101 protein-coding genes and 1 pseudogene (2 of these 102 running past the window's edge) are annotated in these 115343 nt (G+C 72.7%); 63 read left to right on the top strand and 39 right to left on the bottom strand.

Translation table 11 applies throughout. The features are described 5' to 3' along the window. Positions 1 to 176 carry the start of a response regulator transcription factor gene (locus tag AB0A69_RS12175; RefSeq protein WP_361419003.1) on the bottom strand. It extends 511 nt beyond the left edge of the window, so only the first 176 of its 687 coding nucleotides appear in the window; the start codon lies at positions 174 to 176; its stop codon lies beyond the left edge, outside the window. After that, complete coding sequence (locus tag AB0A69_RS12170) at positions 173 to 1372, bottom strand: histidine kinase (protein ID WP_361419001.1); 1200 nt, start codon at positions 1370 to 1372, stop codon at positions 173 to 175. The genes AB0A69_RS12175 and AB0A69_RS12170 overlap by 4 nt, the downstream gene beginning before the upstream one ends. Positions 1373 to 1546: 174 nt before the next feature. On the opposite strand from AB0A69_RS12170, the gene AB0A69_RS12165 reads away from it, so the two are divergent. After that, a complete protein-coding gene (locus tag AB0A69_RS12165) occupies positions 1547 to 2125 on the top strand; it encodes a hypothetical protein (protein WP_361419788.1) in 579 nt (192 codons plus the stop codon). Here AB0A69_RS12165 and AB0A69_RS12160 read toward each other — a convergent pair. From AB0A69_RS12160 to AB0A69_RS12150, 3 genes are read right to left on the bottom strand one after another with little or no spacing between them, the layout of a single operon-like run. Further along, positions 2122 to 2694, bottom strand: a complete 573-nt coding sequence (locus AB0A69_RS12160) for a cob(I)yrinic acid a,c-diamide adenosyltransferase (RefSeq protein ID WP_361418998.1) — start codon at positions 2692 to 2694, stop codon at positions 2122 to 2124. The genes AB0A69_RS12165 and AB0A69_RS12160 overlap by 4 nt on opposite strands. A gap of 13 nt (positions 2695 to 2707) precedes the next feature. Then, complete coding sequence (locus AB0A69_RS12155) at positions 2708 to 3457, bottom strand: ABC transporter permease (RefSeq protein ID WP_361418995.1); 750 nt, start codon at positions 3455 to 3457, stop codon at positions 2708 to 2710. Between the two features lie 9 nt (positions 3458 to 3466). Next, positions 3467 to 4249, bottom strand: coding sequence for an ATP-binding cassette domain-containing protein (locus AB0A69_RS12150; RefSeq protein ID WP_361418992.1), 783 nt, complete (start codon positions 4247 to 4249; stop codon positions 3467 to 3469). A 79-nt stretch (positions 4250 to 4328) separates the two neighbouring features. On the opposite strand from AB0A69_RS12150, the gene AB0A69_RS12145 reads away from it, so the two are divergent. The 4 genes from AB0A69_RS12145 to AB0A69_RS12130 all read left to right on the top strand — a co-directional run bounded on the left by AB0A69_RS12145 (position 4329) and on the right by AB0A69_RS12130 (position 9687). Beyond that, complete coding sequence (locus AB0A69_RS12145) at positions 4329 to 5051, top strand: TetR/AcrR family transcriptional regulator (RefSeq protein WP_361418989.1); 723 nt, start codon at positions 4329 to 4331, stop codon at positions 5049 to 5051. A gap of 149 nt (positions 5052 to 5200) precedes the next feature. Further along, the gene (locus tag AB0A69_RS12140; RefSeq protein WP_361418986.1) at positions 5201 to 6049 is read left to right on the top strand and encodes a 3-hydroxyacyl-CoA dehydrogenase family protein; all 849 of its coding nucleotides are present in this window, start codon (positions 5201 to 5203) and stop codon (positions 6047 to 6049) included. A 151-nt stretch (positions 6050 to 6200) separates the two neighbouring features. Beyond that, positions 6201 to 6524, top strand: coding sequence for an STAS domain-containing protein (locus AB0A69_RS12135; RefSeq protein WP_031073773.1), 324 nt, complete (start codon positions 6201 to 6203; stop codon positions 6522 to 6524). Between the two features lie 247 nt (positions 6525 to 6771). After that, positions 6772 to 9687 (top strand): ATP-binding protein, encoded by a 2916-nt coding sequence (locus tag AB0A69_RS12130; protein ID WP_361418983.1) that lies wholly within the window; start codon positions 6772 to 6774, stop codon positions 9685 to 9687. A 108-nt stretch (positions 9688 to 9795) separates the two neighbouring features. On the opposite strand, the gene nucS is transcribed toward AB0A69_RS12130, so the two are convergent. After that, positions 9796 to 10458 (bottom strand): endonuclease NucS, encoded by a 663-nt coding sequence (gene nucS / locus AB0A69_RS12125; protein WP_361418980.1) that lies wholly within the window; start codon positions 10456 to 10458, stop codon positions 9796 to 9798. A 221-nt stretch (positions 10459 to 10679) separates the two neighbouring features. Here nucS and AB0A69_RS12120 point away from each other — a divergent pair, with 221 nt between their 5' ends. Beyond that, positions 10680 to 11072, top strand: a complete 393-nt coding sequence (locus tag AB0A69_RS12120) for an SCO5389 family protein (protein WP_361418978.1) — start codon at positions 10680 to 10682, stop codon at positions 11070 to 11072. A 109-nt stretch (positions 11073 to 11181) separates the two neighbouring features. On the opposite strand, the gene AB0A69_RS12115 is transcribed toward AB0A69_RS12120, so the two are convergent. Beyond that, positions 11182 to 12216 carry an LLM class flavin-dependent oxidoreductase gene (locus AB0A69_RS12115; protein ID WP_361418975.1) on the bottom strand — a complete coding sequence of 345 codons (1035 nt, stop codon included), beginning with the start codon at positions 12214 to 12216 and terminating at the stop codon, positions 11182 to 11184. Between the two features lie 163 nt (positions 12217 to 12379). Here AB0A69_RS12115 and AB0A69_RS12110 point away from each other — a divergent pair, with 163 nt between their 5' ends. Beyond that, a complete protein-coding gene (locus AB0A69_RS12110) occupies positions 12380 to 12712 on the top strand; it encodes an ATP/GTP-binding protein (protein ID WP_361418972.1) in 333 nt (110 codons plus the stop codon). Positions 12713 to 12744: 32 nt separating this feature from the next. Here AB0A69_RS12110 and AB0A69_RS12105 read toward each other — a convergent pair whose 3' ends face one another. The 3 genes from AB0A69_RS12105 to AB0A69_RS12095 all read right to left on the bottom strand — a co-directional run bounded on the left by AB0A69_RS12105 (position 12745) and on the right by AB0A69_RS12095 (position 15575). Continuing rightward, positions 12745 to 13551, bottom strand: coding sequence for an ABC transporter permease subunit (locus AB0A69_RS12105; protein WP_361418969.1), 807 nt, complete (start codon positions 13549 to 13551; stop codon positions 12745 to 12747). Then, positions 13548 to 14753 (bottom strand): ABC transporter ATP-binding protein, encoded by a 1206-nt coding sequence (locus tag AB0A69_RS12100; RefSeq protein WP_361418967.1) that lies wholly within the window; start codon positions 14751 to 14753, stop codon positions 13548 to 13550. Before AB0A69_RS12100 ends, AB0A69_RS12105 begins: the two co-directional genes overlap by 4 nt. Before the next feature lie 336 nt (positions 14754 to 15089). Then, on the bottom strand, positions 15090 to 15575 hold the full coding sequence (locus AB0A69_RS12095; RefSeq protein WP_361418964.1) for an ATP-binding protein: 486 nt from the start codon (positions 15573 to 15575) through the stop codon (positions 15090 to 15092). A gap of 229 nt (positions 15576 to 15804) precedes the next feature. On the opposite strand from AB0A69_RS12095, the gene AB0A69_RS12090 reads away from it, so the two are divergent. The 4 genes from AB0A69_RS12090 (at position 15805) to AB0A69_RS12075 (ending at position 18560) form a co-directional block, all read left to right on the top strand. Next, complete coding sequence (locus tag AB0A69_RS12090) at positions 15805 to 16656, top strand: helix-turn-helix transcriptional regulator (RefSeq protein ID WP_361418961.1); 852 nt, start codon at positions 15805 to 15807, stop codon at positions 16654 to 16656. 13 nt (positions 16657 to 16669) lie between these two features. Then, positions 16670 to 16873, top strand: a complete 204-nt coding sequence (locus tag AB0A69_RS12085) for a DUF397 domain-containing protein (RefSeq protein ID WP_361418958.1) — start codon at positions 16670 to 16672, stop codon at positions 16871 to 16873. A gap of 118 nt (positions 16874 to 16991) precedes the next feature. Then, positions 16992 to 17780, top strand: a complete 789-nt coding sequence (locus AB0A69_RS12080; RefSeq protein ID WP_361418955.1) for a hypothetical protein — start codon at positions 16992 to 16994, stop codon at positions 17778 to 17780. Positions 17781 to 17954: 174 nt separating this feature from the next. Beyond that, positions 17955 to 18560, top strand: coding sequence for a hypothetical protein (locus AB0A69_RS12075; RefSeq protein WP_361418952.1), 606 nt, complete (start codon positions 17955 to 17957; stop codon positions 18558 to 18560). A 48-nt stretch (positions 18561 to 18608) separates the two neighbouring features. On the opposite strand, the gene AB0A69_RS12070 is transcribed toward AB0A69_RS12075, so the two are convergent. The 5 genes from AB0A69_RS12070 to mce form a co-directional block, all read right to left on the bottom strand. After that, entirely contained in the window at positions 18609 to 19388 is a 780-nt protein-coding gene (locus tag AB0A69_RS12070; RefSeq protein ID WP_361418949.1) for an ABC transporter permease subunit, read from the bottom strand. Between the two features lie 5 nt (positions 19389 to 19393). Next, the gene (locus AB0A69_RS12065; RefSeq protein ID WP_361418946.1) at positions 19394 to 20332 is read right to left on the bottom strand and encodes an ABC transporter ATP-binding protein; all 939 of its coding nucleotides are present in this window, start codon (positions 20330 to 20332) and stop codon (positions 19394 to 19396) included. 89 nt (positions 20333 to 20421) lie between these two features. Continuing rightward, positions 20422 to 21360, bottom strand: coding sequence for a cellulose-binding protein (locus AB0A69_RS12060; protein WP_361418943.1), 939 nt, complete (start codon positions 21358 to 21360; stop codon positions 20422 to 20424). A 115-nt stretch (positions 21361 to 21475) separates the two neighbouring features. Beyond that, positions 21476 to 25594 carry a polarized growth protein Scy gene (gene scy, locus AB0A69_RS12055; RefSeq protein WP_361418940.1) on the bottom strand — a complete coding sequence of 1373 codons (4119 nt, stop codon included), beginning with the start codon at positions 25592 to 25594 and terminating at the stop codon, positions 21476 to 21478. A gap of 165 nt (positions 25595 to 25759) precedes the next feature. After that, positions 25760 to 26212, bottom strand: coding sequence for a methylmalonyl-CoA epimerase (gene mce, locus AB0A69_RS12050; RefSeq protein ID WP_361418937.1), 453 nt, complete (start codon positions 26210 to 26212; stop codon positions 25760 to 25762). Positions 26213 to 26359: 147 nt separating this feature from the next. On the opposite strand from mce, the gene AB0A69_RS12045 reads away from it, so the two are divergent. Together AB0A69_RS12045 and meaB are read left to right on the top strand one after the other, a co-directional pair. Further along, a complete protein-coding gene (locus AB0A69_RS12045; protein WP_361418934.1) occupies positions 26360 to 27568 on the top strand; it encodes an acetyl-CoA C-acetyltransferase in 1209 nt (402 codons plus the stop codon). A 16-nt stretch (positions 27569 to 27584) separates the two neighbouring features. After that, the gene (gene meaB, locus AB0A69_RS12040; RefSeq protein ID WP_361418931.1) at positions 27585 to 28541 is read left to right on the top strand and encodes a methylmalonyl Co-A mutase-associated GTPase MeaB; all 957 of its coding nucleotides are present in this window, start codon (positions 27585 to 27587) and stop codon (positions 28539 to 28541) included. Positions 28542 to 28599: 58 nt separating this feature from the next. Here meaB and AB0A69_RS12035 read toward each other — a convergent pair whose 3' ends face one another. After that, positions 28600 to 29028, bottom strand: coding sequence for a PepSY domain-containing protein (locus tag AB0A69_RS12035; protein WP_361418928.1), 429 nt, complete (start codon positions 29026 to 29028; stop codon positions 28600 to 28602). Positions 29029 to 29153: 125 nt separating this feature from the next. Here AB0A69_RS12035 and AB0A69_RS12030 point away from each other — a divergent pair, with 125 nt between their 5' ends. Further along, entirely contained in the window at positions 29154 to 29813 is a 660-nt protein-coding gene (locus tag AB0A69_RS12030; protein ID WP_361418925.1) for a response regulator transcription factor, read from the top strand. Positions 29814 to 29818: 5 nt separating this feature from the next. Beyond that, the gene (locus AB0A69_RS12025) at positions 29819 to 31204 is read left to right on the top strand and encodes a HAMP domain-containing sensor histidine kinase (protein WP_361419785.1); all 1386 of its coding nucleotides are present in this window, start codon (positions 29819 to 29821) and stop codon (positions 31202 to 31204) included. On the opposite strand, the gene AB0A69_RS12020 is transcribed toward AB0A69_RS12025, so the two are convergent. From AB0A69_RS12020 to AB0A69_RS12005, 4 genes are all read right to left on the bottom strand, one after another. Next, positions 31201 to 31677, bottom strand: a complete 477-nt coding sequence (locus tag AB0A69_RS12020; protein WP_361418922.1) for a MarR family transcriptional regulator — start codon at positions 31675 to 31677, stop codon at positions 31201 to 31203. The genes AB0A69_RS12025 and AB0A69_RS12020 overlap by 4 nt on opposite strands. Positions 31678 to 31835: 158 nt before the next feature. Beyond that, positions 31836 to 32606 (bottom strand): AIM24 family protein, encoded by a 771-nt coding sequence (locus AB0A69_RS12015; RefSeq protein ID WP_361419781.1) that lies wholly within the window; start codon positions 32604 to 32606, stop codon positions 31836 to 31838. Positions 32607 to 32620: 14 nt separating this feature from the next. Further along, positions 32621 to 33271, bottom strand: coding sequence for an AIM24 family protein (locus AB0A69_RS12010; RefSeq protein WP_361418919.1), 651 nt, complete (start codon positions 33269 to 33271; stop codon positions 32621 to 32623). Then, positions 33271 to 33909: an AIM24 family protein gene (locus tag AB0A69_RS12005; protein WP_361418916.1), complete on the bottom strand. Its 639-nt coding sequence runs from the start codon at positions 33907 to 33909 to the stop codon at positions 33271 to 33273. Before AB0A69_RS12005 ends, AB0A69_RS12010 begins: the two co-directional genes overlap by 1 nt. Positions 33910 to 34058: 149 nt before the next feature. Between AB0A69_RS12005 and AB0A69_RS12000 the strand changes: the two genes are divergently transcribed. The 10 genes from AB0A69_RS12000 (at position 34059) to AB0A69_RS11955 (ending at position 40577) form a co-directional block, all read left to right on the top strand. Then, entirely contained in the window at positions 34059 to 34406 is a 348-nt protein-coding gene (locus AB0A69_RS12000; RefSeq protein WP_361419778.1) for a DUF3817 domain-containing protein, read from the top strand. Beyond that, the gene (locus AB0A69_RS11995) at positions 34403 to 34696 is read left to right on the top strand and encodes an MTH1187 family thiamine-binding protein (RefSeq protein WP_361418913.1); all 294 of its coding nucleotides are present in this window, start codon (positions 34403 to 34405) and stop codon (positions 34694 to 34696) included. Before AB0A69_RS12000 ends, AB0A69_RS11995 begins: the two co-directional genes overlap by 4 nt. Before the next feature lie 138 nt (positions 34697 to 34834). Next, the gene (locus tag AB0A69_RS11990) at positions 34835 to 35590 is read left to right on the top strand and encodes a hypothetical protein (protein ID WP_361418910.1); all 756 of its coding nucleotides are present in this window, start codon (positions 34835 to 34837) and stop codon (positions 35588 to 35590) included. Further along, entirely contained in the window at positions 35587 to 36267 is a 681-nt protein-coding gene (locus AB0A69_RS11985) for a DUF4166 domain-containing protein (RefSeq protein WP_361418907.1), read from the top strand. Before AB0A69_RS11990 ends, AB0A69_RS11985 begins: the two co-directional genes overlap by 4 nt. Beyond that, positions 36264 to 36893 (top strand): TetR/AcrR family transcriptional regulator, encoded by a 630-nt coding sequence (locus tag AB0A69_RS11980; protein WP_361418904.1) that lies wholly within the window; start codon positions 36264 to 36266, stop codon positions 36891 to 36893. Before AB0A69_RS11985 ends, AB0A69_RS11980 begins: the two co-directional genes overlap by 4 nt. Before the next feature lie 76 nt (positions 36894 to 36969). Then, entirely contained in the window at positions 36970 to 37479 is a 510-nt protein-coding gene (locus AB0A69_RS11975) for a MarR family transcriptional regulator (RefSeq protein WP_361418901.1), read from the top strand. 65 nt (positions 37480 to 37544) lie between these two features. Continuing rightward, positions 37545 to 37877 carry a DUF3817 domain-containing protein gene (locus AB0A69_RS11970; protein ID WP_361418898.1) on the top strand — a complete coding sequence of 111 codons (333 nt, stop codon included), beginning with the start codon at positions 37545 to 37547 and terminating at the stop codon, positions 37875 to 37877. Between the two features lie 74 nt (positions 37878 to 37951). Beyond that, positions 37952 to 39652, top strand: a complete 1701-nt coding sequence (locus AB0A69_RS11965; RefSeq protein ID WP_361418895.1) for a methylmalonyl-CoA mutase family protein — start codon at positions 37952 to 37954, stop codon at positions 39650 to 39652. Between the two features lie 20 nt (positions 39653 to 39672). Beyond that, on the top strand, positions 39673 to 40083 hold the full coding sequence (locus AB0A69_RS11960) for a hypothetical protein (protein WP_361418892.1): 411 nt from the start codon (positions 39673 to 39675) through the stop codon (positions 40081 to 40083). Positions 40084 to 40085: 2 nt separating this feature from the next. Beyond that, the gene (locus tag AB0A69_RS11955) at positions 40086 to 40577 is read left to right on the top strand and encodes a GNAT family N-acetyltransferase (RefSeq protein ID WP_361419775.1); all 492 of its coding nucleotides are present in this window, start codon (positions 40086 to 40088) and stop codon (positions 40575 to 40577) included. Between the two features lie 20 nt (positions 40578 to 40597). Here the strand turns inward: AB0A69_RS11955 and AB0A69_RS11950 are convergent, their stop codons facing one another. Continuing rightward, complete coding sequence (locus AB0A69_RS11950; protein WP_361419772.1) at positions 40598 to 41230, bottom strand: TetR/AcrR family transcriptional regulator; 633 nt, start codon at positions 41228 to 41230, stop codon at positions 40598 to 40600. 328 nt (positions 41231 to 41558) lie between these two features. On the opposite strand from AB0A69_RS11950, the gene AB0A69_RS11945 reads away from it, so the two are divergent. From AB0A69_RS11945 to AB0A69_RS11910, 8 genes are all read left to right on the top strand, one after another. Next, the gene (locus tag AB0A69_RS11945) at positions 41559 to 42533 is read left to right on the top strand and encodes a tetratricopeptide repeat protein (RefSeq protein WP_361418889.1); all 975 of its coding nucleotides are present in this window, start codon (positions 41559 to 41561) and stop codon (positions 42531 to 42533) included. A gap of 610 nt (positions 42534 to 43143) precedes the next feature. After that, on the top strand, positions 43144 to 43806 hold the full coding sequence (locus AB0A69_RS11940) for a DUF6230 family protein (RefSeq protein WP_361418886.1): 663 nt from the start codon (positions 43144 to 43146) through the stop codon (positions 43804 to 43806). A gap of 94 nt (positions 43807 to 43900) precedes the next feature. Continuing rightward, on the top strand, positions 43901 to 44410 hold the full coding sequence (locus AB0A69_RS11935; protein WP_361418883.1) for a DUF6114 domain-containing protein: 510 nt from the start codon (positions 43901 to 43903) through the stop codon (positions 44408 to 44410). Then, on the top strand, positions 44400 to 45722 hold the full coding sequence (locus AB0A69_RS11930; RefSeq protein WP_361418880.1) for a hypothetical protein: 1323 nt from the start codon (positions 44400 to 44402) through the stop codon (positions 45720 to 45722). The genes AB0A69_RS11935 and AB0A69_RS11930 overlap by 11 nt, the downstream gene beginning before the upstream one ends. Positions 45723 to 45917: 195 nt before the next feature. Further along, positions 45918 to 46148 (top strand): hypothetical protein, encoded by a 231-nt coding sequence (locus AB0A69_RS11925; protein ID WP_361418877.1) that lies wholly within the window; start codon positions 45918 to 45920, stop codon positions 46146 to 46148. A gap of 86 nt (positions 46149 to 46234) precedes the next feature. Continuing rightward, entirely contained in the window at positions 46235 to 46579 is a 345-nt protein-coding gene (locus AB0A69_RS11920) for a hypothetical protein (protein WP_361418874.1), read from the top strand. Between the two features lie 11 nt (positions 46580 to 46590). Then, positions 46591 to 46779 (top strand): hypothetical protein, encoded by a 189-nt coding sequence (locus AB0A69_RS11915; RefSeq protein ID WP_361418871.1) that lies wholly within the window; start codon positions 46591 to 46593, stop codon positions 46777 to 46779. Between the two features lie 20 nt (positions 46780 to 46799). Beyond that, positions 46800 to 47213 carry a hypothetical protein gene (locus AB0A69_RS11910; protein ID WP_361419769.1) on the top strand — a complete coding sequence of 138 codons (414 nt, stop codon included), beginning with the start codon at positions 46800 to 46802 and terminating at the stop codon, positions 47211 to 47213. 89 nt (positions 47214 to 47302) lie between these two features. On the opposite strand, the gene pyk is transcribed toward AB0A69_RS11910, so the two are convergent. The 3 genes from pyk to pta form a co-directional block, all read right to left on the bottom strand. After that, positions 47303 to 48733, bottom strand: coding sequence for a pyruvate kinase (gene pyk, locus AB0A69_RS11905; RefSeq protein WP_361418868.1), 1431 nt, complete (start codon positions 48731 to 48733; stop codon positions 47303 to 47305). A 74-nt stretch (positions 48734 to 48807) separates the two neighbouring features. Continuing rightward, on the bottom strand, positions 48808 to 50052 hold the full coding sequence (locus AB0A69_RS11900) for an acetate kinase (RefSeq protein WP_361418865.1): 1245 nt from the start codon (positions 50050 to 50052) through the stop codon (positions 48808 to 48810). Further along, positions 50049 to 52133, bottom strand: a complete 2085-nt coding sequence (gene pta / locus AB0A69_RS11895) for a phosphate acetyltransferase (protein WP_361418862.1) — start codon at positions 52131 to 52133, stop codon at positions 50049 to 50051. Before pta ends, AB0A69_RS11900 begins: the two co-directional genes overlap by 4 nt. Positions 52134 to 52335: 202 nt before the next feature. Between pta and AB0A69_RS11890 the strand changes: the two genes are divergently transcribed. Together AB0A69_RS11890 and AB0A69_RS11885 are read left to right on the top strand one after the other, a co-directional pair. Next, positions 52336 to 53361 (top strand): ATP-dependent 6-phosphofructokinase, encoded by a 1026-nt coding sequence (locus AB0A69_RS11890; RefSeq protein WP_361418859.1) that lies wholly within the window; start codon positions 52336 to 52338, stop codon positions 53359 to 53361. 186 nt (positions 53362 to 53547) lie between these two features. Further along, entirely contained in the window at positions 53548 to 54519 is a 972-nt protein-coding gene (locus AB0A69_RS11885) for a helix-turn-helix domain-containing protein (protein WP_361418856.1), read from the top strand. A gap of 7 nt (positions 54520 to 54526) precedes the next feature. Here AB0A69_RS11885 and AB0A69_RS11880 read toward each other — a convergent pair whose 3' ends face one another. The 3 genes from AB0A69_RS11880 to AB0A69_RS11870 all read right to left on the bottom strand — a co-directional run bounded on the left by AB0A69_RS11880 (position 54527) and on the right by AB0A69_RS11870 (position 57566). Further along, complete coding sequence (locus tag AB0A69_RS11880) at positions 54527 to 55213, bottom strand: helix-turn-helix transcriptional regulator (RefSeq protein WP_361418853.1); 687 nt, start codon at positions 55211 to 55213, stop codon at positions 54527 to 54529. Between the two features lie 113 nt (positions 55214 to 55326). Continuing rightward, positions 55327 to 56016 (bottom strand): response regulator, encoded by a 690-nt coding sequence (locus AB0A69_RS11875; protein WP_361418850.1) that lies wholly within the window; start codon positions 56014 to 56016, stop codon positions 55327 to 55329. Beyond that, on the bottom strand, positions 56013 to 57566 hold the full coding sequence (locus AB0A69_RS11870; RefSeq protein ID WP_361419767.1) for a sensor histidine kinase: 1554 nt from the start codon (positions 57564 to 57566) through the stop codon (positions 56013 to 56015). Before AB0A69_RS11870 ends, AB0A69_RS11875 begins: the two co-directional genes overlap by 4 nt. Before the next feature lie 274 nt (positions 57567 to 57840). On the opposite strand from AB0A69_RS11870, the gene AB0A69_RS11865 reads away from it, so the two are divergent. From AB0A69_RS11865 to AB0A69_RS11855, 3 genes are all read left to right on the top strand, one after another. Further along, positions 57841 to 59184 carry a cation:dicarboxylase symporter family transporter gene (locus AB0A69_RS11865; RefSeq protein WP_361418847.1) on the top strand — a complete coding sequence of 448 codons (1344 nt, stop codon included), beginning with the start codon at positions 57841 to 57843 and terminating at the stop codon, positions 59182 to 59184. Between the two features lie 143 nt (positions 59185 to 59327). Then, entirely contained in the window at positions 59328 to 60515 is a 1188-nt protein-coding gene (locus tag AB0A69_RS11860; RefSeq protein ID WP_361418844.1) for a YncE family protein, read from the top strand. A gap of 21 nt (positions 60516 to 60536) precedes the next feature. Then, complete coding sequence (locus AB0A69_RS11855) at positions 60537 to 61289, top strand: hypothetical protein (protein WP_361418841.1); 753 nt, start codon at positions 60537 to 60539, stop codon at positions 61287 to 61289. A 25-nt stretch (positions 61290 to 61314) separates the two neighbouring features. Here the strand turns inward: AB0A69_RS11855 and AB0A69_RS11850 are convergent, their stop codons facing one another. The 3 genes from AB0A69_RS11850 to AB0A69_RS11840 form a co-directional block, all read right to left on the bottom strand. After that, positions 61315 to 61947 carry a hypothetical protein gene (locus AB0A69_RS11850; protein WP_361418838.1) on the bottom strand — a complete coding sequence of 211 codons (633 nt, stop codon included), beginning with the start codon at positions 61945 to 61947 and terminating at the stop codon, positions 61315 to 61317. Next, positions 61947 to 62363 (bottom strand): hypothetical protein, encoded by a 417-nt coding sequence (locus AB0A69_RS11845; RefSeq protein WP_361418835.1) that lies wholly within the window; start codon positions 62361 to 62363, stop codon positions 61947 to 61949. Before AB0A69_RS11845 ends, AB0A69_RS11850 begins: the two co-directional genes overlap by 1 nt. A 149-nt stretch (positions 62364 to 62512) precedes the next feature. Continuing rightward, positions 62513 to 62953 carry a GNAT family N-acetyltransferase gene (locus AB0A69_RS11840; protein ID WP_361418832.1) on the bottom strand — a complete coding sequence of 147 codons (441 nt, stop codon included), beginning with the start codon at positions 62951 to 62953 and terminating at the stop codon, positions 62513 to 62515. Between the two features lie 121 nt (positions 62954 to 63074). Between AB0A69_RS11840 and AB0A69_RS11835 the strand changes: the two are divergent. The 4 genes and pseudogenes from AB0A69_RS11835 to AB0A69_RS11820 form a co-directional block, all read left to right on the top strand. Continuing rightward, positions 63075 to 63206: pseudogene (locus AB0A69_RS11835) on the top strand (Lrp/AsnC family transcriptional regulator); the annotation flags it as partial. 29 nt (positions 63207 to 63235) lie between these two features. Further along, a complete protein-coding gene (locus AB0A69_RS11830) occupies positions 63236 to 63622 on the top strand; it encodes a MerR family transcriptional regulator (RefSeq protein WP_361418829.1) in 387 nt (128 codons plus the stop codon). Further along, complete coding sequence (trxA, locus tag AB0A69_RS11825; RefSeq protein WP_361418826.1) at positions 63619 to 63936, top strand: thioredoxin; 318 nt, start codon at positions 63619 to 63621, stop codon at positions 63934 to 63936. The genes AB0A69_RS11830 and trxA overlap by 4 nt, the downstream gene beginning before the upstream one ends. A gap of 158 nt (positions 63937 to 64094) precedes the next feature. Then, complete coding sequence (locus tag AB0A69_RS11820; protein ID WP_361419764.1) at positions 64095 to 66317, top strand: ATP-binding domain-containing protein; 2223 nt, start codon at positions 64095 to 64097, stop codon at positions 66315 to 66317. On the opposite strand, the gene glgB is transcribed toward AB0A69_RS11820, so the two are convergent. The 5 genes from glgB to AB0A69_RS11795 all read right to left on the bottom strand — a co-directional run bounded on the left by glgB (position 66304) and on the right by AB0A69_RS11795 (position 75450). Further along, a complete protein-coding gene (gene glgB, locus AB0A69_RS11815; RefSeq protein WP_361418823.1) occupies positions 66304 to 68556 on the bottom strand; it encodes a 1,4-alpha-glucan branching enzyme in 2253 nt (750 codons plus the stop codon). The two genes, AB0A69_RS11820 and glgB, sit on opposite strands and share 14 nt — an antisense overlap. Positions 68557 to 68638: 82 nt before the next feature. Further along, complete coding sequence (locus tag AB0A69_RS11810) at positions 68639 to 70018, bottom strand: maltokinase (RefSeq protein ID WP_361418820.1); 1380 nt, start codon at positions 70016 to 70018, stop codon at positions 68639 to 68641. Positions 70019 to 70392: 374 nt separating this feature from the next. Next, positions 70393 to 72189, bottom strand: a complete 1797-nt coding sequence (gene treS, locus AB0A69_RS11805) for a maltose alpha-D-glucosyltransferase (protein ID WP_361418817.1) — start codon at positions 72187 to 72189, stop codon at positions 70393 to 70395. Next, positions 72186 to 74171 carry an alpha-1,4-glucan--maltose-1-phosphate maltosyltransferase gene (locus AB0A69_RS11800; protein ID WP_361419761.1) on the bottom strand — a complete coding sequence of 662 codons (1986 nt, stop codon included), beginning with the start codon at positions 74169 to 74171 and terminating at the stop codon, positions 72186 to 72188. Before AB0A69_RS11800 ends, treS begins: the two co-directional genes overlap by 4 nt. Before the next feature lie 313 nt (positions 74172 to 74484). Then, positions 74485 to 75450 (bottom strand): NmrA family NAD(P)-binding protein, encoded by a 966-nt coding sequence (locus AB0A69_RS11795; protein ID WP_361418814.1) that lies wholly within the window; start codon positions 75448 to 75450, stop codon positions 74485 to 74487. Positions 75451 to 75567: 117 nt separating this feature from the next. On the opposite strand from AB0A69_RS11795, the gene AB0A69_RS11790 reads away from it, so the two are divergent. The 15 genes from AB0A69_RS11790 to AB0A69_RS11720 all read left to right on the top strand — a co-directional run bounded on the left by AB0A69_RS11790 (position 75568) and on the right by AB0A69_RS11720 (position 99828). After that, positions 75568 to 76533, top strand: a complete 966-nt coding sequence (locus tag AB0A69_RS11790; protein ID WP_361418811.1) for an AraC family transcriptional regulator — start codon at positions 75568 to 75570, stop codon at positions 76531 to 76533. Between the two features lie 216 nt (positions 76534 to 76749). Then, positions 76750 to 78201 carry a 4-hydroxyphenylacetate 3-hydroxylase N-terminal domain-containing protein gene (locus tag AB0A69_RS11785; RefSeq protein WP_361418808.1) on the top strand — a complete coding sequence of 484 codons (1452 nt, stop codon included), beginning with the start codon at positions 76750 to 76752 and terminating at the stop codon, positions 78199 to 78201. A gap of 196 nt (positions 78202 to 78397) precedes the next feature. Next, on the top strand, positions 78398 to 79810 hold the full coding sequence (locus AB0A69_RS11780; protein WP_361418806.1) for an MFS transporter: 1413 nt from the start codon (positions 78398 to 78400) through the stop codon (positions 79808 to 79810). Between the two features lie 68 nt (positions 79811 to 79878). Continuing rightward, the gene (locus tag AB0A69_RS11775) at positions 79879 to 81081 is read left to right on the top strand and encodes a monodechloroaminopyrrolnitrin synthase PrnB family protein (RefSeq protein ID WP_361418803.1); all 1203 of its coding nucleotides are present in this window, start codon (positions 79879 to 79881) and stop codon (positions 81079 to 81081) included. A gap of 14 nt (positions 81082 to 81095) precedes the next feature. Continuing rightward, a complete protein-coding gene (locus AB0A69_RS11770; protein ID WP_361418800.1) occupies positions 81096 to 82400 on the top strand; it encodes a flavin-dependent oxidoreductase in 1305 nt (434 codons plus the stop codon). A gap of 110 nt (positions 82401 to 82510) precedes the next feature. Then, entirely contained in the window at positions 82511 to 85141 is a 2631-nt protein-coding gene (gene glgP / locus AB0A69_RS11765) for an alpha-glucan family phosphorylase (protein ID WP_361418797.1), read from the top strand. Positions 85142 to 85366: 225 nt separating this feature from the next. Continuing rightward, a complete protein-coding gene (locus AB0A69_RS11760; protein ID WP_361418794.1) occupies positions 85367 to 86908 on the top strand; it encodes an MFS transporter in 1542 nt (513 codons plus the stop codon). A 245-nt stretch (positions 86909 to 87153) separates the two neighbouring features. Further along, positions 87154 to 87705, top strand: coding sequence for a hypothetical protein (locus tag AB0A69_RS11755; RefSeq protein ID WP_361418791.1), 552 nt, complete (start codon positions 87154 to 87156; stop codon positions 87703 to 87705). A 64-nt stretch (positions 87706 to 87769) separates the two neighbouring features. Then, positions 87770 to 89095 (top strand): AarF/UbiB family protein, encoded by a 1326-nt coding sequence (locus AB0A69_RS11750; protein ID WP_361418788.1) that lies wholly within the window; start codon positions 87770 to 87772, stop codon positions 89093 to 89095. Position 89096: 1 nt separating this feature from the next. Beyond that, the gene (locus AB0A69_RS11745; protein WP_361418785.1) at positions 89097 to 90146 is read left to right on the top strand and encodes a DUF1702 family protein; all 1050 of its coding nucleotides are present in this window, start codon (positions 89097 to 89099) and stop codon (positions 90144 to 90146) included. 2 nt (positions 90147 to 90148) lie between these two features. Beyond that, complete coding sequence (locus AB0A69_RS11740) at positions 90149 to 92083, top strand: CRTAC1 family protein (RefSeq protein WP_361418782.1); 1935 nt, start codon at positions 90149 to 90151, stop codon at positions 92081 to 92083. After that, complete coding sequence (locus AB0A69_RS11735) at positions 92080 to 93090, top strand: enediyne biosynthesis protein UnbU (protein WP_361418780.1); 1011 nt, start codon at positions 92080 to 92082, stop codon at positions 93088 to 93090. Before AB0A69_RS11740 ends, AB0A69_RS11735 begins: the two co-directional genes overlap by 4 nt. After that, entirely contained in the window at positions 93087 to 98804 is a 5718-nt protein-coding gene (locus AB0A69_RS11730; protein WP_361418777.1) for an SDR family NAD(P)-dependent oxidoreductase, read from the top strand. Before AB0A69_RS11735 ends, AB0A69_RS11730 begins: the two co-directional genes overlap by 4 nt. After that, a complete protein-coding gene (locus AB0A69_RS11725; protein WP_361418774.1) occupies positions 98801 to 99301 on the top strand; it encodes an acyl-CoA thioesterase in 501 nt (166 codons plus the stop codon). Before AB0A69_RS11730 ends, AB0A69_RS11725 begins: the two co-directional genes overlap by 4 nt. Continuing rightward, positions 99298 to 99828: a flavin reductase family protein gene (locus AB0A69_RS11720; protein ID WP_361418771.1), complete on the top strand. Its 531-nt coding sequence runs from the start codon at positions 99298 to 99300 to the stop codon at positions 99826 to 99828. The genes AB0A69_RS11725 and AB0A69_RS11720 overlap by 4 nt, the downstream gene beginning before the upstream one ends. Positions 99829 to 99846: 18 nt before the next feature. On the opposite strand, the gene AB0A69_RS11715 is transcribed toward AB0A69_RS11720, so the two are convergent. Beyond that, positions 99847 to 101880, bottom strand: a complete 2034-nt coding sequence (locus AB0A69_RS11715; RefSeq protein ID WP_361418769.1) for a M4 family metallopeptidase — start codon at positions 101878 to 101880, stop codon at positions 99847 to 99849. A gap of 458 nt (positions 101881 to 102338) precedes the next feature. Here AB0A69_RS11715 and AB0A69_RS11710 point away from each other — a divergent pair, with 458 nt between their 5' ends. Next, on the top strand, positions 102339 to 103787 hold the full coding sequence (locus AB0A69_RS11710; protein ID WP_361418766.1) for a kelch repeat-containing protein: 1449 nt from the start codon (positions 102339 to 102341) through the stop codon (positions 103785 to 103787). Positions 103788 to 103812: 25 nt separating this feature from the next. Here the strand turns inward: AB0A69_RS11710 and AB0A69_RS11705 are convergent, their stop codons facing one another. From AB0A69_RS11705 to glgX, 3 genes are all read right to left on the bottom strand, one after another. Beyond that, the gene (locus tag AB0A69_RS11705; protein ID WP_361418763.1) at positions 103813 to 105765 is read right to left on the bottom strand and encodes an ABC transporter ATP-binding protein; all 1953 of its coding nucleotides are present in this window, start codon (positions 105763 to 105765) and stop codon (positions 103813 to 103815) included. Beyond that, a complete protein-coding gene (locus AB0A69_RS11700) occupies positions 105720 to 107495 on the bottom strand; it encodes an ABC transporter ATP-binding protein (RefSeq protein WP_361418760.1) in 1776 nt (591 codons plus the stop codon). The genes AB0A69_RS11705 and AB0A69_RS11700 overlap by 46 nt, the downstream gene beginning before the upstream one ends. An 81-nt stretch (positions 107496 to 107576) precedes the next feature. Then, positions 107577 to 109826, bottom strand: a complete 2250-nt coding sequence (glgX, locus tag AB0A69_RS11695) for a glycogen debranching protein GlgX (RefSeq protein WP_361418757.1) — start codon at positions 109824 to 109826, stop codon at positions 107577 to 107579. A gap of 455 nt (positions 109827 to 110281) precedes the next feature. Here glgX and AB0A69_RS11690 point away from each other — a divergent pair, with 455 nt between their 5' ends. The 5 genes from AB0A69_RS11690 to AB0A69_RS11670 all read left to right on the top strand — a co-directional run. Beyond that, on the top strand, positions 110282 to 111421 hold the full coding sequence (locus AB0A69_RS11690; protein WP_361419758.1) for an Ig-like domain-containing protein: 1140 nt from the start codon (positions 110282 to 110284) through the stop codon (positions 111419 to 111421). Positions 111422 to 111618: 197 nt separating this feature from the next. Then, positions 111619 to 112881 (top strand): Ig-like domain-containing protein, encoded by a 1263-nt coding sequence (locus AB0A69_RS11685; RefSeq protein ID WP_361418755.1) that lies wholly within the window; start codon positions 111619 to 111621, stop codon positions 112879 to 112881. 98 nt (positions 112882 to 112979) lie between these two features. Beyond that, a complete protein-coding gene (locus AB0A69_RS11680) occupies positions 112980 to 113747 on the top strand; it encodes an enoyl-CoA hydratase-related protein (protein ID WP_361418752.1) in 768 nt (255 codons plus the stop codon). Between the two features lie 268 nt (positions 113748 to 114015). After that, a complete protein-coding gene (locus AB0A69_RS11675; protein WP_361418749.1) occupies positions 114016 to 114519 on the top strand; it encodes an ATP-binding protein in 504 nt (167 codons plus the stop codon). 362 nt (positions 114520 to 114881) lie between these two features. Beyond that, on the top strand, positions 114882 to 115343 hold the beginning of the coding sequence (locus tag AB0A69_RS11670; RefSeq protein WP_361418746.1) for a YncE family protein. 741 nt of this gene lie beyond the right edge of the window; 462 of the gene's 1203 nt are visible here — the first part of the coding sequence; its start codon is at positions 114882 to 114884; its stop codon lies off the right edge, out of view.

Genomic DNA, 115343 nt, shown 5'->3' with positions numbered 1-115343 from the left:
ACCAGGTCGGGCCGCAGCTCCCGCGCGAGGTGCACCGCCTCCTCGCCGTCCCGCGCCTCCCCGACCACCTCGACGTCCGGCGCGCTGCGCAGGATGAGCACCAGCCCGGCCCGTACCGCGCTCTGGTCCTCCGCGACGAGCACACGCACCCGCTGCCCGCGTCGGCTGTCCGTCATGCGTCCGGCTCCTTGTCGTCCTCCGTCACGGGCAGCTCCGCCCGTACCCGCCAGATCTTCTCGTCCCGCTCCACCACCGGGCCCGCCTCGAACGCCCCGCCCACCAGGGCGATCCGCTCCCGCATCCCCACCAGTCCGGCGCCCGAGCCCGGCACCCGCGGACCGGGCCGCACGCCGTACGCGCTCGTCACCTCCACCGTCAGTGCGTGGTCGGCCGACCGGAGGACGACGGTGACCTCGCCCGGGTCGGCGTGCTTCAGCGCGTTCGTCAACGACTCCTGGACGATGCGGTACGCCGCGAGCTCGACCGGCGCCGGCAGCACGGTGTCCGGCGCGCGGCCGTCGAACAGCCGGAACGTCAGGCCGCTTCCGGTGCCGTTCGTCCGCGCGTGGCGCACCAGCGCGTCCAGGCCGTCGAGGGTCGGGGCGGGGGCGGGTTCGTCGTGGTCGCCCCGGTCGCGCAGCAGTCCGATGAGGCGGCGCATCTCCGCGAGGCCCTCGACGCTGTTCTCCCGGATGACGCCGAGCGCCTCCCGCGAGGTCTTCGGGTCGTCCAGCGACAGCGCGGCGGTGGAGTGGATCGCGATCGCGGACAGGTGGCCCGCCACCAGGTCGTGCAGCTCCCGTGCCATCCGCGCCCGCTCGGCGATCACCGCCTCCCGGCGGTCCCGCTCGGCCAGCAGCGCCGTCTGCTCCGCGCGCAGCCGCGCGGTGTCGGCGGCCTGCCGGTGGTTGCGGACGACCGCGCCGGTGATCGCGGGGAAGAAGGAGATCAGGGCCGTGACCACCCCGATCAGCAAGGCGATCGGCTCCCGGTACCAGGCCAGGAAGCCGAGCGTCACCCCGATGGTGATCAGGCCGGTGGTGACCGGGATGCGGCGCGCCGAGGCGGGCGGGCCGTACACGACGGCCGCGTACACGATGTCCGCGAACATCACGATGGTCATCAGGTTGCCGCGCGTGAACTGGTCCCCGACGACGGCGACCGTGCCGGCGACCAGCGCCGTGCGCGGCATGGTCCGGCGCACCAGCGCCAGCGCGGTCATCACGAGGAGCGGCACCAGCACCACCGCACCGGCCGGCAGCCCGGAGTTCGGCCCCTGCGAGTACAGCCCGAACGCCCACAGCACCAGGCCGCAGGCCAGCCCGGCCGCGGCGATCAGCGCATCGGCGCGATGCGTACGGGGGAGTCTCACGGGTCCATCCAACACGGTGGCCCGCCCGGGGGCGTCCACGCGCGGGCGGAGCGTCGACTACATCGAAGGATGCAGTACCGATTCGTCACCGGCGACGACGCGACGGCGGCCGGGCGCCGGGAGGCTGGAGGGGTGCAGAAGGCCCGCCGGAGGGCCGCCGGAGGGAGAACTACTGTGGTCGTCGCGCTGATCGTCATCTGTGAGGTCGGCTTCTGGGTGCTGCTGGCCGCCGGGCTCGCCACCCGCTACCTGCTGAAGATGCCCCGCACGGGCGCCGCGCTGCTGCTGTGCGAACCGCTGCTGGAGGTCGTGCTGCTGGTCGCCACGGCGATCGACCTCAAGAACGGCGCCGAGCCGAGCTGGGAGCACGGCCTGGCCGCGCTCTACATCGGCTACACCGTCGGCCACGGCCACCGCACCGTGAAGTGGCTCGACGGCCACGCCGCCCACCGCCTCGGCGGCGGCCCCCGCCCGGTGCCGCCCCCGCGCTACGGCATGGCCCGCGCCCGCCACGAGGGCCGCATCTGGCTCGGCACCCTCGTGGGGGCGGCGGTCGCCACGGTCCTGCTGTGGCTGGCGATCCTGTACGTGGACGACCCGAGCCGCACCGGCACGCTGGGCGGCTGGATGGGCGGCGCGTGGCGGGCCGCCGGGATCCACGGGCTGATCGCCCTGTCGTACTTCGTCTGGCCGAGGAAGGACCCCGAGGAGCCGGAGAAGCAGCGCGAACCGATCCGGGTGAGCCGTAGCTAGCGCTCCCCGCCCGGCACCCACAGCACGTCGCCGACCTCCTTGTTCGCCGTCCGCGCCAGGATGAAGAGGAGGTCGGACAGCCGGTTCAGGTACGTCGCCGTCAGGGCGTTCATCGTCTCCCCGTGCACCTCCAGCGCGGCCCACGTCGAGCGCTCGGCGCGACGGACCACCGTGCACGCCTGGTGCAGCAGCGCCGCGCCCGGCGTGCCGCCCGGGAGGATGAAGGAGCGCAGCTTCTCCAGGTCCTCCAGGAAGCGGTCGCAGTCCGCCTCCAGCTTGTCGATGTACGACTGCTCCACGCGCAGCGGCGGGTACTCCGGGTCCGGAACGACCGGGGTAGCCAGGTCCGCGCCCACGTCGAACAGGTCGTTCTGGACGCGGACGAGGACCTTGACGACGTCCGCGTCGAGCTTCCCCAGCGCGATCGCGGTGCCGATGACGGCGTTGGCCTCGTTGGCGTCGGCGTACGCCGCGATCCGCAGATCGGTCTTGGCGGTCCGGCTCATGTCGCCGAGCGCCGTCGTGCCCTTGTCGCCGGTGCGCGTGTAGATGCGCGTCAGATTGACCATACGGCCAGCCTAGTTACGCGCCGGCCTTCCGGAACACCCGTGTGCCCACCGTCACGGCCAGCCCGGCGAACGCGACCGCGACCAGCACCCCGTACAGCATCGCCGTGCTCGCGTACTCCCCGACGTACGCCGCCCGCACCGCGTCCACCAGGTAGCGGAACGGCATGAGGTGCGACAGCCCGTCCAGCCAGGCGGGGGCCAGCGCCATCGGCAGCATCAGGCCCGACAGCAGCATCGACGGCATGGTGACGGCGTTGACGACCGGTCCGAACTCGTGGGGTGCCGAGACCTTCATCGCCAGCGCGTACGACAGCGAGGCCAGCGCCATCGTCAGGACGGCGACGAAGCCGAAGCCGATGAGGACCCCGCCGAGCGGCGCCCGCAGGCCCATCGCGACCGCCGCCAGCACCAGCAGCACCGCTTGGAAGACGAGGAGTGCCGCGTCCCGCAGGACCCGCCCCAGTAGCAGGGCGAGGCGGCTGGCCGGCGTGACGCGCAGCCGCTCCACCACGCCCGTCTGCTTCTCCACGATGATCGAGAACCCGGCGAACGACGCCCCGAAGAGCCCGAGCTGGAGCAGCAGCCCGGGGACGAGCACCTGCCACGAGTCGCCCTCCGTACCGAGCGGCAGCCCGGTGAGCAGCGGCCCGAAGAAGAGCAGGTACAGCAGCGGCATCAGCACGCCGAAGAGCATGTGGAACTTCGAGCGCAGCGTCGCGCGGGCGTACCGCCCGAAGACGAGCGCGGTGTCGTGCAGCAACAAGGCAGGCTCCTAGACCGCGAGGGGTGTGGGCTCGGTGGGCGCGGGGCGGCGCCCGGTGATGGCGAGGAAGGCGTCCTGCAGGGACGCGTCCGCCGAGCCGGCGTACCGCTCCTTGAGCTCCTCCGGGGCGCCCTCGGCGACCACCACGCCCTTGTCGACGACGACGAGCCGGTCCGCGAGCGCGTCCGCCTCGTCGAGGTAGTGGGTGGTGAGGAAGACGGTGGTGCCGTGCTCGTCGCGCAGCCGCCGCACCAACCGCCACAGGTCCGCCCGGCTGCCGGGGTCGAGGCCGGTGGTCGGCTCGTCGAGGAAGAGCACCTCGGGGCGGTGGACGAGCCCGAGGGCGATGTCGAGCCGCCGCCGCTGCCCGCCGGAGAGGGCCGCGCACGGCCGGTCGAGCAGTTCGGCCAGGTCCAGCTCGCGCGCGAGCTCCTCGGCGCGGGCGGCCGCCTCGGCCTTGGACAGCCGGTAGAGGCGGCCCTGGGTGACGAGCTCCTCGCGTACCGAGATCTGCGGGTCGACGCCGCCGGACTGGGCGACGTACCCGATCTTCTGCCGTACGCCGGCGGGGTCGGCGACCAGGTCGCGCCCGGCGACCGTGGCGGCGCCGCCGGTCGGCGGGAGCAGCGTGGTGAGCATCCGCAGGGTGGTGGTCTTGCCGGCCCCGTTGGGGCCGAGGAAGCCGAGGATCTCGCCGGGCCGCACGGTCAGGTCGACGCCGCGCACGGCTTCGACGGGGCCGTTGCGGGTGCGGAAGGTGTGGGCCAGTCCGGCCGCGCTGATGATGGGCATGACCCCAGAAAACCAGAGCGACTTAAAAATTGCAATGACTCCAAGTTTTCAGTGTGCCCAGGAAAGCTAGGATGAGGGCATGACGACCACCGGGAAGCCGAGCGGGGCGAGCGAGAAGCGTGGGGGGCGCGAGGCGCGTGAGGCGCCCGAGGCGCCCGAGGCGCCCGAGGGGCTGAGGGAGCGCAAGAAGCGGCAGGCCAGGCGCCACATCTCCGATGTCGCTACGGGCCTGTTCCTGGAGCGCGGCTTCGACGCGGTGACGATCGCCGAGATCGCCCGGGCCGCCGACGTCTCCGTCAACACGGTCTACAACTACTTCCCCGCCAAGGAGGACCTCTTCCTCGACCGGGGCGAGGATCTGGTCGACCGGGTCTCCCGGTGGGTCAGGGGCCGGCGCCCGGGGGAGTCGGCAGCCGAAGCGGTCCTGCGCGAGCTGCGCGAGGCGGTCGAGGGCCTCTCGAACGAGGTCGGGCTCTTCCCGGGGTACGCCGACTTCATGCAGGTCATCCTGGACGCCCACACCCTGCGCTCCCGTCTCTGGGAGATCCAGGGGCAGGCCCTGGAGAACCTGGAGCGCACCGTGCGGGCGGAGGTCGGCGCGGACGACGCCGACCCCGTGCCCCTCCTCGTCGCCGGCCAGCTCAACTGGCTGCACTCCACCCTCATGCGCTGGATCACCGCCCAGATGCTGCGCCGCCGCGACCCCGCCGAGGTCTCGCGCGAAGCGCTCGTCCTCCTCGACGAGATGGAGGAGCTGCTGGGCGAACAGGTGCTCACCTATGGGGTGAAAAGCCGGGGATGACCCGCCGGAAGTCTCACCTGACGGGCCGTATCAGTGTGATGTCCGTCATGTGAGACGTGACGCGCATCTCTTCGCCGCCACACGGGCCCCGCCGGACGCTAACCTCCCGCCGAAGGGCCGAAAAGTAAACAGGCGTTAAGGGGTAGAACGTGGCCAGGAAGCTCGCCGTCATCGGGGCCGGACTCATGGGATCCGGAATCGCGCAGGTCTCGGCCCAGGCGGGCTGGGAGGTCGTGCTGCGTGACGTCACCGACGCGGCCCTGACCCGCGGTACGGACGGCATCAAGGCGTCGTACGACAAGTTCGTCTCCAAGGGCAAGCTGGACGCCGCCGACGCCGAGGCCGCGCTCGCCCGGATCACCACGACCACCGACCTCGACGCGGTCGCCGACGCCGACATCGTCGTCGAGGCGGTCTTCGAGAAGCTGGAGGTCAAGCACGACATCTTCCGTACGCTCGACAAGCTCGTACGCGACGACGCCGTGCTCGCCTCCAACACGTCCGCCATCCCGATCACCAAGATCGCCGCCGTGACGGAGCGCCCGGAGCGCGTCGTCGGCACGCACTTCTTCTCGCCCGTCCCGATGATGCAGCTGTGCGAGCTGGTGCGCGGCTACAAGACGAGCGACGAAACCCTCGCCACCGCCCGCGAGTTCGCCGAGTCCGTCGGCAAGACCTGCATCGTCGTCAACCGCGACGTCGCCGGGTTCGTGACGACCCGTCTCATCTCCGCGCTCGTCGTCGAGGCGGCGAAGCTGTACGAGTCGGGCGTCGCCTCCGCCGAGGACATCGACATCGCCTGCAAGCTCGGCTTCGGCCACGCCATGGGCCCGCTCGCCACCGCCGACCTGACGGGCGTCGACATCCTGCTGCACGCCACCGGCAACATCTACACCGAGACCCAGGACGAGAAGTTCGCGCCGCCGGAGCTGATGCGCCGGATGGTGGACGCCGGTGACATCGGTCGCAAGAGCGGGCAGGGCTTCTACAAGCACTGAGCCGTGTCGGCGGTGACGCCATCACCCCGAGGGGTGAATTCGGTATCGGTTCGCTTACAAGGCGCAACTGCTCCACCGGTACGGCAGTCAGTTGATGCATAGAAAGAACCTGACGACCACAGCACCATCACAGCACTCTCGGGGAGCGCATATGCATATCAGGGGCGACCACGCCGAGCTGGTCGTCGGGGGCCGCCTCGACGTCCGCAGCGCGGCGGACGCCCGTACGGTCCTGCACTCGGCCGTCGACGACGGCGCCGGCGACCTGGTGCTCGACCTGACCGGCCTCGACTCCTGGGACGCCACCGGACTCGGGGTCATCATGGGCGCTCACCGGCGTGCGGGCCGCTGCGGCCGCCGGCTGGTGCTGCGGGGCGTACCGCCCCAGATGCAGCGCCTGCTGGTGGCCACCCGGCTGCACCGCATCCTCGCCATCGAGGGCGGCATCGCCGCCGAAACGTTGCCCCGCGTCTGACATCGGGCGGCCTTTCGCAGGCCGTGGCCGTGGCCGTGGCCGTACGCCGCAGGCGCACAATCCTCACAAGACCGTGACGTCTTGGGCGGCACGGCACCCCGGCGCTTCCTCGATACTGGGCGAACGTCTAGGGTTCGGTCGCCTGCCGAATGACGAACCCACCGGCGGGCACCGGACCAGAAGCGCCAGCGGCGTGCGGAACGGCCGGGAGGGACTTCGGCGCGCACCGCTTTTGGGGGCACACACCATGAACCCGATGAACCGAGGGCCGGCTGAGTACGGCCCCGACAAGGACGACAACGGCACCGGCGGCGACGGTTCCCACCGCGCCCACTCCGCGTCGCGCGACGACGCGGCGCCGCGCGAACGCGGCGGTGAACGCGGTGCCGAGCGGGGGCTGCCGGCCGGCCCCGCCCGTACCGCCCAGATCGTCGCGGGCGACCTGCTGCTCACCGTCAACCCGATAGACGGCAGCGAGATCGAACCGTGTCCGCCCGGCCGGCAGCCCGCACCACCGGGCCGCCGCACCGCCGAGGAGCGCGTCGAACGGGCCCGCGCCGCGGGCCCGCCCGTGCCCCCCGGCCCCGCCGCCCGCCACCTGACGCTGCTGGAGCGCCAGGGGGAGCGCGAGCGGCTGGTACGGCTCCTCGCGCGCGGCCGCTCCGTCCGGCTGACCGGGCCCCACGGCTCCGGCCGCACCGCGCTGCTCGACGCCGTCGCGGCCGACTGCGCCGACCTCGCCCCCGACGGCGTCGTACGGCTCAGCGGCCACCGCCGCACGGCCACCGAGCTGCTGCACGAGCTCTTCGCCACTGTGTACCGCGCGCCCGGGCAGCGGCCCGACCGCGCGGGGCTGCCGGCCGCCGTGCGGGAGATCGGCGCCGTCGTGGTCGTCGACGACCTCGAGTTCGGCGGCACCGCGCTGGACGAGCTGCTCGACGCCGCGCCCGAGTGCGCCTTCCTGCTCGCCACCACGCCCGACGTCGCCGCGCCGTCGCCCGACTCGCACCTCGAAGAGGTCTTCCTGGGCGGGCTCGGCCGGGGCTCCGTCCTGGAGCTGCTGGAGCGCGGCGTCGACCGCGCGCTCACCGACGAGGAGGCGAACTGGGCGGCGGACCTCTGGTTCGAGTCCGAGGGCCTGCCCCTGCGCTTCGTCCAGGCCGGCGCCCTGCTGCGGCAGCGCGACGAGCTGAGCGCGGGTGCCGGGACGGGGGCCGGGAGCGCGGACGCGGACGAGGACGGCGACCCGGAGCTCGCGGACGACGCGTCCGGCGACGCCGACGTCTTCACCGGCGCCCGAGCCCTCCCGCTGCCGACGCTCGCCGAAGGCGCCGCGCCCGCAGCCCTGCTCGCCTCCCGGCTCTCCGAGTCGGCGCGCGAGACCCTGCGCTTCGCGGTCGCCCTCGGCGGCGAGGTGCCGCACCAGGCGCACCTGCCGGCGCTGGTCGGCGACACCCACGCGGACGCCGCCCTCGCCGAGCTGCTCGGCTGCGGGCTGCTCACCCCGGTCGGCTCACGCCACCGGCTCGCCTCCGGGGTGCTCGCCCAGCTCACCCGGAGCGGGTACGACAAGGGCGCGGTCGCCCGCGCCCACACCGCCGCGCAGCACTACGCCTGGTGGGCCGCGCACCCGTCGGTCACCTCCGAGCGGGCCTGTGCCGAGGCGGACGCGGTGCTCGCCGCGATGGCCGCGCTGGTGCCCGGGGGAGAGGCCGGCCACGCGAGCGCGGCCGTGCTGCTGGCGCGCAGCGCGGCACCCGCCTTCGCGGCCGGGCTGCACTGGGCCGCCTGGGAGCGGGCGCTGCGCACCGGCCAGGAAGCCGCCCGCATTTCGGGCGAAGTGGCCGAAGAAGCGTATTTCCACCACGAGTTGGGTGTTCTCGCGCTCTGCTCCGGGAACCTCGACCGGGCCCGCGCCGAGTTGGAGGCGTCCATCGGCATGCGCGGCGCGCTCGCCGACAAGCGCGGCACGGTCGCCGGGCGCCGGGCCCTGGCCCTGGTCGCCGACCGCGAACGGGGCGCACTGTCGGCCGGCCGTACGGCGGCGGGTGAGGTGGCGCGGCGCGAGGAGCCGGAGACCCCCTCCGGCGGCGTACCGACCCCCGCCGGCGGCCTCGGGGCCCTGCCGTACCTGCCGGGCCTGTCGCGCGAGACCCCCTCCGGTGCCCTGCGCAAGGACGCTCCCGGTACGCCGGGGACTGCGCCCGGCGCAGCGAGTGCGCGGCCGGGGCAGGCCGCCCTGGGTGCCGGGCCCCTGGGTGCCGGGCCCCGCCCGTCCGCGCCCGGCTCCTCACCGTCCGGTCCTTCGGGGCCCGGGACTTCGGGGCCCGGCTCCGCGGGGCCCGGTTTCCCGCGGCCCGGTGCTTCGCGCCCCGGCCTCTCCGGGCTCGGCTCCTCCGCGCGGCGCGCCCTCCTCGCCGGCGCCCGGCGCAACGTCGTCGCGGCGAGCGCGGGCGCGCTCCTCGCCGCCGTGCTCGGCACGGTCGTCACGCTCGGCGCCACCTCGGGCGGCGAGGAGGACGAGGGCGGCTCGGGCCGCGTCACCTCCGACCAGACGGCCACCGTGGACGACGGCAACGGCGGAGGCTCGGACACCGAGGAGCCCGGCCAGGACTCCACCCGCGACCCCGCCGGCGGCTCCACCGGAGGCTCCGGCGGTACCGGCGGTCCGGGCGGCTCCGGCGGCCCCGGCGCCTCGGCCCGGCCGGGCGAGTCGGGCTCGGCGGGCAGCCCGACCGCTCCGGGCGGCGGCACCCCCTCCGCGACGACCGGCTCGACGTCGACCAGCGGCACCTCGCCGACGTCCGGCGGCAGCAGCTCCACGTCGACCGGCGGCAGCTCCTCGCCCAGCAGCACCGGCGGCGGCAGCTCCTCGCCGGCCACCACCGGCGGCAGCAGCGGCGACCCCTCGCCGAGCACCTCCGGCGGCAGCACCACCTCGCCGGCGCCGACCACGAGCGGCGGCTCCACGACGGGCGACGCCGGCAGCAGCACGAGTGGCTCCACCACGGGCGACCCCACGACCGGAGGCACGGCGGACGGCGGCGCCGACAGCGGCGGCACCGACACCACGAGCGGCGGCGCGGGCGGCGGAACCACCGGCGGCGGCACCGACACCACCGGCGGTACGACGACCGACGGGGGCGCGCCCAGCAGCTCCTGAGACGCGGACCGCGGAACACGGACCGCGGAACACACGGAAGGCCCCGGGCGACCGAAAACGTCGCCCGGGGCCTTCCGCGTACCGCTGGTCAGAGGAGCCGAGAACGGCTCAGAACAGCCGCAGCTTGTCGTCCTCGATGCCGCGCAGCGCGTCGTAGTCCAGCACCACGCACCCGATCCCGCGGTCCGTCGCCAGCACGCGCGCCTGCGGCTTGATCTCCTGTGCGGCGAAGATGCCCCGCACCGGCGCCAGGTGCGGGTCGCGGTTGAGCAGCTCCAGATAGCGCGTGAGCTGCTCCACACCGTCGATCTCGCCGCGCCGCTTGATCTCCACGGCGACCGTGGCGCCGTCCGCGTCACGGCAGAGGATGTCCACGGGACCGATGGCAGTGGGGTATTCGCGCCGGATCAGCGCATAACCGTCCCCCAATGTCTCGATCCTGTCGGCGAGGAGCTCCTGGAGGTGCGCTTCCACGCCGTCCTTGATGAGGCCGGGGTCCACACCGAGCTCGTGCGACGAGTCGTGGAGGATCTCCTCCATCGTGATGATCAGTTTCTCGCCCGCTTTGTTCACGACCGTCCACACGCTGTCGTCGCCCTCCTTGAGGGTGCACGGCGGGGACATCCAGTTGAGCGGTTTGTACGCCCGGTCGTCCGCGTGAATGGAGACGCTGCCGTCTGCCTTGACGAGGATCAGACGGGGGGCGGAGGGCAGGTGGGCGGTGAGCCGGCCCGCGTAGTCCACGGAGCAGCGGGCGATGACGAGACGCATGGTGCGCAACGCTACAAGACAGCCGCTCTTCCGCGCGATTCGGTCCTAAACCCCCGTACGTACATGGCCGGTTGTGACCCCATTCTCCTGGTGCGCTCCGGACAGCGCGCTTACCGTGGACGCGGGAGGTCGTCGCCCGGGCACTCTGCGTGGCGTACGGGGCGTCCTCCTTCCCTGCCCGTAAGGCCTCGGTTCCGTCCGGGGCCGCGAGAGGAGAACCCATGTCGCTCGACGTCTCACCGGCGCTGTTGGAACAGGCCGAGCGAGGCGAGGTCGACGAAGCCGACTTCGTCGACTGCGTCCGGACCTCCCTGCCCTACGCATGGGAGATGATCAGCTCGCTGGTGGCCCAGCTGAAGGTGGACGGCGGCGCGTTCGCCGACAACCAGACGCCGCCGCCGGACGAGCAGGCACGCGGCCAGCTGCTGCGTGCGCTCGCGAGTGACGCGATCCGGGGTGCGCTCCAGCGGCACTTCGGGGTCCGTCTGGCGTTCCAGAACTGCCACCGCGTCGCGGTGTTCCCGCTGGACTCCTCGGTGGACGAGCGGTACACCCGCTTCACTTCCGTACGGGCCCAGCTGCTGAACCAGTCGCCGACACTGCGCGACTGCTGAGCCCGTGCTGCCGCTCCGCCTCGCGGGAGGCGCGCCTCGCACCGGGGCGGCAGCACCGATGGCCTCAGGCCTCATGCGCCACATGCCTCATGGCTCATGGCTCACGGGTTCAGGTGAGGAGCGGCAGCACCTCCGAGCCCAGCCGCCGTACGTTCTCCTCCGTGGCCAGGACGTCGCCCGAGCCCTCGACGAGCAGCGCGAAGCGCGTGATGCCCGTCCGCTCCGACGTCGCCGCGAGCCGGTCCGCCGCCCCTCGGGCCGTCCCCACCGGGTGCAGCCGGCACAGCAGCTCCGTGTACGCGACCGGGTCACGCATCGCACGGTGCCGCCCGTCGACCGTCACATGGGCGTCCAGCCCCTGCTTCAGCCAGCCGGGCATCGCCTTCAGCAGTGCCTGGGCCGCGTCCGCCGCCCGGTCCGCGATCTGCGCCACACCCGCCGAGACGTGGCCGGCGGCGGCGCGGGCGATCACCTCGGCAGGGTGTCCGGCGGCGCGCGCCTCCGCCCGCCACAGCGCGACCATCTCCGCCTTCTCGTCGTCGCCGCAGTGCATGCCGAGCAGCATCGGCAGGGCTCGCTCGGCCGCCAGCCGTACGCTCGCGGGCGAGGTGCACGCGAGGATGGTCTCGGGGACCGGGTCGCCGTCGATCAGCTCGTCCGCCCTCGGGACGACGGCCACCTCGCGGAACCGGTGGCGCGGCCCGTCCGCCCCCACGCGCGGCTCGCGCAGCCAGCGCAGCAGCAGGTCCAGCGACTCCGGGAAGTCCCGCTCGTACGCCGCGAGGCCCGAGCCGAAGACCTCCAGGTCGACCCAGGGCCCGCCCCGGCCGACACCGAGCGTGAACCGGCCCCCGGAGGTGACGTGCAGCAGCGCCGCCTGCTCGCCGAGCGTGACGGGGTGGGTGGTCGGCAGGACGCTGACCGCGGTGCCGACGCGGATCCGGCGGGTGCGGCCCAGCAGCAGTGCGGCGAGGGTGATGGCCGAGGGGCACACGCCGTACGGGACGAAGTGGTGCTCGGCGAGCCAGACCGAGTCCAGCCCGGCCTCCTCGGCGACCTCGGCCGAGCGGATCGCGCGGTGCAGCGTTTCGCCCTGTCCCTGGCCGGGAAACTGGGCGGCCAGTACGAAAGTTCCCACACGCATCGCCTGATGCCTCCTAGAGCGGCCGACGCGACTCCCCTCACGGCAACAACGCCTGGCAGGTGCCAAAGGCAACGGCCGACGGGCAAGTTGTTCTGATTTTCCGCTAACTGCCTCTGTCGTAGGCTGGACCGGCCCTGTCAGCGCCCGCCAAGTGAGGTGTCCCGTGTCTCCGCGCCGCAACCGCCCCCGTGGCGGCGAGAAGCCGAACGAGCGCGCCGCCGAGACGGGCGACCGGTACGGCGGTTTCCAGCGCAGCGAGACCTGGCAGGGCGAGGACTGGGCCGTCCGGCACGTGGCGGGCGCGAGCACCGCGGGCAAGCGGTACCGGTGCCCCGGCTGCGATCAGGAGATCCCCTCCTCGGTTCCGCACGTGGTGGCGTGGCCGTCGTCGTACGGCGGCGTGGAGGACCGGCGCCACTGGCACAAGGCGTGCTGGAACGCGAAGGACCGCCGCACCACGCGGGTGCAGCGGTCCCGTAACGCGCCCCGGTACTAACCCGGACGAGTGAAGCGGAGATCCGTCGTGTGTCAGACGTCCCGCTTGTCCATCGACAGGGCGGCGCCGACCATGGCCACCGCGGTCACGCCCAGCATGATCCACAGCGGCTCCCAGCCGGACGGGCCGGTCTGGGTGACGGCGTTGTCGTAGAGGACGCCGAGCTGGCTCGGGATCGAGTACTCGAAGAGGGCCTGCCGCACGTCCTGGAGCGACTCCGCGACCATGAACAGCGCCAGGACCAGGGGCAGCAGGACCAGGCCCAGCATGACGGTGATCGCGCCGGCCGAGTGGCGCAGCAGCGCGCCGACGGCGAGCGACAGCAGGCCGAGCGTCGCCACGTACAGACCGACGCCGACGGTGGCGCGGAACCAGTCCTCGCCGGTCGACGTGCCCGAGTCGACGATCGCGCTCTGGATCGCGCCGACGAGCGCGGCGACGGTGGTGGTGACCAGGAAGACGACCAGGAAGAAGACGATCGACTTCGCGGCGAGCACCCGTACGCGGCTGGGGCACGCGGTCAGGGTCGTACGGATCATGCCGGTGCCGTACTCGGACGAGATGGTCAGCACGCCCAGCGTGATCACGCAGATCGAGCCCAGCAGCACGCCGAAGAAGCCGAGCGGAAGCACGGACTCGCCTTCGAGGTCCGTGTTGGTGCCGGCGACGGCGAATGCGGAGAGCAGGCCGATGCCGATCATCAGCAGGATCATCACGCCGAGCGTCCACATCGTGGACCGGACGGATCGGATTTTGGTCCACTCGGAGGCGAGCGCGTCCCCGAGGTGGGCGCGGCGGACGGGGATGGGGGAGCTGTAGGAGTACGGCGGGGTGGTCATCGGGCGTCCTCGGGGTCGCTCTTGGTCAGGGAGGCCGGGGCGGGCGGGGCGACGGGCGGCTGCGCGGGCGGCGCCGGCGGCGCGGCGGGCGGTGCCGCCTGGGGGGCGGGGGCGGGGGCGCCGGGAGCCGGGGCGCTCGGCGCCGGGGCGCCGGCCGCGTACGGGTTCTGTCCGGGCGGCGGCGGGGCGTACCAGCCCTGCTGCGGCACCTCGGGGACCGCCGGCGGCGCGTACCCGCCCATCGCCGGCTGCTGCTGCGGCTGCATGAGCCCGGAGCGCTGGTCGATGGTGGAGCGGTAGTCCACGGCTCCCTGCGTGAGCCGCATGTACGCCTCCTCCAGCGAGGCCTGGTGCGGCGACAGCTCCCAGAGCCGTACGTCCGCGTCGTGCGCGAGGTCGCTGATGCGCGGCAGCGGCAGCCCGGTCACGCGCAGGGCGCCGTCCGGCTCCGACATGACCTGCCCGCCGGCCTCGGCGAGCACGCCCATCAGCTTGTCCCGCTGCGCGGGCTCCGTCTGCGGCGTACGCACGCGCGCGAAGTCGGCGGAGTTGGCCGAGATGAAGTCCTTGACGCTCATGTCTGCGAGCAGCTGCCCGCGCCCGATCACGATCAGGTGCTCGGCGGTCAGCGCCATCTCGCTCATCAGGTGCGACGACACGAAGACGGTCCGGCCCTCGGCGGCGAGCGCCTTCATCAGGTTGCGCACCCAGAGGATGCCCTCGGGGTCCAGGCCGTTGACGGGCTCGTCGAAGAGCAGCACCTGCGGGTCGCCGAGCAGCGCGGCCGCGATGCCGAGCCGCTGCCCCATGCCGAGCGAGAAGCCCTTCGACCGCTTCTTCGCCACGTCCTGGAGCCCGACGACGCCGAGCACCTCGTCGACCCGCCGCGCCGGGATCCCGGCGAGCTGCGCCAGCGACAGCAGGTGGTTGCGCGCACTGCGCCCACCATGGACGGCCTTGGCGTCCAGCAGCGCGCCGACCTGCCGGGGCGCGTTCGGCAGCTTGCGGAAGGGGTGCCCGCCGATGGTGACGTGGCCGGCCGTCGGCTGGTCCAGGCCCAGGATCATGCGCATGGTCGTCGACTTCCCGGAGCCGTTGGGCCCCAGGAAGCCGGTGACGGTGCCGGGCCGCACCTGGAAGGAAAGGTTGTACACGGCCGTCTTGGCGCCGTAGCGCTTCGTCAGGCCGACTGCCTCGATCATTCTCCAGCCCCATCGACAGGTCAGCTCAAGTCAGGGCGCGTAGCCCCCGTAGGAGGTAAGAGCGTATCGAGCGCTTGACGGTTCCGGCCAAGCCGTAAAAGCTGCGCCGCTGGCTGAGGGCGGAGTGCGCCGGGCCGGGCGCTCTGCGGAGGGGCGTGCTTCCGGCGGGCTGGACCTGGGCTCCTGTGGTCGGCCGCCCGCGTGGGGGCGAGGTGGCGGCCGCCCTCCTTTCCCGAGAGTCGCGACCAACGGGAGCGCCCTTGACGGGCCGCAGGAGCCCGCCACACTCGGTGCGAGGGCGGCCCCGCACCGCGACCAATCGCAGCCGCCCCACCCCTACGAACCGAGAAGACGCGGCTGCGCGAACTCCGCCTGTGCCTTCGGTGCCAGTTCGCACCACAGGAGCTTGCCGTTCCGGCCGAACAGGTCGTCGCCCAGCGGGTAACCGCCCCAGTTGTCCGCGTACATGTGCACCAGCAGCAGCCCGCGCCCGCTGTCCGCGTCTGGCGGAGCGAGGGCGGGCTGTCGCATGCCCGGGGGGCGGTCGAAGGGAGCCGGGATGTACGGGTTGGTGTCCCACACGCTGATCCGGAGCCAGCCGCCCTCCATGTGCCGCAGCCGCAGCGTCGCCGGACCGTCGGAGTGGCGGTACGCGTTGGTGATCAGTTCGCAGGCCAGCAGCTCGGCGGTGTCCGTTAGTTCGTCCATGCCGTGCCCGGCGAGAACGGCCCGCAGGGTCATCCGGGCCACGCGTGGTGCGCGGGGGTTGTGGGGAATCTGGAGGAGGTACGACCACGGGGCATGCGGGGATACGGTGTCCACGGAAGTCTCCTGTGGGGAGGTGGGGTTGGATCACTCGACGACGGGACCGCGCGGTGGCCTTGCCGCGGGACGCGGTGCGCTTCCGCCTTGCAGGTCGGGCCAGTTGAGTGGCTTGAGTCACACCCTAGGGCAGTTGCTGGTATACCTACTAGCGATTCGCTGAGAACCATCTCAACTCCCCACCTGTGGGTGACACACCGGTACGGATGTGTGAGGAGAACGGAGAACAGTGGCGCCCAGCACCACCCCCACGCTCCGCCAGCAGCGACTTGGCGCGGAGCTGCGCAAGCTGCGGGAGCAGGCCGGACTCACGTCGACCGGCGCCGCCCAACTGCTCGGCGTCAACCAGGCGCGTATCAGCAGCATCGAGTCGGGCCGCTACGCGGTGAGCGCCGAACGTGTACGCGCCTTCGCCCGCACGTACGCGTGCACCGACGAGGCGCTGATAGAGGCGCTGTGCGGCATGACCGGTGGCCGCACCCGGGGATGGTGGGACGCGTACCGGGAGCACCTTCCCGCCCGGTTGGTCGACGTCGCCGAACTCGAGCACCACGCGACCGAGTTGCGTGTCGCCCTGGTGATCCACATCCCGGCGCTTCTGCAGACGGCCGACCACGCGCGGGCGCTGTTCAGCGAGGTCGTCCCACCCTTCTTGCCGTACGAGGCGGAACACCGCCTCTCCCATCGCATCAAGCGTCAGGCCGTGCTCCACCGGGACCCGCCCATCCCGTACACCGCCCTCATTCACGAGGCCGCGCTGCGAATGGGATTCGGCGGTTCTAAAGTCGCCCGCGCACAGCTCCAACACATCATCGACATGAGCGAGCGTGACAACGTCACGGTCCGCGTACTTCCGTTCGGCAGTGGCGCGTTCCCGGGAACCGGGCAGTCCATCGACTATGCGTACGGCCCTGTGTCGCAGCTCGACACCGTGCAGGTCGACACCCACTTCGGGTGTGAGTTCGTCGACGCGGAAGCTCAGCTCGTCAAGTTCCGGTCCGTTCTCGACCGCATGGAGGCGGCGAGCCTCAAGCCGGCGGAGACACGGGACTTCATCCATCGGCTGGCCCACGAGGTCTGAGAGGTAGTCACACGTGCACGCGTACCAGTGGCGGAAGTCGTCCTACAGCGGTGACGGTACGAACTGCGTTTGCCTCGCCACCGCCCCCGACGGCGCCGTCCTGCTCCGGGACAGCAAGGCGCCCGCGCGGCTCGTCGCCGCGAGTGCCGAGGCCGTGAGCCGGTTCGTGGGGGCCGTCGCGGCGGGGTGGTTCGACGAGCCGCGTGGTCGAGCCTGATCACGTTGTCGTCACGCCGGGATCCCGATTTGCGCAGGCGTGATCACCCAACTTTCACAACTGCCTAGTGTTGACGCAGTCGCGACAAGCGGCACCCCCACTCAGCGAAAGTGGCGTCATGCGAAGCACCCTCGTCCGTCGTACCGCCGTCGCCGCCACCGCGGTTTCCCTGGCCGTGCTGGCCACCGCCTGCAGCGGTTCGGCCGAGAAGGGCGGGGACGCGGGGCAGAAGGGCGACAAGGGCAAGGCGTCCGCGCCCGCCGAGGCCGCCGAGGCGTCCGGTGCGAAGGCGCCGTCCTCCGCCGAGCTGGAGAAGCTCGCGCTCGTCGAGGGGGACGTGCAGCTGCACGAGGTGAAGTCGGCGACCGCCGCCGAGAAGATCACTGCCGCCGAGATCACGACCGACAAGCCGGAGTGCCTCGCCGTCGCCCACGCGGTGGCCGGCGTGGCGCAGGGGCAGCCCGTGGGGACCACCGAGGCGCGGCGGGTGACCGAGAAGCCCGAGAAGAACAAGAAGGCGGTCGAGGGGGGCGACATCATGGCGGCGTTCAACCTGACGACCACCCAGGTCGTCCTCGGCTCGTACGACGGCAAAGGCGCCGAAGGGGCCTTCGCGGCGCTGCGCAAGGCGGCGGCCGATTGTGCCGGCGGGTTCACCACCACGTGGAAGGGCGAGCAGTCGAAGGTGGCCAAGGTCACCGAGCTCAAGGCCGCCGGTGGCGACGAGGCCGCCGCGTGGGGCGTCGCCCTCGAACAGGACGGCGAGACGGTGACGTACAAGATCACCGCCGTGCGCAAGGGCGCCGTGATCGGGTCCTTCTCCTCGTTCAACCTCATCAGCGCGCAGGGCAAGGACTTCCCGCTGCCCACCGCCGTCATCGAGGCGCAGGTCGCCAAGCTCGGCTGAGGGCGGTAAGACGCAGCCGGTGCGTACGCGCGGTCGGGGAATCCGGCCGCGCGTACGCGTTGCCGCCCCCTCTCCGAGGGTCACGGACCCCTCCCTGATCGCTGCTAGGGTGACGTGCGCTCGTCAAGAACGGGCCCCTTCCGCACGCACTCACATCTTCAACGGGGGTTGAACGTGAAGCTTCGCCATGTCCGCGCGGTCGCCGTCTTCGGCATCGTCCTCGTCACCCTGACCGGCGCCCGTGGCTCGCACGGCGGCTCCTGCGGCGGCAGCAGCAGTGGCAGCAGCAGTAGCAGTAGCAGCAGCGGCGGCGGCACCAGCACCAGCGGTGGTTACGACGGCTCGACCGGGGCCACGGGGTCCACCGACTCCACCTCCGGCTCGACCTCCGGCTACGGCGACAGCGGCTACACCAGCGGCTACACCACCAGCGGCACCTCGACCAGCAGCAGCGGCAGCAGCAGCGGAAGCGGCAGCAAGGCCAAGCCCGGTGACGACAAGGGCGTCTCCATCACCGAGTGCTTCTACGACCCGAGCCGGGGCATCGTGGCGCGCGTCAGCGCCCACAACACCAGCACCTCGGAGCAGTACACCTACAAGTTCCAGGTCCGCTTCACCGACCCGGAGCGCAACGTCCTCGGCACCCGGGACTCCATGATCCCGTGGGTGCAGCCGGGCAAGCTGGAGAAGACCGACGTCGCCACCCCCTACTGGGCCAAGGACGGCGACGGCAGCGGCGGCTCCTGCGAGCTCGTCAGCGTCAGCCGCACCACGCTCTGACCTCCTCGTGCGGCGGCGCGCCCACACGGCCCGCGCCGCCGCACGCTCCTACGCGTCCCGCCGCTTCAGCACCACGTACCCGCCGGCCAGCGCCGCCGCCACCCACAGCACCATGATGCCGAGCCCGCCCCACGGGCCGTACGGCGCCGGATCGCTGCCCATCGCGCCCGGGACCACCTGCATGATCGTGGAGCCCGCCTGGTCGGGGAAGTACTCCGCCACCTCCTTCGCCTTCGGCACGGCCGACAGGATCTGGGAGATGAGGAAGAAGAACGGCACCAGGATGCCCAGCGACAGCACCGTCGAGCGCAGCATCGCCGCGACCCCCATCGAGAACACCGCCATCAGGCCCATGTAGAGACCGCCGCCGACCACGGCGCGCAGCACGTTCTCCTCGCCGATGGTCGTCCGGTGCTCGCCCAGCAGCGCCTGGCCCAGGAAGAACGAGGCGAAGCTCGTCAGCAGGCCGACGGCCAGCGCGAGCACGCCCGCCACCGCGATCTTGCCGAAGAGGAACGTACCGCGCCGGGGCACGGCCGCCAGCGAGGTGCGGATCATGCCGGTGCTGTACTCGGTGCCGACGACCAGGACCCCGAACACCACCATCGCCAGCTGGCCCAGCAGCATGCCGGAGAAGCTGACCACGGTCGGGTCGAACGTGGCCTGCTCGATGGGCGGCATGTCGTCGAAGGTCGCCTTCACCAGCGCGCTGAGCGCCGCGCCCATCGCGACCGTCACCACGAGCGCGCTCGCCAGCGTCCAGACCGTCGACGAGACCGTACGGATCTTGGTCCATTCGGAGCGCAGGACCGCGGGGACCGATGCCATCGTCGTCAGACCTCCCTCGGGGCCCACTGCGGGGCGTCCGCGGCGTGCGCGTGGTACTCCACCGCAGCCGCCGTCATCTGCATGAACGCCTCTTCGAGCGAGGCCCGCTGCGCGCTCAGTTCGTGCAGCGTGATCCCGTGCCGGCCCGCCAGCTCGCCGATCGCCTCCGTCGTCGCGCCGTCGACCTCCAGCGTGCCGCCGGCCGTCTCGGTCGCCGTCAGACCGGCGCCGAGCAGGGCCTCGCGGAGCTCGGCGCGCTGCGGTGAACGTACCCGGACGTAACTTCTGGAGTTCTGGTGAATGAAATCCGCCATCGATGTGTCGGCGAGCAGCTTGCCCTGCCCGATCACGATCAAGTGGTCGGCGGTCAGCGCCATTTCACTCATCAGATGGCTGGAAACGAAGATCGTCCGGCCTTCGGCGGCCAGCGTCTTCATCAGATTGCGGATCCAGTGAATTCCCTCGGGGTCCAGACCATTGACGGGTTCGTCGAAGAGGAGGACTTGCGGATCACCCAGCAGCGCGGCGGCGATTCCCAGCCGCTGGCCCATTCCCATCGAGAAACCTTTCGGTTTCTTCCTGGCCACGGCGGTGAGCCCCACAAGATCGAGAACTTCGCCCACCCGCCGCTCCGGAATGCGATTGGACTGGGCCAGGCAGAGCAGGTTGTTGTACGCGCTGCGCCCGCCGTGCATGGCCCTCGACTCCAGCAGCGCGCCGATGTACTTGAGCGGCTCGTCCAGGTCCCGGTAGTGCTTGCCGTCGATCCGGACCGTCCCGCTGGTCGGATGGTCCAGACCGAGCATCATCCGCATGGTGGTCGACTTGCCGGCGCCGTTCGGCCCGAGGAAGCCCGTCACCACGCCGGGGCGCACCCGGAAGGAGAGGTGGTCGACCGCCGTCTTCGTACCGAACCGTTTCGTCAGCCCCTCGAGCTCGATCATCCGACCACGCTACGGGCGCACGAAGCCCCCCGCCACCGGTACGCACCGGAAAGTCGGGGGGCCGAGTGGAGCAGCGGTGTGCGCTCGGGTCAGCGGCCCTGCTGCGCCGGGACGCCGCGGGAGACCGGCTCGTCGTCGACCGGGGAGCCCGCCGCGGCCACCGCCGCGCCGGTCAGCGTGGCCAGCATCTCGCGGACGTTGGTCAGCTGGGCGTTGATGGAGTCGCGACGGTTCGTCAGCGCCGCCAGCTCGCGCTCCGATTCGCTGCGGATCCGGTCGGCCTTGGCGTTCGCGTCGGCCACGATGTCCTCGGCCTGACGCTGCGCGGTCTCCACCGTCTGGCGGGCCCGGCGCTCCGCGTCCGTACGCAGCTTCTCCGCCTCCAGGCGCAGCTGCTCCGCCCGGTGCTCGATCTCGGCGAGGCGCTTCTCCGCCTTGGCCTGACGGGCGGCCAGGTCCCGCTCGGACTGCTCCCGCCGCTTGGCGAGGTTCGTCTCGAAGTCGGCGGCGGCCTGCGCGGCCTTCGCGCGGGTCTCCTCGAAGAGGGCGTCGGCCTCCTCGCGCTTGGACTGCGCGTCCTTCTGCGCCTCGGAGCGCAGCGTGTTCGCCTCGCCCTGGGCCTTCTCGACGATCCGGACACCCTCGTCCTCGGCCTTCGCCTTGCGCTCGGCGGCGAACGCCTCGGCGTCGTTGCGCACCTGCTGCGCGGCCGCCTCGGCCAGCTCGCGGTGCTGCTCGGCGGCGCGACGGGCCTCCTCGCGCAGGTCCTTCGCCTCCTCCTCGGCCAGGCGGAGGATCTTCTCGACACGGGCGCCGAGGCCGGCGTACGACGGCTCGGCGTCGCTGACCTGGGCCTGGGCGTTCTGGGTCTCGAGGTGGAGCTCCTCGATGCGCTTTTCCAGAGAGGTGATACGGGCCAGAGCACTGTCTCGGTCGGCGACGAGCTTGGTAATGCGGTCGTCCACCTGACCGCGGTCGTAACCACGCCGCACGAGCTCGAAGCCGAAGGGGGAGGAAGTGTCGCTCATGGGGTTCCTGTCGAATGAGACCGGTGAGGTGTTAGGGGGAATCCTAGGGGCCGAGGCGGCGTGTCTTCGAGCGGATGCCCGTTCAAACTACAGAATGTCCAGCCTTTTGAGTGGCTTAACCGTCGGATGACTTGCTACTCGAACGGGTAACCCCGGCCGTCGCGCCCGCCTTGACTCCGCTGTCCTTGGTACCCCCTGACGGCGCTTCGAACGACTCCAATGCCTCCAATACGTCCTGAACGCGCGAAATCTCCGCCTGAATGTCCTCGCGCCTGCGCACCAGAACCTCCAGTTCCCGCTTCCCCTCCGAGATCATCTTCTCGGCTTCGCGCTCCGCGTCCGCCTTGATCTTTTCGGCCTGACGGGTGAGCTCGGCCTTCTTCTGCTCGGCCTCCTTGAGCAGCCCCTCGGCCTTCTTCACCGCCGAGATACGGACCTTCGCCGCCTCCGAATTGGCGTCCGACAGCAGCTGCTTCGCCTTCTCCTCCGCCTCGGCACGCTGCTCGGTGGCGGCCTTGACCAGCTTGTCCACCCGTTCGCCCGCCGACTTCATCTGTTCGGCGGCCTCCCGACGGGCCCGTTCGTGCAGCTCCTCGATCTCCGACTCGGTCCGGGAACGCAGCTCCTCCGTGCGCTCCCTTATGGCCGTGGCGTCACCGCGCGCCTCGCGCAGCAGCTCGTCCGCGTCCGTCCGGGCCTTCTCCACGAGGGTGTTGCCCTCGATGGTCGCCTCGGAGACGATCCGCTCGGCCTCCTTGCGGGCCACGCCCACCATCGTGTCGGCCTGCGCCTCCGCCTCGGCGGTGGCGCGCAGCGCCTCCTCCTGGGCCTTCGCGATGAGCTGGTCCGCCTGTTCGGCCGCGTCCGCGCGGCGCTTCGCCGCCGCCTCGCGCGCCTCGTCGACCACCCGGTCGGCCTCGGCCCGCGCCTCGGCGCGCATCCGCTCGGCGGCCGCCTCCGACTCCGCGCGGTGCCGCTCGGCCTCCGCCCGCATGCGCTCGGCCGCCTGCTGCGCCGAACCGACCGTCTCGGCCGCCGCCGCCCGCAGCCGCTCGGCCTCGTCGGCCGCCTCGTTCCGTACGCGCTCGGTCTCGCGCTCCGCGTCGGCGCGCAGCCGCTCCGACTCGCCCGTCGCCTCGGCGACCAGCCGCTCCGCCTCCGCCGTCGCCTCCGCGACCAGCCGCTCGGCACGCTCGGCCGTCTCGGCGCCGACGCGCTCCGCCTCCGCGGTGGCCTCGCCGATGAGCTGGTCCGCCTGCGCGGCCGCGTCGGCGCGCCGCTTGTCGGCGGCCTTGCGGGCCTCGTCGAGGACCTGCTCGCCGTCCGCGCGGGCGGCGGCGCGCAGCGCCTCGGCCTGCGCCTCGCCCTCCGCCTTGACCTGCTCGGCCTCGGTACGCAGCCGCGCCGCGTCCTGCTCGGCGGTCGACAGCAGCTCGGCCGCCTCCGCCGTCATCCGCTCGGCCTCGCTCGTCGCCTCGCCCACCAGCCGGTCGGCCTGCGCAGCGGCCTCCGACCGGATGCGGTTGGCGTCCTCGCGGGCGTCCGCGCGCGTCCGGGCCGCGTCCTGCTCCGCCGACGCGAGCGAGTCGGACGCCTCGGTCCGCACCCGCTGGGCGTACTCCGCGGTGTCCTTCTTCAGCCGCTCCGACTCGGTGATGGCATCCGCCATCGTCCGCTCGGCCAGCGCCTTGGCGGCGTCCGTCTCCTCCTGCGTACGGGCGCGCAGCTGCGCCGCATCCTCGGCGGCCCGCTCCCGCTCCGCGTACGCGTCGGCGCGGACCCGGTCCGCCTCCTCCTGCGCCTCGGTGCGGGTGCGCTCCGCCGCGTGCTCGGCGGCCGACCGCAGCCCGGCGATCTCCTCCTCGGCCTGCTCCTGGAGCCCGGCGACCGAGTCCCGCACCTGCTGCGCGGTCTGCTCGGCGGCGGCGACCATCTCGGTGGCCCGCCGGTCCGCCTCCTCCACCAGCCGCTGCGCCTCGGTCTGCGCCTCCTCGACGCGCTTGCGCGCCGACGCCAGCAGCTCCTCGCTCTGCTCGCGAGCCCGCTGCCGCTCCTGGTCGGCCTCCGCGCGCGCCGAACCGAGCGTCTCCTCCGCCTCGCGGCGGCGCCGGTTCGCCTCCTCCTGCGCGGCGGCCAGCTCTTCGGCGGCCTCCGCCGTGACCCGCTCGGCCGCGGCCTGCGCCTCGGCCCGCACTCGGTCCGCCGACTCCTGCGCCTCGCTCTTGAGCCGCTCGGCCTCCGCGGCGGCCTCCGAACGCAGCAGGACCGCGGCGTTCTCCGCCTCCGCGCGGGCGGCGGACGCGTCCGCCGCCGCCTCCGTCCGCAGCCGCTCGGCCTCCTGCTCGGCCTGCGCCTGGAGCGTACGGATCCGCTCGGCGGCCTCGGCGCGCTGCCGCTCGGCCTCCTCGGCGGCCTCCCGGCGCAGCCGCTCGGCGTCCGCCCGGGCGTCGGTCAGCGCCTGCTCGGCGGCCGTGAGGCGGGCCTCCGCCTCCGCGTGCAGCCGGGCCAGCTCCTCGGCGGCCTCCGCCTGCCGGGCCGCGATGCCCCGCTCGGTCTCCTCGCGCAGCGCGGCGGCGGCCTGCTCGGCCGCGGCCCGCACCGACTCGGCCTGCTCCTCGGCCTCGCCGCGCAGCTGGTCGGCCTCCTCGCGGGTGCGCTCCAGCGCCTCATCGGCCTGCCTGCGCAGGGCCGTCGCCCGCTCGACCGCCTCGGTACGCAGCCGCTCGGTCTCGGCGGCGGCCGCCGTGCGCAGCTCGTCCGCGTCCGCCTTCGCCTTGGTCAGCAGCTCCTCGGCGGTCTTCGCCGCCTCCTCGATCTGCTGGACGGCCTCGCGTCGCGCCTCGCCCCGGATCCGCTCGCCCTCGGCGATGGCGTCGGCCCGCAGCTGCTCGGCCTCCCCGCGCAGCCGGCGCGCCTCCTCCTGGAGCTCGACCGTCTTGGCGCGGTACTCCGCGGTGTCGTCCTTCGCCGCGCCCTTGAGCTCCTCGGCGGTGTCGTGCGCCTCCGCGCGCAGCCGGTCCGCCTCGGCCTCGGCCTCACGGCGGATCCGCTCCGCCTCCTCGGCCGCCTTGCGGGTGGTCTCGCTCGCGTCCTCGGACGCCTTGGACAGGACCTCCTCGGCGGTCCGCGCCGCCTTGGCCAGCTGCGCCGCCGAGTCCTCGGCCGCCTTCGTACGCGCCTTCTCGGCGGCCTCCGCGACGAGCTTCTCGGCCGCCGCGCGCGCGTCGGCGAGCGCCTGCTCGGCCTCCGCCTTGAGCGCCTCGGACTCCTTCGTCGCCTCCGCGACCAGCCGGGCGATCTCCGCCTTGGCCGTACGCGTACGCTGCTCGGTCTCCGACTCGGCGGTCGACAGCCGCTTGGCCGCCGCATCCCGGGCCTCCGTGACGACCTTGTCCGCCTCGGCGCGCGCCTCGCGCAGCCGCTCGTCGGCCTCCTGCAGCCGCTGCTCGGCAGCCCGGCTCAGCTCGGTCGCCTGCTGGCGGGCCTGCTCGGACTCCGCGGTCGTCGCGCTGCGCAGCTGCTCGGCGTGGCTGGTGGCCTCCGCGGCCTGCGTGGAGGCGGCGTTCAGCAGCCGCTCGGCGTCCTTGCGGGCGCGCAGCAGGATCGCCTCGGCCTCGGCGCGGGCGGTCTCCGTCTGGGAGCTGAGCCGCTGGCGGGCCTCCTCCGCGAGGCGGGTGGCCTCGGCGCGGGCCGCCGCCAGGGACTGCTCGGCCTCCGCGCGGGACTCCTCCAGCAGGCGGCGGGCCTGCGCCTCGGTGCGGGCGCGCAGCTGCTCGGCCCACGCCACGTTCTCGTTGACGTGCGCCTCGACGGTCTGCCGGCGCTCCGCGAGCTCCTGGTCCAGCTGCTGGCGCCGCTGTACCGCCTCCGCGTGCAACTCCGCCTGGAGCCGGGCCTGGTGCTCGGCGTGCTCCTGGAGGATCCGCTGCGTCTGGGCGCGCGCCTCGCGCAGCTCGCGCTCGGCGTCCGAGCGCAACTGCTCCGCCTGGATCTGCGCGTTGCGCAGCAGCTGCTCGGCCTGGTAGCCGACGTCCGCGCTGTCGTAGGCGGGCCGGGTGGCGATGGTGCGGCGCGCCTCGTGGAGCTTGGCGCGCAAGACCTCGACCTGGTAACCGAGGTCCTCGGCGTGCTGGACGGCCTTCTCCCGCTCGGTCTTCAGCCGGTCCATCTCGGCTTCGAACCGCGAAAGGTGGTCGTCAGCCCGGTGGCTCTCCTGGCGTTCGTAGCCCCGCACTGCGCGGTCCCATCCGTCCCCTGGTCGCAACTCTCTTGTTCGAGCACCGTTCGCCGGCGAACGGCCCCCCGGGGAATGGTGTCAGACCACTGTCGGGGACGCGGCGCGGCCCCGGTCCGTCCCCGGCCCGGAGCCGCCCACTCTACCGGGCCGGGAATCCGGAGGTCAGTGCTCCGTTGAGGACTGGTCAGAGGACGGCTTCGCCGATGTGACGAGTTCGGTCAGGACCCCGTGGCAGTCCTTGGGGTGCAGGAACGTGATCCGCGACCCCATGGAGCCGATGCGGGGCTCGTCGTACAGCACCCGCACCCCCTTCTCCCGGATCGCCGCGGCGTCGCCGTCCACGTCCGCCGTGCCGAAGGCGATGTGGTGGACGCCCTCGCCGTTCTTGGCCAGCCACTTCCCGACGGCCGAGTCCTCGCGGGTCGGCTCCAGCAGCTGCAGGTAGGAGGCGCCGCCGTCGGACGTCTCGTTGATCTTGAGCATGGCCTCGCGCACGCCCTGCTCTTCGTTGACCTCGGTGTGGAAGACCTCGAAACCGTACGTGGCACGGTAGAACTCGACGGTCTTGTCGAGGTCGAAACAGGCGATCCCGATGTGGTCGATTCGCGTCAGCATGGGACCAGTGCAGCGCCGAAGGAGGTGGTTACGCAACGTGCGCGCGATCACACCGACTGCCCGGTGACCGGGCCCGTACCGCTCAGTACATTGGCAGTAAACCCTCGTTCACTCCTCAGCCCCCGTGCTGGAAGGGGATCGTGCCTCATGTCTGGAACGACCGGTACCACCTCAGTCATCGTCGCGGGCGCACGCACGCCCATGGGCCGCCTGCTCGGCTCCCTGAAGTCCTTCTCGGGCGCGGACCTCGGCGGCTTCGCCATCAAGGCCGCGCTGGACCGTGCCGGCATCGGCGGCGACCAGGTGCAGTACGTGATCATGGGGCAGGTGCTCCAGGCCGGCGCCGGCCAGATCCCCGCCCGGCAGGCCGCCGTCAAGGCCGGCATCCCGATGAACGTCCCGGCGCTCACCATCAACAAGGTGTGCCTCTCCGGGCTCGACGCCATCGCGCTCGCCGACCAGCTGATCCGCGCCGGCGAGTTCGACGTGATCGTCGCCGGCGGCCAGGAGTCCATGACCAACGCGCCGCACCTGCTGCCCAAGTCCCGCGAGGGCTACAAGTACGGCGCGATCGAGATGCTCGACGCCATGGCGTACGACGGTCTCACCGACTCCTTCGAGGGCATCGCCATGGGCGAGTCCACCGAGAAGCACAACACGCGGCTCGGCATCCCCCGCGAGGCGCAGGACGAGATCGCCGCCCTCTCCCACCAGCGCGCCGCCGCCGCGCAGAAGAACGGCGTCTTCGAGGCCGAGATCACGCCCGTCGAGATCCCGCAGCGCAAGGGCGACCCGGTGATCTTCTCCAAGGACGAGGGCATCCGCCCCGAGACCACGGCCGAGTCGCTCGGCAAGCTGCGCCCCGCCTTCGCCAAGGACGGCACCATCACGGCCGGCTCCTCCTCGCAGATCTCCGACGGCGCCGCCGCCGTCGTCGTCATGAGCAAGGCCAAGGCCGAGGAGCTCGGCCTGGAGTGGATCGCCGAGATCGGCGCCCACGGCAACGTGGCCGGGCCGGACAACTCGCTCCAGTCCCAGCCGTCCAACGCCATCGCCCACGCCCTGAAGAAGGAGGGGCTGGAGGTGTCGGACCTGGACCTGATCGAGATCAACGAGGCGTTCGCGGCGGTCGCCGTCCAGTCAATGAAGGACCTCGGGGTTACGCCCGAAAAGGTGAACGTCAATGGCGGCGCGATCGCCCTCGGGCACCCCATCGGCATGTCCGGTGCCCGTCTCGCCCTCCACCTGGCGCTGGAGCTCAAGCGGCGCGGCGGCGGGATCGGCGCCGCGGCGCTGTGCGGTGGTGGCGGCCAGGGCGACGCCCTGATCCTCCGCGTTCCCGGCAACGGCAAGTAAGGGAGTTGTGTAAGTGATGGTGGACGTCCCCGCACTGGTGGCCCAGGCACGGGAGGGCCGGCCGCGCGCCGTGGCCCGGCTGATCTCGCTCGTGGAGGGGGCGTCCCCGCAGCTCCGTGAGGTGATGGCGGCGCTGGCCCCGCTGACGGGCAGGGCGTACGTCGTCGGCCTGACCGGCTCGCCCGGTGTCGGCAAGTCGACCTCGACGTCGGCGCTGGTCTCCGCGTACCGGCGGGCCGGGAAGCGGGTCGGCGTCCTCGCCGTCGACCCCTCGTCGCCCTTCAGCGGCGGCGCGCTCCTCGGCGACCGGGTGCGGATGTCCGAGCACGCGTCGGACCCGGGCGTCTACATCCGCTCCATGGCGACGCGCGGGCACCTCGGCGGCCTCGCGTGGGCCGCGCCGCAGGCCATCCGCGTCCTGGACGCGGCCGGGTGCGACGTGGTGCTGGTGGAGACCGTGGGCGTGGGCCAGTCGGAGGTCGAGATCGCCTCCCAGGCCGACACCTCGGTCGTGCTCCTCGCTCCCGGGATGGGCGACGGGATCCAGGCGGCGAAGGCGGGCATCCTGGAGATCGGCGACGTGTACGTCGTCAACAAGGCCGACCGCGACGGCGCCGACGCCACGGCGCGTGAGCTGAACCACATGCTCGGGCTCGGCGAGTCCCGCGGGCCGGGTGACTGGCGCCCGCCCATCGTCAAGACGGTGGCGGCGCGGGGCGAGGGCGTCGACGAGGTCGTCGAGGCCCTGGAGAAGCACCGCGCCTGGATGGAGGAGCGGGGCGTCCTCGCGGAGCGCCGCCGGGCGCGGGCGGCGCACGAGGTCGAGACCATCGCCGTCACGGCCCTGCGCGAACGCATCGGGGACCTCCACGGCGACCGCCGCCTGGACACCCTCGCGGAGCGCATCGTGACGGGCGGCCTCGACCCGTACGCGGCGGCCGACGAACTGGTGGCGGGCCTGACGGGCAACTGACCGCCGACGCGGCGAGGCCCCGTCGCGGGGCCTCGCCGTGCGCCGGGCGCGGGACGCGTCAGTCGTCCTGGCCCTGGTCCTCGCTCTGGTCCTGGGCCTGACCCTCGTTCCGGTCGTCGTCCTGGCCCTGGTCGTCATCCCGGTCCTGGGCGGCCTTCGCCGTCGTCGCGTCGACCGTCCACTCCTGGACCTTGCCGTCCTTCGTCAGCAGCTCGACGTCCCAGTTCAGGCGGCCCGTGTCGTCATCGTCGTCCAGGTCCAGCGAGACCACGGTCCCGTGGCCCGCGACCGACTTCAGCGCCTGCTCGGCGGTGACCTTCGGCGCCTTCAGGGTGCTCTCGGCGTCGTGGTCGTCCGTGACCACCTGCGTCGCGGTCTGCGACCCCTTCGGGGCGTCCTCGTCCGTCGACGCGGCGAACGCCGCCGCCGTGCCGCCCGTCAGCAGGGCCGCCGCGGTGACGGTCGCGATGATCAGGTTGCGCTTCATGGAGTGGCCTCCCGTGGGTGGGTCGGTGATTCCTGCGGTACGGCAACCACCCTGCGCCCCGGCGGCTGAACGCAGCCTGAAGCCGCCTGAAGCCTTCTTCAGCTTCCGTTTGCGACCCTGAACCCATGCGCCTGTTGATCGTGGAGGACGAGAAGCGGCTCGCCCTGTCCCTCGCCGCCGGACTGCGCGCCGAAGGGTTCGCCGTCGACGTCGTGCACGACGGGCTCGAAGGGCTGCACCGCGCCGGCACCGGTTCGTACGACCTCGTCGTCCTCGACATCATGCTCCCGGGCATGAACGGCTACCGCGTCTGCGCGGCCCTGCGCGCCGCCGGGCACGACGTGCCGATCCTGATGCTGACCGCCAAGGACGGCGAGTACGACGAGGCCGAGGGGCTGGACACCGGCGCCGACGACTACCTGACCAAGCCGTTCTCGTACGTCGTGCTCGTGGCCCGGGTGAAGGCCCTGCTCCGGCGGCGCGGCCGCACCGCGTCGCCCGTGCTGCGGGCCGGGCCGCTCACCGTGGACACCGCGAGCCACCGCGTACGTCTGGACGAGACGGAGGTGGGCCTGACGGCGAAGGAGTTCGCCGTGCTGGAGCAGCTCGCGACCCGGCCGGGCGAGGTGGTGTCGAAGGCGGAGATCCTGGAGCACGTGTGGGACTTCGCGTACGAGGGCGATCCGAACATCGTCGAGGTGTACGTCAGCGCCCTGCGCCGCAAGCTGGGCCCGGAGCTCATCACGACGGTGCGCGGCGCCGGCTACCGGCTGGAGGAGCGGTGAACCTCCTGCGCTCCGTGCGCGCCCGTACGGCCCTGGGCGCCACGCTCGTCGTCGCGGTCGCGCTCGTCGTCGCCGGGGTGACGCTGCTGGCCGTCCTCCGGTCCCACCTCGTCGACCAGGCCGGGCTCCAGGCGGAGGTCTCCGCACGGTCCGTCGCCGCCCAGATCGCCGGGGGCACGCCCCTCGGCCGGCTGGACCTGCCCGACGACACCGAGGAGCACCCGGTCCAGGTCGTCGACGAGGACGGCCGCGTGGTCGCCATCGGCGAGGACATCCAGGCCATCGGCGGGACGGCGAGCACGGCGACCCGGGCCGTCCCCCCGGCGGACGGGGAGGGCGAGACGGAGGCCGGCGAGGTCTCCGACGAGGCCGCGTACTCGACCGGCGACGTCACCGTGGACGGCGAGAGGGCCACCTACCGCTTCGCCGCCGTGCAGGCGTCCGGCCCGCAGGGCGAGGCCACCGTGTACGCGGGCGCCCCGCTGGCGACCACGTCGGCCACGGTCGCGGGCGTACGCGGCGCGATGCTCGCCGCCCTCCCGGGCCTGCTGCTCGTCGTCGGAGGGGTGACGTGGCTGGTCACCCGGCGGGCGCTGAAGCCGGTGGAGGGCATCCGCCGCGAGATGGCGGCGATCACGGCCTCCGAGGACCTGTCACGCCGGGTGCCCGAGCCGTCCACGCACGACGAGGTCGCCCGGCTGGCGCGGACGACCAACGAGACGCTGGCCGCCCTGGAGGCGAGCGTGGAGCGGCAGCGGCGGTTCGTCGCGGACGCCTCGCACGAGCTGCGCAGCCCCATCGCCAGCCTGCGCACCCAGCTGGAGGTGGGCGCGGCCCACCCGGGGCTGCTGGACGTGCCGGGCGCCGTCGCCGACACCGTACGGCTCCAGCAGCTGGCGGCGGACCTGCTGCTGCTGGCGCGCCTGGACGCGGGGGAGCGGCCGGGGCGGACGCGCCTCGACCTGGCCGAGCTCGTACGGGAGGAGGTCGCGCGGCGCGGCGGCGACCGGGTACCGGTGCGGGTGGCGGCGGCGCCGGAGGGTGCGGCGGTCAGCGGGTCGCGCGGGCAGCTGGCGCGCGTGCTGGGCAACCTGCTGGACAACGCGCAGCGGCACGCGGCCACGCGGGTGGCCGTGACCGTACGGTCCGAGGGGCGCGAGGTCGTCCTGGCCGTCGAGGACGACGGGGCGGGTGTGCCGGAGGGCGAGCGGGAGCGGATCTTCGAGCGGTTCGTCCGGCTGGACGACGCACGCAGCCGCGACGAGGGCGGCGCGGGGCTCGGCCTCGCCATCGCCCGGGACGTCGCCGCCGGGCACGGCGGCACCCTCGCGGTCCGCCGGTCCCCCTCCGGCGGAGCGCTGTTCGAACTGCGGCTGCCCGGTGCCCGTTAGGGCTTGCCGCGCAGACCGCGCAGCTGTTCCGCGATGGGGTGCAGGGAGGCGTGGAGCTGCTCCAGCGCGTCCGGGTTGAGCAGGTCGATGAAGTGCTTGCGCACCGACTCGACATGGTGCGGCGCGACCTTCCGCATGGTCTCCATGCCCTGGTCGGTGAGGACCGCGTACAGCCCGCGCCGGTCCGACTCGCAGTTCTCCCGGCGGACCAGGCCCGCGTTCTCCATGCGGGTGATCTGGTGGGAGAGGCGGCTCTTGGACTGGAGCGTCGCCGCCGCCAGGTCGCTCATCCGCATGCGCCGTTCGAGGGACTCCGAGAGGTTCACCAGGATCTCGTAGTCGTTGATGGTCAGGCCGAACGGCTGGAGGTCCTTCTCCAACTGGTACGTCAGCAGCCTGTTGACGTCCAGATACGTACGCCAGGCCTGCTGCTCGGCATCGGTCAGCCAGGGGATGGCCGTCTCGGTCTCCATGTATGGATTCTACCTAAGAAGTTGAATGCTGGACGAAATGAGGGTCAGTGACGCCGGGCTTCTCCGGCCCCCCGTCCTCGACGGCTGGGTGGCGGCCCCGTGACAGGGGGTGCCAAGGGTGCAGACGTTCGAGGGCGTCACACTCCGCAGACTACCGCTCACAGCCCGAAGCGACGCTGGAGGTCCCCCAGCTGACCGGGAAGGCGCGGTACGGACCCGTGCTGACCGTGGCCGGATCCATGCGTTCCGCCGCCGCCCGGAACCCCCGGCTCATGGGGCACCGCCCCGGTCGCCTGCTCCGCCATCAGCGCTTCCGAGGACTGCAGCAGCACCGTGCCGGCCCCCACGAACTCGAACTGGTGCTCCTCGCCGGACGCCCCGCCGATCCCCGTCAGCTGCCGCAGCCCGCCCATGACCCCGCTCATGTAGCCGTGGTCGTAGTGGTGGCAGGGCGAGGGGCAGTCGGCCCAGCCGACCAGCGCCTGCGGGTCCACGCGCAGCGGCGGCTCCATGAAGACCACCGGCCCGTTCGACGCCGCCACGAACTTCCCCGTGCCGATGAGGGTGAGGAAGCCCGGCACGATCGACTGCTTCAGGGCGAGGCTCGGCTGGAAGGCCAGGAGGTTGCCGGCCCGGATGGTGAGGTTGCCCTCGTCCAGGTCGTAGGAGTTCACGTCGAAGGCCCGGTCCGCCAGCAGCATCTTGCCGCTGCCCTCCGCCACCACCCAGTCGCTCGCGTGGAGCGGCGAGTGGAAGGAGGTGCGCACGAGCCGGTCGAGACGGCCGTGACCGATGCCGTTGAAGTCGATGCGCCCGTAGTAGGCGATCATCTTGCCCTTCTGCAGGAACCACTGGGAGCCCTTCAGCTCCACACAGAAGGTGTACGGATTGACGTTGTCGTCGCTCGGCAGGGTCGAGGGGTCGTGCATGACAAGTGCGCTGCTCACAGCTTCTCCTCCGACGCCTGGACGTACACCACTCCGTTGCCGCTCAGCTCCAGCTGGAACGCCTCGCCCGAGCCGCGCCCCACCATGTCGCGCCAGCCCAGCGCGGTGGAGAGCTTGTTGCGCACGTCGCCGCGGTGGGCCACGTACGCCTGCGGGTCGACGTGCACCGGGCGGGACGGGCCGATCGGCAGTTCGATGACCCCGCCGTGGGCCATCACGGCGACCGCGCCGTGGCCCTTGAGGGTCGTGGTGAACAGGCCCTGCCCGGTGACCTGGCCGCGCACCATGCCCATGACGCCGCCCTGTGCGCCCATGAACATCGTGCCCTGCTCCAGGGTCCCGTCGAAGGCGAGGAGCCGGTCGGCCTCCACGTACAGCGTGTCGCCGGACAGCCGGATCACCTGGATGTGGTGGCCGCCGTGCCCGAACATGACGGTGCCACTGCCCTCCACCGTCATGAGGGGAGTGGCCTCACCGGCCACGCGGCGGCCGATCATCGACATCAGGCCGCCCTGGCCGCCGGCCGTGTTCGGCGTGAAAGTGACGTCGCCGCGGTACGCGAGCATCGCGCCGCGCTGGCTGAACATCTTCTGGCCGGGCGCGATCGTCGCCTCGACCATCTTCGCGTTGATCTCGCGGAACGGCATCAGATCTCGCCCCCGACGGTGTTGCGCTCGCTCGGCTGCACGTAGACGAGCCCGTCGCCCTCGAAGCGGATCTGGAACGCCTCGCCGCCCCCCTCGCCCAGGAACGTGCGGAACGTCACACCGGACTGGAAGCTCTGCTGCACGTTGCCCTGGTGCGCGATGTACGCGCCGGGGTCCACGGACAGCGGATACTGCGGCGTCACGCGGAGCACGACCGCCGGGCCGTCCGACATGATCGCCGCCTGGCCCGAGCCCTCGACGGTCGTCGTGAACAGCCCCGTACCGGTGGCCCCGCCCCGCAGCCCGGTGAAGCTGGTGCCGGTGCGCAGCCCGCCGTCCGCGCACAGCAGGTTGCTGGACTCGACGAAGAGCTTGTCGCCGTGGAGCTGGACGAGGTTGATCTCGGAGGCGCGGTCGGCGAAGAAGCAGGTGCCCTGCCCCTTGACCTCCATCATCTCCATCTGTTCGCCGGTGAGCCGACGGGTGACCATGCCGCGCAGGCCCTCACCGCCGCCGGACATCTTCTTGAAGGCCATCTGGCCGTCGTACGCGACCATCGAGCCGTTCTTCGCTTTGACGGCGTCACCGGTCAGGTCGACGGCGAGCACCTTGCTGCCTTGGAGTCGGAACGTTGCCACGCCATGACGGTAACCGGTGGTCCAAGGCGCGGACAGGGCCCTGGGGAGGATCCCGACCCTGATAAAGCGCAGGCAAAGTCGCCTGGCACAATGGGGCGAACCCGCTTGTGAGTCGATTCACAAGATCGATGACGACGAAGGTGCTGCCCGTGGACATCAAGACCGCCTCCTCCCTCCACCGCCTCCGACTGGTCTCCGGTCCGGAGGCCGTCTCGTTCCTCCTGCTGCTCGTGTGCTCGGTGCTCAAGCGCACGACGGAGTTCAACGCGGTCCCGGTGATGGGCGCGATCCACGGCGTGCTCTTCATCCTGTACGTGCTCTTCTGGCTCGACGCCTGGAACCGCACCAAGTGGGAGCTGAAGACCGCCGCCCTCTACTTCGTCCTGTCGGTGCTGCCCTTCGGCGGTTTCTTCGCCGACCGCAAGCTCAAGCGCGCCGCGGACGACGCGGTCATCGCCTCCCGTGCCCGCCGCAAGGGTGTGGTGGAGTCCGCATGATCGTCGCCTTCTCCGTCACCCCGCTCGGCGTCGGCGAGGAGGTCGGCGAGTACGTCGCCGACGCCGTCCGCGTCGTCCGTGAATCCGGCCTGCCGAACCGTACCGACGCGATGTTCACCTCCATCGAGGGCGAGTGGGACGAGGTCATGGACGTCGTCAAGCGCGCCGTCGCCGCCGTCGAGGCGCGCGCGCCGCGCGTCTCGCTCGTCCTCAAGGCCGACGTCCGCCCCGGCGTGACGGACGGCCTGACCGCGAAGGTCGAGACGGTGGAGCGGCACCTGTCCGCCTGAGCGTCTCGGTGTGAACGTGTGAACCCCGGTCCACGTGGACCGGGGTTTTTTCACATCCCCTGATTGAGCGACTGCTCAAAGGCTGTTAGGTTCCTTTTGAGCGGTCGCTCAAAAGGGTGGCCCCGGGGGGAGAACGCCGTGCTGTACGTGGAAGCGCGCATCCGCGCGGACCTGGACGTGCTCTGGGAACGCACCCAGGACCCGGCCCGGCACCAGCGGTGGGACCTCCGTTTCACGGAGATCGCCCCGCTGCCTTCCGCGCCCGGCGCGCCGCAGCGGTTCCGGTACGCCACCCGGGTGCTGCCCTTCCTGACCGTCGCCGGCACCGGTGTCTCCGCGGGGGAGCGCCACCGGGCCGGCGGCGAGCGGGTCTCCGCCCTGCGGTTCTCCTCTCCGCACCCGCTCTCCCTGCTCGCCGAGGGCAGCGGCTACTGGCGGTACGTACCGACCCCCGACGGCATCCGCTTCCTCACCGGCTACGACTACCGGCCACGCTGGGGCCGCTTCGGCGTACTCGCCGACCGGCTGGTGTTCCGGCCCCTGATGGGCTGGGCCACCGCCTGGTCCTTCGACCGGCTCCGCCTGTGGTGCGAGCGCGGCATCAGCCCGGCCCGCTCCCTCGCGTACGCGCTCGCGGAGGCGGCGGTCCGGACCGCGGCCGTCCTCGCGGGCGCCGCGGGGGTGTCGGCGGGCCTCCTCCCGGGTGCCGGGGGCGGCGGCCCGGTGTCCGAGGGCGGTGGCCCGGTGGCCGCCCTCTGCGCCCTCGCGCTCACCGCCGTCGCCCTGCTCGTGCCGCCGTCTCCGCGCACCCCGGCCGCCCGCCGCTGCCTGCGCACCCCGCCCCCACGGAGTGCGGCGCCCCGCCTCCTCGCCACGCTGGAGCACCCCTCGTGACCTCGATCTTCGCCCGCGCCATGGGCGCCGACTTCGACCGCCTCCACCCGCAGCTGCGGCGGCGCTTCTCGGTCGGCCTCGACAGCGGCGAAGCCTGCACCGGCCACGGCGTGATGGACCGGATCTGGCACGGCCGCGCCTTCGTCAAGCCGTTCCTCGCGCTCGGCGGGACGCGCAACATCCTGATCCCGCGCACCGGCCGCGACATCCCCTTCACCATCGAGAACGTCCCCTACACCGACTCCCACGGCCGCGAGACGGTCACCTTCGTACGGACCTTCGCGCTGCCCGGCGGGCCCCGGCGCTTCGACGCCACGATGGTGTACAGCGGCGAGCGCGACTGCGTCCTCGACTACCTCGGCACCCACCAGCACCTCGCCAGCGACCTGCGCTTCACCGCCGAGCCCGACGGTTCCCTGCTCATCCGCTCGGGCGAGCACCGCTTCCGCGAGGGGGCCGTGGACGTCCGCGTACCGGAGCTGATCAGCGGTGACGCCGAGGTGCGCGAGTCGTATGACGATGCGACGGGCCGCTTCCGCATCCGGGTCCGGGTCGTCAACCGCCGCTTCGGGCCGCTCTTCGGTTACGAGGGCTCCTTCACGGCCGCGTACACCGACGTACGCTCGCACGGGGTGCGGGCCGGGCTGCGCCCGGTGCGGGAGGAGATACGGGCGTGAGCCAGGACACCAAGGTCAAGCTGCTGGAAGGCGCGCTGCGCACGCTCGCCGAGCAGGGCATCGCCAAGACGTCCGCCCGCTCCATCGCCGCGGCCGCCGGCGTCAACCAGGCCCTCGTCTTCTACCACTTCGGCTCCGTCGAGGAACTCCTCGCCGCCGCCTGCCGCCACGGCGCCGAGCAGCGCGTCGCCCGCCACCGCGACCGCCTCCGCGGCGTCTCCACGCTCGCGGAGCTCCTCGACTTCGGGCGCGAGATGCACGCCGAGGAACGGGCCGCCGGCAACGTCGCCTTCCTGGGGCAGCTGCTCGCCGGTGCGCAGGCACAGCCGCGCCTGGCGCCGGCCACCGCCGCCGGGCTGGACCTCTGGATCGACGAGATCGAGCAGGTCCTCGTCCGCGTGCTGGCGGGGACGCCGATCGCCGAGTTCACCGACTCGGCGGGGCTCGCCCGCGCCGTCGCCGCCTCCTTCATCGGCCTCGAGCTGTACGAGGGCGTCGACGCGGACGGCGCCGCACGCGCCCTCGGCGCGCTGGAGCAGCTCGCCGCGCTGGCCGCCGCCCTGGAGGAGCTCGGCCCGCTCGCCCAGCGGGCCGTGCGGCACCGGCTGCGCCGTACCACCCGGTGACCGCGGGCCGGAGCGAGATCGACCGAAAAGCGAGACGGGGCTGACCAGCATGTGACCACTCGGTAAGGTCGGTGACGTGCCCAAGCCCCTCAGTCTCCCGTTCGATCCCATCGCCCGCGCCGACGAACTCTGGCAGCAGCGCTGGGGCCCCGTCCCCTCGATGGCCGCGATCACCTCGATCATGCGCGCCCATCAGATCCTGCTCGCCGAGGTGGACGCGGTCGTCAAGCCGTACGGGCTGACCTTCGCGCGGTACGAGGCGCTGGTGCTGCTGACCTTCTCCAAGGCGGGCGAGCTGCCGATGTCGAAGATCGGCGAGCGGCTGATGGTCCACCCGACCTCGGTGACCAACACCGTCGACCGCCTGGTCCGCTCCGGCCTGGTGGCCAAGCGCCCCAACCCCAACGACGGCCGCGGCACCCTCGCCTCCATCACCGACAAGGGCCGCGAGGTGGTGGAGGCGGCCACGCGCGACCTGATGGCGATGGACTTCGGGCTGAGCGTGTACGACGCCGAGGAGTGCGCGGAGATCTTCGCGATGCTGCGGCCGCTGCGGATCGCGGCGCACGACTTCGAGGAGAAGTAGGCCCCCGCTCCCGGGGGCCCGCCCCGCGCGAAGATCGCCCGGAACGTCACGTTACGCTCGACGCCATGAAGAGGAGCGTGCTGACCCGCTACCGGGTCATGGCCTATGTGACCGCCGTCATGCTGCTCGTGCTCTGCACGTGCATGATTTTCAAGTACGGGTTCGACACGGGCGAGGACGTGACCTTCATGGTCTCCCAGGCCCACGGCGTCCTCTACATCATCTACCTGATCTTCGCCTTCGACCTCGGCTCCAAGGCGAAGTGGCCGTTCGGCAGGCTCCTGTGGATCCTGCTCTCCGGCACCATCCCCTTCGCCGCCTTCTTCGTCGAGCGCACGGTCGTCCGCGACGTCGAGCCGCTGCTCACCGACGCCGCTCCGGCGGCCGCCAAGGTCTGATCCCACCGCCGCGGGCCATGCCCGCGGCGGTCGGCCATCGACATTTACTAGGACGTCCTAGTAAATTCGAAGGTATGGACGCTGACGCCATCGAGGAAGGCCGCCGACGCTGGCAGGCCCGCTACGACGCCGCGCACAAGCGCGACGCCGACTTCACCACGCTCTCCGGTGACCCGGTCGAGCCGGTCTACGGGCCCCGGCCCGGAGACACCTATGAGGGCTTCGAGCGGATCGGATGGCCGGGCGAGTACCCCTTCACCCGCGGCCTGTACCCGACGGGCTACCGGGGCCGTACCTGGACCATTCGCCAGTTCGCCGGGTTCGGCAACGCCGAGCAGACGAACGAGCGCTACAAGATGATCCTCGGCAACGGCGGCGGTGGCCTGTCCGTCGCCTTCGACATGCCGACCCTCATGGGCCGCGACTCCGACGACCCCCGCTCGCTCGGCGAGGTCGGCCACTGCGGCGTCGCCATCGACTCCGCCGCCGACATGGAGGTCCTCTTCAAGGGCATCCCCCTCGGCGACGTCACCACGTCCATGACCATCTCCGGTCCGGCCGTGCCCGTCTTCTGCATGTACCTGGTCGCCGCCGAGCGGCAGGGCGTCGACCCGTCCGTCCTCAACGGCACCTTGCAGACGGACATCTTCAAGGAGTACATCGCGCAGAAGGAGTGGCTCTTCCAGCCCGAGCCCCACCTGCGCCTCATCGGCGACCTGATGGAGCACTGCGCCGCCCGCATCCCCGCGTACAAGCCGCTCTCCGTCTCCGGCTACCACATCCGCGAGGCCGGCGCGACGGCCGCGCAGGAGCTGGCGTACACGCTCGCCGACGGCTTCGGCTACGTCGAGCTGGGGCTGTCCCGCGGCCTGGACGTCGACGTCTTCGCGCCGGGCCTGTCCTTCTTCTTCGACGCGCACGTCGACTTCTTCGAGGAGATCGCCAAGTTCCGCGCCGCCCGCCGCATCTGGGCCCGCTGGATGAAGGAGGTCTACGGCGCGCAGACCGACAAGGCGCAGTGGCTGCGGTTCCACACCCAGACCGCCGGTGTCTCGCTCACCGCGCAGCAGCCCTACAACAACGTCGTGCGCACGGCCGTCGAGGCCCTCGCGGCGGTGCTCGGCGGGACCAACTCGCTGCACACCAACGCACTCGACGAGACCCTCGCCCTGCCCTCCGAGCAGGCCGCCGAGATCGCCCTGCGCACCCAGCAGGTGCTGATGGAGGAGACCGGCGTCGCCAACGTCGCCGACCCGCTGGGCGGTTCCTGGTACGTCGAGCAGCTCACCGACCGCATCGAGGCCGACGCCGAGAAGATCTTCGACCGGATCAAGGAACGCGGCCTGCGCGCCCACCCCGACGGGCAGCACCCCATCGGCCCCATCACCTCCGGCATCCTGCGCGGCATCGAGGACGGCTGGTTCACCGGCGAGATCGCCGAGTCCGCCTTCCGCTACCAGCAGGCCCTGGAGAAGGGCGACAAGAGGGTCGTGGGCGTCAACGTCCACACCGGCTCCGTCACCGGTGACCTGGAGATCCTGCGGGTCAGCCACGAGGTGGAGCGCGAGCAGGTCCGGGTCCTCGCCGACCGCAAGGCCCGCCGCGACGACGCGCGCGTCCGGGCGTCGCTGGACGCCATGCTCGACGCCGCGCGGGGCGGCGCCAACATGATCGAGCCCATGCTGGAAGCCGTACGGGCCGAGGCCACGCTCGGCGAGATCTGCGACGCCCTGCGCGACGAGTGGGGCACGTACACCGAGCCCCCGGGCTTCTAGCCCTGCCTAAACTGCGCCGCATGACAGTCCTCCCCGCACCGGTCCCGGGCGTGGCCGTCCGCTACTGGTACGTGGGGGCCTGCGGCCCCTTCGCGCTGTTCGACGCGGACTTCGAGCCGCCGGGACCGGACGGGGAGAGCGAGTTCCTCAACCTGGTCCCGGCGAAGCTGCTGCCGCCCGGGTACGCGGACGCCCTCTGGCAGGGCGTCCGCGAAGGCCTGCGCGGCACGGCCGCCGCCGTGCTGCTCACGCACGCGCGCCACCACGAGCTCGACTCCTCGGAGCGGGCCTTCCGTGACGCCGGCGAGATGGCGGGCCGCGCCGCCCTCGTACGCGCCGGGTTGCTGCCGGCGGAGGAGGGGCCGCCGGCCAGGTTCGTACGGGCCCCGGCGGCCCGGACCAAGCGCGAGAAGGGCAAGCTGTGCCGATGAGGATCACCATCAGGGAAGCCACCGCGGACGACTGGCCCGCCATCTGGCCGTTCTTCCACACCATCGTCGCCGCGGGCGACAGCTTCACCTACCCCGTCGACCTGGGGGAGGAGGAGGGCCGCGACTGGTGGCTCCTCGCCGCCCCCAACCGTACGGTCGTCGCCGTCGACGACGAGACCGGAGCGGTCGTCGGCACGGCGAAGATGAACCGCAACCAGGCGGGCAACGGCGGCCACGTGGCGAGCGCCAGCTACATGACCGACCCGGCGTACGGCGGGCGGGGTGTGGGGCGGGCGCTCGTCGAGTACTCGCTGGAGTGGGCGCGGGCGGCCGGTTTCCGGGCCATGCAGTTCAACGCCGTCGTGGAGGCGAACGTCCACGCGGTGCGCCTGTACGAGCGGCTCGGCTTCCGCGTCGTCGGCACGGTGCCGGAGGCCTTCCACCACCCCGAGAAGGGGTACGTGGGCCTGCATGTCATGCACCGTCCGCTCTGAGCGGGGCGGCCTGAGCGGCGTCAGTCCTGGGCGGGGGCGGCGGCCGCCGCGAGCCCTCCGAGCAGGAGCGCGGTGAAGCGCTGGACCCAGTCGGCGTCGACGGGTTCGGCGCTCACCAGTGCGCGGTGGACCACCGCGCCGGCGATGACGTCGAAGATCAGGTCGTCGGTGCCGGGGGCGGGGGCGGGCGCAGGCGGCAGTTCGCCGCGGGCCTGCGCGCGGCGGCGGCCCTCCAGGACGAGCCGTTTCTGGCGCTCGACGATGGAGGTGCGGATGCGCTCGCGCAGCGGCTCGTCGCGGGTGGACTCGGCGATGACGGCCATCAGCGCCGTCTTGGTCTCCGGCCGCTCCAGGAGCGCGGCGAACTGCAGGACCACGCCTTCGATGTCGGCCATGAGGCTTCCGCGGTCGGGGAGTTCGAGCTCGTCGAAGAGGACGGCGACGGCGTCGACGACGAGTTCGTTCTTGCTCGCCCAGCGGCGGTAGAGGGTGGTCTTGGCGACCTTGGCGCGGGTGGCGACGTCGCTCATCGTCAGCTTGGACCAGCCCAGCTCGACCAGCGCGGCCCGGGTGGCCTCCAGGATCGCGGTGTCGGCCTCGGCGCTGCGGGGGCGGCCGGTACGGCTGCGAGGACTGGTGGGGCTGCTGCACATGACGCCCGACCATACCGGCGAGTAGGTCCCGTCGCCCGGTGCCGCGCGTGTGATCGAGTTCACCGGGGGGTACTCCTGCGGGACCGGCCCGGGGCAGTTACGCTACGACCTGTAGCGAAAGGCTTGAGCGGCCCCAGCGACAACCACACCCCGGCGCCACGGTGGGGACCCGGCGCCGAAAACATGTTCAGGATCGCGTACGTCCGTACGCCCGCATAGACCGGCGGAGGGGCTTGCGGACGGCGCGGTTCGGCCGTGGTGGCGTCCGAGTGCGCCATCACGCACCGGTGCTTACCGGTTACGACCGCGGAGGGGGGAGGATGTACCCATGCAGCCTAGGAACATGTCCATGAGCGGCGTCGTCGACCTCGCCGCGGTGAAGGCGGCCGGAGAGGCCAAGGCGAAGGCGGAGCAGGCGCGGGCCGAGGCGGCCCGGCACGGCGGCGCCGGGGCCGTACCCCCGTCCGCGCTGGTGATCGATGTCGACGAGGCCGGTTTCGAGCGCGATGTCATCCAGCGCTCCGCCGAGGTCCCGGTCGTCCTCGACTTCTGGGCCGAGTGGTGCCAGCCCTGCAAGCAGCTCGGGCCGCTGCTGGAGCGGCTGGCCGTCGAGTACAACGGCCGTTTCCTCCTCGCCAAGATCGACGTCGACGCCAACCAGCTGCTGATGCAGCAGTTCGGGATCCAGGGCATCCCGGCCGTCTTCGCGGTGGTCGCCGGCCAGGCGCTGCCGCTCTTCCAGGGCGCCGCCCCGGAGGCCCAGATCCGCCAGACCCTGGACCAGCTGGTCCAGGTCGCCGAGCAGCGCTTCGGCCTCACCGGGCTCACGGTCGAGGCGGACGCCGAGGGCGCCGCACCGGCCGCCGCTCCGGCGCGGCCGGCGGGCCCGTACGACGCGCTGCTGGAGGCGGCGGCGCAGGCGCTGGACGCGAACGACTTCGCCGGCGCGATCCAGGCGTACAAGAACGTCCTGGTGGACGACCCGAACAACACCGAGGCCAAGCTGGGCCTCGCCCAGGCGGAACTGCTCGGCCGGGTCCGGGACATGGACCCGCAGCAGGTCCGCAAGGACGCCGCGGACGACCCGGCGGACGTCCGCGCCCAGATGGCCGCGGCCGACCTCGACCTCGTCGGCGGTCATGTGGAGGACGCGTTCGGCCGTCTGATCGAGACGGTGCGCCGCACCGCGGGCGAGGACCGCGACACCGCCCGCCTGCGGCTGCTGGACCTCTTCGAGGTCATCGGCTCGGACGACCCGCGGGTGACGGCGGCCCGTTCGGCGCTGGCGCGCGTGCTCTTCTGACGCGCCTGGCGCGCCTGACGCGTCCGTCCGAGGGCGCGAGGTACGCCGCCGATTTGGCGACACAGTGATAAAACGCGGCCGCGTTTTGCCAAAACTTGGCAAACGCGGCCGCTGTTACTTCCAGTAAGGCGACGCCAGCCTTATGTCCCTCTTTCTCGGCTGATATCAGCTTCTGTCGAACTGGCCGGTAGCACCCTGAGTGCCCGCTCGACGCCGCCCCGTCGCGGCACGGTTATCCGCCCGTTACTAGTCGGTAACGAGCCCCTTGTGCCCCGGCGCGGAATGCACCACGATCGGCGACGCTCGGTCCAATTCCGTACAGCCCGGCCACCCGCCGAGCCGCGGTCTTGGGTCCCCACCGAGCGGGCCGGCGACGACACGGATGACGCCGGCTCCGGACAGGGGGGTTCCCGCCCTCACCGGCAGGACCTGTCCGATCAGGTTGCGCGAAGGCGTGGCCAGTGGTTGTCGCTCGGGGGTGATCGCCGGTGATCCGGACGCAGCTCGCGCCTGATCCACGGGCGCTCTCCTTCCCGAGGACGTAGCACTTCTCCCATCCCAGGACGGGCCCCCGGCCCTTCCGGAGATGTACGTCCGAGAAGGAGGAACTATGAAGTCCCAGGTTCGTGGTGGGACCAGATGGAAGCGGTTCGCCGTCGTCATGGTGCCGAGCGTGGCCGCGACGGCCGCGATCGGCGTCGGACTGGCGCAGGGCGCGCTGGCGGCGTCGTTCGCCGTGTCGGGGCAGGAGTTCAAGGTCAAGGCCGGTCACCTGGACGGCACTGGCTTCGCCCAGTACGGCGGCGTCGACATGGGCTACGCCGAGGTCAAGGAAGGCGACAAGCTCGTCCCGCGGCCGGTCGCCATCTCGACGTTCAAGCACGCCAAGATCACCGACATGTGCCAGTCGGTGGTCACGCCGGACGTCCCGGTGTTCGGCAAGATCACGCTGAAGCTGAAGGCGGGCGGCGGGAAGAACCCGGTCGTCGCGGAGAACCTGTACCTCGACGTCACCGACCTCAAGGCCGATGCCAAGTTCTACAACATCGACATCGGTCTGGCGGCCAAGGACACCGACAACCCGGGCCTCGGCAAGGGTCCGGCCGTCAAGGACAAGAACATCAACCAGAACGGCTTCGCCCAGCAGGCGGACAGGGCTGTCCTGACGGGCGTCGAGCAGAAGGCGTGGGCAACCACCGCCGGCTCGTTCCAGCTGAGCGGCCTGAAGATGGAGCTGCTCAAGGGTGACGGTCCTGGCGTTGAGTGCTACTGACCGGTGATCCATTCGGGCGGGCAGGGATTGCCCCGGCGACTGTGCCCGCCCGTCTCCCTCTTCACATAGCAAAGCACGTCCCAGGGAGCTTTCCATGAGCGCCGAGTCAGCGAGCCAGAACGAGCACTACCTTCGCGTCTTCCGGAGGCGATTCCGCGACTGGCGGGGCACCCGGCCGTTCTGGGCGGGCCTGTTGACGCTGCTGGGTGGAATACCCATCGTCTACTTCCCGTACGCGAGCCTCAAGCTCGGCCAGATGACGCTTTCCATGGCGACCACCACGGGCTCAGCGTCATTGATCATCGGTGTTCTGCTGATGACCTTGGGCCTCACCATGTGGTTCCAGGCCATCGTGCGGGTGTTCGCGGGCGTCGCCGCGATCCTGCTGGCGCTGGTCTCCATCCCCGTGGCCAACTTCGGCGGCTTCGGCATCGGCTTCCTGCTCGCGCTCATCGGTGGTGCCCTGTCCATCGCCTGGGCGCCGGGGACCCCGGAGGCCGCTTCCGCCGAGCCGGCGGAAGCGGCTGAAGTGCCCGCAACAGTGGACGCGCACGAGTCAGAGACGACGGTCGACGCCAACGGCGGGAGGAACAGTGCGGGGTGACGAAACGCAGTCGGCGACGGCTGGGGGCGACGACACTCTGGCGAGAAGGGGGCCGCGCCACGCGGCCCCGAAGAAGTCGCTGCTGACCAAGCTCCAGGCACCGGCGGGCAAGGCGATAGCCCTGGCCGCGATGCCCACCGCCGTACTCGTGGGGCTCGGCCTCACGCCCAAGCTGGCGCTCGCCGACGAGAAGGACATCCCCTTCGCGCCCGGCCCGTGCGTGACGCGGTCGGACGAGCCGCGCGAGGACGAGGAGTCGGCCAAGCCGTCCGCGTCGGAGTCGCCGTCGCCGAAGCCGTCCGCGAGCGAGGGGGCGGGCAAGGGCGACGACGACATGGCGGCCAAGGAGCCGGAGCCCGGCGCCAGCCCGTCGGCGAGCGCGAGCGGGACCAGCGGGGCGGCGAAGCCGAGCGTGCCGACGGTCGACCCCAAGACCGGCGGGACCGGTTCCGCGGCCACCGCGCCCACCCCGACCCCGACTCCGACGGAGACCAGGAACCCGCTGGACCCGCTGGGTGTCGGTGACGCGATCAAGGACATCTTCGACGGTCCGGACGACGGCGAGCCGACGGCCACCCCGTCGACGAGCGCGCCCACCCCGACCACCCCGCCGGCGGCGAAGCCGTCCGCCAAACCGTCCGCGCAGCCCACCACGCAGCCCGCGGCCAAGCCGTCCACCAAGCCCGTGGACGACACCCTCGACAAGACCAAGCAAGCCATCAAGGACGCCGCCGACGAGGCCGGCGCCACGGTGGAGGAGCTGCCCGAGGACGTCAAGGGACTCGACCCCAAGAAGGACGAGGACATCCCCGAGGGCGCCAAGCCCCGCTTCCCCTGCCCGACCCCCGACCCCGAGGCCCTCGCGGACGCCGAGTTGGAGCCCGGCATCCCGCTGCTCCCGGACGACCCGTGGAAGCTGGAGAGCTCGCTGCTCACCCTGCGCGGCCTGGACTACCACGGCATCGTCGAGGTGAAGACCGGCAGTGGGAAGGTGAAGAAGGTCCTCAAGTTCACGGCCGACGAGGTCGATATCAAGGACTTGCACCAGCTCACGGTCCACTCCGAGGGTCGCACCGGTCACGTCACCTCCCGCCCGGGCTCGACGTCGACGATCCGGGGCGGCACGGTGACCATGTACACGGAGGAGCTGAAGGGCAACCTCTTCGGCATCATCCCGATCACCTTCAGCCCCGAGACGCCGCCCCCACTGAACGTCCCGTACGCCTTCTTCACCAACGTGAAGGTCACCCAGGCCGCCCAGTTCGGCGGCACGCTGACGGTGCCGGGCCTCAAGAACTTCATCGAGGGTTGAGCGGAACGGCCCTGATCGGAGTCTCGCAATGCCGTGGCCTCCTTGCCCGAGCCGGGTGGGGAGGCTGCGGCAATCGGCCGTTGCGACAGAGACGTTGACGCATCGCTGCACCATCAGCACGCGAAGGCCACTCATGCCGGACAACTCGGCCGCTCAACGCGCCGGGCGGGTACATGCTCGAGAACTGGACGACGTATGAAGTTCCGCGTAGCGGCAGTGGAAGCACCCCTCACCGTCCGCTTCGAACCGTCGGGGATGGAGTACGAGCTGTCCCCCGGCGAGCACGTGGACGTGGAGTGGCCGCCGGTCGCCCCCGGCGAGATCGCGGGCGACATCGAGTACGGTCCTGGGACGGTGACCATCGTGGAGCGCGGCCGCGGCTTCAGCCGCGCCTGGAACGCCGCCGGGGTGGAGGTCACCACCTGACGGGGACGGAGAACGGCTGTGGGGGCGCTGCCCCGGTTCCCCCCGGGACCGGGGCGGCGCCCGGCACCTGAGGGGAAAACAAGAGCTTGCTGTTTGACGATGGCGGCCGGCTGGACCTCGACGCGCATGTGCGCCGGTGGTCGGGCCTCGATGTGGCTGCTGCCGACGGCGAGGCCAGCGCCTGGATCGCGGCGGCCCAGATGTTCGCCCGCCGACTTCAGGCGGAGTGCGGACAGCTCACAGGCGAGCAGTGGCAGGCCGCGGTCGCGGCCTGGTCGTCCCTCCTGAGAGCGGCCGAGCGGGCGACGGGCCGCCTGGGCAACGAGTGGCTGCTGCGGGACCTGTGGCTGCGTGTGTCCCTGGTGGACAGCGTGGGCCCACGCCTCGCGTCCCGCTGCTCGATGCCGGACGGGTCCTGGACCAAGCCCTGAACGCCATGCCCATGAGCCGGCAGGCCGCGTCCGAGCTCGCGGCCCCGGGCTGGCGCACGCTCGATCGTGGGCAGATGCTGGAGCTGCGCAGGATCAAGCAGCTCCTCGCTCCCCCGCGTCACATCGCGCACGTGCTGCGGGAACACCCGCGCAGCGGCGAGTTCGAGGCCTGGCGGCGGCTGGTCCCGCAGCTGCCCTGAACAAGAGGAGAATGATCCCCATAGAGGCTTTCATCCGCGAGGGGCGCCTTTTCCGGGTCTCCGGCTTCAACCCGTCCCACCGCCAGCTCTTCCTCCAGAGCGACGCGGTGGCGGTGGAGCGGACCACGTCACGGGTCGAGGTCTCCTTCGCGCACGTGCGGTTGATGTTCTTGAAGCCGTACTTCCGCGACGGGCTACAGGTTCGGCGTGCCACCCCCGCCGAGTTCTCCGAACTGAAGGAGCGGCACGGTCTCGAAGCCGAGGACGCCCACTGGACATGGATGCTGGAACGCGACGGCGGCTGTTTCGTCGTCGGCAGCAATCCCAGTTGGCGTGAGGCGGAGTACGAGCTGATGGGTGACCGACGGTTCCTGTACGACGCGTCCCGGCCCTGGCCCCCGGACTTCCCGGTCCAGTCGGGCCAGCTGGACTAGGGCCTGTCTTCCGGCACGAAGAAAGGGCGGTGGCCCGGTTCCTTCCGGAACCGGGCCACCGCCCTCGTGCCTGATCGGGATCCGGACCGTCAGTCCCGGTGCTCCCCGCCCAGGTGGTGCACCCGGACCATGTTCGTGGTGCCCGGGACGCCGGGGGGCGAGCCCGCCGTGATGACCATGGTGTCGCCCGCGTTGAAGCGCTGGAGCTTGGACAGCTCCGCGTCGACCAGGTCGACCATCGCGTCGGTGTTGTCGACGTGGGGGACCACGAAGGACTCGACGCCCCAGCTCAGGGCGAGCTGGTTGCGGGTCGAGGTCTCCGTCGTGAAGGCCATGATCGGCTGGGCCGCGCGGTAGCGGGAGAGGCGGCGGGCCGTGTCGCCGGACTTGGTGAAGGCGACCAGGGCCTTGCCGTCGAGGAAGTCCGCGATCTCGGCGGCCGCGCGGGCGACGGAGCCGCCCTGGGTGCGGGGCTTCTTGCCGGGGACCAGGGGCTGGAGGCCCTTGGCGAGGAGCTCCTCCTCCGCCGCGGTGACGATCTTCGACATCGTCTTGACCGTCTCGATGGGGTACGCGCCCACCGAGGACTCCGCCGACAGCATGACCGCGTCGGCGCCGTCCAGGATCGCGTTGGCGACGTCGGACGCCTCGGCGCGGGTCGGACGCGAGTTGGTGATCATCGACTCCATCATCTGGGTCGCGACGATCACCGGCTTGGCGTTGCGGCGGCACATCTCGATGAGGCGCTTCTGCACCATCGGGACCTTCTCGAGCGGGTACTCGACGGCCAGGTCGCCGCGCGCCACCATCACGCCGTCGAACGCCATCACGACGTCCTGCATGTTCTCGACGGCCTGCGGCTTCTCCACCTTGGCGATGACCGGGACCCGGCGGCCCACCTCGTCCATCACCTTGTGGACGTCCTTGACGTCGTTGGCGTCACGCACGAAGGAGAGCGCGACCAGGTCGCAGCCCATCCGCAGCGCGAAGCGCAGGTCGTCGACGTCCTTCTCGGAGAGGGCCGGGACGTTCACGGCGGCGCCCGGCAGGTTGATGCCCTTGTGGTCCGAGATGACGCCGCCCTCGACGACGATCGTCCGGACGCGGGTGCCGTCGACCTCGGTGACGCGCAGCTCGACGTTGCCGTCGTTGATCAGGATCTGGTCGCCCTTGGAGACGTCGCCGGGCAGGCCCTTGTACGTGGTGCCGCAGATGGACTTGTCACCGGGGACGTCCTCGGTGGTGATGGTGAACTCGTCACCGCGGACCAGTTCGACCGGCCCCTCGGCGAAGGTTTCCAGACGGATCTTCGGGCCCTGGAGGTCGGCGAGCACGCCCACGGCGCGGCCGGTGTCCTCGGCGGCCTGGCGGACGCGGTGGTACCGCTCCTCGTGCTCAGCGTGGGATCCGTGGCTCATGTTGAAGCGGGCCACGTTCATACCGGCCTCGATGAGCGCTTTCAGCTGCTCATACGAGTCGACGGCGGGGCCCAGTGTGCAGACGATTTTGGAACGGCGCATAAGGCGGATCCTATCGGTTTGTTTCACTGCGGAATATTCCGTCTGGTGGAATGTACAAATGGGCGCGTGTGCGCTCAGTCGTCGACCGCGGAGTTGACCAGCGAGTAGGTTTGCCGGGCGATTTCGAGCTCCTCGTCCGTCGGGACCACCGCCACCGCGACCCGCGCGTACTCCGGCGAGATCAGCCGCGGCTCACCGGACCGTACGGCGTTGAGGCCCGCGTCCACCGCCAGCCCCAGCTCCTCCAGTCCGGCGACGGCGGCCTCCCGGACCGGGGCCGCGTTCTCGCCGACGCCCGCCGTGAACGCCACCGCGTCCACCCGGCCCAGCACCGCGTAATAGGCGCCGATGTACTTCTTCAGCCGGTGGATGTAAATGTCGAAGGCCAGCTGCGCCCGCTGATCACCCTCGTCGATCCGGCGGCGGATCTCCCGCATGTCATTGTCACCGCAAAGCCCCACCAAACCGCTCTTCTTGTTCAATAGCACATCGATCTCGTCGGTCGACATTCCGGCGACCCGCTCGAGGTGGAACACCACCGCCGGGTCGATGTCACCGGAGCGCGTACCCATGACGAGCCCCTCCAAGGGGGTCAGCCCCATCGAGGTGTCCACGCACCGGCCGCCCGCCACCGCCGACGCCGAGGCGCCGTTGCCCAGGTGCAGCACGATGACGTTCACCTCGGCCGGGTCCTTGCCCAGCAGCTGCGCCACCTTGCGGGAGACGTACGCGTGCGACGTGCCGTGGAAGCCGTACCGGCGGATGCGGTGCGCGTCGGCGGTCTCGGCGTCGATCGCGTACCGCGCCGCGTGCTCCGGCATCGTCGTGTGGAACGCCGTGTCGAAGACCGCGACCTGCGGCAGGTCCGGGCGCAGCGCCTGAGCGGTGCGGATGCCCGTGATGTTCGCCGGGTTGTGCAGCGGCGCCACCGGGACGAGCCGCTCGACCTCGGCGAGGACCTCGTCGGTGATGACCGTCGGCGCGGAGAACTTCAGACCGCCGTGCACCACCCGGTGGCCGATCGCCGCCAGTTCCGGCGAGTCCAGGCCCAGCCCGTCCGCCGCCAGCTCCTCCGCGACCGCCTTCAGCGCCGCCTCGTGGTCCGCGATCGGAGCCGTGCGCTCGCGCTGCTCGCCGCCGTCCGTCAGCGGCGTGTGCACCAGGCGGGACGTTTCCTCACCGATCCGCTCGACCAGCCCGACGGCCATGCGGGCGCCGTCGTGCATGTCGAGCAGCTGGTACTTCACCGACGACGAGCCCGAGTTGAGGACGAGGACGCGGGTGGCGCGGGATGCGGTGGGGGTGTTCGGGTTGCTCACGACTGCGTCGCCTTCTGCTGGGACTGGATCGCGGTGATCGCGACCGTGTTGACGATGTCGCTGACGAGCGCGCCGCGCGACAGGTCGTTCACCGGCTTGCGCAGGCCCTGGAGCACCGGGCCGACGGCCACGGCGCCGGCCGAGCGCTGCACGGCCTTGTACGTGTTGTTCCCCGTGTTCAGGTCCGGGAAGATCAGCACCGTCGCCTGGCCCGCCACCTCCGAGCCCGGCAGCTTCGTCGCGGCGACCGACGGCTCGACGGCCGCGTCGTACTGGATCGGGCCCTCGATCTTCAGCTCCGGGTGCCGCTCGCGCACCAGCTTCGTCGCCTCGCGCACCTTGTCGACATCCGCGCCCGAACCGGAGGTGCCCGTCGAGTACGACAGCATCGCGATCCGCGGCTCGACGCCGAAGCGGGCGGCCGTCGCCGCCGACTGCACCGCGATGTCGGCGAGCTGCTCGGCGTTCGGGTCCGGGTTGACCGCGCAGTCGCCGTACACCAGCACCTTGTCCGCCAGGCACATGAAGAAGACCGAGGAGACGATCGACGCCTCCGGCTTGGTCTTGATGATCTCGAAGGCGGGGCGGATGGTGGCGGCCGTGGAGTGCACCGAGCCCGACACCATGCCGTCGGCGAGGCCCTCCTGCACCATCAGCGTGCCGAAGTAGTTGACGTCCGACACCACGTCGTACGCCAGCTCCACGCTGACCCCCTTGTGCGCGCGCAGCGCCGCGTACCGCTCCGCGAACAGCTGGCGCAGCTCGGACGTCGCCGGGTCGATCAGCTGCGTGTCCGCGCCGAGGTCGACACCCAGGTCGGCGGCCTTCTTCCGGATCACCTCGACATCGCCCAGCAGCGTCAGGGCGCACACGTCACGGCGTACGAGCACGTCGGCGGCGCGCAGCACCCGCTCCTCGGTGCCCTCGGGCAGGACCACGCGGCGGCGGTCGGCGCGCGCCTGCTCCAGCAGCTCGTGCTCGAACATCATCGGCGTGACCCGGCCGCTGCGCGCCACCGACAGCCGCCTGAGCAGGTCGGCGGCGTCGACGTGCCGCTCGAAGAGGCCCAGTGCGGTCTCCGCCTTGCGCGGCGTGGCGGCGTTCAGCTTGCCCTCCAGCGAGAACAGCTCGGCGGCGGTCGGGAAGCTGTTGCCGCTCACCGACAGCACCGGCGTACCGGGCGCGAGCCGCGCCGCCAGGTTGAGGACCTCCCGGCTGGGGCGCTCGTTCAGCGTGAGCAGCACGCCCGCGATGGGCGGGTTGCCGGCGGAGTGCGCGGCCAGCGCGCCCACGACCAGGTCGGCGCGGTCGCCGGGCGTGACGACCAGGCAGCCGGGGGTCAGGGCGTTGAGGAAGTTCGGCAGCATCGCGCCGCCGAAGACGAAGTCCAGCGCGTCGCGCGCGAGCCCCGAGTCGTCGCCGAGGACGACCTCGGCGCCGAGGTGGTGCCGGATCTGCGCGACCGTCGGCGCGGAGAGCGCGGGCATGTCCGGCAGGACGTACACCGGCACCGGCAGGCGCGCGGCGAGCCGCTCGGCGAGCGTGTCGCGGTCCTCGGGCGCCACGCGGTTGGCGACCATGGCGAGGACGTCGCAGCCGAGGCTCTCGTACGCCCGGAAGGCGTTGCGCGTCTCGGCGCGCACGGAGTCGGCGTCCTGGCCCTTGCCGCCGACCACGGGTATGACGGAGGCGCCGAACTCGTTGGCGAGGCGGGCGTTGAGCGCGAGCTCCTCGGGCAGCTGCGTGGCGTGGAAGTCCGTACCGAGGACGAGCACCACCTCGTAGTCGCGCGCCACCGCGTGGAACCGGTCGACCAGCCGGGAGACCAGCTCGTCGGTGCCCTTCTCGGCCTGGAGCGCGGACGCCTCGTGGTAGTCCATGCCGTACACCGTGGCGGGGTCCTGGGAGAGCCGGTAGCGGACCCGCAGCAGGTCGAAGAGGCGGTCGGGACCGTCGTGCACCAGTGGCCGGAACACCCCCACCCGGTCCACTTGGCGGGTCAGGAGCTCCATGACTCCCAGCTCGACGACCTGGCGGCCGTCCCCCCGGTCGATCCCCGTCACGTACACGCTGCGCGCCACGCAAGCTCTCCTGTCAGGCCGGTGCGGATAAAAAATCTCTGTTCGGGTGCCCGATACCCTCTTGACAATACCTCTGGCGCTGGGTAGAGCGCCCACCCGGCGCCTGGCTCGGGGGACGGCGCGGAGGACACGCTGCGTGGCCGTGCCGTGGGACAATTCGGTAAGGCTCACACGTACCACTACGAGCAGGAGACACAGCACGATGCGCATCGGAGTCCTCACCGCAGGCGGCGACTGCCCCGGGCTGAACGCAGTGATCCGGTCGGTCGTGCACCGGGCGCTCACGGGCCACGGCGACGAGGTCATCGGCTTCGAGGATGGCTTCAAGGGTCTCCTCGACGGCCACTACCGGCCCCTCGACCTCAACGCGGTGAGCGGCATCCTCGCCCGCGGCGGTACGATCCTCGGCTCCGCCCGCCTGGAGCGCACGCGGCTCCAGGAAGCCGCCGAGAACTGCGAGGAGCTGCAGAAGCGCTACGACCTCGACGTCCTCATCCCCATCGGAGGCGAGGGCACGCTGACCGCGGCGCGGATGCTGTCGGAGGCGGGCATGCCGGTCGTCGGCGTACCCAAGACCATTGACAACGACATCTCCTCCACCGACCGCACCTTCGGCTTCGACACGGCCGTGATGGTCGCGACCGAGGCCATAGACCGTCTCAAGACCACCGCCGAGTCGCACCAGCGCGTGATGGTCGTCGAGGTGATGGGGCGGCACGCCGGCTGGATCGCGCTGGAGTCCGGCATGGCGGGCGGCGCGCACGGCATCTGCCTGCCGGAGCGGCCCTTCGAGGTCGACGACCTGGTGAAGATGGTCGAGGAGCGCTTCTCGCGTGGCAAGAAGTTCGCCGTCATCTGCGTCGCCGAGGGCGCGCACCCGGCCGAGGGCTCGATGGAGTACGAGAAGGGCGCCATCGACCAGTACGGGCACGAGCGCTTCCAGGGCATCGGCAACCGGCTCGCGAAGGAGCTGGAGCGGCGCCTCGGCAAGGAGGCCCGCCCGGTCATCCTGGGCCACGTCCAGCGCGGCGGCACCCCGACCGCGTACGACCGCGTCCTCGCGACCCGCTTCGGCTGGCACGCGGTGGAGGCGGCGCACCGCAAGGAGTTCGGCCGGATGACGGCCCTGCGGGGCACGGACATCCACATGGTGCCGCTGGCGGAGGCGGTCACGCAGCTGAAGACGGTGCCGGCGAACCGGATGTACGAGGCGGAGTCGGTCTTCTGACCCGCTCCTCCCCGCCCCCTGTGCGTGCGGCCCCGGTCGGCTCCCCCGTGGACGACCGGGGCCGCGGCCTTTCCGTCGGCCGACGGACGTCGACCGGAATTGCCGGTTTCCACTCTTGAGCCGAGGCGCCGGTTCAACAAGGCTTACGCCTGTCCGGGACATGTCCCAGAACGGGGGAGGGCCGAGGTGACCGACAGGGAGAGAGCAGCTCCCGACCCCAGGGAGGCCCGGGACCCTGCCGCGTTCATCGCGCTGCTGCAGGACCTCAAGGGCTGGTCCGGCCTCACCTACCGGGAGCTGTCGGCGCGCGCCGAGGCGCTCGGGGAGGTGCTGCCCCGCTCGACGGTCGCGAACATGCTGGCCCGTACGACGGTGCCGCGCGAGGAGCTCTTGTCGGCCTTCGTCCGGGCGTGCGGGGTGGGCCCCGAGGCGTTGGAGTCCTGGCTCGCGGTCCGCAAGGAGCTGGCGGGCCGCGAGCGGTGGTTCGAGCTGTCGGGGTCGGGGTCGGGGTCGGAGACGGAGACGGAGCCCGATCCGGAAGCCGGGGAGCCGGGGGAGGAGCCGCCGGCCACGGCGCGCGGTGCGTTACAGGCGTGGTTCGTCCCGCTCGTCGCGGTGCTGGCGCTCGTCGTGGCCGCGACGACCGTCGTGGCGTTCCTGCGGGGTGGCGACGAGGAGCACGTGAAGGAGGACGCCGCCGCCCCCGCGCCCGGCCCCGTACTGATACGGGCGGTGCACTCCGGGCTCTGCCTGAACGAACGGCCCGGTCAGCAGAGCGGGCAGGTCTACCAGGTGCCGTGCGCGGGGGCGACCGTGCCGCGCTATGCGCTCGTGCGGCTCGGCGGCGGACTGTGGCGCATCCGCTCCGACCACCCCGAGTTCGGGCCCGGCTGCTCGGGCATCCCCGTCGAGGCGACGGAACAGCACGGCGCGCCCCTGATCGACCAGGAGTGCGGCAAACGGGGCCCGCGCGAGGCCTTCCGGATCGAGGGGTTCGGCGACCCCGTGGCGGGCTACCGCCTCAGATCCGCGCACTCGGACCTGTGCCTGCGCATACGGGACGCCTCGCGCGAGCCGTGGACGGACGTGATCCAGGAGGCGTGCCGGGAGGATGGCGAGGGTCAGCTGTTCAGCCTGGACCCCGCCGACGCGCGGTGATCGGTGATCAGTACTGGACCAGCGCCCAGAAGTGCTCGTCGATCCGCTCCAGGAACTCCTTGCCCGCCTGGCCGTCGCTGCTGTCGGTGAGGTCCACGCCCCAGCTGTTGGTGGACACCATCCGCGCCTGGTAGTCGGCGTGCAGCTGTTGGAGGACCTGCTCCAGGCGGCCGCGGTCGATGGGCAGCAGCTTCGCGAGCGGCCGGACGTACGCCTGCCAGCGGGTGGTGGCGGCGCTGCGCAGCAGGTCCGCGAGCTGCGCGTGGCGGCCCGTGACGGTCAGCAGCTCGCGCGGCCCGAGGGCCAGCGCGTCGGCGAGCGCCGCGGTCTGCCGTTCGTTGCCGCGCCAGCGGCCGGACTCCTCCATGCGGAGGTACGCCTTGGTGTCGAGCCCGATCCGGCGGGCCAGGTCCTCGGGCGCCATGGCCCGCGCGATGCGGTGCTCGCGCAGGGTGGTCGCCGCGGCCAGCAGCTCGCCCGGCGAACACCACAGGACCCCGGCGAGCGCGGTGAGCTCCTGGGAGGTGGGTGCGGCGGTGCCGCGTTCCCAGGCCATCACCGTCTCGGGGGGGACGGCGAGTCCGTACTGCGCGCGCAAGCCGTACGCGACGTGGGCGGGCCCCATGCCGAGCGCCTCGCGCAGTCGGCGCGCGGCGAGCGCGTTGAACGGGGGTGTGGGTGGGGAGGGGTGCACGCGGCACACGGTAGGTGCGGAGGGTTACCTCTGGCTACGGTGCGTTCAGCCAACACCGAAAGTCGTAGGAACGTCCAGATAAACCACTACCTATTGGTATACCTGCGGGTAATTTACCGTACCGCGGTGATCCACCGGTACTGCAGCTCCGGCCGTCCCACCTGCCCGTACTGGGGGCTGCGCGCCGCCCGGCCCGTCTCCACCAGGTGCTCCAGATAGCGCCGCGCCGTGATCCGCGAGATGCCGACCGCCGCGCCGGCCTCGGCGGCGGTCAGCCCGCCGGCCGCCTCCCGCAGCGTGCGCGTCACAGCCGCCAGCGTCGGCGCGCTCAGCCCCTTCGGCAGCGCGGCCGGCCGGGGCGTACGCAGCACCGCGAGCGCCCGGTCCACCTCCTCCTGGCCCGACGCCTCGCCGGCCGCCGCCCGGAACTCGGCGTACCGGGCCAGCCGGTCCCGCAGCGTGGCGAAGGTGAACGGCTTCAGGACGTACTGGACGACGCCCAGCGACACCCCTTCGCGGACGATCCCCAGGTCGCGCGCCGAGGTGACGGCGATGACGTCCGCGTGGTGCCCGGCCGCCCGCAGCGAGCGCAGCAGGTGCAGGCCGTGCCCGTCCGGCAGGTAGAGGTCGAGCAGGATCAGGTCGACGGCCACGCGCTCCAGCAGCCGCCCGGCGGCGGCGCGCGTGTGCGCGACCCCGACGACCTCGAAGCCCGGCACCCGGCCGACGTACAGGGCGTGGGCGTCGGCGGCGACCGGATCGTCCTCGACCACCAGGACCCTGATGGCCCCGGCCGCGGTCATGACCCCACCTCCACGGGGCGCAGGGGGAGCCGTACGGTGAACTCCGCGCCCGCGTCCGGCCCGTGCCCCAGCTCGATGGTGCCCCGCCCCCGGTGCGCCGCCTGCCGTACGAGCGCGAGGCCGAGGCCGCGGCCCGGGCCCCGGGTGGACCAGCCGCGTTCGAAGACGGCGTCGTGGTCGTCGGTCCCGATGCCGGGGCCGCTGTCGGCGACGCGCAACAGCACCTCGCCGCCGTGGTCGTCGGCGCGCGCGGTGACCGTGACGCGGGCCAGCCGGCTGCCCTGCGCGGCCTCCACGGCGTTGTCGACGAGGTTGCCGAGGATGGTGACCAGGTCCCGGGCGGGCAGGCTCGGCGGCAGGACGCCGTCGTCGATGCGGCTGTCCTCGGTCAGGACCAGCTCGACGCCCCGCTCGTTGGCCTGCGCCGCCTTGCCGAGCAGCAGCGCCGCGAGGACCGGCTCGGCGACCGCGTCCACGACCCGGTCCGTGAGCGCCTGCGCCAGCTCCAGCTCGGCCGTCGCGAACTCCACCGCCTCCTCGGCCCGCCCCAGCTCGATGAGCGACACGACGGTGTGCAGCCGGTTCGCCGCCTCGTGGGCCTGCGAGCGCAGCGCCTGCGTGAACCCGCGCTCCGAGTCCAGCTCACCCGAGAGCGCCTGGAGCTCGGTGTGGTCCCGCAGCGTCACCACGGTGCCGCGCCGCTCCCCGCCGACCACCGGCCGGGTGGAGACCACCAGCACCCGGTCGGCCGTCAGGTGCAGCTCGTCGACGCGCGGCTCGGCGCAGAGCAGCGCGCTCGTCAGGGAGGGCGGCAGCCCGAGCTCGGCGACGGGCCTGCCCACGGCCTCCGGGGCCAGGCCCAGCAGCTCCCGCCCCCCGTCGTTGATCAGCGCGATGCGCCGTTGCCCGTCGAGCATCACCAGCCCCTCGCGCACCGCGTGCAGCGCGGCCTCGTGGTAGTCGTGCATCCGGCTCAGCTCGGCGGCGTTCATGCCGTGCGTGTGGCGCCGCAGCCGCGCGTTGATCACGTACGTACCGAGCCCGCCGAGCGCGAGCGCCGCGCCCGCCATGCCGAGCAGCGCGGTGACCTGCTTGCTCAGCTGCTCGCTGATCCGGTCGACGGTGATGCCCGCGCTGACGAGGGCGACCACGCGCCCGCCGTCGTACACCGGCGTGACCGTCCGCACGGACCGCCCGAGCGTGCCGCGGTACGTCTCCGTGTGCGTCTCCCCGCGCCGTGCCTGGTCGATGCTGCCCAGGTACGTCCCGCCGATCCGGTCCGGATCCGGGTGCGTCCAGCGGGTCCCGTCCGGCGCCATGATCGTCACGAAGGTGACGCCCGTGGAGCCCGTGAGGGAGGCGGCGTACGACTGGAGCGCGGCCGTGGGATCGGCGGAGCGCGCCGCCGCGACGACGGCGGGGGAGCGGGCGACGGCGGTCGCGGTCGCCGTCACCTGGCGGCGCGCGGTCTCCTCGGCCTGGCGCCGGTCGGTGAGGTACGCGAAGAGCGCGCACCCCGCGACGACCGCGGCCATCAGCACGACCTGCATCGCGAAGAGCTGGCCGGCGAGGCTGCGCGGGCGCGGGCGGCTGCGCGGGCGGCTGCGGGGGCGGGGTACGCCGGGTACGCGGGGTACGCGGGGTCTGCGCATGGCGGTAAGTCTGCCTGGCGGGAAAACGCGGCCGGAATCGTATGAACGAAAGGTACGCAACGGTGACCGCGGCCACCGGGTGAGAGATGGTCTCCGGGATCTGATCCAGCAGGGACAGGTCCGAAGGGACGGCTCCACCGGGACGGTGGAGCGACTCACCGAGGAGGGACCCGTGGCCGCACGCCGGGACCGTACCCACTATCTGTATCTGGCCGTCATCGGAGCGGTCGTGCTCGGCGTCATCGTGGGCTTCGCCGCCCCCGGGGTGGCCGTCGAGCTCAAGCCGCTCGGCACCGGCTTCGTGAACCTGATCAAGATGATGATCTCGCCGATCATCTTCTGCACGATCGTGCTGGGCGTCGGCTCGGTACGCAAGGCGGCCAAGGTGGGCGCGGTCGGCGGGCTGGCGCTGGGCTACTTCATGGTCATGTCGACCGTGGCCCTCGCCATCGGCCTGCTCGTCGGGAACCTGCTGGAGCCGGGCGCCGGACTGCACCTGACGGACGCGGCGCGCCAGGCCGGCGAGAAGCAGGCGGCGGGCGCGAGCGAGTCCACGGTGGACTTCCTGCTCGGCGTGATCCCCAAGACGCTGGTCTCCGCCTTCACGGAGGGCGAGGTCCTCCAGACGCTGCTGGTCGCGCTGCTCGCGGGCTTCGCGCTCCAGGCGATGGGCAGGGCGGGCGAGCCGGTGCTGCGCGGGATCGGGCACATCCAGCGGCTGGTCTTCCGGATCCTCGCCATGATCATGTGGGCGGCTCCGGTGGGCGCCTTCGGCGCGATCGCCGCCGTGGTCGGCGAGACCGGCGTCGACGCCCTGAAGTCGCTCGCCGTCATCATGATCGGCTTCTACCTCACCTGCACGCTCTTCGTCTTCGTCGTCCTCGGCCTGCTGCTGCGGCTGGTGGCGGGCGTGAACATCCTGGCGCTGCTGAAGTACCTGGGGCGCGAGTTCCTGCTGATCCTGTCGACCTCGTCGTCGGAGTCGGCGCTGCCGCGGCTCATCGCCAAGATGGAGCACCTGGGCGTGAGCAAGCCGGTCGTCGGCATCACCGTGCCGACCGGTTACTCCTTCAACCTGGACGGCACCGCGATCTACCTGACCATGGCGTCGCTCTTCGTCGCGGAGGCGATGGGCAACCCGCTCTCGGTCGGCGAGCAGGTCTCGCTCCTCATCTTCATGATCATCGCCTCGAAGGGCGCGGCGGGCGTGACCGGCGCGGGCCTGGCCACGCTGGCCGGCGGCCTCCAGTCGCACCGCCCCGAGCTGGTCGACGGCGTCGGGCTCATCGTCGGCATCGACCGCTTCATGAGCGAGGCCCGCGCGCTGACGAACTTCGCGGGGAACGCGGTCGCGACGGTGCTGGTCGGCACCTGGACGAAGGAGATCGACAAGGCCCGGGTGGCGGAGGTCCTCGCGGGGCGGGTGCCGTTCGACGAGAAGACGCTGGTGGACGACCACGGGCCGGCGGTGGACGCGCCGGAGGCCCCGGAGGAGCGGGAGCCGGTCAAGGTCTGAGCGGAGTCGGGACACCGCGCGTGAGCGGCCTCCGGAGGGAGGGCGCCTCCCGCGCGGTGTCCGTTTCCCGGGCTTACCGCCGGTAACGGAAACGTGTCATCGTGGTGCCGAGCAATTTGGCATGCCCATGAAGGGATGGTCCGATGTCGCGTCTCCCCACCCTGCTCGCCCTCACCCTCACGCTCGCCCTGGGCTCCGTGACCACCTCCACCGCCACGGCGGCCGAACAGCCCCTCCGGGACGTCGTCCTCGTCGGCAACAGCGCCGACGGCACGGTCAGCTTCCTCGACTCCCGTACGTACGAGAACCTCGGCTCGCTCGATGTCATCCCCGACCTCGAAGAGGTCCTGGACGGCATGGGCCCCCTACGCCGCGCCGCGTACGAGATCGTCAAGCAGCAGGCAGGCGGCGACAAGTTCGTCGACGACGCCCACCTCTCGCCCGACGGCCGCACCCTGTACGTCTCACGCGGCAACCTCGGCGACGCCGCCGCGTACGACATCGCCTCCGGCCGCCAGCTCTGGCGCACGCACCTCGACGGCCTCAAGGCCGACCACGCGGCGCTCTCGGCGGACGGCTCCACCTTCGTCGTCTCGGCCATCACGGCCGCCAAGACCCAGACCCTGGACACCGCGACCGGCCGCATCACCGGCGAGTTCGCGACGGGCACGTACCCGCACGAGAACATGTACTCGCCCGACGGCAGCCGCATCTACAACATGTCCATCGGCGTCACCTCCCTGCCCAAGGCCCTCGACGGCCTCAAAGGCGCCAAGCAGGTCACCGTCGCCGACGCCAGGACCCTGAAGGTGCTGCGCACGTACACCTTCGACAAGGGCGTCCGCCCGGCGGTCATCACGCCCGACGAGAAGACGATGTACGCCCAGCTCTCGTACCTCAACGGCTTCATCGAGTACGACCTGGTCGCCGGCCGCACCGTCCGCACGGTCCAGATGCCGTTCAGCGCGGCGGGCGCGGCGCTCAAGCCCGACGACTACCCGCAGAACTCCGCCCACCACGGCATGGCGATGAACGGCACCCACGACAAGCTCTGCATGGCCGGCACCATCGACGACTACACCGCCGTCGTCTCCCGCCCCTCGCTCACGACCGACGGCTCCGTCCACTACGAGCAGGGCGCCCTCCCGTACTGGGCCGTCACGGCCCCTGGCGGCACCCACTGCTTCGTCACGCTCTCGAACCGCGACGAGGTCTCCGTTGTCGACTACCGCACGGCCAAGGAGGTCGCCCGCGTGAAGGTCGGCGACTACCCGCAGCGCGAACGGGCGGCCAAGGTCGCCGAGGACGCCCTGCCGGGGCTCCGCCGCTAGGCCCGTCGTAGCCTCGGGGCCATGAGCGAGGACACCGGTTTCCGGGTGGGTGATGTGCTGACGGTCGCCTGCCCGTTCGTGGAGACGCGGGTGAAGGACCTGAAGTGGGACTACCTGTCGGTCCCATGGCCCTGGTGGGAACGGGACCTGGACAGCGAGTCCTTCCACTGGAACGGGATCGTGGCCCTGGGGATCGACGCGCGCACCCGCGTCTGGGACGAGATGACGTTGTTCCGCACCGACCCGGCCCCGGAGTTCTTGGAGCCGGGAGACGTGTGCCGGGTCGGTGTGCCGCCGACCGTGGTCCATGTGACGGCGGTCGACCACTTCGACCCGCCCCAGGAGACGGGCTGGCTGCCCCGCCCCCACCTCGCCGTCGCGGTGCTGCCGCGGGGGCTGTCCTACCGCGAGTACCCGGACGGAGGCCACCTCAACGGCAGAGGCAACCACCTGTACCCGGACAACGGCATCCCGTTCACCTTCGAGCTGCTGTTCCGCCCGTACGCCTTCCTCCACCCCGGCGACGAGGTCGCCGACGCCGCCGGCCGCGCCTGGCGCTTCGACGGCCCCTGGGACTGGTACGCCTTCGACGGCGCGCCGCACTCCGAGGTCCCGCAGTGGCCGCTGGCGCTCCTCACCCGCGACGGCTCACCGTGCGCCCCGGAAGCGGCGGAGGAGGTGACCCGCGCCACGGCGACCGGCTCGCACGGCGAGACGCTGCGGCACTGGACGGACCTCACGGACACGAGCCCCACCCCGGCCGGGTGTTCTTGACGGGCACGGGGGCGACGCGCGTCGGCTACGGAACGGGGAACCTCCACCGGTAGGCGTCGTGCTCCTGGCAGGGGCCCAGGCGCAGCGTCGTTCCCTCGTGGGTCAGGCATTCCTCGGCCCACTTCTTGCTTTCGGCGAGCCGGTTGTGCAGCCGGTAGTAGCCGTCCGGGCGGGGCTCCAGCCTCCAGGAGGAGTTGTAGTCGCCGCAGTTCCAGCTCCCCACGATCTTCCGCTGGTGGTGGTCCACACCCATGCCCAGACAGGTGTTCTCGTGCGGGGGGATGTCGAAGCGGACGTAGCCGTCGGAATAGCGCGACATCCTCCACTCCGACGCGCCTCCCTCGCATCGGTCCAAGACGACCCGCACGGTGGCCGGAGTGAACACGACGCAGGGGGCGTCGCCGCCGCCGGACCGGGTCGTCAGCTCTCCGCCCGCCGTCTCGATCAGGGCAGGGTCCCCCGGATCGGCCGGCGCGTTCCGCTCACCGCCGGAATCCGCCAGCAGTACGAGCAGGGCGAGCACCGCGACCACGGTGGAGAAGGCCCGTGCGGGAGCCACGTGGACGTTGTACTGGTCCCCGGCCGCCTGCTGGACGCGCCCATTGCCGGATGCCGTGGCCTCCTGGCGCACGGACGGCAGCCGCTCGTCGGTGCTCATCAACCGAAGTTGATCTGATTGTTCACGGCTTGGTTGATGCGGCCGTTGTCGCGGGCCTCGGCATACATCTCCACGTACTGGGCCCGCTGCCCGGCCGGAAGGTGGGGCAGGAGCTGATCGGCCACCAGCCGGCGCAGCTCGTCGGCGACCTCCTCGCCCCCGGAGCTCAGCAGCCGGTGCAGTCGGCTCTCCCACTCCGCCCGCAGCCGGCGCAAGGCCTCCTCGTCGCCGCTCTCGTGGGCGGCGAGAACGAGCCGCCGGTCCTCGGCCAGGTCCTCGCCCACCGCCTCGGCCCGGCCGGGATGCACCCGCTGCCACAGCGTCGTCATCCCGCGCACCGCCTGCCCCCACGCGTCCGTCGCCATGGCACCCACCAACGCGGTGCTGGCGGTCGCTGCGATCACCGCGATGTCCATGCGCTACCCACCTTTCGCCTGACGCCCATCGGCTCTGCGCCGTGCCCTTCGAGGCGCGTCAATCGTCCCGCACGGCGGACGGATCGCGGCCTGCTTTCCGTCATCCAGCGCGGCACGGCCGCACGGGCGGCGGGGGAGCGGACGCCGGTTCAGGCCAGCCGCAGGTCGATCCACGGGATGGTGTCCCCCGGCAGCAGGTATCGCTCGGTCTCCACGAAGCCGTGCTTCAGCGCGAACCGCAGCCCGTCCTCGTTGGACGCCAGCACGCACGTCTCGACCACCTCGGCCCCGAGCTCCCGCGCCCGCTCCAGCCCGCGCGCGTACAGCTCCTCCCCGAACCCCCGCTGCCGGTAGGCGGCGAGCACCCGCGCGATCACGGTGGCCGTCACCGAGTCCCCCTCGGGCGGACGCACGGTGCTGCACCCGATGAGCTCCTCACCGAGGTAGGCGACTTCGAGACGGTGGCGCCGCGCCCGTTCGCGTACGTCGTCGAGGGAGAGGTGGTGCGTCGGGATGACCGTGTTGTGGACGTGCTGCCAGTCCGTGAACGCGGCGTCGTCGCCAGGCTGTTCGAAGCGAAGATCAGTCATCGGGTCAGGAAACCACAGCGGTCACCACCCCCTCCCTACCCCAGCAGCGCCAGCTCCGCCTCCTCCAGCACCAGGCCCGCCGCGGCCGTCGAGGAGCGGGCCGATTCCGGGCGGCTCGCGCTGGATCCTCAAGGTGGCGGTGACGGACACGGTCCACCTGGAGGACGTGCTGGAGCAGACGTCGGCGCTGGGCCGGACCACCACCTCCGTCGTGCTGTCGTCGCCGGTGCCCCGTAAACCCCTCTTGCCTTGACGCCGACGTCAAGGCCTACGTTCGAGGGCATGCGAATCGGCGAGCTCGCTCGGCGCGCGGGAACGACCACGCGCACCCTGCGGTACTACGAATCCCGGGGCCTGCTCCCCGCCCGGCGGGCGGAGAACGGCTACCGCACGTACGACGAGTCCGACCTGCGGCTGCTCCAGCAGATCCGCACGCTCCAGGACTTCGGGTTCGACCTGGAGGAGACGCGGCCGTTCGTCGACTGCCTGCGCGCCGGGCATCCGGCCGGGGACGCCTGTCCGGCGTCGCTCGACGTCTACCGCCGCAAGCTCGCCGAGCTCGACGGCCTGATCGGCCAGTTGCAGTCGATCCGCGCCGAGGTCGCCGCCCGGCTCACGCTGGCGACCGAAACGCCCGAACCACGCTGCGAATTCGGAGGTACCCCATGATCGAGGTGACGGACGCGGAGTTCGGTACGGAGGTCCTGTCGGCGGACCGCCCGGTCCTGGTGAAGTTCACCGCGACCTGGTGCGGCCCCTGCCGCCAGCTCGCCCCGGTGCTGAAGGAGATCTCCGCCGAGGAGGCCGACCGGCTGAAGGTGGTCGAGATCGACGTCGACACCAACCCGGAGACGGTGTCGCGGTACGCGGTGCTGTCGACGCCGACGCTGATGGTCTTCGACGGCGGTGAGCCGGTGCGCTCGATGGTCGGCGCCCGCCCGAAGCGGCGGCTGCTGCAGGAGCTGGAGGACGTGCTGGCCTGAACGGCCCTCACCGCATACGGAAGAGCCCCGGTCCGCAATGGCGGCCGGGGCTCTTTCTCGCGTATATTTGATGATTCGCATGCGCGCATGACGAAGCGCACGCGGAAGTCGAATAAGCGAACTCTATCGCAGCAGGAGTCGAATTGTCAACCGAGGACATGCGGAAAGAGCAGCGATTCATCACCGGGCTCTACGCGCGACTCGACCACCTGCGTGACCAGGCCGAGCGCGCCGTCCAGGCCGCCCTCAAGGACCGCGGCAGCGGTTTCCAGGCGCGACTGGAGCGGGACGTGCTCGTGGCCGAGCAGTCCGGGCTGCTCGCCGCCTTCGACGCCGGGGAGAACGGCCTCTGCTTCGGGCGGCTCGAATTCCGGGACGGACGCGACCACCACATCGGGCGCATCGGCATCCGGGAGGACGACGAGGAGCGCACGCCGCTCGTCGTGGACTGGCGCGCCGACGTCGCCCGGCCCTTCTACCTCGCCACCGGCTACGAGCCCATGGGCCTGAAGCGCCGCCGGCACATCACCACCCGCGGGCGCGAGGTCACCGCGCTGCACGACGAGATCCTGGACCTGCACGACCCCACCCGCACCGGCCACGAGAACCCGGACGCCGACGCCGTGCTCCTCGCCGCGCTCGACGCCGCCCGCACCGGGCGCATGGGCGACATCGTGCAGACCATCCAGGCCGAGCAGGACCGCATCATCCGCGCCCCGCACCACGGCGTCCTCGTCGTCGAGGGCGGCCCCGGCACCGGCAAGACCGCCGTCGCGCTGCACCGCGCCGCGTACCTGCTCTACGCGTACCGCGAGCAGCTCGCCCGCCGCGCCGTCCTCATCGTCGGCCCCAACCCCGCCTTCCTCGGCTACATCGGCGAGGTGCTGCCCGCGCTCGGCGAGACCGGCGTGCTGCTCGCCACCCTGGGCGAGCTCTTCCCCGGCGTACGGGCCACCGGCGCCGACACCCCCGAGGCGGCCGAGATAAAGGGCCGCGCGAGCATGGCCGAGGTCCTCGCCCGGTACGTGCGCGACCAGCAGACGGTGCCGCCCACCGAGGCGCCGCTGGAGATCGACCACGACGACTACGGCACCCTCCTGCTCGACCGGAACACGGCCGAGGACGCCCGCTGGGACGCCCGCGCCACCGGCCTGCCGCACAACCTCGCCCGCCCGCGCTTCGCCTTCCGTGTCATCGACGCCCTCACCGAGCAGCTCGCCGAGCGCCTCGGCGCCGACCCCTTCGGAGGCCCCAACCTCCTCGACGCCTCCGACATCACCCAGATGCGCAAGGAGATCGCCGCCAGCCCCCACGTCCACGCCGCCATCGAGGGACTGTGGCCCACGCTCACCCCGCAGCAGCTCGTCGCCCGCTTCCTCGCGGAGCCCGACGGCTACCTCCCGGACGGGGAGGCCGAGTTCGTCCGCCGGGAGGAGGGCGAGTGGACCGAGGCCGACGTACCGCTGCTCGACGAGGCCGCCGAGCTCCTCGGGCACGACGACACCGCCGAGCGCGCCGCCGCCGAGCGCGAGCGCAACCTGCGCATCGCGTACGCGCAGGGCGTGCTCGACGTGGCGTACGCCTCCCGGACGTACGAGTTCGAGGACGAGGAGTCGGAGGTGCTCGGCGCCCACGACATCATCGACGCCGAGCGCTTCGCCGAGCGCCACGAGGAGGCCGACCACCGCAGCGCCGCCGAGCGGGCCGCGGCCGACCGCACCTGGGCGTTCGGCCACGTCATCGTGGACGAGGCGCAGGAGCTGTCCGCGATGGCGTGGCGGCTGCTGATGCGCCGCGTCCCCACCCACTCCATGACCCTGGTCGGCGACCCCGCCCAGACCGGCGACGCCGCCGGCTGCGGCTCCTGGCAGGAGATCCTCTCCCCGTACGTGGGCGACCGCTACGAGCACGTACGCCTCGGCGTCAACTACCGCACCCCCGCCGAGATCATGGAGGTCGCGGCCCGGGTGCGCCGCGCCGAGGACCCGGACTTCGAGCCGCCGCGCTCCGTCCGCTCCACCGGCGTCCCGCCCTGGGAGACGGAGACCGACGACCTGCCGGGCGCGGTCGCCGGGGCCGTACGGCGCGAACTGCCCGCCGAGGGACGCCTCGCGGTCATCGCCCCGGCGGGCCACCACGAGGCCCTGCGCGCGGCGCTGCCGGACGCCGCCCACGGGCCGGTGCCCGACCTCACCCGGCCCGTCGTCCTCCTCGAACCCCGGCAGGCGAAGGGCCTGGAGTTCGACACGGTGATCGTCGCCGACCCGGACGCCATCCGCGCCGCCGGGCCGCACGGCGTCAACGACCTCTACGTGGCGCTGACCCGCGCGACCCAGCGGCTGGGGATCATCCGGACCGCCGGGAGCGTCACGCCGGCCTGAGGTAGACCGTCGCGAGGGGCGGCAGCGTGAGGCGGATGCCGTCGTGCTCCGTCTCCCGCTGCACCGGCGCGGTGCTCCGCACGTCGCTGCCGCCGTACTGCGCCGCGTCCGTGTTGAGGACCTCCGTCCACGCGGAGAAGCCCTCCGGCGTCCACAGCCGGTAGGCGTCGCGCACCACCGGCGAGAAGTTGCTGACCGCCAGCAGCGGCTCGCCCTTGGCGTCGTACCGCAGGAACGCGAAGACGTTGTCGTCCGCCGCGTCGCCCAGCACCCACTGGAAGCCCTCCGGGACGGTGTCCCGCTCCCACAGCGCGGGCGTCGCGGTGTACACGCGGTTCAGGTCGCGCACCAGGTCGCGTACGCCCCGGTGGTCGCCGGCCGAGTGGTAGTCGTCCGCCAGCAGCCACCACTCGGGGCCGTGCGCCTCGGACCACTCGGCGCCCTGGGCGAACTCCTGGCCCATGAAGAGCAGCTGCTTGCCGGGGTGCGCCCACATGAAGCCCAGGTAGGCCCGGTGGGTGGCGCGCCGCTGCCACCAGTCGCCGGGCATCTTCGTCACCAGGGCCTGCTTGCCGTGCACGACCTCGTCGTGCGAGATCGGCAGGACGTAGTTCTCGCTGTACGCGTACACCATCGAGAACGTCATCTCGTTGTGGTGGTACTTGCGGTGCACCGGCTCCTTGGAGACGTACACCAGCGAGTCGTGCATCCAGCCCATGTTCCACTTCAGGCCGAAGCCCAGCCCGCCGCTGTCGGTGGGGCGGGTCACGCCCTCCCAGGCGGTGGACTCCTCGGCGATCGTGACGACGCCCGGGCAGCGGCGGTAGACGGTGGCGTTCATCTCCTGGAGGAAGGAGACCGCGTCGAAGTTCTCCCGGCCGCCGTACTCGTTGGGCGCCCATTCGCCGCCCTCGCGGGAGTAGTCCAGGTACAACATCGAGGCGACGGCGTCGACGCGCAGGCCGTCGATGTGGAACTCCTCGCACCAGTACACGGCGTTCGCGACGAGGAAGTTGCGGACCTCGGTGCGGCCGTAGTCGAACTCGAGCGTCCCCCAGTCGGGGTGCTCGGCCCGCCGCGGGTCCGGGTGCTCGTACAGCGGGGTGCCGTCGAAGCGGGCCAGCGCCCAGTCGTCCTTCGGGAAGTGCGCCGGCACCCAGTCCACGATCACGCCGATCCCGGCCCGGTGGCAGGCGTCCACGAAGAACTTGAAGTCGTCCGGGGTGCCGAGCCGGGCCGTGGGCGCGTAGAAGCCGGTCACCTGGTAGCCCCAGGACGGGCTGTACGGGTGCTCGGCGACCGGCATCAGCTCCACGTGCGTGAAGCCGAGCTCCTTGACGTACGCGGGCAGCTGCTCGGCCAGCTCGCGGTAGGTCAGGCCCGGGCGCCAGGACGGCAGGTGCACCTCGTAGACGGAGAAGGGCGCCTCGTGGACCGGCCGGTCGCCGCGGCGCGCCATCCAGTCGCCGTCCTGCCACTCGTAGTGCGAGGCGGTGACGATGGACGCGGTCTCCGGCGGGCACTGGGTGCGCCGCGCCATCGGGTCCGCGCGCAGCGAGCAGCGGCCGTCGGGGCCCGTGACGGCGAACTTGTACAGGGCCCCTTCGCCGAGACCCGGCACGAACAGCTCCCACACGCCGGTGGCGCCCAGCGATCGCATGGGCAGGCCGGTGGCCTCGTCCCAGTAGTTGAACTCCCCGACCAGCCGTACCCCGCGCGCGTTCGGCGCCCACACCGTGAAGCGCGTGCCCTCCGTGCCCTGATGGGTCATCGGGTGCGCGCCCAGCGCCGTCCACAGCTGCTCGTGCCGGCCCTCGCCGATCAGGTACAGGTCCAGCTCGCCCAGCGCCGGGAGGTAGTGGTACGGGTCGTCGACCTCGACGACGCCCGACTCGTACGTCACCAGGAGCCGGTACTCCGGGACCTCCGTGAGCGGCAGCACGCCGGAGAACAGCCCGTCGCCGTCGTCGTGGAGCTCGGTGCGCGACCCGTCGGCGCCGACGAGCACGGTCACGCCGGCCGCGTACGGGCGCAGCGCCCGGATCGCGACGCCGCCGTCGACCGGGTGCGCGCCCAGCAGCGCGTGCGGGTCGTGGTGCTCCCCGGCGAGCAGCCGCCCCCGGTCGGCGGGGTCGAGGGGCGCGGGGACGACGCCGTCGGCGCCCGCGCGGGGCCTGGGCGTGGCGCCGGGCGGCGGTGTGGGCAGGGCGGTGGCCTCCCCGACGGGGGTCTGCTTCACGGGCCGGGGCTTCTGGGCTGCCGGATTGCGGGTCGGACGACGGGGGGTCACGGGACAGGGCCTCCTCGAAGGCGTCAGGGCGTCAGGGGGTGGGCTGTGCGGCCAGACGGCGGATCGCCGCCATCGGGACCGGGAGCCAGTCGGGCCGGTGCCGGGCCTCGTAGAGGACCTCGTACACGGCCTTGTCCGTCTCGTACGCGCGCAGCAGCGCGGGCTCGTCGCGCGGGTCGGTGCCGGAGGCCTCGGCGTAACCGGTGCAGTAGGCGTCGCGGCAGCGCTCCGCCCAGTCCGGGTTCCAGGGGCGGTAGGAGCGGGCCGCGTAGTCGAAGGAGCGCAGTATCCCGGCCACGTCGCGGACGGGCGGCTGCGGGCGGCGGCGCTCGGCGAGCGGCTTCGCGGGCTCGCCCTCGAAGTCGATCACCGACCAGTCGCCGTCCTCCGTGCGGAGCGTCTGGCCCAGGTGGAGGTCGCCGTGCACCCGCTGCGCGCGCCATGTGACGTCCTCGGCGGCGAGCTTGCCGACCGCGTCGAAGGCGGCCCGCAGACCGGGCACGAACGGCAGGAGCGCCGGCACCGCCTGGGCGGCGGCGTCGAGGCGGCGGGTCATCTGGATGGCGAGGTTCTCGGTCTGCGGGCGGCCGAGCGCGACGGTCGGCAGGGCGTCGGCGAGCGCGGTGTGCACCTCGGCGGTGGTCCGGCCCAGCGCACGCGCCTCGGCGGTGAAGTCCCGCCCGGCGGCGAGCGCGTCCAGCGCCAGCTGCCAGCCGTCCTGGGAGCCGCGCAGATACGGCTGGAGTACGCCGAGGGTGCTGGCCTCCGGGTGGTTGTTGACGGTCTCGTACCAGGCGACGGGCGCGGGGACCCGGCCGCAGCCGGCGCGGGCGAGCGCCAGTGGCAGCTCCAGGTCCGGGTTGGCGCCCGACCAGATCCGGCGGAACACCTTCAGGATGTAGGCGTCGCCGTAGACGAGGGAGGAGTTGGACTGCTCGGCGTCGAGCACCCGCGGCGCGAGCCCGTCCGGGATCGCCACCGTGCGCGAGAAGCGCAGCGGGCCCATGGGGCCGGGTGTGCGCAATCGTTCCAGCAGCAGCGAGGCGAGGCGCGGGTCGCTCAGCCCCTCGTACACCGTGCGCCCGGCGAGCGGCCCGTCGGTCACGCGGCCGATGAGGGCGGGGGCCAGCTGCGGCGGCAGATGGGTCCGTACGCCGAGGAGCAGCTGGTAGCAGTCGGCCTGCGCCGAGGGCGCGAGACCGGGCTGCTGGACGCGCACGAGCAGGTGCAGCAGGCCGGGGCCCGTGGTGTCGACCCGGAGCAGCTCGGTGGCGGACACCAGGGTGAAGCCGGTGACGGGGCGTCCCTTCCCGGCGAACCAGCGCTGCCTCGGCAGCCATTCGTGGAGCAGGGGCACCAGGGAAGGGAGTAGGGCGACCGGTGCCCGGGCGGTGGATGCGGTCTCCGACATGGCAGCGCGTCCTTTCCCCGGGCACTACAGAATGCACAGAACGTGCAGAGTGTCCCGGAATGCGGCGATTGCTGTCCGGCTGTGCGGGACGTGTCGGGCGGGGATGGTCCGGATAGACCCGTCGACGTATGAGGGGGAGAGTTCCCAGGGCGGCCCATCGGAAACGCCCGACCGGAAGGAACCGTCCCGCCTTTGGCCGGAGCCTTGCGGAACGGATATGCCCCCTCGGTATGCCGCCCGTGGGAGGATCGGGCGGCCGCCGTCCAAGCCCGTTACGCCGTTGCAGTGACGCCTTGTGGGCGGGCCTCCGTGATGCCGTCGGGGGCCCTTCGTGACGTCGTTGGCGGGCCCGGTGGGGGACCGCCAACGGGAAGTCAGCTCGCCGCGGCCCGCGGGCCCGTCGGCCCCTGCGCCGCCGGCTTCGGGGCCGTCGCCTGTGCGGCGCCCGGCTTGATGGACTTCGCCGACTTCTGGACCATGTCCTTCCGCAGCCGGAACCAGTAGAAGCCGTGGCCCGCCAGGGTGAGCAGGTACGGCCACTCGCCGATCGCCGGGAAGCGCACCCCGCCGATCAGCTCCACCGGGTGCATGCCGTTGAACAGACGCAGGTCCAGCTCCGTCGGCTGCGGGAAGCGCGAGAAGTTGTGCACGCACATCACCAGGTCGTCGCCGTACTCCCGCAGGAAGGCGAGGACCGCCGGGTTGGACGACGGCAGCTCGGTGTAGGAGCCGAGACCGAAGGCCGGGTTCTGCTTGCGGATCTCGATCATCCGCTTGGTCCAGTGCAGCAGCGACGAGGGCGAGGCCATGGACGCCTCGACGTTCGTGACCTGGTAGCCGTAGACCGGGTCCATGATGGTCGGCAGGTACAGCCGCCCGGGGTCGCAGGAGGAGAAGCCCGCGTTGCGGTCGGGCGTCCACTGCATGGGGGTGCGCACACCGTCGCGGTCGCCGAGCCAGATGTTGTCGCCCATGCCGATCTCGTCGCCGTAGTAGAGGATCGGCGAGCCGGGCAGGGACAGCAGCAGCGCGGTGAACAGCTCGATCTGGTTGCGGTCGTTGTCGAGCAGCGGGGCGAGCCGCCGCCGGATGCCGATGTTGGCGCGCATCCGCGGGTCCTTGGCGTACTCCGCGTACATGTAGTCGCGCTCCTCGTCGGTGACCATCTCCAGGGTCAGCTCGTCGTGGTTGCGCAGGAAGATGCCCCACTGGCAGTTCGCCGGGATCGCCGGGGTCTTGGCCAGGACTTCGGAGACGGGGTAGCGCGACTCGCGGCGCACCGCCATGAAGATGCGCGGCATCACCGGGAAGTGGAACGCCATGTGGCACTCGTCGCCGCCGGCGGCGTAGTCGCCGAAGTAGTCGACGACGTCCTCGGGCCACTGGTTGGCCTCGGCGAGCAGCACGGTGTCGGGGTAGGCCGCGTCGATCTCCTTGCGCACCCGCTTGAGGAAGGCGTGCGTCGCCGGGAGGTTCTCGCAGTTCGTGCCCTCCTGCTGGTACAGGTACGGCACGGCGTCCAGGCGGAAGCCGTCGATGCCCAGGTCCAGCCAGAAGCGCAGCGCCGACAGGATCTCCTGCTGCACCGCGGGGTTCTCGTAGTTCAGGTCCGGCTGGTGCGAGAAGAACCGGTGCCAGTAGTACTGCTTGCGCACCGGGTCGAAGGTCCAGTTGGACGTCTCGGTGTCGACGAAGATGATGCGGGCGTCCTGGAACTGCTTGTCGTCGTCGGCCCAGACGTAGTAGTCGCCGTACGGCCCGTCGGGGTTCGTGCGGGACTCCTGGAACCACGGGTGCTGGTCGCTGGTGTGGTTCATCACGAAGTCGATGATCACCCGCATGCCGCGCTGGTGGGCGGCGTCGACGAACTCGACGAAGTCGGCCAGATCGCCGAACTCCGGCAGGACGGACGTGTAGTCCGAGACGTCGTAACCCCCGTCGCGCAGCGGCGACTTGAAGAACGGCGGCAGCCACAGGCAGTCGACCCCGAGCCACTGCAGGTAGTCCAGCTTGGCCGTGATGCCCTTGAGGTCGCCGACGCCGTCGCCGTTGCTGTCCTGGAAGGAGCGGACGAGCACCTCGTAGAAGACGGCTCGTTTGAACCAGTCGGGGTCGCGGTCCTTGGCGGGGGTGTCCTCGAAGGTGTCGTGGACGGGCTCGTTGACGATCATGATGTGGGTGACCCTCCGATCGGCGGGGACGGTCGCAGGACGAGGATGTGCGCGGGCGTGACGCCCGGTTCCAGGCGCACATAGTTGGCCCTGCCCCAGTGATAGGTCTCGCCGGTGAGCTCGTCGCGCACCGGTACGGTCTCGTGCCAGTCGAGGCCGAGCTCCGGCATGTCCAACGAGACCGTCGCCTCGTGGGTATGGTGCGGGTCGAGGTTGACGACCGTCAGAACAATGTTCGAGCCCGACCGCTTGCTGTAGGCGATCACCGCGTCGTCGTCCACATGGTGGAAGTGGATCGAGCGCAGCTGGCGCAGCGCCGCGTTGCGCCGCCGGATCCGGTTGAGCGCGGTGATCAGCGGGGTGATCGTCCGCCCCTCGCGCTCCGCCGACTCCCAGTCGCGCGGCCGCAGTTCGTACTTCTCCGAGTCGAGGTACTCCTCGCTGCCCTCGCGCAGCGGGGTGTTCTCGCACAGCTCGTACCCGGCGTACACGCCCCACGTCGGCGACATCGTCGCCGCGAGCACCGCCCGCGCCTCGAAGGCGGGCCGGCCGCCGTGCTGGAGGTAGGCGGGCAGGATGTCGGGGGTGTTCACGAAGAAGTTCGGCCGCATGTAGGCGGCCGCGTCACCGGACAGCTCCGTCAGGTACTCGGTGAGCTCCTGCTTGCTGTTGCGCCAGGTGAAGTACGTGTACGACTGGTGGAAGCCGACCGCCGCGAGCGTGTGCATCATCGCCGGGCGGGTGAAGGCCTCCGCCAGGAAGAGCACGTCCGGGTCGGTGCGGCGGATGGAGGCGATGACCTTCTCCCAGAAGACCACCGGCTTCGTGTGCGGATTGTCGACGCGGAAGATGCGCACGCCGTGGGCCATCCAGTGCCGCAGCACGCGCAGCGTCTCGCGGACGATGCCCCGCATGTCCTGGTCGAAGGCGATCGGATAGATGTCCTGGTACTTCTTCGGCGGGTTCTCGGCGTACGCGATGGTGCCGTCGGCCCGGTGGTGGAACCACTGCGGGCGCTTCCGCACCCACGGGTGGTCCGGCGAGCACTGGAGCGCGAAGTCCAGCGCGACCTCCAGGCGCAGCTCGCGGGCGCGCGCCACGAAGGCGTCGAAGTCCTCCATGGTGCCGAGGTCCGGGTGGATCGCGTCGTGGCCGCCCTCGGGCGAGCCGATGGCCCACGGCACGCCCACGTCGTCCGGGCCGGCCGTGAGGGAGTTGTTGCGGCCCTTGCGGTGCGTGGTGCCGATGGGGTGGATCGGCGGCAGGTACACCACGTCGAAGCCCATCGCGGCGATCGCCGGCAGCCGCTCGGCCGCGGTGCGGAAGGTGCCGGAGACCAGCCGGCCGTTCTCGAAGCGGGCCCCCTCGGAGCGCGGGAACATCTCGTACCAGGAACCGAAGAGCGCCCGCTCCCGCTCCACGACGAGCGGCAACGGGCGCGAGGAGGTGACCAGTTCGCGCAGTGGGTGCCGGGACAGGGCGTCCACGGCCTCCGGCGCCAGGGCGGCCCGCCACCGCTCCTCGGGTGAGCGCCGCGCGTCCCGCAGCGCGTCCACCACCGCGAGCACCGCCTCGCGGCCCTCGCTCTTCGGCACGCCCTCGGCGGCGCGCTCGTGCAGGGCCGCGCCCTCCGCCAGGACGAGCTCGGTGTCGATGCCCGCCGGGATCTTGATCTCGGCGTGGTGGCGCCAGGTGGCGACCGGGTCGCTCCACGCCTCGACCCGATAGGACCAGCGGCCCTCGGCCGTCGGAGTGACCTCGGCGCCCCAGCGGTCGGTGCCGGGCGCGAGTTCGCGCATCGGCGTGAAGGGGCCCTCGTGGCCGGCCGGGTCCGTCAGGACGACGTTGGCGGCCACGGCGTCGTGACCTTCGCGGAACACGGTGGCCGTAACCTGAAAGGTTTCACCGACCACCGCCTTGGCTGGCCTTCTGCCACAGTCGACCAGAGGGCGGACATCGAGGACGGGAATGCGACCAATCAGCGAGTTCACGGCATCACCTGAGGGTTGCGTACGGGGTATCGCTCTTTGTAGCTGCTCCGTTGACGAGTGGCGGGGCGCAGGCATCACCGCTCCTGTCCGGGTTCACTCGGGTGGGCGGGTACCGCAGGAGCCTTCCCACACCCTTCGGGTGGGCAATCCGGCGCGTTGTTAACTACTCAGGTGTAACAGGGAAACGGGAAACCGGCCCCGTATGGTTGATTTCGGGACCGGTTGGCCGGATTCCGTCGAATGGGTGACGAGACGCCGTCGAGAAGCCGTCGAGGAGCTGGTGGAGGCCGGTGACGAGCCGTCCTCACGCCCGGGACTGGGCGTTGTGCTCCTCCGGGTCGTTGGCCCACACCTGCCACGGCTGCCGGCTGACCCACTCGTCCACCGGCGCCGACCGCAGCGACAACGCCCGCGCCGAAACGCCGTCGTCACCCGCCATCAGCGTCTCGTCCGTGCCCGACGCCATGTAGTGGTAGATGCCCGCCACGCCGGCCGCCGCGGCCGGGCCGAGGACCGCCGCCAGACCCTGTTCGAAAGCGACCGGATCCAGTGCCTGGTAGCGCACCGGCCGGCCCAGGCCCCGCGCGAAGGACTGGGCCAGCTCCTCGCCCGTGAGCGTCCGCTCGCCGCCGATGTCGAACGTCCGGCCCTCCACGCCGTCCGCGGTGAGCGCCGCCAGCACCGCCTCCGCCAGGTCCCGGTGCGAGAGCCACGCCGTCGGCGTGTGCGCGGGCAGCGGATAGGCCAGCACGCCGTCGTTCACCAGGGCGGGGCCGTTCCACGGGCTGAAGAGGTTGTCCAGGTAGACCGGCGGGCGCAGCACCACCAGCGGGACGCCGCTGTCGCGCAGCACCTCCTCGGTGATCCGCCGCGTCTCGAACGCCGCCACGTCGGTGGAGACCGACGGAACGCGGGTGTTGGCGTTGTAGACCAGGCGCCGCACCCCGGAGTCCAGGGCGGCCGCCGCGATGTTGCGCGCGTACCGGCGGACCCGCTGGGGCTCGTACACCAGCGGCATCGTCACCGCCGCGTGCGTCGCCCCGTCGAAGAGCTGCCGTACGTCCTCGGCGTCGGCCAGGTCACCGGAGGCGAAGGAGACGCCCGGCAGCGGCGGCCGGTCGCCCTCCGGGCGGCGGGTCAGCGTGCGGACGCGGTGGTGCCGCTCCGCCAGGAGACGGGCGATCGCGCCGCCCTGGAAACCGGTCGCCCCCACGACCGCGACCCGCATCGGCGCGGGTGTCTGCATGGGCTGGGAAAGGTGATCGGACATGTGCCTGAAGGGCCCTTCGATAGGGTGTCTCTGCTGCCATGACGGCACTCCACAGGCTGGCGGCGACGGCTTTGGCCGATCAATTAACAAACCGGGGCGGGGGTTGAAGGATCGTCCATGGACACCGTACGCACCGCAAAAGCAGGTACCGACAGTGACGACCTCCTCAGCGAGCTGTTGCAGCCGCTGCGCCTGACCGGGGTCTTCGACAGCCGATGGCACGTCAGCGCCCCGTGGGCCATCGAGGGCGACGCCGAGCAGAGCTGCGCGGTCCTGCACTACATCGTCCAGGGCGGCTGCTGGATCACCGCCGAGGGCCAGACCCCGCAGGAGCTGCACGCGGGGGACCTGGCCGTCTTCCCCACGGGCACGGCGCACCGCCTCGCCGACCGGCCCGAACGGCAGGGCGTGCCGCTCAAGGCGATGCTGCCCGAGCGGGTCCCCGGCACGTCCGGCGAGATCCGCATCTCCGGGGGCGGCCCGCAGAGCCGGCTGCTGTGCGCCGGACTGCACTACGACGCCAGCGCCGCGACCGGCCTGTACAAGGCGCTGCCCTGGGTGCTCGTGCTGGACCGCTCCCAGGTGGACCGGGAGCCGCTGCTGCGCGACACGCTGCGGCTGCTCGCCTCGCCGGACCGGCCCGTCGGCCCCGGGGACCGGCTGATCACCCTGCGCGCCTTCGAGATGGCCCTCGTCCTGGCGCTGCGGCCGCTGCTGCGCGAGTTCGCGGAGAACCCGGCCTCCCTGCCGGTGCTGCGGCACCCCGGGATCAGCCGGGCGCTGGTGATGATCGCGACGCGGTTCGCCGAGCCGTGGACCATCGAGTCCCTGGCCAAGGAGGTCGGCATGTCCCGCTCGGCCTTCACGGCCGCCTTCCGCGAGCTGGTGGGCGAGGCTCCCGCCCGCCATCTGACGGGGCGGCGGATGCAGGAGGCGGCGCGGCTCCTCGGTGAGACGTCGCTGCCGCAGTCGGCCGTCCCCCAGCGCGTCGGCTACCAGAGCGCGGTCGGCTTCCACCTCGCGTTCCGCAAGTGGTTCGGCGTGACACCGGGGGAGTACCGCTCGGGTGCGACGGCGGCGTGAGACGGCCCGCGTACGGCCGGTGACCGGCCTGATCCCGACGGTACGGAGGCGTGAAATCGGCGGTTCGGTGGGGGGATATAAGCCGGATACCAGTCGGTATGGAGGTCAACGGCACTGGCAGGTTCTTAAGTGCGGCTGGACGGACGTTCATTGCCGCAGGCCGTTACGGCCAGACAGGCTCTGCTGCGGCAATGCCGTTACGCAAGAGGAGAACAGGTGACCAGGTCCGGTCAGGATTATCTGGCGTCGCTGCGCGACGGGCGCGAGATATGGCTCGACGGCGAGCGGGTGGAGGACGTCACCTCGCACCCCGCCTTCCGTAACACCGCGGCGTCGATCGCGCGGTTGTACGACCTGGCGAACGACTCCGAGCACACGCCCGTCCTCACCCAGGGCGGCGTCCACCGCGCGTACGCCATCCCGCGTTCGTACGAGGACCTCGTGGCCCGCCGGCGGGCGTACAAGGTGTGGGCGGAGGCGAGCTTCGGCTTCCTGGGCCGTACGCCCGACTACATGGCCGGCGGCGCGGCCGGCTTCGCCGCGGTGCCCGGGCTCTTCACGACGGACGAGTACGACGGCTCCGGCGCCGCCCTCGCCTACCACCGGCGGCTCGCCGAGGGCGACCTGTACCCGACCTTCACCATCACCAACCCGCAGATCGACCGCACCAAGTCGGCCTCCGAGCAGGAGGAGGACGACCTGGTGGTGCGGGTCGTCGCCGAGAAGGACGGCGGGATCGTGGTGCGCGGCGCCAAGATGATCGGCACCGCGGCCGTCTTCGGCAACGAGGTCATCGTCGGCACCATCGAGCCGCTCGCCCCGCAGGACGTCGAGCACGCCGTCTGCTTCTCCCTCCCGATCGACACCCCCGGGCTGAAGTTCCTCTCCCGGACCTCCTACGAGGCGCAGGCGCGCAGCGTCTTCGACAACCCGCTCTCCTCGCGCTTCGACGAGAACGACGCGCTGCTGGTCTGCGACGACGTCTTCGTGCCCTGGGAGCGGGTGCTCGCCTACCGGAACGTCGACGTGTCGTTCCGGATGTGGTGGCAGACGCCCGCGTACCTGAACTTCGTGCACCAGGCGGCCACCCGCTTCTGGACCAAGCTCGAGTTCCTGACGGGCGTCGCCATCCTGCTGACCAAGGCCAACAACACGTACCAGCTGCCGCCCGTCACCCAGGCGATCGGACGGCTGATGGGGCGGGTCGCGCAGGCGAAGGCGTTCGTGCTGGCCGCCGAGGCGTCGTACGAACAGGTCGACGGCGGGCGCGGCGGGGTGATGCCGGGCAAGGACATCTCCTTCGCGCAGCGCATCATGGCCGGCGAGCTCTACCCGCAGACCGTCCAGGACATCAAGCTCCTCGCGGGCGGCGGCCTCATCCAGCTCCCCGCCTCCGGCGAGGACCTGCTCCACCCGGAGCTCGGCCCGCTGGTCCGCAAGTACATCCGCTCGCCCGGCACCCCGGCCGAGGAGCGGATCAAGCTGCTGAAGCTGGCGTGGGACGCGCTGGGCTCGGAGTTCGCCGGCCGCCACGAGCAGTACGAGCGCTTCTACCACGGCGCGCCGCACATCTACCTGATGCAGCAGGCCTGGGAGGGCGACACCGCCGCGTGCGAGTCCCTGGCGCAGGCCTGCCTGGACGGCTACGGGCTGGAGGCGTCCCAGTGACGCTGAGGTCGTCCCTCCCTTCGAGCCCTTCCCGCCCCTCGTGCCCGTCGTCGGCGCCCGTGGCGGTGGCCGCCGCCCGGCGGCCGTACCCGGACCCGGCCCTGCCCCCGGCCGGGGCGGCGGTGCCGCGCCCGTCGCGCTGCGCTCGGCGCTCGGCGCCCGCGGCGCGGCCCGCTGCCGCCCCGGAGGTGCAGCGGTGAGCGGGACCCGGACGCGACCGCTGCGCGGCGCGCTGGCGCTGCTCGCGGCCACGCAGTTGCTGCTGATCATGGACACGGCGATCGTCAACGTCGCGCTGCCGTCGATCGGCGAGGACCTCGGCTCCGGCTCCGCCGGGCTGTCGTGGGTCGCCAACGCCTACCTCATCACCTTCGGCGGCCTGCTCCTCCTCGGCGGGCGCACCGCCGACCTGCTCGGCCACCGGCGGCTGTTCATCGCCGGGCTCGGGCTGCTCGCCGCCGCCTCCGCGGTGGGCGCGCTCGCCGGGTCGGCCGGGGCGCTCGTCGCCGCGCGGGCCGCGCAGGGCGTCGGCGCCGCACTCGCCGCCGCCGCCGCGTTCGCACTGCTGCTGATCCTCTTCCCGGACGGGCCCGCGCGGCACAAGGCGCTCGGCGCGTTCGCCGCGATGGGCGGGCTCGGCGGGGTGCTCGGCACCGTACTCGGCGGGGTCCTCACCGACCTGCTGGGCTGGCGCTCCACCTTCTGGCTGAACGTCGCCGTCGCCGGGCTCCTCGCGGTCCTCGCGCTGCGCCTCCTCGACGGCGGGACACGCGGCGCCGAACGCGGCTTCGACCTGCTCGGCGCGCTCACCGCCACCGGCGGCCTCGGCCTCGTCGCGTACGCGCTCGTCGGCCGCAGCCTCGTCGCGGGCGCGGCCGGGCTCGTCCTGCTGGCCGCCTTCGCGGTGCTGGAGACCCGCATCGCGCGGCCGCTCGTGCCGCCCGCCGTGCTCAAGAGGCCCACGCTGCGGCTCGCCAACGGCCTCAGCGCGCTCGCCCAGATGGCGCTGTTCCCGATGTTCTTCCTGGTGAGCCTGTACCTCCAGCGCGTGCTGGAACACTCCCCGCTGGGCGGCGGACTCGGGCTGCTGCCGCTCTCCGTGGTCGTCGTCGTCACCGCCCCGCAGACGGGCCGGATCATCGGCCGCCTCGGGCTGCGCGCCGCCACGACCCTCGGCTTCGTCCTCCTCCTCGCCGGCATGGTGTGGCTCGCGTTCGCGCTCAGCACCGACGGCACGTTCTTCACCACCGTCTTCGCACCCAGCCTCCTGCTGGGTGTCGCCCTGCCGCTGGTCATGGTCACCACCAACGTGGCCGCCACCGCCGAGGCCTCGCCCGCCGAGACGGGCCTGGCCTCCGGGCTCATCAACACCAGCCAGCAGTTCGGCTCCGTCCTGGGCCTCGCCGTCCTGGTGGCCGTCGCCACCGCCCGTACGGGCACGGCGGCGTCCGGCGCGGTGACCCCCGCCGCCGAGACGGCCGGCTTCCAGGCCGCCCTGCTCGTCGGCGCCGCCTTCGCGGCGGTGGCCGCACTGCTCTCCGTACGGCTGACCCCGCCCGCGCCCGTACCGGCGCCGCCACGCCAGGACCGGGTGGGTGACCTGCGGTAACCGCGCGGCCGCCTGACCACGCGGCCCGCCACCACCCCGACCCGAGACTGCCCGAGGGGGGCTTCCCGTTGACCTTGTACGACCTTGTCGCGCCCGGTCTGGACACCGTCGCCGAACCGCGCTACCGCATAGCCGAGATACGCGCGGCCGATCCACTCGGCGCCGATCCGCTGCTCGCCGCGCTCCCCGCGATGAACCGCGACGCCGACGTCCCGGCGCTCACCGTCGCCCTGCGCGCCCTCATCCCCGACCTCGACCGGGTCGCCGAATGGAGCGTCGTCGAGGCGCTCGCCGGGATGCGCGACATCGGCATGTTCCTCGGCTCGCTGAAACGTCACGGCACCGAACCCCTCGCCGCCGTGCCGGAGGCGCTGCCCGTCCTGGAGGAGCTGGCCCGCCGCACCGACATGATCCCGCGCGACACCGTGCACCACTACACCACCTGGAACCCGCTCGGCCGGCGCCAGCGGATGTACACCGGCCACGAGATGGAGGCCCACCTCCAGGAGGCCGTCCGGATGGTCTTCCCCAGCCTCGTCGCCGCGCTCGACACCTGCGCGCAGCTCGCCCGGCTGGAACCGTACGACCCGGGCTTCGCCCTCGCACTGGACCGCACCGCACAGCACGTCCAGTCGATGGTCGACTCCATCGACTTCACCGTCGCCAACGTCTCGCCCGCCTTCTTCGCCCAGACGCTGCGCTCCTACTTCGAGGAGATCGACGTCGCGGGCCGCGACTACCTCGGCCCCGCCGCCGCGCAGGTCCCCCTGTGGCTGGTGGACCTGACGCTCTGGCAGTGCGACCGCTCCCAGCCGGCGTACGACACCTTCCTCGACGAGTCCGTCCAGTACAGCCTGCCGTCCTGGCGCGCCTTCTACGCGGCCCACAAGGGCGGCGTCTCCGCCGTCAGCAAGCTGTCCGCCGCCCTGAGCTGGGAGACCGTGCACCGGCTGCCGCCCCAGCTCATGGCCTCCGCCCGCTCGCTGGCCCGCGTGCTGCGCATCCTCAAGACGTTCCGCGCCCGGCACATCGGCATCGCGCGCAAGGCGTACAGCGACGAGCTGCGGCTGTACGACGAGGGCAGCGGCGGCGCCCCGGTGGCGCTGCTGCGCGAGGTCCTCGACCTGACGCGGGACAACGAGACGCTGGTGCGGCGCTCGGTCCAACCCCCGCGGGCGGCGGGTGCGCCCGCGGCCACCGCGCCCGCGGCGAACGCACCCGCGGCCGCGGCGCCCGCCGTCGCGCCGCACCGTCCCGCACCGGCCGCGTAAGAGGAGCGCCCCCCATGACCCCGCACATACTCATCGCCGGCGGCGGCGTCGCCGGCCTCACCGCCGCGCTCTCCCTGCACGCCGCGGGCTTCCAGCGCGTCACCGTCGTCGAGGCCGCCCGCGAGATCCGCTCCGTCGGCGCCGGGCTGAACATCATGCCCAACGCCGTCCGCGAACTCGACGCGCTCGGTGTCCTCGACCGCCTGGAGACCGACGCCGTACGCACCCGGGAGCTGCGCTACTACCACCGCTCCGGCGGCCTCGTCTCCCGCGAGCCCCGCGGCCTGCGCGCCGGCTACCGCTGGCCCCAGCTGTCGATCCACCGCGGCCACCTCCAGCTCGTCCTCGCCGAGGCCGTACGGGAACGGCTCGGCCCCGCCGCGATCGTCGGCGGCGTCCGCGTCGCCGGCCTGGAGCTCCTCCCGGACGGCCGCCCGCGCGTCCGCCTCGAACACCGCACCGGCGCCACCCGCGGCCTCGCCTCGCTCGAACCGGACGTCCTGATCGGCGCCGACGGCATCCGCTCGGCGGTCCGCGCCGCGCTCTACCCGGGCGAGGGCGCGCCGCCGTGGAACGGCATGCTCGTGTGGCGCGGCGTGTCGTCGATGGCGGCGAAGGACACCGCTTCCTTCATGCTCATCGCGGGCGACGACCGCCAGAAGGCCGTCGTCTACCCGATGACCGAGCCGACCCTGCGCAGCCCGGACGTCCTCGTCAACTGGGCGCTGGCGATGCCCGCCGACCGCGTCGCCGGTGCCGGGGGCACGGACGCCGTACGCGGCGACTGGAACCGGCCCGTGCCGGTCGGCGACTTCCTCCACCACTACGAGGGCTGGGAGTTCGACGGCGTCAGCGTCCCCGACGTCCTGCGCGCCTCCGACGGCGCCTACGAGTACCCCATGGTCGACCGCGAGCCCCTGCCCCGCTGGAGCCACGGCCGCACCACCCTGATCGGCGACGCCGCCCACGCCATGTACCCCATCGGCTCCAACGGCGCGACGCAGTCCATCATCGACGGCCGCGCCCTCGCGCACGCCATGGCGCTGTACCGCGACCCGGCCGACGCCCTCGCCGCCTACGAGGCGGACCGGCGTCCCGCCATGACGGAGCTCCAGCGCGCCAACCGCAGCCTGGGCCCCGAGGTCGTCATCAACCTGGCCCACCAGCGCGCGCCCGGCGGCTTCACCGACATCGACACCGTCATCCCGCCGGAGGAGCGCGCCGAGATCGCCGCGCGCTACGCCCTGACCGGCGCTTTCGACCCGGCGGCCGTCAACGCGGGCTCACCCTACGAGGTGGCGGTGAGCGTGCTCCCCTGAGTGCGCCGTGGTTGACGGGGGCGCCGTGCCACTACCGTCGAAGGGTGAAGGCGGACGCACACCGTGGTGCGTCCGCCCCGATACGTACCTGCCCTGCGAAGGTGGAACACGTGAAGGCAATCCGTCGATTCACCGTGCGCCCCGTCCTCCCCGAACCCCTGCACCCCCTCAGCGACCTCGCGCGCAACCTGCGCTGGTCCTGGCACACCGAGACCCGCGAGCTGTTCCAGTCCGTCGACCCCGACGGGTGGCGGGCGGCCGGCGGCGACCCCGTACGGCTGCTCGGCTCGGTGCCCGCCGCGCGCCTCGCCGAGCTCGCAAAGGACCGGCGGTTCCTGCGCCGCCTGGCCGCCGCCGCCGACGACCTCGACGACTATCTGCACGGCCGCCGCTGGTACCAGCAGCACCAGGGCGCCTCGGACGGCGAACTCCCCGCCGCCGTCGCCTACTTCTCGCCGGAGTTCGGCGTCACCGCGGCCCTGCCGCAGTACTCCGGCGGCCTCGGCATCCTCGCCGGGGACCACCTCAAGGCGGCCTCCGACCTCGGCGTCCCGCTGATCGGCGTCGGGCTGCTCTACCGCCACGGCTACTTCCGCCAGTCCCTCTCCCGCGACGGCTGGCAGCAGGAGCACTACCCGCTCCTCGACCCCAACGAGCTGCCGCTGAGCCTGCTGCGGCAGGAGAACGGCTGCCCCGTCCGCGTCTCCCTCGCGCTGCCCGCCGGCCGCCGGCTGCACGCGCACGTCTGGATCGCCCGCGTCGGGCGCGTACCGCTGCTGATGCTCGACTCGGACGTCGAGGAGAACGGCACCTCCGAGCGGGATGTCACCGACCGGCTGTACGGCGGTGGCAGCGAGCACCGGCTGCTGCAGGAGATGCTGCTGGGGATAGGGGGAGTACGGGCCGTCCGGGCGTACTGCGCGCTGACCGGCCATCCGGAGCCCGAGGTCTTCCACACCAACGAGGGCCACGCCGGCTTCCTCGGCCTGGAGCGCATCAGCGAACTGACCGGGAAGGGACTGGAGTTCGACGCGGCGCTGGAGGCGGTGCGCGCGGGAACCGTGTTCACCACCCACACGCCCGTCCCGGCCGGCATCGACCGCTTCGACCGCGATCTCGTCGCCCGCCACTTCGGCGACGGCGCGGAGCTGCCGGGCATCGACGTCGAGCGGATCCTCCAGCTGGGCAGGGAGACCTACCCGGGTGGTGAGCCCGGCCTCTTCAACATGGCGGTCATGGGCCTGCGCCTCGCCCAGCGCGCCAACGGCGTGTCCACGCTCCACGGCGCCGTCAGCCGCGAGATGTTCGCGGGCCTGTGGCCGGGCTTCGACCCCGAGGAGGTGCCCATCACCTCCATCACCAACGGCGTCCACGCCCCGACCTGGGTCGCCCCCGAGGTGTTCCGGCTCGGCGCCCGCAAGATCGGCACCCAGCGCGCCGAGGACGCGCTGAGCGTCGGCGGCTCGCAGCGCTGGGACTCCGTCGCCGACATCGCCGACGCCGAGATCTGGGAGCTGCGGCGCGAGCTGCGCGAACAGCTGGTGACGGAGGTACGGACCCGGCTGCGCGCCTCCTGGCGGCAGCGCGGCGCGGGCTCGGCGGAGCTCGGCTGGATCGACGGCGTCCTCGACCCCGACGTGCTCACCATCGGCTTCGCCCGCCGCGTCCCGTCGTACAAGCGGCTGACGCTGATGCTGCGGGACCGCGAGCGGCTGACCCGGATGCTGCTGGACCCGGAGCGGCCGGTGCAGATCGTGGTGGCGGGCAAGGCCCACCCGGCGGACGACGGCGGCAAGCGGCTGGTGCGGGAGCTGGTGCGGTTCGCCGACGACCCGCGCGTACGCCACCGCATCGTCTTCCTGCCGGACTACGGGATGGGGATGGCGCAGAAGCTCTACCCCGGCTGCGACGTCTGGCTGAACAACCCGCTGCGGCCGCTGGAGGCCTGCGGTACGTCGGGGATGAAGGCGGCGCTCAACGGCTGCCTCAACCTGAGCGTGCTCGACGGCTGGTGGGACGAGTGGTACGAGCCGGACTTCGGCTGGGCCATCCCCACCGCCGACGGCCCGACGACGGACGAGGACCGGCGCGACGACCTGGAGGCCGCCGCGCTGTACGAGCTGATCGAGCAGCGGGTCGCCCCCCGCTTCTACGACCGCGGCGGCAACGGCCTGCCGGAGCGGTGGATCGAGATGGTCCGCCGTACGCTCGCCAACCTCGGCCCCAAGGTGCTGGCGGGGCGCATGGTGCGCGAGTACGTGGAGCGGCTGTACACCCCGGCCGCCCTGGCCCACCGCGCGCTGGACGAGGGCGCGGCACGCGAACTGGCCGCCTGGAAGGCGCGGGTGCGCGCCGCGTGGCCGCGCGTCGCCGTCGACCACCTGGAGGTCGACGAGGCCAACGGCACCGCCGAGCTCGGCGCCACGCTCGCCCTGCGCGTACGGGTGACCCTCGGGGACCTGAGGCCCGAGGACGTCGAGGTGCAGGCGGTCGCCGGCCGGGTCGACACCGACGACCGGCTCCGCGACGCCCAGAAGGTGCCGCTCAAACCGTCGGGAGGGCCGGACGAGCAGGGCCGCTGGGTGTACGAGGGACCGCTGACCCTCGACCGTACGGGCCCGTTCGGCTACACCGTGCGGATACTGCCCGCGCACCGGCTGCTGCCGGCGGGCGCGGACCTGGGCCTGGTGGCGCTGCCGACGGAGACGACGGGGGAGGGGGCCGGCGTGCTGATGCGCTGAGCCGGCCGGGGAGGAAGGGGCCCGGCCGCCCGCCGCGCGGCCGGGCCTTTTTCCCTTTCATATGCGGATCGCTTTCCGGCGCGGTATGGGCGGCGGGCACGCCGGGCATTCATGAAGGAACCAGGGGCGGGGCCGGGGGAGGGGGCGGATATGGAAAGGGTGCCGCGCAAGGGAAAGGGAGCGGGCGGAGCGGGATTTCCCCGCCCGGGCCTGTTCTGGCTCGGGGTGACCGCCGGGACGGTCGGCACGGTGCTGCATCTGCCGATGTTCCTGGCCTCCCGTCATATGGGGTACCGGATGGCCGGCATGGCACCGGACCCGGCCATGGTGGCGGGCATGGCGCTGATCGTGGGCGGCGTGGGCGCGGTGCTCGCCGGGCTGTGGCCGCCCCGGGACGAGGCCCTGCGCCGGGAGGCCGCCCTCTCCGCGGTCCGGGTGCGCCCGCAGGACGACGCCCCGCTGAGGCCCGCCCACGTCGCGCTGCTGGTGGTGCTCTCGCTCGCCGTGACGATCGACGTCATGAAGCCGCTCACCCTGTCGCTCGTCGTGCCCGGGGTCGCCGCCGAGTACGGCCTCGCGTCGCCGCTGCGCCCCGGGGGCGGCGTACCGGTGGCCTGGCTGCCGCTGGCCGGGATCACCGGCACCATGGTGGGCTCCTTCGTGTGGGGCTGGCTGGGCGACCGGATCGGCCGGCGCAACGCGATCCTGCTGGCCGGGGTGCTGTTCGCCACGACGTCGGTCTGCGGGGCCATGCCGGGGTTCTGGTGGAACGTGCTGATGTGCCTGGTGATGGGCGCGGCGGCCGGCGGGATGATCCCGATCGCCTTCACCCTGATCGCGGAGACGGTCCCGCGCCGGCACCGCGGCTGGCTGATGGTGCTGATCGGCGGGAACGTCACGGTCGCGTACGCCCTGACGAGCTGGCTGGCGGCGGTGCTCACCCCGGAGTTCGGGTGGCGTGCGCTGTGGCTGGTGGGGCTGCCGACGGGACTGGCGCTGCTGGTGCTGAACCGCTGGATCCCGGAGTCGCCGCGGTTCCTGCTGGCCACCGGACGCGCGGAGAAGGCCCGTGAGGTGCTGGCGCGGTACGGCGCGGCGCTGGTGCCGGTGGAGTCCTCGCCGGAGCCGGAGGGCGCGGAGGGCGGGCCCCGGCCCGGGTACGCGCGCCTGTGGGAGCGGGGATTCGGCGGGCGTACGGCGGTGCTGACGGTCCTCGCGGCGGGCGCCGGGCTGCTGACGTACGGGTTCCAGATGTGGCTGCCCGTCAACCTGGCCCGAATCGGCTACCTGGAGGCGTCGTCGGCCCGCGTCCTGCGGGACAGCGCCCTGATCAGCCTGCCGCTCAACGTGGTGACGGCGCTGCTGTACGGGCTGTGGAGCAGCAGGCGCACGGCGGTCGTCGTCGCGGGCGCCGCGGCCGCCGCCCTGGTGGTGCTCGCGGCGGCGGGCGAGGAGGTCGCCGGGAACGCGTCGCTGATGCGGCTGCTGCTCCTGGTCCCGCTGTGGGGCATCAGCGCGACCGCGGCCGTGGTCGCCGCGTACAGCTCCGAGGTGTACCCGACGGCCCTGCGGGCGCGGGGAACGGGCTGGGCGGCGGCGGTGAGCAAGGTGGGCGGGGTGCTGATCCTCGCCCTGTCGGTGGCCGCCGCGGCCGTCCCGCCGATGGAGGTCACGGCCCTGGTGGCGGCGGCGCCGCTGGCCGCGGCGGCGCTGGCTTTCACGTTCTTCGCCCCGGAGACCCGGGGGCGGGTGCTGGACGAGGGCTGAACTCGCGGAGTTCCGAATTCCGTTGCGCTTGGCGTATTCTCGCCAATTCAAAGGAGAACTCGTATGTAAATAGCATCGCTAATGATGCGCGCGCCCTCTGGAATCTACCGGCGCACTACCGCCCCATTCCGCATTCGTCACGCGGATGGGTGAATTGGGTCGTGAAAATGGTCCGAATGGCGGCACTCGGGAATGTCGTAAGTGCACATCACCCACTCCCCGAGTATCGTTTGGAGGTTCTTCCCGTGCCCACAACCACCATCCTGCCGTCGGTCGGCGCCGAAATCCCCTGCAGTTGCTATGCGGCGAACGTCCCGCTCAAGATCCGTACCGCCCTGGTGAACGTCGAGTTCAAGGGCGGCATCAAGGTCCGGGTCGAGGCGCACCCGAGTGAGCCGGCCCACAAGGCCGTCGTGCTCAAGGTGATCGGCCACAAGGTCGAGGCCGACCACCCGCAGCTCGGCAAGATCACCATCGAGCAGGAGAACATGGAGGCGACGCCGGACAGCCTCCTGAACATCGTCCAGCACTTCCCGCCGAAGCTGAGCGCCGTGATGTTCCTGTCGTTCAAGCTGACCGTCGAGCGGCCCCCCGGCCAGGGCGCCAACGAGGGAGCCCGGCCGGAGCCGCTGGTCCTGCGGACCAAGGAGCCCGCGAAGCTCCTGAGCCCGGAGCTCAGCAAGTTCCCGCCGGACGGGGACTTCTACCGGCTCGAGAACCCGATCAAGCTCGTCCACCCGGACACCGACCAGGTCGTCGCGACGATCGACAAGTTCCCGGTCCGGGTCGGCGGCTGAGCTACCCCGCCCGGTAGCGACGCACCGACCGGCCACCACCGACAGCGAGCGCGGGGGTGCCCCGATGAGCCATGCCCGGATTCCCAAGGTGACGCTCACCGCCGGCGTCGTACGAAGTGTGCGCGCCTGTCTCGTCCTCACGGTCCGGCTGGCCCTCCTGGGCCTCATCGTCCTGCGCTGCTCCCTGTCACCGGGCAAGGACCGCTTCGCGCCCCGGCGCGACGCCTGGCTCCTCGCCACGGTGACCGCACTCGGGCCGGCCTTCGTCAAGGCCGCCCAGATCCTCAGCACCCGCGCCGACGTGGTCCCCCGTCATGTCGCCCGGGTGCTGAGCACCCTTCACGACCAGGTGTCCCCCCTTCCGCTCGGGGACGGGACACGCCGCTTCCCACCCGCGCTGAGACGCGCCCTGAAGGACGATCCCGGTCTGCCTACCCGTGCTCCGGTCGCCGCGGGCACCATCGCCTGCGTCTACCGCGCCGAGCTCGCCGACGGCCGCACCGCCGCGCTCAAGGTCCGCCGCCCCGGCGTCGTCCGGCTGCTCACCACCGATCTGGCGATCATGCTGGCGCTCGCCCGGCTCGTCGCGCCGCTGCCGCCCCTGCGCGGGGTGCCGGTGGTGGACATCGTGCGGCAGCTGACGGACTCCCTGCGCGGACAGCTCGACTTCGACCGCGAGCGGCGCAGCCTCCGCTTCCTGCGGGAGAACCTCGCGGAGGAGCCGCACGTACGCGTCCCGGAGGTCTACGACGAGCTCTGCGGACCGGACGTCCTGGTCATGGAGTACCTCGACGACCTGCACGACGGGGAGAGGAGAGCGGGCGGCGCGCAGGCCGCCGTGACAGCCCTGCGCGCCGCCTTCCACATGCTCTTCCTCGACGGCTTCGTCCACTGCGACCTGCACCCCGGCAACCTCGTCTGCGGGCCCGGCCGCGCGGTGACCGTCGTCGACGCCGGCTTCACCGTGCGCCTGACCGAGCGGGCCCGGGAGAAGTTCACCGACTTCTTCGAGGCGATGGGCGCCGGGGACGGCCGGACCTGCGCCGACATCGTGCTCTCCACCACGCACCCCGGGTCGCGCACCGACACCGAGGGCTTCCGGCGCGAGCTCGCCGAGCTCATCGCCTCCCGGGGGGACGCGACCGCCGCCACGTTCGACCTGATGTCCTTCGCCGCCCGGCTGTTCGCGCTCCAGCGCCGCCACGGCCTGTACGCCGACCCGCAGTTCGTCTTCCCGATCCTGTCGCTGCTGGTCCTGGAGGGCACCGTACGGGACCTCGGCCCGGACCTGGACTTCCAGGCCGTCGCCAAGCCGTACCTGATCACCGCCCTCATGGAACGCGCGATCCTCACCGCCCAGAGAAAACAGGAGAAACAGGAGTCCGGCTGACATGTTCTCCCCTCCCTCGCCGCCCGGACCGGACACCGCCGCCTCCGAGGAGGCGACGCCGCCCCGGCCACCCCGGGCCGCCCCCGTGGTGCCGCGCCCCCTGCGCCGCATCGTCATCCCGCTGCTGCGCCAGGACACCGCGCAGGTCGACTTCGGCGTACGCCGCTTCCGCCTGCGGCCCGGGCCCGCCCGCGACATCCTCCAGGCGGCCGGACAGGCGTTCCTCACCGGTTTCCACGCCGCGCTCGACACCCGCACCCCGGCCGAGCTGGCCGCCGAGGTGGAGCGCCTTCCGCCCGAGCGGCGCGGCTTCGCCTACGAAGGCGCCGGCATGGCCTGCTCCGTCCTCGACCTGCTCACCGGCGCACGCGGCCGCAGGTTCGCCGCCCTCGTGTCCGGCCCCGCCGCCCCGTACCCGCACCTCGTGCACGTCGGCGCCGGATGGGCGTACGCGCGCCTGGGCCTGCGGCCCCGCAACGGCCTCCCGGCCGCACAGCCGCCCGAGCAGTGGCTCGCCTGGGACGGGTACGGCTTCCACCAGGGGTTCTTCCACCCCGACCGGGTCATCGGGCGCCGGCACGTCGAGCGCGGCCTGACCGCCGACGAGCGTGCCATCCGGGACCAGGGGCTGGGCCGCGCGCTCTGGTTCCACGAGTGCGCCGACCCCGAGGGCATCGCCCTGCGCATCGCCGAGTTCGCGCCCGGCCGCCGCGGCGACCTGTGGAGCGGCGCCGGCCTCGCCGCCACCTACGCGGGCGGCGCCACCCCCGCGGAGCTGCACCGCCTCGCCGAAGCGGCCGGCGACCACCGCGCCGACCTCGCCCAGGGCTCCGCCTTCGCCTGCGCGGCCCACCACGTCTCCGGCACCGTCCCGGAGCACACCCACGCGGCGGCACGCGTCCTGACGGGCACCACCGCCGAGGAGGCGGCCGCGTGGACCGACCGCTCCCGTGCCGCCCTCGGCCCCGCCGCGACCGGCACCGGCGACTACCAGCGCTGGCGCGCCGGGATCCGCCACCTGTACCTCCGCAGCCGCCGAGGAGACCACTGACCATGCCCGCACCCCTCGTGAGCCTCGTACGCCGCAACCTGGCGCGGGTCGCCGCGCTCCTCACCTGCCTGCTGCTGTGGCAGCTCTCCCAGCCGCCGGACGCCTCACCGGCGATGCGCGAGCGCCTCGCCCAGCGGTTCTCCTTCTCGCCGCACCTCGTCTCACCCGCGCGCCACCCCGCCGACCGGGCCCTGCGGCCGGTCGCCCCCGCCTACCGCGACATCCCGTCGTGGATCTCCTCCGTGGGCGCCGGCGTGGCCCTGTGGTCGGCGGACGGCGGCAGTGTCGCGCGCGACCTGTGCCTCGTCGACCCGCGCACCGACACGGTCACCGTCAGCCCGGCTCCCGGCACCGGCCGGCGGTACGCCCCCTTCACCCTCAGCCCGCCCGCGCGCGACCTGCCCTCGTACGCCGCGCCCATGGGCTGCCTCCCGGCGGACCTCAACGAGGACGGCCGGCAGGACGTGGTCGTCTACTACTGGGGCCGCTCGCCCGTGCTCTTCCTGCGCCTCGCCGACCGGCCGCCGAGCGCCGCGGCGTTCCTCCCCCGCGAGCTCGTCCGCCCGCGCGCCGTGTGGAACACCAACGCCGCCACCGTCGGCGACTACGACGGCGACGGCCACCTCGACCTGGTCTTCGGCAACTACTTCCCCGACGGCGCCCGCGTCCTGGACCCCGAGGCCCACCAGCCCCGCCACCTGGTGATGAACGCCTCCCTCTCCAACGCCCGCAACGGCGGCACCAACCGCCTCCTGCGCTTCACCGGCGCCGACCGGGGCCCCGCCCCCGACGCCCGCTTCACCGAGGTGCCCGACGCCTTCGCACCGGACGCCGCGCGCGGCTGGACCCTCGCCCTGGGCACGTACGACCTCGACGGCGACCACCGGCCCGAGCTGTACGTGGCCAACGACTTCGGGCCCGACCAGCTGCTCGTCAACGAGTCGTCCCCGGGCCGCGTCCGGTTCCGCGAGGCCGTCGGGCAGCGGCACGCCACCACCCCCAAGTCCAAGGTGCTGGGCCGCGACTCCTTCAAGGGCATGGGTGTCGCCTTCACCCACCTGGGCCCGGACCGCGTCCCCGACATCCTGGTCAGCAACATCGGCGAGGCGTACGCCCTCCACGAGAGCAACTTCGCCTTCACCGCCACCGGCGGCCTCCGCGACGCCGGGCGGGCGCTCCACCGGGGCACCGCCCCGTACGACGACGACAGCGAGCCGCTGGGCCTGTCCCGCACCGGCTGGACCTGGGACGTCAAGGCCGCCGACTTCGACAACGACGGCGGCCCCGAGATCATGCACGCCACGGGCTTCGTCGCCGGACACACCGACCGCTGGGCGCAGTTGCAGGAGACGGCCATGTCCAACGACCTCATCCTGGACAACCCCCGGCTCTGGCCCCACTTCAAGCCGGGCATCGACCTGTCCGGCCACGACCGCAACACCTTCTTCGTACGCGGTGCCGACGGCCGCTTCACCGACGTGGCGCGGGAGGCCGGGGTCGGCACGGACGCCGTCAGCCGGGCCTTCGCGATCGGCGACGTGGACTCCGACGGCCGCCTCGACTTCGTCGTCGCCAACCAGTGGGCGCCGTCGGTGATGTACCGCAACACCGGCCGCGCGGGCGCCTTCCTGGCGCTCCGGCTGCGCCTCCCGGCCGCCGACGGCGGCGGTCCGACCCGGCCCGCCATCGGCGCCACCGCCACCGTCACGCTGCCCGACGGCACCGTCCGCACCGAGCAGCTGTACCCGGCCAACGGCCACAACGGCGTCAACGCCCCCGACCTCACCTTCGGCCTCGGCGACGCCGCCAAGACCCCGCCCTCCACCGCCCTGCCGGTACGCCTGACCTGGCGCGACGGCCGGGGACGCGTCCACGCCCGCACCACCACCCTCCGGCCCGGCCACCACGAGCTGGTTCTCACCGAGGAGACACGATGAACCGACTCGGCACCCGAATCGGAACCCGGCTCGGTCGCACGGCGCGCTCCGTGCTCGGCGGCCCGGACGACCCGCGCAGCGCCGCACTGCGCCGGTTCGGCCTCTCCATCACCGTCCTGACGGTGGTCGGGCACACCGTCCTCGGCTTCGAGCAGGCGTACCTCACCCCCGTCGTCGCGGTGGCCGCGGCCCTGCTCGCCGAAGGCGTTCTCGGCGCCATCGACGCCCACGCCCGCGGCGTGCGCCCCTGGTACGCCGCCGGTTCCGCCGGGGCCGTCGTGGACCTGCTGCTCCCCGCCTACATCACCGCCCTGGCGTGCGCCATGCTGCTGTACGCCAACGACCGGCTGATGCCGACGGTGCTCGCCACCGTCGCGGGCGTGGCGAGCAAGTACGTCGTCCGGGTGCGCGTCGCCGGGCGGGCCCGGCACGTGCTCAACCCCAGCAACACCGGGATCGTGCTCGTCCTGCTGCTCTTCCCGTGGGTCGGGATCGCGCCGCCGTACCAGTTCACCGAGTGGACGGCCGGTCCGGTGGACTGGCTGATCCCGCTGGTGGTGCTGGCGGCCGGGACGATGCTCAACGCCAAGCTGACCGGCAAGATGCCGCTCATCGCTGCCTGGTGCGGCGGATTCATCGCCCAGGCGGTGCTCCGCTGGGCCCTGTCCCCGGGCGACCTCTCGCTGGTGAGCGCGCTGCTGCCGATGACGGGCGTGGCGTTCGTGCTCTTCACCAACTACATGATCACCGACCCGGGTACGACCCCGTGGCGCCCACGCCACCAGGCCGTCTTCGGCGCGGCGACGGCCGCCGTGTACGGCGTGCTCGTCCACTTCCACATCGTCTTCGGCCTGTTCTTCGCGCTGGTGATCACATGCGTGCTGCGGGCGGTCGTCCTGGTGGCCGCCGAGCGGCTGCCGCGCGCCTCCGCCGCCGCCGGCCCCCCTGTCGTGTCCGCTTCCGTCCCCGGGCAGGGCCGCCCCTCACTCCAGCCGGAGACACGATGAGTCCGTACGCAACGGAGGGCGCCGACGAGACCGCGCCCCCGCTCGCCATCGTCGGCATGGCCTGCCGCTACCCCGACGCCGAACGCCCCGACCGGCTCTGGGAGATGGCCCTGGAGCAGCGCCGGGCGTTCCGCCGCCTCCCCGCGGAGCGGATGGACCCGGACGACTACTACGACGCCGATCCGGCGGCCCCCGACAAGACGTACAGCCTGTACGCCGCCGTCCTGGAGGGCTGGACCTTCGACCGCTCGGCGTTCCGCATCCCCGGCCCGGTCTTCCGGGCCGGGGACCCCGCCCACTGGCTCGCCCTGGAGACCGCCGCCCGCGCCCTGGAGGACGCCGGCTTCCCCGGCGGCGCCGGACTGGCCCGCGACCGCGTCGGCGTGGTCCTCGGCAACAGCCTCACCGGCGACGCCACCCGCGCCGGGACGCTGCGGCTGCGCTGGCCGTATGTGCGCCGCGTCCTCGCCGCCGCCCTGGCGGACGCACGACTGCCCGGCGACGTACGGGAGGAGGTGCTGCGCCGCGCCGCGGCCGACTACCTGGCGCCGTTCCCGCCGACGACCGAGGAGTCCCTCGCCGGGGCGCTGTCCACCACCATCGCGGGCCGGATCTGCAACCACTTCGACTTCCACGGCGGCGGCTACACCGTCGACGGCGCCTGCGCCTCCTCCCTCCTCGCCGTCGTCGAGCTGTGCCGCGCGCTGCGCGACCACAGCGTCGACTTCGGCCTGGCGGGCGGGGTCGACCTGAGCCTCGACCCCTTCGAGCTGGTGGGCTTCGCCAAGACCGGAGCCCTCGCCGCCGACCGGATGCGCGTGTACGACGAGCGGTCGGCGGGCTTCTGGCCCGGCGAGGGCTGCGGCATGCTGGCGCTGATGCGGGCGGCCGACGCGCGCGCCGCCGGGCTGCGCGTGTACGCGGAGATCCGCGGCTGGGGCGTCTCCTCCGACGGCGCCGGGGGCATCACCCGGCCCGACCGGGACGGGCAGCTCCTCGCGCTGCGCCGCGCGTACGAACGGGCCGGCGCCGACCCCGCCGACGTCCTCCTCCACGAGGGCCACGGCACCGGTACGCGCGTCGGCGACGAGGTGGAGCTCAGCGCCCTGGCGGCGCTGCGCGCGGGCGCCCGCCACCGCGCCGCGCTCTCCACGGTCAAGGCGAACATCGGCCACACCAAGGCGGCGGCCGGGGCGGCGGGCGTCATCAAGGCGGCCATGAGCCTGCACACCGCGGTGCTGCCCCCGACCACCGGATGCCGCGACCCGCACCCGCTGCTGCGGTCGGACGAAACCCGGCTGCGCGTGCTGCGCCGGGCCGAACCCTGGCCGGAGGGCCCCCGGCTGGCCGGGGTCAGCTCGATGGGCTTCGGCGGCATCAACGCCCATGTGGTCCTCGCCGCGCCCGACACTCCGGCATCGCCCGCCCCCCGCAGCTCCTGCAGCCCCGTACGCGTACGCCGCCCGGCGCCCGAGCACGCCGTCATCGCCGCCGCGGCGGCCGAACCGGGCGAGCTGCGCCCGCTGTTCGAGGACATCGCCACGGCGGCCCCCCGGCTCTCCTTCGCGGAGCTGCACGACCTGGCGGCCCAGCTCGCGCGGCGCCCGGTGACGACCGGCGGTCCGGTCCGGGCCGCCGTGGTCGCCGCCACCCCCGACGAACTGGCCCGGCGGGCCGCGTCGGTGGCCGCCCGCCTCGCCTCCGGCACCGACGCGCCCGGCTCCCTCACGCACCTGCCGGGCATGTGGCTGGGGCACGGCGTACGCGGCCGGGTCACGCTCCTCTTCCCCGGCCAGGGCGCGCCATCCGCGCCCTCCGCCTCCACCGGGACCGCCCAGCCGGCGATCCACCGCGCCGCCCTGCGCGGGCTGCGCGCACTGGACGCCCTCGGCGTGACGGCGACGGCCGCCGTCGGGCACAGCCTGGGCGAGATCACCGCGCTGGTGTGGTCGGGCGCGCTCCCCGTACGGGACAGCATCCGTCTGGTACGCGCCCGGGGCCGGCTCATGGCCACCCTCGGCGCACCCGGAACGGGCATGCTCGCCCTCCGCGCGGAACCCTCCGCAGCGCTCGGCCTGTGCGACGGGACCGGGCTGGTCATCGCCGCGTACAACGGCCCCCGTTCGGTCGTGCTCGCCGGGCCGGAGGAGGAGCTGCGCGTGGTGGCGGCCCGCGCCGGACGGGCCGGCATCGCCCGCACCCCGCTCCCCGTGTCCCACGGCTTCCACTCCCCGGCGGTCCTGCCCTGCGTCCCGCCGCTGCGCCGCGCCCTGGCCGACGTGGACTTCGGCCGTCCGGCGCGCCGCCTGCTGTCCACCGTGCACGGGCGGGAGCTGACCCCGGACGACGACCTGGTGGAGCTGCTGTGCGACCAGGTCACCGCACCCGTACGGTTCTGGGACGCGGTCGGCGGCGTACTCCCGGACACCGACCTGTTCTGCGCCTGCGGGCCCGGGCAGGGGCTCGCCTCGCTCCTCACCGACCAGGGCTGCGGTGTCCCGGTCGTCACCGTGGGGACCGGCGACCCGGACGCGGCCGACACGGCGGACGCGGTGGCCGCGCTCTTCGCGGCGGGCGCGCTTTCCCGGACCGACGCGCTGACGGCCGGGTGCGGGGCGCGGCCGATCGACCTCGGCAGGGAGCGGACGTTCCTGCGCAGCCCCTGCGCGGCGGCACCGGCGCTCCCCGGCACCCCGGCGGCCCCGGACGTCTCGGCCCCGGGCGTCTCGGCCCCGGTGGTGACGGAGCCGGTGGTGACGGCCCCGCCCTCGCGGGCCCCGCGCGCGGGGGAGTCCACGGTCCAGGAGCCCGCCGCCGCCGTACGCGACCTGCTCGCCCGGGCCACCGAGCTGGAGCCCGAGCTCATCGGCATGGAGACGCGGCTCCTGACCGACCTGCACCTCACCTCCCTGACGGTCACCCAGCTCGCCGCGACCGCCGCGCACCGCCTGGGCCGCCGCCCCCCGGCCGCGCCGCTGTCGCTGGCCGACGCCCGGGTGTGCGACCTCGTGGAGGCCCTCGACGCCCTGCCGCCCGCCACCGCCGCCGGCACCGCGGGAGCGCCCGACGCCACCGTCCCCGGCGTGGACACCTGGGTGGAGTGCTTCACCGAGCGGCTGCGGCGCGTCCACGACGGCCCGCCGGAGCCCACCGGCGCCGGATGGCGTCTCACCGTCCTCGGTGCAGGCGACGGCGAAGGCGACCTCGCCACTCTGGCGCCTCGCGTCTTCACCGGCACCGCGACCGCCTCCGACACCGAGCTGCTGTACGCGCCCCCCGGCGCGGCCCCGCCACCCGTCGGCCGCCTGCTGGCCGCCGCCCGCTCGGCGCTGGCCACCGGGCGGCTGGTGGTCGTCGCGCACGACACCGCGCTCACGGGCTTCGCGCACAGCCTCCACAAGGAGCACCCGGCCCTGGGCGTCACCCTGCTGCGGGTCCCGCCGACCGCGGCCGGCCTGCGCCACGCCGCCCGCTGGGCCGTCGCCGAGCCGGGCCGGTACCGGGAGCTGGTCGTGGACGAACGCGGCAGGCCCCACACCCCGGTCGCGCAGGTGGCGCGGTTCGCCGAGCCCGGGCCCTCGCGCCCGCTGCCCCTGGGCCCCGACGACGTGCTGCTCGTCAGCGGCGGCGGCAAGGGCATCGGCCACACCTGCGCCAAGGCGCTGGCGCTGGCCTGCGGGGTGCGCCTCGCCCTGCTCGGCCGGGCCCGCCCGGAGGACGACGAGTCCTTGCGCACGCGCCTCGCGGAGCTGGCGGAAGCGGGCGTGACCGCCGCGTACGAAGCGGCCGACCTCGCCGACGCCGCCGCCACGGCGGCGGCGGTACGCCGGCTCACCGAGCGGCTCGGCCGCCCGGTCACCGGCGTCCTGCACGCCGCGGGCGTCAACGAACCGGCCCGCTTCGCCGACCTCGACGAGGCGCGCGTCGAGGCCCACCTGGCCCCGAAGGTGACGGGCCTGCGCCACCTCCTCGCGGCGCTGCCCACGGACCGGCTGCGCCTGCTGGTCGGTTTCGGCTCGGTGATCGGCCGGTACGGGCTGCCCGGCGAGAGCCACTACGCCCTCGCCAACGGCCTGCTGCGCGCCGAGACCGAGCGGCTGGCCGCCGCACTGCCCGCCTCCTGCCGGGTGCTGACCATCGACTGGTCCGTGTGGACCGGCACCGGCATGGGCGTACGGCTCGGTGTGCTGGACTCCCTCCTGCGCGAGGACGTCACGCCCATCGCCCCGGAGACCGGCACGGACCTGTTCCTGCGCCTCCTCGCCGCCCGGACCCCGACCGCGGTCGCCGTGCACGGCCGGCTGGGCCGCGACGTACCCGCCCCCGCACCGGCGGGCCCGCCGCAGCGGTTCCTGGAGGAGGTACGCGTCCACTACCCGGCCGTGGAGCTGGTCGCCGAGGCGCGGCTCGACCTGCGCGGCACCGACCGCCACCTCGCCGGACACCGGCTGGACGGGGTGGTCTGGCTCCCCGGCGTCCTCGGCCTGGAGGCCATGGCCCAGGCGGCCTCGGCGGTGGCGGGCGGCCAACCGCTGTACGAGGCGCGCGACATCGTGTGGGCGCACCCCGTGACCGTGCCGGAGGAGGGCGCCCGCACCGTACGGGTGTGCGCCCTGCGCCGGGGGAACGCCGTGGAGACGGTGCTGCGCAGCGACGAGGACGACTTCTGCGTGGACCACTTCCGTGCCGTGTTCCCCCTCGCCGTACCGTCCCTGAACGGACACCGGCCCGCCCCGCCCGCGGACGCCGGGGACGACCTCCACCCCGACGAGCTGTACGGACCGCTCTTCTTCCACACCGGGCGCTTCCGCAGGGTCAGCGGCCTGGCGGCGCCCTCCGCGCGCGACTGCCGCGCCACGCTCGCACCGCCGGAACGGGGCGCGGACGACCCGTGGTTCGCGGCGCCGTTCGCCGCCCCGCTGCTCGGCGACCCGGCCGCCAACGACGCCTCCCTGCACGCGCTCCAGGCGTGCGTACCGCACCGCAGGCTGCTGCCGGTGGCCGCCGGGTCGCTGACGATCCGGCCCGGCGGGGGACCGGTGGAGCGGGTCCGCGGCACCGAACGCTCCGCCGCGGACGGCACGTACGTGTGGGACGCGGAGGGCCTCGACGCCTCGGGCCGCACCGTGCTGCGGTGGCGCGGGCTGCGGCTGCGGGACGTCGGCCCGCTGCCGCACGGCGAGCGCCCGTGGCCGGTCCCGCTCCTCGCGGTGCTCCTGGAGCGGGCGACCACGGCGCTGGGCCTGGACAGCCGCCTCGGCGTGACGATCCGCCCCGCGACGGGCTGCGCGTCGGCCCGCCCACCGGAGCCCGGCGTCTCCCGCAGCCACCTCGACGACCGGTGGGTGCTCCAGGTCGAGGACGCGGCGTCCAAGGGGCCCCTCGCCTGCGACTGGGAGACCGTTGCGGCGCGCCCGGAGAGCGAGTGGCGGCGGATCCTCGACCCGGAGCAGCGGGCCCTGGCCGACGTACTGCGCCACCAGTGCGGGGAGCCCTTCGACGCGGCGGCCAGCCGGGTGTGGACGGCCGCGGAGTGCCTGGCCAAGGCGGGCCGCCCGGCGCGCGCGCCGCTCACCCTCGGCGGGGTCTTCGACGGCGGCTGGGCGCTGCTGCGCTCGGGCGACGCGCTGATCGCCTCGGCGGTGGTGCGGGTGGCGGGCGTCGGGCGGCCGGTGGCGGTGGCGGTGCTGAGCGGACCGGAGGAGAACCGATGACGGCGGCGATGGGGACGGCGATGACGACGGCTGTGACAGGGGCGCCGGCGGCGCCCACGCGCACGTACGCGTACGAGCACCTGATCACCCTGGAGGAGACCAACCTCGTCGGCAACGTGTACTTCACCAACTACCTGCGCTGGCAGGGCCACTGCCGGGAGCGGTTCCTCGCCGAGCACGCTCCCGGGGTGCTCCGGGCGCTGCACGGCGACCTCGCCCTGGTGACCGCGTCCTGCCACTGCGAGTACTTCAGCGAGCTGTACGCCCTCGACCGGGTCACCCTGCGCATGTCGCTGACCGCGGCCGACGAGCACCGCGTGAGCATGGGCTTCGACTACTACCGCGTCAACGGCGCGGTGCCCCAGCTCGTCGCGCGCGGCGGCCAGACCGTGGCCTGCATGCGCCGCACCGGCGACGGCGGCGTACGACCCGTTCCCGTACCGGAGGAGCTGCGGGCCGCGCTCGCGCCGTACGGTCCGCCGGGGAGCGGCACATGACCGACGCCGCGGCCTTCCGGGCCGCGATGGCCCACATGCCCACCTCGGTCACGGTGGTCACCGCGTACGCCGCGTACGCCGCCGACGGCTCCCGCCACGGGCCCGTCGGCTGCACGGCCAGCGCCGTCCTGTCGCTCTCCCTGCGCCCGCCGAGCCTGCTGGTCTCGCTGTCGTCCACCGGCCGTACCGTCCGCGCGATCCGGCGCGCCGGCGGGTTCGCCGTCAACCTGCTGAGCTGGGAACAGCGCGACCTGACGCGCCGGTTTGCCGAGGAGCCCCCCTGCCGCCGCTTCGACGGGGTGCGGTGGGCGTACGAGCAGGGGCAGCCGGTCCTGATCGGGGCCGCCGCCAGCGTCGTGTGCGCCGTCGACAGCTGCTACGACGTGTGGGACCACACCCTGCTGGTGGGGCGCGTCCTGCACAGCGCCCACCATCCCGACCGCACCCCGCTGGTCTACCACCGCCACACGTGCACGACCGCCCGGTGGCGGTCGGACTACCACCGGGCGGTCGCGGACAACTCCTGAGCCGAAGCTCGGCAGGGCTTACGGGAAGGTCAGCTTCCAGCTGTTGATGTAGCCGGTGTCCTGCGCGGCGACGTCCTGCACGCGCAGCTTCCAGCTGCCGTTGGCGACCTCGCTGGAGGCGTTGACCGTGTAGGTCGCCTTGACGTTGTCGGCCGAGTCGGAGGAGCTGGAGTTCTTCAGCCGGTACGCCGTGCCGTCGGGGGCCACCAGGTCGACGACCAGGTCACCGCGCCACGTGTGGACGATGTCCACGTCCACCTTGAGGGTGGCGGGCGCGTTGCCCGCGACGCCGGTGACGCTCACGGCCGAGGTGACGGCCGCGCCGTTGTCGGGGATCGCGACGTCGGCGGTGTTCTCGAAGACCTTGCCGGTGCCCGGGTCGCCGCCGCCGGGACGCGAGCCGACGTTGACGCCCGCCCACGCGTGCTCGACGGCCTTCACCTCGGCGCTGCCGGCGCCGTACAGCTCGGTCGCGACGGCGACGGTGCCGGCGCGGGCACCCGCGTAGTCGGTCCGCGAGTTGAACTTCGTGGTCAGCGCCTTGTACCAGATCAGCGCGGCCTTGTCGCGGCCGATGCCGGTGACGGGGAGCCCGTCGGAGGTCGGCGAGTCGTACGCCACGCCGTTGACGGTCTTGGCGCCGCTGCCCTCGGAGAGCAGGTAGAACCAGTGGTTCGCCGGGCCGGAGGAGTAGTGGACGTCCACGCCGCCGATGCCGGAGTACCAGTAGTCCTTGGACGAGCCGTCCTTGCTCGGCTTGTCCATGTAGCGCAGCGGGGTGCCGTTGCCCCGGATGTCGATCTTCTCGCCGACGAGGTAGTCGCCCGGGTCCTTCGGGTTGTTGGCGTAGAACTCGACGGCGGCGGCGAAGATGTCGGAGGTCGCCTCGTTGAGGCCGCCGGACTCGCCGCTGTAGACCAGGCCCGCGGTGTGGGAGGTGACGCCGTGCGTCATCTCGTGCGCGGCGACGTCGATCGACGTCAGCGGCTTGGCGTTGGCGGCGCCGTCGCCGTACGTCATGCAGAAGCAGCTGTCCTGCCAGAAGGCGTTGACGTAGGCGTTGCCGTAGTGAACGCGGGAGTACGCGCCGACGCCGTCGCCCTTGATGCCGCTGCGGCCGTGCACGTTCTTGTAGTAGTCCCAAGTGAGCGCGGCGCCGTAGTGGGCGTCGGCGCCCGCGGTCTCCAGGTTGGACGGGGTGCCGTCGCCCCAGATGTCGTCGGCGCCGGAGAAGAGCGTGCCGGTGCCGGAGGTGCCGCGGTTGAGGTTGTACGTCTTGTGGTTGCCGCGCGCGGTGTCGGTCAGCGTGTAGGAGGGCGCGGTGCCCAGCGTGACCTGGCCGCTGTACTGGGTGTTGCCGGTGCCGGTGTGCACGGCCTGCCACTCGTACAGCTTCTTGCCGGTGGTGGCGTCGGTGATGACGTGCAGCTCGTTCGGGGTGCCGTCGTGCTGGAGCCCGCCGACGACCGTCTCGTACGCGAGGACCGGCGTGCCCTGGCCCATCCAGACCACCTTGCGCGGGGCGCGCTCGGCGTCCGTCGCCTTGGAGCCCTCCGCCCGGGCGGCGCCCAGCGCCTGCTTCTCGGCGGCGGCCGGGGTGACGTCCGCGGTGGTGTCGACGCCCTTGAGCTGTGCCGGGGACGCCTTGCTGACGCCTTCCGTCTTCCCCGCCTTCGTCTCGGTGACGACGAGGTCGCCGCCGAGGACCGGGAGCCCGCCGTAGGTGCGCTCGTAACGGGTGTGGGTGGTGCCGTCGCGGTCCTGGACGACGTCGCGGACGACGAGCTTCTCCTGGGCGCCGAGGCCGAGTTGCTTGGCGGTGGCCGCCTTGTCGGCGTCGGCGGCGCGTATCAGCGCGGTGCGCTGGGCGGGGGAGAGGTCGGCGGGCAGGGCGCCGGGGTCGGCCTTGCCGGCGGCCTGGCCCTTCGGGGCGACCGGGCCCCACTCGTCGTCGGCGGCGGCGGTGCCGGTCTGCACGCCCACGGCCAGCATGGCGGCGGCGGCGATCAGAGCACCCGTCGCGGTGGCGCGACGGCTTGGCGTGGATCTCACGCGGACTCCTTTTGCGAGGGGGGTACGGGCGGCTGGGTGGGCCGCTCGGCGGTGCAAACAGAGCTGGTGGAACAGGTCGGAACGCGGCGGTGACCGCGGGGCGAACAGCTGTGCGCAAGAACGGTGGAAGAGTGGCAGCAGCGGGGGGTTGCTGTCAGGACCGCGTCAACAAGTTGGCCGGAAATCGTCCGCTGCCCACATGGTCATGTTCGTTAAGCGGACGTTTCGTCAGATGCGCCGGGAGCGCCGGGGCGCGTGCCCTGGGGTGCCTCCCGTGCCGGTGTGCGCGCCCCCATGGGGGCGGCCGGGCGGAAACTCTGGCTCGTTCCGCCCCGCCCGTCTTCCGGCCGCACCGCGTCAGTCGTTCGGTCGCCGCCCGCCCCGCGTGTCGGGGGGTGCGATGTCTTAATGGTCCCGAATGCCCCATCAGAACGTCGGAACAGAAGGCAGGGATCAAGGTGCGGATCTTCTCCAGAGGCCCCGGGCGTACGCCCAGCGGACGGCGCCGGCGGCGGTGGCTCCTCGCCGCCGCCGTGACGTCCGCGCTCACCGCCTCCGTTTCCCCGGCGCACGCCGACGGCGGCGACTGGGTGCCCGTCCCCGACATGAAGCTCGCCCGCACGGGACACGGCACCACCACGGCGCCCTGCCCCGACGCCGTCGGCGCCCTCGGGGACGGCCAGTGCGTGTACGTCGTCGGCGGCCACCCCCTCGAAGCGGCCCTCTCGCTCCACGCGTACAGCCCCGGGAAGCGCACCTGGGCGAAGCTGCCCTCGATGACCGTGGGCCGCTCCGGCCTCGCCGCCGCCACCGCGCCCTGCCCCGGAGGCGTCAAGGCGCTGCGCGGCACCTGCGTGTACGCGGTCGGCGGCACCAACGGCGGCGGCTCCCTCACCACGGTCGAGGCGTACAGCCCGGCCACCAACACGTGGGCGACCGTCCCCGGGATGAAGAGCGCCCGCGCCTTCCTCGGCGCCGCGACCGCACCGTGCCCGCCCGGCGAGACGTCCCTGCGCGGCCTGTGCGTGTACGCCGTCGGCGGCGCGGCCCGCAGCGGGTCGGCGGCCGGCGGCACGAGCGCGGCCGGCCACGCCGCCGCCCAGGCCGCCGCCAAGGGCACCGGCACGGGCACGGCCCCCGCGAAGACCCCCGCCAAGGACCAGGCCCCCGCCAAGGACCAGGCCCCCGCGAAGAGCCAGGCCCCGGCCAAGGACCAAGCCCCCGCGAAGACCCCGGCATCCGCGTCCGCCAAGGACCCGGCCCCGGGCAAGGACCCCGCCCCGGGCACCGGTACCGGCTCCGGTCAGGGGGCCCACGTCCCCGGCACCGGCTCCGGCAGCACCGTCACCACCCTCGCCACCGTCGAGGCGTACAGCCCCGCCACCAACACCTGGACGACGCTGCCCCAGCTCCCCAGCCCCCGCCGCAGCCTGGGCGTCACCGCCGCGACCTGCCCCCGCGCCGTGATCTCCACCGCGCCGTCCTGCGTGTACGCCGTCGGCGGCACCGGCGCCGACACCGCCGAGCCCCTGAGCACCGTCGAGGTCTTCGACCCCGAGTCCCGCGCCTGGGTGAAGCTCCCCTCGACCCCGACCGCCCGCCGCGCCATGGGCGTGACGTCCGGCCCGTGCCCGGGCTCCACCTCGATGGTCGGCACCACGTGCGTGTACGGCATCGGCGGCTCGCCCTCCACCCAGATGACCGCGGTCGCCACCACGGAGATCTTCGCCCCCCGCACCAACAGCTGGTCGGCCGTCCCGTCCCTCCCGGAGGCACGCTTCGGCTTCGGCGCCACCGCCGCACCCTGCTCCGACGACGTCGCGCGCACCTGCCTCTACGCCCCCGGCGGCATGGCCGGCACGACGCCGAGCGCCCACACCTCGGCCTTCGACGTGTCGCGCCTCTGAGCGACGACGGAGACGGGCGGGGCCCTCACCCCACCACGCTGTCCCGCCACGCGCGGTGCAGGTCCGCGAAGCGGCCCTCGCCCGCGATGAGTTCGGCCGGCGGGCCGTCCTCCACGATGCGGCCCGCCTCCATCACCAGCACGCGGTCGGCGATCTCCACCGTGGAGAGGCGGTGGGCGATCACCACCGCCGTGCGGCCGTTCAGCACCGTGTCCATCGCGCGCTGCACGGCCCGCTCGCCCGGGATGTCGAGGGAGCTGGTCGCCTCGTCCAGGATCAGCACCGCCGGGTCGGCGAGCAGGGCGCGGGCGAAGGAGACCAGCTGGCGCTGGCCCGCCGAGATGCGCCCGCCCCGCTTGCGTACGTCGGTGTCGTAGCCGTCCGGCAGGGCCGCGATGAAGTCGTGGGCGCCGATCGCCTTCGCGGCCCGCTCGATCTCCTCGCGGCTCGCGTCCGGGCGGCCCAGGGCGATGTTCTCCGCGACCGTCCCGGAGAACAGGAACGCCTCCTGCGTCACCATCACCACGCCGCGCCGCAGCTCGGCGTTGGCCAGCCGGCGCAGGTCGACGCCGTCGAGGAGGACCCGGCCGTCCGTCGGGTCGTAGAAGCGGGCCAGCAGCTTCGCGAGTGTCGACTTGCCCGCGCCCGTCGCGCCGACCACCGCGACCGTCTGCCCCGCCGGGATCGTCAGGTCGAAGCGCGGCAGCACCTCGCCGCCCGTGCGGTACGCGAACCGGACGCCGTCGAAGACCACCTCCCGGCCCGGGCTTTCCGACCGCGACGGCGGCAGGGCGCGCGGCGCGGCGGGCTCCGGGACCGTGGGGGTCTGGGCGAGCAGCCCGGCGATCTTCTCCAGCGACGCGGCCGCCGACTGGTACGAGTTCAGGAACATCGCCAGCCGGTCGATCGGGTCGTACAGCCGGCGCACGTACAGCACGGCCGCCGCCAGCACCCCCAGCGCCAGCGTGCCGTCCGCCACCCGGTACGCGCCCCACAGCACCATGCCCGCGACCGCCGTGTTGGCGACCAGGCGCGAGCCGACGACATAGCGGGCCATCTCCAGGATCGCGTCGCCGTTGCGCCGCTCGTGGCGGTGGTTCAGCTCGCCGAAGCGCGCGTCGTTGGCCCGCTCGCGGCGGAACGCCCGCACCGGCCGGATGCCGTTCATCGTCTCGGCGAACTGCACGATCACCGACGAGATCGCGGTGGACCGCGCGCTGAACGCGACCGCCGCGCGCCGCTGGTAGAGCCGCACGAGCAGGTACAGCGGCACGAAGGAGGCGACGGCCACGGCGCCCATGCCCAGGTCCAGCCAGAGCAGCAGCAGCGCGATGGAGACGAAGGACACGAGGACGCCGACCAGCTCCTGCAGCCCCTCGCTGAGCAGTTCACGCAGCGCCTCGACGTCGGTCGTGGCGCGCGAGATCAGGCGGCCCGAGGTGTACCGCTCGTGGAAGTCGACGCTCAGGGCCTGCGCGTGCCGGAAGATCCGGCCCCGCAGGTCCAGCAGCACGTCCTGGTTGACCCGGGCGGACGCCCGGATGAACGCGTACTGGAGCAGCCCGGCCCCCACCGCGCACGCCGCGTACCCGGCGCCGACCGCGACCAGCGGCCCGTACGCCTCGCGCCGCAGCGCCGGTACGGCGGTGTCGATGGCGTATGCGACGAGCAGCGGTCCCGCCTGGACGGCCGCCTGCTGCACCAGCAGGAGCAGCGCGGCGACCACGACCCGCCCGCGCAGCGGCCGCAGCAGCGACCGCAGCAGCGCGCCCGTCGCCCCGCGCGCCGCGGGCAGCGCGTCCCGGTCGAACGCGTCGCCGCCGCCGGCCGCCGACGGTGCCGGTGCCGCCTTCGGGGCCGCCCCCGGGCCCTTCGCGTCCTCGCGGGCGCCGTCCGCCGGCCTCGCGCCGTCGAGGCCCGCCTCCGTCTCCGTCACCGCGTACCGCCCCTCGTCGTCTCCGCACCCGACATCAGCCACGCGTACTCCGCGTTCGTCCGCAGCAGCTCCTGGTGCGTGCCGACCGCCGCGACGCGGCCCTCCGACAGCAGGGCCACGCGGTCGGCGAGCAGCACCGTGGAGGGCCGGTGCGCCACCACCAGGGCCGTCGTGTCGCGCAGGACCTCGCGCAGGGCCGCCTCGACCAGGCCCTCGGTGTGCACGTCCAGCGCGGACAGCGGGTCGTCCAGCACCAGGAAGCGCGGGCGCCCCACCACCGCCCGGGCCAGGGCCAGCCGCTGCCGCTGGCCGCCCGACAGGCTCAGGCCCTGCTCGCCGACCTGCGTCGCGGTGCCGTGCGGCAGCGCGCCCACGAAGTCCGCCTGGGCCACCTCCAGCGCCCGCCGCAGATCGGCCTCGCCCGCGCCCGCCGGGCCGGCGCCCATCAGGACGTTCTCGCCGACGGTCGCCGAGAAGAGCGTCGGCTCCTCGAAGGCGACCGACACCAGCTCGCGCAGCCGCTCCCGGGTCAGGGCCGCCACCTCGACGCCGTCGAGGAGGATGCGGCCGCCCGTCACCTCGTGCAGCCTCGGCACCAGCGCGGTCAGCGTGGTCTTCCCGGAGCCGGTCGCGCCGACCAGCGCCATCGTCTCGCCGGGCCGCACCCACAGGTCGACACCGGCCAGCACCGGCGGTGCGTCGGGCGGCGCGTCCGGATAGCGGAAGGAGACGTTCTCGAAGCGCAGCCCCCCGGACGACGGGGAAGCCGGCGCGGCACCGCCGCCGTCCTCCTCGGGCTCGTCCATCACCTCGAAGTACCGGTCCGACGCCGTCGCCGCCTCCTGGCTCATCGCCAGCAGGAAGCCGATCGACTCCACCGGCCAGCGCAGCGCCAGCGCCGTCGACAGGAACGCCACCAGCGTCCCCGCCGACAGCTCCCCGTCCGCCACCCGCACGCTGCCCAGCACCAGCGCCGCGCCGATCGCCAGCTCCGGTACGACGGTGATGACGGCCCAGATGGCGGCCAGCAGCCGCGCCTTGACCAGCTCCGTACCGCGCAGCCGCCGCGCCAGCGCACGGAACGCCCGGGCCTGGCTGCGGTGCCGACCGAAACCCTTGATCACCCGGATGCCGAGCACGCTCTCCTCGACGACCGTCGTCAGATCGCCCACCTGGTCCTGCGCGCGCCGCGCGGCGACCGAGTACCGCGTCTCGAACAGCGCGCACACCACGATCAGCGGCACCACCGGCACCAGCAGCACCAGCCCCAGCACCAGGTCCTGCGCCAGCAGCACCGCGCAGCCCACCAGCACCGTCACGCCGTTGACGAAGAGGAACGTCAGCGGGAACGCCAGGAACATCCGCAGCAGCGACAGGTCCGTCGTCGCCCGCGACAGCAGCTGTCCCGACGCCCACCGGTCGTGGAACGCCACCGGCAGCCGCTGCACATGCCGGTACAGGTCGGCGCGCATCGCCGCCTCCACCCCGGCCAGCGGCCGCGCCACCAGCCACCGCCGCAGCCCGAACAGCGCGGCCTCCGCGATGCCGAGCCCCAGCACCACCAGGGCCCCCAGCCACACCCCGTCCGGATCGCGCTCCGTCACCGGACCCTCCACGATCCACTTCAGGACGAGTGGGATGACCAGGCTCAGACAGGACGCCACCACGGCGACGAGGGCGGCGACGGACAGCCGCGCCCGGACCGGCCGCACGTACGGCCACAGGCGCAGCAACGAGCGCACGCTCGAACGGTTGGTCTCATGGTCAGCCATCAGCACCGAGCCTACGGTTCACCACTGACATCGCTCGCCTGGTTTTCGGCCGACCGGCCCTGGATCAAGCCTGCTTCCGGATCACTCCCGGACGCGCAGCAGCAGTACCGACCTCGGCGGCACCGTCAGGACACCGCCGCCCTCGTGCACCGTCCCCGGCGCCTCGGCCTGGTCCTCCCGCGAGGTGTCCACCACCAGCTCGTACGACGCGGCCCACGGCGGGCCGGGCAGCCGGAAGTCCAGCGGGTCGGCGGCCGCGTGCAGGATCGCCAGGAAGCTGTCGTCGGTGACCGGTTCCCCGCGCGCGTCACGGCCCGGGATGCCCCGGCCCGACAGGTACAGGCCGATCGTCGCGGTCCGCGCGTACCAGTCCCCCTCCGTCATCTCCTCGCCCCGCGCGGTGAACCACGCCAGGTCCCGCAGCCCGTCCGCCGCCTGCGGCCGGCCCGAGAAGAACGCCCGGCGCCGCAGCACCGGATGGGCGTGGCGCAGCTCCAGCAGCCGGGTCGTCAGCTCCAGCAGGCCGCGCGGCCCCGGCTGCTCCGGCAGCGACCAGTCGACCCAGCCGAGCTCGTTGTCCTGGCAGTAGGCGTTGTTGTTGCCCCCTTGCGTACGGCCCATCTCGTCGCCCGCGACCAGCATCGGCACGCCCGTCGAGAGCAGCAGCGTGGTGAGCAGGTTCCGCAGCTGCCGGCGCCGCAGCGCGTTGACCCCCTCGTCGTCGGTCTCGCCCTCCGCGCCGCAGTTCCAGGACCGGTTGTCGTTCGTGCCGTCCCGGTTGCCCTCGCCGTTCGCCTCGTTGTGCTTGTGCTCGTACGAGACGAGGTCGCGCAGCGTGAAGCCGTCGTGCGCGGTGACGAAGTTGATGGAGGCGTACGGGCGCCGCCCGCCCCACGCGTACAGGTCGCTGGACCCGGACAGCCGGTAGCCCATCTCCCGCACGTCTGGCAGGGCGCCGCGCCAGAAGTCCCGCACCGCGTCCCGGTAGCGGTCGTTCCACTCCGCCCACAGCGGCGGGAAGGCGCCCACCTGGTAGCCGCCGCTTCCCACGTCCCACGGCTCGGCGATCAGCTTCACCCGCCGCAGCACCGGGTCCTGGGCGATCGTCGCGAGGAACGGCGACAGCATGTCGACGTCGTGCATGGAGCGGGCCAGCGCCGCCGCCAGGTCGAAGCGGAAGCCGTCCACGCCCATCTCGGTGACCCAGTAGCGCAGTGAGTCGGTGATCAGGCGCAGCACGTGCGGCTGCACCACGTGGAGGGTGTTGCCGCAGCCCGTGTAGTCGGCGTACCGGCGGGGGTCGGCGGCCAGCCGGTAGTAGCCGCGGTTGTCGATGCCGCGCAGCGACAGCATCGGGCCCAGCTCGCTCGCCTCGGCGGTGTGGTTGTACACCACGTCGAGGATGACCTCGATGCCCGCGGCGTGGAGCGCCTTCACCATCCGCTTGAACTCGCCGACCTGCTGCCCGGCCGTGCCGGACGCGCTGTACGCGGCGTGCGGCGCGAAGTAGCCGATGGAGTTGTAGCCCCAGTAGTTCCGCAGCCCCCGCCGCAGCAGGTGGTCCTCGTGCGCGAACTGGTGCACCGGCAGCAGCTCCACCGCCGTCACCCCGAGCCGTACGAGGTGCTCGATCGCGGCCGGATGGGCGAGGCCCGCGTACGTGCCGCGCAGCTCCTCCGGGATGCCCGGGTGGCGCCGGGTGAAGCCCTTCACGTGCAGCTCGTAGATGACCGAGTCCGCCCACGGCGTCTTCGGCCGCCGGTCGTCCGCCCAGTCGTCGTCATCGTGGACGACCACGCCCTTGGGCACGTGCGGCGCGGAGTCGCGGTCGTCGCGCACGGTGTCGGCGACGTGCTGGTCCGGCCAGTCCCGGACGTGTCCGTACACCTCCGCCGGCAGGGCGAAGTCACCGTCCACCGCGCGCGCGTACGGGTCCAGCAGCAGCTTCGCCGGGTTCCAGCGCGCCCCCGTCCACGGGTCCCAGCGCCCGTGCACCCGGAAGCCGTACCGCTGCCCGGGCCGTACGCCCGGCACGAAGCCGTGCCAGATCTGGTGGGTCAGCTCGGTCAGCGCGGAGCGCCGCTCCGTGCCGTCCTCGTCGAACAGGCAGAGTTCCACCGCCTCCGCGCCGCCCGCCCACAGGGCGAAGTTCGTTCCGGCGACGCCGTCCGGCCCCACCCGGAACCGCGCGCCCAGCGGCGTCGGCGCCCCCGGCCACACCGGTGGCCCCGGGGCCGTCCTATGGCGCCCGTTCAGCTCGCGTACCACTCGCGGCGCACCGTGCGCGCTCCGCGCACGCCGCACCGCCTCCTGCTCCGCTGCGCTCGACACCTGCGGCCTCCCGCGGCTCCCCTTTTTTAAGGGCTCGGTTCTCCTCCAGGGTGCCTAAGACGGTGTCGACGGTCGATCGTGCTCGGATCGCTCGTCCCTCGCGACCCTCCGCGCTCCCCCTGCCTTCGGCGGGGGGACCCCCATCCCTGTCGACACCGCCGGCGCCCTTTCGGCTCACTCGCCCCGGCTTCCGGACCATGTGCGGACGAGCCGCGGCGTCCCGGCCGCGGCTCGTCCGCACATGGTCCTCCACCTGTTCTGCCCGCAGGGCCCGGCTCCCAACATGGCCCGCACCGACGTTTCCCCTGGAGGCCGCACTCGTTGGGCGCATCGTGAAACACGTACTGAGACGGGCAGGGCTCGGCACGGCCGCGGCCGTGACATGGGCAGGACTGGTGGCAGGACTGGTGGCGGGGCTGGTGGCGGGCCTGGCGGCCTGCACCGCAGGCGCCTCGCTGGACCTCGGCGTCGGGGACAAGGCCCGGGCGCCCGGTGACACCATCCGGGTGACCCCGGAGGACGGCGCCAAGGGCGTCGCGCCGGACGGCCGCCTGGAGGTGCGCGTGCCCAGCGGCCGGCTGGAGCGTGTCCGGGTGAGGAAGGTCGAGGACGACCGGCCGGCCGAGGTCCCCGGCTCGCTCTCCGAGGACGGGCTGCGCTGGCGCCCCGCGCCCGGCACGCGCCTGGAGCTGGCGGCCAAGTACAGCGTGGACGCCGTCGCGCTGGACGGGCACGGCCGTCGCTCGGCGCGGCACTCCACCTTCACCACCCTGGTCCCCGAGCACCGCTTCATCGGCTACTTCAAGCCCGAGAACCGCTCCGTCGTCGGCACCGGGATGATCGTCTCCTTCGGCTTCAACCGCCCCATCGAGAACCGCGCCGCCGTCGAGCGGGCCATCCGGGTCACCGCCCGGCCGCCGGTCGAGGTGGCGGGCCACTGGTTCGGCAAGGACCGGCTGGACTTCCGGCCGCGCGCGTACTGGAAGCCGGGCACGCGGGTCACCGTCGAGCTGCGGCTGCGCGACGTCGAGGCGGCGCCCGGCGTGTACGGCATCCAGCACAAGACGGTGAGCTTCACCATCGGCCGCTCCCAGGTGTCCCGGGTGGACGCCGAGGAGCACACCATGGAGGTGCGGCGCGACGGCCGGCTCGTCACCACGCTGCCCATCACGGCCGGGGCGCCCAAGACGACCACGTACAACGGCAAGATGGTGGTCAGCGAGCTCTTCGACGTGACGCGGATGAACGGCGCCACGGTCGGCTTCACGGACAAGAAGACCGGCAAGGGCGAGTACGACATCAAGGACGTGCCGCACGCGATGCGGCTGACCGACTCGGGGACCTTCCTCCACGGCAACTACTGGGCCCCGCCGTCGACGTTCGGCGCGGCGAACGTCAGCCACGGCTGCGTGGGCCTGCGCGATGTGAAGGGCGGCAGTCCGGACACCCCGGCGGGCTGGTTCTTCGACCGCACCCTGATCGGCGACGTGGTGGAAGTCGTCAACTCCCGCGACCGCACGGTCGCCGCCCACAACGGTCTGGGAGGCTGGAACATGGACTGGAAGCGCTGGAAGGCGGGCTCCGCGCTGTCCTGAGTGCTTCCTTCACCCCCACGACCCGAGCGCGCCCCGCATGGCACGTGTTCGTCCTGGACAAGTTGGGACTGAACGGTGACATTCGAGGGCGCTTCGTGGTGCCCGCGATGTGATTATCTAACGCGGTGCGCGCGGTTGAAGCGCGCGGGGGTGCGGGCCGTGGCGGTGCCAGGCCGGTGCGAGGGGAGAACACCACAGTGAACGGGCAGCCGATATCGGGGGCATCGGCCGGAGCGGGCGGCACGCGCCGCACGGGCACGGGCAAGCGCAGGGGCACGGCCCTGCTCATGGGGGCGCTGCTGCTGCTGGCGACGGCGTGCGGGGGCGGCGGCTCCGACAGCGGCGGCGGCAAGGGCGGGGACAAGAAGCAGGACGCGGCCGCGGTGGGGAACGCGGCCTCGCAGGCGGTCGTCACCATCACGCCCAAGGACGGCGCCGCGTCGGTCGCCACCAGCGGGGCCCTGAAGGTCACCGCCGAGAAGGGCAAGCTGACCACGGTCACGGTCGCCGACTCCAAGGGCAACCAGGTCGAGGGCAAGATCGCCGCCGACGGCACGAGCTGGGAGCCGGTCCGGCACCTGGCCTCCGGCACCAAGTACAAGGTGCACGCGATCGCCAAGGACGCCGACGGCCGGGAGTCCGCCAAGGACACCACGTTCACCACGCTCGTCCCGAAGAACACCTTCATCGGCCACTACACGCCGGAGGACGGCTCGACCGTCGGCGTCGGCATGCCGGTCTCCATCAACTTCACCCGCGGCATCACCAACCCGGAGGCCGTCGAGAAGGCCATCAAGGTGACCGCCGTGCCGTCCGTGCCCATCGAGGGCCACTGGTTCGGCAACGACCGCCTCGACTTCCGCCCCGAGAAGTACTGGGCGGCGGGCACCAAGGTGACCGTGAAGCTGGACCTGGACGGCGTCGAGGGCCGTCCGGGCGTGTACGGCAAGCAGTCCAAGACGGTGTCCTTCACCATCGGCCGCAGCCAGGTCTCCACGGTCGACGCGAGCGAGAAGACCATGAAGGTCGTCCGCGACGGCAAGCTCATCAAGACCATCCCGATCACCGCGGGCGCGCCGTCGACGACGACGTACAACGGCCAGATGGTCATCAGCGAGAAGTACAAGGTGACCCGGATGAACGGCGCCACCGTGGGCTTCGGCGGCGAGTACGACATCAAGGACGTGCCGCACGCCATGCGCCTGTCGACGTCCGGCACCTTCGTCCACGGCAACTACTGGGCGTCCAGCTCCACCTTCGGCTCGGCCAACGTCAGCCACGGCTGCGTGGGTCTGCGCGACGCACGCGGCGCGGGCGACCCGAACACCCCGGCGGCCTGGTTCTACGACAACTCGATCATCGGTGACGTGGTCGTCGTGAAGAACTCCAAGGACAAGCAGATCAAGCCGGACAACGGCCTCAACGGCTGGAACATGTCCTGGTCGGAGTGGATCAAGTAAGCCCGATCGGGTAACCCCCCGCCCCCTGGGGCCCGGTGCCGCGGAAGTGACCGACGGCACCGGGCCCCTTGCCGTTAACGGGCACTAACCTTCCCTGCATGACAGTCACTCTCGAAGTCTCCGAAGGCGTCGGCACCCTCCGCCTGGACCGCCCGCCGATGAACGCGCTGGACATCGCCACGCAGGACCGCCTGCGCGAGCTCGCGGAGGAGGCCGCCCGCCGCGACGACGTGCGTGCGGTGGTGCTGTACGGCGGCGAGAAGGTGTTCGCGGCCGGCGCGGACATCAAGGAGATGCAGGCGATGGACCACGCGGCCATGGTGCTGCGCTCCAAGGCCCTCCAGGACTCCTTCACCGCCGTCGCCCGCATCCCCAAGCCCGTCGTCGCCGCCGTCACCGGGTACGCGCTCGGCGGCGGCTGCGAGCTGGCCCTGTGCGCCGACTTCCGGATCGCCGGCGAGAACGCCAAGCTGGGCCAGCCCGAGATCCTGCTCGGCCTCATCCCGGGCGCGGGCGGTACGCAGCGCCTGGCCCGGCTCGTCGGCCCGTCGAAGGCCAAGGACCTGATCTTCACGGGCCGTCATGTGAAGGCGGACGAGGCGCTGGCGATCGGGCTCGTGGACCGTGTCGTCCCGGCGGCCGAGGTGTACGAGCAGGCGCACGCGTGGGCCGCGAAGCTCGCGCAGGGCCCGGCACTGGCGCTGCGCGCCGCCAAGGAGTCCGTCGACGCGGGTCTGGAGACGGACATCGACACGGGCCTGACCGTCGAGCGCAACTGGTTCGCCGGGCTGTTCGCCACCGAGGACCGGGAGCGCGGTATGCGCAGCTTCGTGGAGGAAGGTCCTGGTAAGGCCAAGTTCCTCTGAGCGCAGGCCTGTTGCGGCCTGCCGTCGTTCCGGGGCCTCGCGTGTCAGCCGTGTGGGTGGTTTGACGGAGCGGTGGACGGGCCCGGGGGTATGCCCTGGGCCCTCTTCGCCGGGCGGGTGTGACCTGCGTCACCGCAGGTCACGCGCCATAGGGGAGATCTTCATGCCGCAGGCATATGTCAAAACGCCTCTCCGGGGCCGCCGCCGGGAGCGGACCGATTCCCCGGGAACGCCCCCGCGGCGGCGGCCGGGCGGCCATGATGGGGGCATGGCGGGGTTGGAAGGTGTGGAGCAACCACGGCAGCGCGGCAGCGCCACCGCCGCGCGGTGGGTGCCGGTCGCGGACGACGAAGAGGCGCTCAAGGCGCTGGAGCTGTTCGGCAATCCGACGGAGGACGAGGTACGGCTGCCGTCCCTGCCGGAGTCGGCGGCCACGGCCCGCCGGCTCACGCAGTGCGTCGTCCTGCGGCAGTGGGCGCTCGGCCCGCAGATCGCCGAGCACGCGATCCTGCTCGTCTCCGAACTCGTCGGCAACGCCGTCCGCCACACCGGGGCCCGCGTCTTCGGCCTGCGGATGCTGCGGCGGCGCGGCTGGATCCGGATCGAGGTCCGCGACCCCTCGCGCGGGCTGCCCTGCCTGATGCCGGTGCGCGAGATGGACACCAGCGGGCGCGGGCTCTTCCTCGTCGACAAGCTCTCCGACCGGTGGGGCGTCGACCTGCTCCCGCGCGGCAAGACCACCTGGTTCGAGATGCGCGTCTCGGACCGGTGAACACCGCGTGCACACGCGAGGAAAGCCCCCTCGCGCCGTGATGCGGCGCCGCGGGGGCTTTCTCGTGGAGCGCCGTGAACGGGGGGTGGGGTGTGCCCACGGCGCGTATGCGACCTCGCCCGGGTCAATGGGGGTCGTGTGCACCGACTATGGCAGACGGGGGGCCTTGTCGCCAAACGACCCTACCGGCCCAATAATGTGCAAATCGGGCCATGGGGCGACGGAAACGCAGGTGAGGTAGGCCACCCGCCTTCCAAACCATGAATAAATATGGGTCACGCTGTTTGATTCCTCGGCGACTCACCCGCATCCCCGCTTTTCCCCATCGTTACGACCCGCCCCGCCCGCGCCATACATGTCGCGTGACGACCCTCTCGCAGCGATCGAAGAGCCTCCTCGCGGCCGCCGCGCTCGCCGTGCTCGCGGCCCTCGCCGGCTGTGCCGGCGCCGGCACCGACCGCACCGAGGCGCGGTCCACGAAGGCCGCACCGCCCGCCGCCGTACCGAAGGCCAAGGCGAAGGCGAAGGCCGCGGGCGGACTCCCGGGCATGCCGCCGCTCCTCGACCCGAAGGACGTCTACGCGGCCGACCGCCCGAACCGGCTCTCGCCGGTGGTCAAGGGCTTCCCGTCCCGCGTGTACGTGCCCAACACCAACTCCAACACGGTCTCGGTCATCGACCCGAAGACGTACAAGGTCATCGAGACGATCAAGGTCGGCGTTCAGCCGCAGCACGTCGTGCCGTCCTGGGACCTCAAGACGCTCTGGGTGAACAACAACCGCGGCCACACCCTCACCCCCATCGATCCGCGCACCGGCGTCGCG

Origin of the sequence: Streptomyces sp. NPDC045431 (assembly GCF_040646655.1) — a bacterium.
Lineage (GTDB): Bacteria > Actinomycetota > Actinomycetes > Streptomycetales > Streptomycetaceae > Streptomyces.
This window is presented reverse-complemented; position numbering and strand designations above follow the sequence as displayed.

What these genes read in the sequence shown, in the direction of transcription:
- AB0A69_RS12160 (WP_361418998.1), bottom strand. Translation starts at nt 2,694, where the DNA reads ATGGTCAATCTGACGCGCATCTACACGCGCACCGGCGACAAGGGCACG.
- AB0A69_RS12150 (WP_361418992.1), bottom strand. Translation starts at nt 4,249, where the DNA reads ATGCCCATCATCAGCGCGGCCGGACTGGCCCACACCTTCCGCACCCGC.
- AB0A69_RS12145 (WP_361418989.1), top strand. Translation starts at nt 4,329, where the DNA reads ATGACGACCACCGGGAAGCCGAGCGGGGCGAGCGAGAAGCGTGGGGGG.
- AB0A69_RS12135 (WP_031073773.1), top strand. Translation starts at nt 6,201, where the DNA reads ATGCATATCAGGGGCGACCACGCCGAGCTGGTCGTCGGGGGCCGCCTC.
- AB0A69_RS12130 (WP_361418983.1), top strand. Translation starts at nt 6,772, where the DNA reads ATGAACCCGATGAACCGAGGGCCGGCTGAGTACGGCCCCGACAAGGAC.
- nucS (WP_361418980.1), bottom strand. Translation starts at nt 10,458, where the DNA reads ATGCGTCTCGTCATCGCCCGCTGCTCCGTGGACTACGCGGGCCGGCTC.
- AB0A69_RS12120 (WP_361418978.1), top strand. Translation starts at nt 10,680, where the DNA reads ATGTCGCTCGACGTCTCACCGGCGCTGTTGGAACAGGCCGAGCGAGGC.
- AB0A69_RS12115 (WP_361418975.1), bottom strand. Translation starts at nt 12,216, where the DNA reads ATGCGTGTGGGAACTTTCGTACTGGCCGCCCAGTTTCCCGGCCAGGGA.
- AB0A69_RS12105 (WP_361418969.1), bottom strand. Translation starts at nt 13,551, where the DNA reads ATGACCACCCCGCCGTACTCCTACAGCTCCCCCATCCCCGTCCGCCGC.
- AB0A69_RS12100 (WP_361418967.1), bottom strand. Translation starts at nt 14,753, where the DNA reads ATGATCGAGGCAGTCGGCCTGACGAAGCGCTACGGCGCCAAGACGGCC.
- AB0A69_RS12080 (WP_361418955.1), top strand. Translation starts at nt 16,992, where the DNA reads ATGCGAAGCACCCTCGTCCGTCGTACCGCCGTCGCCGCCACCGCGGTT.
- AB0A69_RS12070 (WP_361418949.1), bottom strand. Translation starts at nt 19,388, where the DNA reads ATGGCATCGGTCCCCGCGGTCCTGCGCTCCGAATGGACCAAGATCCGT.
- AB0A69_RS12065 (WP_361418946.1), bottom strand. Translation starts at nt 20,332, where the DNA reads ATGATCGAGCTCGAGGGGCTGACGAAACGGTTCGGTACGAAGACGGCG.
- AB0A69_RS12060 (WP_361418943.1), bottom strand. Translation starts at nt 21,360, where the DNA reads ATGAGCGACACTTCCTCCCCCTTCGGCTTCGAGCTCGTGCGGCGTGGT.
- mce (WP_361418937.1), bottom strand. Translation starts at nt 26,212, where the DNA reads ATGCTGACGCGAATCGACCACATCGGGATCGCCTGTTTCGACCTCGAC.
- AB0A69_RS12045 (WP_361418934.1), top strand. Translation starts at nt 26,360, where the DNA reads ATGTCTGGAACGACCGGTACCACCTCAGTCATCGTCGCGGGCGCACGC.
- meaB (WP_361418931.1), top strand. Translation starts at nt 27,585, where the DNA reads ATGGTGGACGTCCCCGCACTGGTGGCCCAGGCACGGGAGGGCCGGCCG.
- AB0A69_RS12035 (WP_361418928.1), bottom strand. Translation starts at nt 29,028, where the DNA reads ATGAAGCGCAACCTGATCATCGCGACCGTCACCGCGGCGGCCCTGCTG.
- AB0A69_RS12030 (WP_361418925.1), top strand. Translation starts at nt 29,154, where the DNA reads ATGCGCCTGTTGATCGTGGAGGACGAGAAGCGGCTCGCCCTGTCCCTC.
- AB0A69_RS12020 (WP_361418922.1), bottom strand. Translation starts at nt 31,677, where the DNA reads ATGGAGACCGAGACGGCCATCCCCTGGCTGACCGATGCCGAGCAGCAG.
- AB0A69_RS12015 (WP_361419781.1), bottom strand. Translation starts at nt 32,606, where the DNA reads ATGCACGACCCCTCGACCCTGCCGAGCGACGACAACGTCAATCCGTAC.
- AB0A69_RS12010 (WP_361418919.1), bottom strand. Translation starts at nt 33,271, where the DNA reads ATGCCGTTCCGCGAGATCAACGCGAAGATGGTCGAGGCGACGATCGCG.
- AB0A69_RS11995 (WP_361418913.1), top strand. Translation starts at nt 34,403, where the DNA reads ATGATCGTCGCCTTCTCCGTCACCCCGCTCGGCGTCGGCGAGGAGGTC.
- AB0A69_RS11970 (WP_361418898.1), top strand. Translation starts at nt 37,545, where the DNA reads ATGAAGAGGAGCGTGCTGACCCGCTACCGGGTCATGGCCTATGTGACC.
- AB0A69_RS11965 (WP_361418895.1), top strand. Translation starts at nt 37,952, where the DNA reads ATGGACGCTGACGCCATCGAGGAAGGCCGCCGACGCTGGCAGGCCCGC.
- AB0A69_RS11960 (WP_361418892.1), top strand. Translation starts at nt 39,673, where the DNA reads ATGACAGTCCTCCCCGCACCGGTCCCGGGCGTGGCCGTCCGCTACTGG.
- AB0A69_RS11950 (WP_361419772.1), bottom strand. Translation starts at nt 41,230, where the DNA reads ATGTGCAGCAGCCCCACCAGTCCTCGCAGCCGTACCGGCCGCCCCCGC.
- AB0A69_RS11945 (WP_361418889.1), top strand. Translation starts at nt 41,559, where the DNA reads ATGCAGCCTAGGAACATGTCCATGAGCGGCGTCGTCGACCTCGCCGCG.
- AB0A69_RS11940 (WP_361418886.1), top strand. Translation starts at nt 43,144, where the DNA reads ATGAAGTCCCAGGTTCGTGGTGGGACCAGATGGAAGCGGTTCGCCGTC.
- AB0A69_RS11935 (WP_361418883.1), top strand. Translation starts at nt 43,901, where the DNA reads ATGAGCGCCGAGTCAGCGAGCCAGAACGAGCACTACCTTCGCGTCTTC.
- AB0A69_RS11925 (WP_361418877.1), top strand. Translation starts at nt 45,918, where the DNA reads ATGAAGTTCCGCGTAGCGGCAGTGGAAGCACCCCTCACCGTCCGCTTC.
- AB0A69_RS11915 (WP_361418871.1), top strand. Translation starts at nt 46,591, where the DNA reads ATGAGCCGGCAGGCCGCGTCCGAGCTCGCGGCCCCGGGCTGGCGCACG.
- pyk (WP_361418868.1), bottom strand. Translation starts at nt 48,733, where the DNA reads ATGCGCCGTTCCAAAATCGTCTGCACACTGGGCCCCGCCGTCGACTCG.
- AB0A69_RS11890 (WP_361418859.1), top strand. Translation starts at nt 52,336, where the DNA reads ATGCGCATCGGAGTCCTCACCGCAGGCGGCGACTGCCCCGGGCTGAAC.
- AB0A69_RS11875 (WP_361418850.1), bottom strand. Translation starts at nt 56,016, where the DNA reads ATGACCGCGGCCGGGGCCATCAGGGTCCTGGTGGTCGAGGACGATCCG.
- AB0A69_RS11870 (WP_361419767.1), bottom strand. Translation starts at nt 57,566, where the DNA reads ATGCAGGTCGTGCTGATGGCCGCGGTCGTCGCGGGGTGCGCGCTCTTC.
- AB0A69_RS11860 (WP_361418844.1), top strand. Translation starts at nt 59,328, where the DNA reads ATGTCGCGTCTCCCCACCCTGCTCGCCCTCACCCTCACGCTCGCCCTG.
- AB0A69_RS11855 (WP_361418841.1), top strand. Translation starts at nt 60,537, where the DNA reads ATGAGCGAGGACACCGGTTTCCGGGTGGGTGATGTGCTGACGGTCGCC.
- AB0A69_RS11850 (WP_361418838.1), bottom strand. Translation starts at nt 61,947, where the DNA reads ATGAGCACCGACGAGCGGCTGCCGTCCGTGCGCCAGGAGGCCACGGCA.
- AB0A69_RS11845 (WP_361418835.1), bottom strand. Translation starts at nt 62,363, where the DNA reads ATGGACATCGCGGTGATCGCAGCGACCGCCAGCACCGCGTTGGTGGGT.
- AB0A69_RS11840 (WP_361418832.1), bottom strand. Translation starts at nt 62,953, where the DNA reads ATGACTGATCTTCGCTTCGAACAGCCTGGCGACGACGCCGCGTTCACG.
- AB0A69_RS11830 (WP_361418829.1), top strand. Translation starts at nt 63,236, where the DNA reads ATGCGAATCGGCGAGCTCGCTCGGCGCGCGGGAACGACCACGCGCACC.
- trxA (WP_361418826.1), top strand. Translation starts at nt 63,619, where the DNA reads ATGATCGAGGTGACGGACGCGGAGTTCGGTACGGAGGTCCTGTCGGCG.
- AB0A69_RS11820 (WP_361419764.1), top strand. Translation starts at nt 64,095, where the DNA reads ATGCGGAAAGAGCAGCGATTCATCACCGGGCTCTACGCGCGACTCGAC.
- AB0A69_RS11810 (WP_361418820.1), bottom strand. Translation starts at nt 70,018, where the DNA reads ATGTCGGAGACCGCATCCACCGCCCGGGCACCGGTCGCCCTACTCCCT.
- treS (WP_361418817.1), bottom strand. Translation starts at nt 72,189, where the DNA reads ATGATCGTCAACGAGCCCGTCCACGACACCTTCGAGGACACCCCCGCC.
- AB0A69_RS11795 (WP_361418814.1), bottom strand. Translation starts at nt 75,450, where the DNA reads ATGTCCGATCACCTTTCCCAGCCCATGCAGACACCCGCGCCGATGCGG.
- AB0A69_RS11790 (WP_361418811.1), top strand. Translation starts at nt 75,568, where the DNA reads ATGGACACCGTACGCACCGCAAAAGCAGGTACCGACAGTGACGACCTC.
- AB0A69_RS11770 (WP_361418800.1), top strand. Translation starts at nt 81,096, where the DNA reads ATGACCCCGCACATACTCATCGCCGGCGGCGGCGTCGCCGGCCTCACC.
- AB0A69_RS11750 (WP_361418788.1), top strand. Translation starts at nt 87,770, where the DNA reads ATGAGCCATGCCCGGATTCCCAAGGTGACGCTCACCGCCGGCGTCGTA.
- AB0A69_RS11745 (WP_361418785.1), top strand. Translation starts at nt 89,097, where the DNA reads ATGTTCTCCCCTCCCTCGCCGCCCGGACCGGACACCGCCGCCTCCGAG.
- AB0A69_RS11740 (WP_361418782.1), top strand. Translation starts at nt 90,149, where the DNA reads ATGCCCGCACCCCTCGTGAGCCTCGTACGCCGCAACCTGGCGCGGGTC.
- AB0A69_RS11735 (WP_361418780.1), top strand. Translation starts at nt 92,080, where the DNA reads ATGAACCGACTCGGCACCCGAATCGGAACCCGGCTCGGTCGCACGGCG.
- AB0A69_RS11730 (WP_361418777.1), top strand. Translation starts at nt 93,087, where the DNA reads ATGAGTCCGTACGCAACGGAGGGCGCCGACGAGACCGCGCCCCCGCTC.
- AB0A69_RS11725 (WP_361418774.1), top strand. Translation starts at nt 98,801, where the DNA reads ATGACGGCGGCGATGGGGACGGCGATGACGACGGCTGTGACAGGGGCG.
- AB0A69_RS11720 (WP_361418771.1), top strand. Translation starts at nt 99,298, where the DNA reads ATGACCGACGCCGCGGCCTTCCGGGCCGCGATGGCCCACATGCCCACC.
- AB0A69_RS11700 (WP_361418760.1), bottom strand. Translation starts at nt 107,495, where the DNA reads ATGGCTGACCATGAGACCAACCGTTCGAGCGTGCGCTCGTTGCTGCGC.
- AB0A69_RS11680 (WP_361418752.1), top strand. Translation starts at nt 112,980, where the DNA reads ATGACAGTCACTCTCGAAGTCTCCGAAGGCGTCGGCACCCTCCGCCTG.
- AB0A69_RS11675 (WP_361418749.1), top strand. Translation starts at nt 114,016, where the DNA reads ATGGCGGGGTTGGAAGGTGTGGAGCAACCACGGCAGCGCGGCAGCGCC.